We start from the raw sequence: 100,253 nt of genomic DNA on the forward strand, positions 1-100,253 counted from the left end.
GTCATTCCGCGCGCCAGACCGGCCACCTCGTCCAGGGTGCAGCCCGCGCGCATCCGCAGCCCGCCGCTGGAGACACCGCGCACCAACCGCAGGGCGACGAGGCCGCCGTCGACGAGTCCGTCGTCACCGCGTCGCTGTCGGTACGCGCCTCCACGGCACCGCCGCGCTCCTCCTGAGTTCCGCGTCCGCGGTTGCGAGAAGTACCTGTCCTGACCCTCTTGCGCGCGCCAGTCATCGGTGCCACCGTAGCGCCCATGTTATCGGTGCCACCGTAACAAGTCCGGATCGTCATGCGCTCCGGACCGCACGCGCGGTGGCGTGACGTCACGGCGGTGTGGCCCCCGACGGGCCGGACCCGGTTGTGTTCCTCTGCTCCGCAGCAAGGTGGGCGACTGTCCACGGGAAAGGACCCCCAAATGAGGAGATCGCTCGCCCTTGCGGGAGCCGCGGTCACCGCGCTCGGACTCCTGGCCGGGTGCTCGGCCGGCGGGAGCGGCTCGGACTCGGGCAAGACGACCCTCAAGGTCGCCGCCCTCGAAGGCGGCTACGGCCGGGCCATGTACGCGCAGGTCATCAAGGCGTACGAGGCCTCGCACCCCGACGTCGACGTGCAGTTGCAGATCTCGAAGAGCATCGAGGACGAGATCACCCCGAACATGAAGGCGGGGAAGTACCCGGACGTCGTGGTGCTCGGCCAGGGCCGTAAGGCCGCGCTCACCGAGACCCTCATCAAGGACAAGGCGCTGGAGGACCTCACGTCGGTGCTCAAGGCCAAGGTCCCCGGCGAGGACAAGACCGTGGGGGACAAGCTCACCAAGGGCATCGTCGGCAACCTCAACACCAACCCCTACGGTACGGACAAGACGTACCTCATGCCGATGTACTACGCGCCGACCGGACTCGTCTACAACAAGGGCCTGTTCGCGAAGAAGGGCTGGCAGGTCCCGAGCACCTGGGACCAGATGTTCGCGCTCGGCGACAAGGCCAAGAAGCAGGGCATACCGCTGTTCACCTATCCGACCGCCGGGTATCTGGACTCGTTCTTCTTCGCGCTCCTCGCCGACGTCGGCGGGGAGCAGTTCTACACCGACGTCATGACGTACAAGAAGGACGTCTGGAAGACCGCGAAGGCCCGCGAGGCTCTCGACATCACCACCCGGCTGCTGGGCTACGCCGCTCCGGCCACCGTCGGCTACGCCAACGAGCAGGACTTCACCAAGAACCAGCAGCTGATCCTCGACAACAAGGCGCTGTTCATGCCGAACGGCACCTGGATCGTCGGCGAGATGGCGGACGCTCCCCGGGCGGCCGGCTTCCAGTGGGGCCTGATGCCGCTCCCGGCGGTCACCGCGGGCAGCAAGCGCTACCTCACGACGTCGGTCGAGTCGGTCTGGGTCCCCAGCGCCGCCCAGCACAAGGACGCGGCGAAGGACTTCATCGCCTACCTGTACTCCGACAAGGCGGCGAAGATATTCGCCAAGTCGAACGCGATCCAGCCGATCCAGGGCATCGCGAGCAGCCTGTCCGGGGAGAACGCCGGGTTCTACAAGCTGTACGAGGACCCGGGCGTCTCCGCGCTCGTCGGCGGGTTCGCCAGCACCGCGCCCGTCCCGGGTGTCGACATCAAGGCCACCCTCTTCGACACAGCCAACAGCATCATCAGCGGCGACACCACGGAGGACAAGTGGCAGGCCGCGCTGAACGGCGCCAGCGAGAAGCTGCGCCAGGCGGGCGACTGACTGACGTACGCGGGGGCGGCAGCCCGGTGCGCCCCGGGCCGCCGCCTCCGCGTGTCTCTCGTCCGGACCGACGGCTCTGTCTTTCTCGTCCGTAGGCGATGCCCGCCGTCCCTCTCCGTTCTCCCCCCGCAACTCACCCGAGCGACCCAAGGACCGGCACGGTGACGACCCTCTCCAGCCCACCGCCAGGCTCGACGAACCGCACCTCCGACCCGGCGCCGTCAACCGGGGGTTCCCGGCGCGGCGCACGGGCCCCGGCCCGCCGGCGCGGCAACACCGGCTTCGTGCTCGCCTGCCTGCTCCCCGCGCTGGTGCTCTTCGCGGTGTTCATGGTCGTCCCGACCGTGAACGTGTTCCGGATGTCCCTCTACACCTGGAGCGGGTTCTCCCCGGACATGCGCTTCGTGGGACTGGACAACTTCACCCACCTCCTCGACGACCAGCAGTTCGTGCGCGCGTTCCAGAACACGGTCGCGCTGCTGGTCGTCGTGACCGTCGTGACGATGGGCATGGGTCTCTTCCTCGCCGCGATCATGACCCGGCAACGGCTGCGCGGGCGCAACCTGTACCGCTTCGTCCTCTACATCCCGAACGTGCTCTCGGTGGTCGTGATCGCGGCGATCTTCTCCGCCGTGTACGACCAGGACAACGGTCTGCTCAACGGCACACTCCGGATCCTGTCGCTCGACGGCCTGCAACAGGTCTGGCTCGGCAACCAGAAGATCGTGCTCTACTCCGTCGCGATCGCGATGGTCTGGCAGTCACTGGGCTACTACATGGTCCTCTACATGGCGAGCATGGCGAGCATCCCGGAGGAGCTCTACGAGGCGAGCGCGCTCGACGGCGCCTCACCCGCCCGGCAGTTCTTCGACATCACGCTGCCGCTCATCTGGCAGAGCCTGCGCACCACGCTGACGTTCTTCATCATGAGCGCCGTCAACCTCAGCTTCGTCCTCGTCCGCGCGATGACCGGTGGCGGGCCGGACAGCTCCTCCGAGGTCCTGCTGAGCTACATGTACAAGCAGGCGTACACGAACTCGTCGTACGGCTACGGCATGGCCATCGGTGTCGTCATCTTCGCGTTCTCGTTCCTCGTGTCGCTCCTGGTGAGCCGGGCGACGCGGCGTGAACCCCTCCAGTTCTGAGGACAGACACCATGACCGTGATCAGTTCATCCCGCCCCGGTGCCGACCGCCCCCGCGCCGACCACTCCGGTGCCGATCGCCCGAGCGCTGCCCGCCCCCGCGCCGACCGGTCGCGGACCGGCCGGGTGCTCACCTACGCCCTTGTCGTCGCCCTCGCGCTCGCCATCGCGGTGCCGGTCGCCTGGGTGCTGCTCGCCTCGCTCAAACGCAAGAGTGAGTTCTTCGGCAGCCCCTGGACGCTGCCGAAGGGCCTGCACGTCCAGAACTACGTCGACGCGTTCGTCACCGCCCACATGGGTGCGTACTTCCTGACCTCGGTACTCGTCACGCTGCTCGGACTGGTGATCGTCCTGGCGGTGTCCGTGCCGGCGGCCTACGTCGTCGCCCGGTACGAGTTCCGCGGCAAGGGCGTCGTCGAACTCGCCCTGCTGGGCGGTCTGTTCGTCAACGTCAACTACATCGTCGTGCCGATCTTCCTCATGCTCGTCGGCTGGGACCGCTCGCTCAGCGATGTCTTTCCCGGCGGGTTCTTCATCGACAACCCCGCGGTCCTGTCGCTCGTCTACGCGGCCACGTCGATCCCCTTCACCATCTACCTGCTCACCGCGTACTTCCGGTCGATACCGGTCGACTACGAGGAGGCCGCCGCCCTGGACGGGGCATCCCGCTTCCGGATCATGACCACGATCATGCTCCCGATGGCGCGCCCGGCGGTCACCACCGTGATCCTGTTCAACTTCCTGGCCTACTGGAACGACTTCATCATCTCGCTCACCCTGCTCCCCGGTGACCACAAGACGCTGCAGGTCGGCCTGCTCAACCTGTTCACCGCGCAGAAGGCGGCGGCGGACTACGGGCGCCTCTACGCCGGCATGGTCATCGTCATCGTTCCGGTCCTCCTCGTCTACGCGGTCATCCAGCGCCGGCTCATCGAGGGCATCTCAGCCGGCGGCGTGAAGGGCTGAGCGGTCCTCTCGCGGCATCAGTGGAAGGAAACCCATTCATGACCGACATGAAGGAATCGACGCGCACGGCGCTGCTCGTCACCGCCCGCACCCTCGTCGTGGCCGCCTGCCTCACCCTCGTCGTCATCGCGCGCACGACGGTCGGGTGGGGAAGTCTCCTGGTCATGCTCGCCGCGCTGGCCGGGCTGCTGGCCGTGCTCGCCTCGTACAACCGGCGGTTCCGGTGACCGCGGCGGCCGCACGGGCCGCGACCGGACGGGCGGCGACGGGACGGGCGGCGGCCGCGGTCCGGCCGAGCGCCCGTCAGGTCGCGTGGCAGGCGATGGAGTTCTACGGGTTCGTCCACTTCGGCATGAACACCATGACGGACCGGGAGTGGGGCGAGGGACACGACGACCCGGCCGCCTTCGACCCGGCCGGGCTCGACGCCGACCAGTGGATCACGGTGCTCAAGAGCGCCGGGATGACCGGCGTGATCCTCACCTGCAAGCACCACGACGGGTTCTGCCTGTGGCCGAGCGACGTCACGGCCTACACGGTCGCCTCGTCGCCCTGGCGCGAAGGGCGCGGCGACGTGGTCGCGGAGGTCGCCGACGCGGCCCGGCGGCACGGTCTCAAGTTCGGGATCTACCTGTCTCCCTGGGACCGCACCGAGGCGTCCTACGGCTCCGGGACCGCGTACGACGACTTCTACGTCGCGCAGCTGACCGAGCTGCTCACCCGGTACGGGCCGGTGTTCTCGGTGTGGCTGGACGGCGCGAACGGCGAGGGCCCGAACGGCAAGGTCCAGGTCTACGACTGGGAGCGGTACTACGCGGTCGTGCGGGAGTCGCAGCCGGACGCGGTCATCAGCGTGTGCGGGCCCGACGTCCGCTGGTGCGGCAACGAGGCCGGGGACACCCGCCCCGACGAGTGGAGCGTGGTGCCGGGCGCCCTGCGGGAGGCGGAGCGGACCGCGGAGCGCTCGCAGCAGGCGGACGACGGAGTCTTCGCCCGGCTGGTGCGCAGTGACGACCGTGACCTCGGCAGCCGCGCGGCGCTGGCCGGGCACGAGGACGACCTGGTCTGGTATCCGGCCGAGGTCAACACCTCGATCCGTCCCGGCTGGTTCCACCACCCGGCCGAGGACGCCGAAGTCCGCTCCGTGGACGAGCTGTTCGGCATCTACCTGAACGCCGTCGGCGGCAACTCCTGCTTCCTGCTCAACGTCCCGCCCGCCCGGGACGGGCTCGTGCGGGACGCCGACGTGGCGGTGCTGGAGCAACTCGGGCGGCGCGTCGAGGAGTTCCGGGCGCGGCGGATCGAGGCGCGGGCGACGGTGTCGTCCGGTACGCCGGGCGACGTCGCGACCGCCTGGCCCGGCACGGGGCACCAGCCATGGCGGCCGGACGACGCGGACCCGCTGCCCGCCCTGACGCTCGCCTTCGCCGGGCCTCGCCCGGTCGAGGCGGTCGTCCTGGGTGAGGACATCACGCACGGGCAGCGCATCGAGCACGTCGTCGTCCGGGGCCGGCGGGAGGGCAGCTGGACGACGCTCACCGAGGCGAACTCGGTGGGTCACCTTCGCGTTCTGACGTTCCCGCCCGCCGTTGTCGACGCGGTGACCGTCGAGGTACCTCAGGCCAGGGACACGCCCGTCGTGGCGCGCGCGGCCGTGATCGGAGCGGCCTCATGAAAGGCACCCTGCCCAGGCAGAGCACGTCACGCAAGCCGGGCGCCGCACGCAAGTCGGGCCCCGCGCGCCGGCCGGGCCCCGCCCCGCGGCGGCAGAGCACCTCACGCAAGCCGCCTGCCCCCCGCACGGCGGCCACCGCACGCACCCCGAACGCCTCGCGCAGACCGACGCGGCGGGCCGTCCTCCTCGTCACCGGCGTGTGCGTCGTCCTCGCCGCGCTGGTGGCCACCGGGGTGACGATGCTCCTCCCGCACCGCACCAACGACGTCGCCTCCCTCGACGGGCGCCCCGTGACCCGTGACGAACTGCTCTTCCACATGCGGCGGCTCGCGCCGACCGTGCAGAACGAACTGCGCACCACGTACCACCTGCGCGGTGCCTTCGGCTGGAACGCGAAGGCCGGTGACAGGACCGCGCTGCAGCGGCTCGAGACCAGCGCGTTCGACGAGATCCGGCGGGACAGGGCCACCCTCGTGCTCGCGAAGCAGCAGGGACTTGTCAGCTCGGTGGACTACTCCGGCTTCCTCGCCGAGCTGGCCAAGGAGAACCAGTCCCGCGCCCACGCCATCGCGACCGGCCAGACCGTCTACGGGGTCGCGAAGTTCTCCCCCGAGGAGTACTACACACACCGCCTCACCGAGCTCACCACGAGCCTGCAGGAGCGCCTCAGCGCGGGCGCCCACGACCCGCTCCAGGTCACCGACGCCGACGTCCGGCACGCGTTCGACGCCGATCCGGGCGCGTGGAGCGCGGGCGCGACCACGTACCGGTACTCACAGCTCGTCGTGCCGGTGCCGGCCGGCGCTTCCGCGGACTTCGCCACCCGGCTGCGGCAGCGCGTGACCGGAGCCGGGCGCCTCGCGGCCGTCGCCGCCCAGGTCTCCGGCGCCAGGCTCACCACCGGCACGTACGACGGCGGCAGCTCCACCGGGGTGAACCCGCACGACCAGGGCCTTCTGGCGGCCCTCCAACCACTGAAACCGGGCCGGATCTCCGCCCCCGTCACGGACCCGGGCCAGATCACCTACTACCAACTCGACGGCAAGAAGGTCGACGAGGACAAGGCGTTCGCCGACTACCGCCGGCGGATCCGGCAGTCACTCGTCGAGGAGAAGTTCCACCAGTACCTCCAGCGCCGGATCGACAGCAGCGACCTGAAAGTCGACACCTCGGCGGTGGACGCCATCAACGCAGAGGAAGTGCACCAATGAGACCCCTCGACACCGAACCACCACCCCGGGACCGCCGTTCCGCGCCGACCCGCCGGCGGTTCTCGGCGCGGGCGCTCCGCACCGGCATCAGCACCCTGTTCACCGCGCTCGTCGCGGCGCTGCTCGTCGGATCGCTCGTCCCGGCGGCGCACGCCGCCGCGCTACCGGACCCCGCCGCCGCCCCCGCCGTCCCCGCCGCCTCTGTCGCCAAGCCGGACTGGCCGGGCAACACGCCCAACAGCACCGGCGGCAAGGACTACTTCATCGACGCCACGCACGGCAGCGACGCCGCGGCCGGTACTTCTCCGAAGACCGCCTGGCGCACCCTGGCCAAGGCCAACGCGACCACGTTCAAGCCCGGCGACCGCATCCTGCTCAAGGCGGGGGAGCAGTGGCAGGACGAGCAGTTGTGGCCGAAGGGTTCGGGCAGCGCGGGGCATCCGATCACGATCTCGGCGTACGGTGCGCCGGGCGCCGGACGGCCGTACATCGCGACGAACGGCCATGTGCCGAGCCCGTTCAACGCGGACGGCACGAAGAATCCCGCCACCGTCGGCCTGACCGGCGCCATCGTGCTGCGCAATCAGCAGAACTGGGAGATCAACAACGTCGAGCTGTCCAATGACGACGACTTCTCGACCGACATCACCAAAGAGGCGGGGAACGTCCGCGACGGAATATCCGTGTCGGTCAACGCCGATCTCCTGAAGCCCGGCGACGACTCCATCATGGACCACTTCCGCATCTCGGACGTGTACGTCCACAACACCGACGGCCCGAGCTACTGGCAGAAGATCTACTACGCGGGTGTCGACTTCCAGGTCTTCGGCAACAAGGACTACAAGTCCTATTCCCCGGGCGGCTATTACTTCAAGGACGTCCGGATCGAGAACAACACGTTCGAGAAGGTCGAGCTGAACTCCATCCAGTTCGGGTTCAACTGGATGGACGCCAACGGTGCCGACGACGGCCAGTACGACGACAACGGCAAGTGGCACGAGGGCTGGGAACAGCTGTGGATCCGCACCCGCGACATGTACAGCCGTGACGTCTACATCGGCCACAACTACACCGAGAGCAGCGGGCAGGGCGCGATCCAGCTCGGCGACACCAAGAACATGAAGGTCGAGTACAACGAGGTGAACGGTTACCTCAAGCGCTACGACGCCGTGTCCTGCGCGCTCTACCTGTGGGCCGGCGCCGACACGGTCATGCAGTACAACGAGGTGTACGACGGCCCGTCGGACCAGTTCGACGGCACACCCTGGGACCTGGAGTACACGAACTTCAACGTCACGTACCAGTTCAACTATTCGCACGACAACCCGTCGGGCTGGATGGCCTATATGGGCAACAGCTCAGGCTCGGTTGCGCGCTACAACCTGAGCGTCAATGACAACGGTGTCCTAGTGAAGAACATGTTGTCGACGAACTATTCGCCGACCTATTTCACGAACAACACCTTCGTCTACGACGGATCGAAGCTGAGTGATGTCCACGACGAGACGTTCCTGAGCCGCGTCTACTTCCTGAACAACATCTTCTACAACACCTCGAAGACGACCACGACCCCGTGGTATCAGCGGACCGGCGCCCTGCGCCAGGCCGTGTTCTCGAACAACGACTACTACGAGAGAAGCGGCATCCACTCCACCCAGGAACCGGCAGACCCGAGAGGCCTGCGGGCCGACCCGCGGTTCGTCGGTGACCCGGCCGACTACGTCACCGGGGCGGGCGTGGAGCGGATACGGAAGGCGGCGGAGCCTTTCGCCCTGCGCCCGGACTCACCGCTCATCGACGCCGGCCGGTACAACCCGCACCTGGGCAACGAGGACTTCCTCGGCACCCACATCTACTACGGCACGGCACCCGACATCGGCATGGCCGAGAGGCGCGTCGGCCTCCCGGTCCTGAACCCGGTCGACACCGACCCCATCGAGAAGGAGGCGGACAACCGGGTCGACCTCGCGCTCCACAAACCGGTCACGGCGAGCTCGACCCACTCCGGGGCGAACGGGACGCTCACCGCGGACAAGTTGACCGACGGCGACCTCACGACCCGCTGGGCCGCGGCCGACGACGCGACCTACCCGATCACGCTGGACATCGACTTCGGCGCGGACACCACCTTCGATCAGGTCTACCTCGACGAGTACACCGACTCGGGCACCAACCCGCGGGTGCAGTCGTTCGAGCTGCAGCGGTGGGACCCCGCGACCGGCCAGTGGGTGACCTTCGCGAGCCGCGACAACGGCATCGGGCACGACCTCACCGTGACCGGCTTCGGCAGCGTCACCACCTCCCGGCTCCGGGTGGCGCTCACCGGGCAGATCGCGACGGAGCAGTACACCCCGACGCTGACCGAGATCGCCGCTTACCACACCGGCGCGTAGGCCGCCCGGAGCGGACACGGCCACCGCCACCGGCGGGTGGACGCCGCGGCGTCCACCCGCCCTTCGTGGTTTTCGGGGCGGTCTCCCCAGATGGGTCACCACGCTGCCGTCAGCCGTACTCGGGCTGCCACATGGCGTCCTGGACCTGCTGGACCACGTCGTCCAGGCGGGCCCGGGCGACGCCCTCCTCGGCGGCGCGGCGGGCGACGGCCGCGGCGACCACGGCCGAGGAGGCACGCAGGTTCTCCACCTCCGGCAACAGGCCGGCTCCGGGCTCCGACAGGTCGGCGAGACCGGCGACCGCTTCCGCCGCGGCCTGGAGCATGCCGTCGGTGATCCGCTCGGCGCGGGCCACCAGGGCTCCCAGCCCCAACCCCGGGTAGACGAGGGCGTTGTTGGCCTGGCCGATCACGTACGTGGTGCCGTCCAGCTCGACCGGAGGTACCGGGATGCCGGTGGCGACCAGGGCCTTGCCGTCGGTCCACCTCAGTACGTCCTGAGGCATGGCCTCGATCTTCTCCGTGGGGTTGGACAGCGGCAGGACGACCGGCCGGTCCACGTGGCCGGCCATGGAACGCACCACGTCCTCGGTGAAGGCCCCGTGCTGGGTGGAGGTTCCCACCAGCACGGTCGGCTGGACCCGGTCCACCACGCCGGGCAGGTCGGCCGGCCTGTCCTCGGGCCACTCGTCGTCGGGCCGCGCGTATGACCGCTGGTAGTCGCGGAGGCCCTCGGTGGACTTCCGCAGCAGGCCCTGGCGGTCCACGCACCAGATGCGGCGGGTGGCTTCCTCGCGGTCCAGCCCGTCACGGACCATGGCGTCGCGCAGCTGGTCGGCGATGCCCACGCCCGCCGTCCCGGCGCCGAAGACGACGATCCGCTGGTCCCGCATGGGCGTGCCGGTGACCCGTGCCGCGTTCATGACGCAGGCCAGCGTGATCGCGCCGGTGCCCTGCATGTCGTCGTTGAACGTGCTGATCTTCCCGCCGTACCGCTGGAGGATACGGCGGCCGTTGCCGGGGCCGAAGTCCTCCCAGTGCAGCAGCGCGTGCGGGAACAGCTCACCCACCGCCTCCACGAAAGCGGCGACGAACGAGTCGTACGCCTCGCCGCGCGTCCTGCTGTGCCGGTTGCCGACGTACAGCGGGTCGTTGAGCAGCGCCTGGTTCCCGGTACCGACGTCGAGCATCACCGGGACGGCCCGCCCGGGATGGATGCCCGCGGCGGCCGTGTAGACCGCCAGCTTGCCGACCGAGATCTGCATGCCGCCGACGCCCCAGTCACCGATGCCGAGGAGCTGCTCCGCGTCGGTCGCCACCACCAGGTCGACGTCGTCAGGGCCCAGGCCGAGCGCCTGGAACGCGGGACGGACGTCCTGCGGGCGGTCGATGGACAGGTAGACACCGCGCGGCCGCCGGTATTCGTGGCTGTAGCGCTTGACCGCCTCGCCCACGGTCGGGTCGTACACGATCGGCAGCAGCTCGGTCAGGTGGTCGCGGAGCAGCCGGAAATAGAGGACCTCATTGCGGTCGTGGAGCTGCTCCAGGTACACGTTCTTCGCCAAGTCGTCCGGCTGCGAACGCAGTTGTTCCCAGGCGCGGTGCGCCTGGAGTTCCAGCGAAAGCACTGCGGGCGGCAACATCCCGACCAGGCCGTGGCGTTCCCGTTCCTCCTGGGTGTAGGCGACGCCCTTGTTGCTCAGCGGGTCCGTGAGCAGTGCGCGGCCGCTCGGTCCCGCACGGTCGGTGCGGCCTTTTCCGTCTTCCTTGTGGCTGTGCTGTGCGCGATTACGGGGCGGCACCATCAGGTCTCCTTGCGTCGAGCTTGCCGTCCGGACCTGTTTGTCCTCACGCACCCGGGTAACCCGCTCGCCGGACAGGGGCACCCTCGCGTCGCCCTTTTTGCCGCTCCTTTGACCTGGCCCACGCGGGCCCGACGGCACCACCGCCTCCGCCCCGATGAGTCGGCCTCGGGATTCGTCACCGCCCGCGGCCCCGCCCGCGCTGCGCATAGGGTGGAGCCGGTAAGTCCGCCACCGTGAGAGGTCTGTGATGCCCGAGCTCCCCTCGGACCCCGCCGTCGCACAGTTCGGCCCCCAGGGGCTGCGCCGCATCAGCGTGCCCGCGTCGTACGGAACCGTGCCGGCCTCGGCCCGCACCCACCTCGCGCAGGTCGGGGTGCCGCTGCACGTCGGCCCGTACTTCATCGCGGCGGACGAGACCGAAGGGCCCACCCTCGGGATGTACACCGGCCACCGCGGCGTCGCCCTGCAGGGTGAGTGGGCGGAGTGGGTGCGCATCGGCACCGACCGGCTGGCGAACCTGTGTGTCCGCACCGACGGCTCCGTGCAGGCACTCTTCCTCGGTCGCGACGAGCCCGCCCTGTTCGTCAACTCGGACATCGCCGCCTTCACGCACTGCGCCGCCGCCCTGGACCGTACCCTCCCGGTGATCGCCGCCTCCGACGGACTCCAGTCCGCCGCTGAGGCGTTCAGCGCGCTGGTCCAGGAGTTCCGGCAGATCGACCCCGCAGCCGTCGCCGACCGGGAGAACTGGTGGTCGCGGGTGCTCGACGACGTCCGCCACACCCTCAACTTCCCCTTCTCGTCGGCCTTCGAGTACGTCGACGCCAACGGCGCGAAGCAGATCGTCACCGCCCAGACCGGCCCAGGCCGCCTGCACCCCGAGGAGCAGCTGTGGCAGCAGCTCTCCTCCGCCGGGGTGGAGCCCGAGCAGGTCCGCCGCGTCTACTGCGAACTCGAACCGTGCATGATGCCCGGCCACTACTGCGCCGCCTGGCTCCAAGCCGTCCTCCCGCACGCCGAGTTCACGCACAGCTTCGACTACGGCGACACCGCGGAGTCCCGCGAGGAAGGCCTCAAGGAACTCATCACCCACGCCGCGCAGCAGGCCGGACAGTGACTCGCCATCCGAGCGCCGCGGGAACGGAGGCCGGTGCATGACCGTCGATCCCGCCCAGCGCTGGTCCCGGCCCGCTTCCGGACGGGAGCCCGCCGCGGCCGCCCTGATCGCCTGGCTCGGCGACCCCCACGCCCCCGGCCTCGCCGTCATCACCGGCGCCGAGGGCAGCGGCAAGTCACGGCTCCTCGCCTGGTTGATCGGCCACGGCACCCGGCCCGGCACCGTCAGCGAGCGCCGCGTCCACGGCTTCGTACCGCTGTCCGGCCAGAGCGTGACCACGGCCGCCTGGATGCTCGGCGAACAGTTGTCGATCGCCGCCCGCTCCCCGGGCGACCTGCTGGCCGCGCTGGCCGCCGACCGGCGCCGCACCGTCATCGCGCTGCCCGAACTGCATTTGGCCGAGCAGCCCGGCTCCCTCGTCGAACTCGCCCTGGACATCGCCTCGTTGGACCACTGCCGGGTGCTCGTCGAGGTCCGCTCCGGTACGGAATGGGAGCAGGCGCTCACCGCCGGACCCTGTGCCCGCATGGACCTGGACGAGCCCCAGTGGACCGACGAGGCCCTCCGCGAGTCCTGGGAGGCGGCCCACCCCGCCGACCCGACCGGGCGCACGGGGCAGGACCCGGAGCCGACGGAACCGTTCGACCTGGACGATCCCGCCTCGGTCTGCGCCGCCGACCCCTGGAGCGTGACCACCGCGTACGAACGCTCGCAGGAGAGTCACGGGGGACTGCGCGCCGCCTGGCTGCGGGCCGGTGCCTCCCTGATCCGCGAGCAGCCGGCCGCCGAACGCGCCCTGGTCCTCCTCGCCGCCCTCGGCGACGCCGGTGATCCGCGGCTGCCCGCCATCCTCGAGTCCGCTGCCGAAGACGCCTCCTGGACGGTCGTCTGGCACCGGGTGCGCGGCGACGTCACCCCACCGTGGCCCGGCCCGGTCCGCTCCCTGGCGGCCGGTACCGGCCCGCTGGCCGGGCAGCTCGTCGTCGCCGACCAGCAGGGCACCGTGCGTGTCCTGGACGCGGACAGCGCCCGCGCCGCCGGACGGCTCCCGCACTCCGCGCCCGGCGCCCGCGCCCTCGCCGAGCACGGCGACGGCACCGTCAGCGTCCTCGACGAGCACGGGCTCCTGCACACCCAGCGAGCCGCCGAGTCCGCGACCCGCAAGGGGCTCGCCGCCCTCCTCGACGACGGCCCCTCCGCGCAGGAGCAACTCCTCGAAGCGGTACGGGAGTACACGCGGCGTCAGCAGGAGCCGGTCACCGCGCTGACCGGCACCGGGGACCGTGTCGTCCTCGGTGACGCCGCCGGAACGGTGCACGTGGTGAGCGTCGACGCCGAGCCGCGTACCGCCGCTCTGCACCGGGGGCCCGTCACCGCGGTCGCCGGGACTGCCCTGTCCGTCTCCGCGGAGGGGGACACCGTCGTGCTGCTGTACACGGGCGGCGCCGACGGCACCGTACGCGCCTGGGCACCGCACACCGACCCCATGTCCGAGCCGGTGGCCACCCGCGACTGTGCCGTCAACGCGGTGGCGGTGGCTGCGACCGACGCCGGGCTCGTCCTCGCGATCGCCTGGGCCGACGGCCTCGTCGAACACCGAGCCCTCGACGACGACCGGCTGCGCACCTTCCACCCCGGCAGCCAGGCCCACGCCCTCGCCTTCACGACGGAAGGGGATCTGGTGGTGGGGACGGACGAGGCACTGGTGCGGCTGCGGGCGCGGTGACCGCGTTCCGTGTGCGACCGGTCAGCCCCCTGGCCTGGTCAACTGCGGTGCCGTCACCGTCGGATGGGACTCTTGTCACAGAACCGTCAGGCCACGCGCACTTCTTGTGCACCTGACAACCGGCCCGGTTAGCCTGTGCCAGGAAACGCAGTAGGTGACGGGGGACGGAGCGCGCGGCATGGGGCTGGTACTGCCGGACATCATCGACGAGGCGCTCGAACTCATCGGGGTCAGCTGGCCCAACGTCGACGAGGACGACTACTTCGAGATGGCGACGTCCATGCGGGACTTCGCCGAGAAGTTCGAGGGCCACGGCGGCGACGCGGACAAGGCCGTGACCCGCATCCTCGACTCCTCCGAGGGCTGGGCCGTCGAGTCCATGCAGAAGCACTGGTCGCACGTGAAGACCGGTCACCTGGAGAAGATCCCCGAGGTGGCACGGCTGTTCGCGGACGCCTGCGACGGTGTCGGCCAGATCATCCGCGGCATGAAGGTCAAGGCGGGCGTCGAACTCGGTGTGCTGGCCGGCACCATCGTCGCCGAACTCGCCGCCGCGCCCGTGACCCTGGGCATCTCCGCCGCGGTCGCCGCCGGTGAGATCGCGCTGATGCGCACCATCGTGAAGCGGCTCGTCGACGAGGCGGTCGACCAGATCGTCGACGCGCTCGTCGCGAAGGTCACCGAGCCCGTCACCGGCAAACTCGCGGAACTCGTCTCGGACATGGTCCTCGACCTCGCCGAGGGCGCCTTCAACCCGGGTGAAAAACCGGGCGGCATGCAACTGGCCTCCGCGGGCGACAGCGACGGCTCCGGCGGCGGGGGCAAGAAGACGGTCATCGACCATCTCGAGTTCGAGGACGGCGCCGGGAAGGTCTCCCGCCACGGCGGCGAGATGGGCGGCCAGTCCGGGATCCACCTCACCAAGTCGAAGAACTCCTTCCACAAGACCAAGGGCAAGGACTCTTTCACCCAGGCCTTCGACAGCATCCTCGAAGGTGCCCTCGACGGCATGGAGAAGGCCACCAAGAAGGTGACCGACCACGTCACCGACACCATCCCGGAACGGGTGAAGGCAGCCTCCCGGCACCAGAAGCGCAAGGACCACGACGTCGGCGACGAGGCCGACAAGGTCGACGTCAAGAAGGTCAAACGGGACGGCGACACGCCCATGTACCTTCTCAGCGACGACGGTTCGATACGCCAGTTGCACCACGACGGCACCACCAGCCCCGTCCCCAAGGGCGACTCCTCCGGCGTGAACGACGTCCTCGGCGACAAGGCCTGGTACCCGTGGAACAACAAGGGCGAGAAGCAGCGCAAGAACAAGCCCAACAAGGGCAACACGGTCAGCTCCACGAAGGTCGCGCCCGGCTCCACCGAACTGGCCCGCGCCGCCCAGCTCGGCCGCTACGCCAACCGCACCGAACGCCCCGGTTCCTACGTCCCCGGCGGCAACTACGCCTCAGCGCTGCACGACGACGGCAAGGGGAACCGGTTCATCCTGGTCGGCGCCAGCGGTGAGGCACACTCCGAACGTTCCATCGGACACCCGCTGATCAAGAAGGGGCACGAGGGCAACGTCGGCGAGCTCTACACGGAACGCGAGCCCTGCCAGAAGAATCCCAAATGCGACAAGTATCTCGCGAGAGAATTCCCCGACAATCTCGACGTCACCCACAGCTCGAAATACGACCAGTCGGAAAAGGGACTGAACGGTGAAGAGCTCAGCAAGTACAAGAAGGACCGGGAACACCGCGCCTACGTCAAGTGGCTGCACGACCAGTGGGACCAGCACGGTGTCGCCGGCGGACGCACTGATACAGTCATGAACCTCTCACCCTCGGACAACAAGTTCGTTCCATAAGAGGGCGGGTCAGCGGGCCGGGCGGAATTCCACCAAGAATCCCACGGCGTCCGTGCCGCCACCGAGTTCGGAGTTCCGGAAGTGCTTTTCGACGTCACCCGCGGCGAACTCGTCGACCTCTTCGGCGAGGACCGGATCGCGACCCTGCCCGCCACCGCCTTCCCGCCCGCCGCCGCGGACACCGAGGGCGCCCGCCTCCTGGGAACCGTCGGCGTCCCCACGGGGACGCTGCTGCTGCGTCAGCCCGACGCGGACGACGGCCGGTTGCCCCTCGTCCAGGACGTGGTTGACCTGGAGGACTTCGAGGACGCCCCGGAGGGCGCGGCCGAATGGCCCGTCATCGGATGGCTGCTCAACGCGCACCTCGCCCTCGACCCGGTGTCCGGCACGGTGCACGCCGTCGACGCCGACGAGGAGACCGTGGTCGAACTCCACACGGACGTCTCCTCCCTCGTCCAGGTCACCCTCCGGCTCCAGCGCCTGCTGGAGGAGTTCACCTTCAGCGGCGACGAGGACGAGGAGGAGGCCGACTTCGAGCGCCTGGAGCGCGAGGTCGACCGCATCCGTGAGGAGACGAGCGGCATCGACCCGCTCCCCTTCCAGGACGACGAGACCGTCTGGTGGGTGGTGGCCGACGAGATCGCCACGGGCCAGCGCTTCAAGGGCGACAGCCCGGGAGCCCGCTCTCTCTACGGGTGATCGCCACGGGTGATCGCCGCCCGATCCCCGAGAGTCCGCCCCGAACGCCTGAGGGCCCCGTTCCGGTCTGACCGGAACAGGGCCCTCAGGCGTTACGTGAGTGACGCGAAGACGATCAGAAGCGGCGCGTGATCAGCGCACGCTTGACCTCCTGGATCGCCTTCGTGACCTCGATGCCTCGCGGGCACGCGTCCGTGCAGTTGAACGTCGTGCGGCAGCGCCACACACCGTCACGGTCGTTGAGGATCTCCAGGCGCTGTTCGCCCGCCTCGTCGCGGCTGTCGAAGATGAAGCGGTGGGCGTTCACGATCGCGGCCGGGCCGAAGTACTGGCCGTCGTTCCAGAAGACCGGGCACGACGAGGTGCAGGCGGCGCAGAGGATGCACTTCGTGGTGTCGTCGAAGCGCTCGCGGTCCTCGGCGGTCTGCAGGCGCTCCCGGGTCGGCTCGTTCGTGTCCTTCGTGATGAGGAAGGGCATGACGTCGCGGTACGCCTGGAAGAACGGGTCCATGTCGACCACGAGGTCCTTGAGGACCGTCAGGCCCTTTATGGCCTCGACCGTGATCGGCTTCTCGGGGTTGATGTCCTTGATGAGGGTCTTGCAGGCAAGACGGTTCTTGCCATTGATCCGCATCGCGTCCGAACCGCAGATGCCGTGGGCGCAGGAGCGGCGGAAGGTGAGCGTGCCGTCCAGTTCCCACTTGATCTTGTGGAGGGCGTCGAGGACACGCTCCTTCGGGTCGATCTCCAGCTGGAAGTCTTCCCAGGTCGCCTCGGCGGAGACCTCCGGGTTGAAGCGACGCACCCGGAAGGTGGCGGTGATGTAGGGGGAGTCGGCGAAGCCGGGCTCGGGCGTGCCGGCCGCGTCCGCCTTGTCCAGGGTCGGGGTTGCCATCAGTACTTACGCTCCATCGGCTGGTAGCGGGTCTGGACGACCGGCTTGTAGTCGAGGCGGACGGTCTCGGTGCCGTCGTCGCCGACCTCGCGGTACGCCATGGTGTGGCGCATGAAGTTGACGTCGTCCCGGTTCGGGTAGTCCTCGCGGTAGTGACCGCCGCGCGACTCCTTGCGGGCCAGCGCGGACACCGCCATGACCTCGGCCAGGTCGAGCAGGTTGCCCAGCTCGACGGCCTCCAGCAGGTCCGTGTTGAACCGCTTGCCCTTGTCCTGGATCGAGACGTTCAGGTAGCGCTCGCGCAGCTCCCCGATCTTCTCGACCGCGGTCTTGATCGTCTGCTCGGTGCGGAACACCATGACGTTCGCGTCCATGGTCTCCTGCAGCTCGCGCCGCAGCACCGAGATCCGCTCGGTGCCGGTGGCGTTGCGCAGTCGCTCCACCTGGTCGAGCACCAGTCGCGCCGGGTCCTCGGGCAGTTCGACGAAGTCGGCCTTCTGGGAGTACTCGGCGGCGGCGATGCCCGCCCGCTTGCCGAACACGTTGATGTCCAGGAGGGAGTTCGTGCCCAGGCGGTTCGCGCCGTGCACCGACACACAGGCGACCTCGCCGGCCGCGTACAGGCCGGGAACCACGGTCGTGTTGTCGGCCAGGACCTCACCCTCGACGTTGGTCGGGATGCCGCCCATCGCGTAGTGCGCGGTGGGCTGGATCGGGATCGGGTCCGTGTACGGCTCGATGCCGAGGTAGGTGCGCGCGAACTCGGTGATGTCCGGGAGCTTGGCGTCCAGCTGCTCCGGCGGGAGGTGCGTGAGGTCGAGGTAGACGTGGTCGCCCTCGGGGCCACAGCCGCGGCCCTCACGGATCTCCGTGTAGATGGAGCGGGACACCACGTCACGGGACGCGAGGTCCTTCATGACCGGCGCGTACTTCTCCATGAAGCGCTCGCCGTCCTTGTTGCGGAGGATGCCGCCCTCACCGCGGGCGCCCTCCGTCAGCAGGATGCCCATGCGCCAGATGCCGGTCGGGTGGAACTGGAAGAACTCCATGTCCTCCAGGGGCAGCCCGCGACGGTAGACCGCGGCCTGGCCGTCACCGGTCAGCGTGTGCGCGTTCGACGTCACCTTGAAGAACTTGCCGCAGCCGCCGGACGCGTAGATCACGGCCTTCGCCTGGAAGACGTGGATCTCGCCGGTCGCCAGCTCGTACGCGACGACACCGGCCGACTTCTTGACGCCGTCGACCTCGGTGATCAGCTGGTCCAGGACGTAGAACTCGTTGAAGAACTCCACGCCCTCCTTGACGCAGTTCTGGTACAGCGTCTGGAGGATCATGTGGCCGGTGCGGTCGGCCGCGTAGCAGGACCGGCGGACCGGGGCCTCGCCGTGGTTGCGGGAGTGACCGCCGAAGCGGCGCTGGTCGATCGTCCCGTTGGGCGTCCGGTTGAACGGCAGGCCCATCTTCTCCAGGTCGAGGACCGAGTCGATGGCCTCCTTCGCCAGGATCTCGGCGGCGTCCTGGTCGACCAGGTAGTCACCGCCCTTGACCGTGTCGAAGGTGTGCCACTCCCAGTTGTCCTCCTCCACGTTGGCGAGCGCGGCGGCCATGCCGCCCTGCGCGGCGCCCGTGTGGGAGCGGGTGGGGTAGAGCTTGGTGAGCACCGCGGTGCGGCTGCGCTTCGTCGACTCGATGGCCGCGCGCATGCCCGCACCACCGGCGCCGACGATGACGGTGTCGTACTTGTGGATCTTCATGATTCTCGCAGCCCCGTGCCTAGCGGATGTTCGGGTCGAAGGTGAAGATCACCAGCGTGCCCAGCAGGATGGTGAACACGGTGGCCGTGTAGAGCAGGCCCTTCAGCCACAGCCGGGTGTTCGCGCGCTCCGCGTAGTCGTTGATGATCGTGCGCAGGCCGTTGGCGCCGTGCAGCATCGCGAGCCACAGCATCAACAGGTCCCAGACCTGCCAGAACGGGGACGCCCAGCGGCCCGCCACGAAGGCGAAGCCGATCTTGGAGACGCCGCCGTCGAGCACGAGCTGGATCAGCAGGTGGCCGATGACCAGGACGACCAGCACGATGCCGGACAGGCGCATGAACAGCCAGGCGGCCATCTCGAAGTTGCCCCGTGTGGTCTTCGGGGTCTTCTTGGTGCGCTTGCGCGGGGCCTCGATGAACGGGGCGGGGTTGTCGACGCTGTAGAGGGACGCGCCCTCGACGGGGCCGACACCGGCCGCGGTCTTCTCAGTAGTGGACATGCGGGTCAGCTCCCGAACAGTTCACGAGCGGCGTGGCCGAGGACGGGGTAGATCGCCCCGAGCATCAGCACGACCCACACGCCGACGACGGTCCAGAGCATCTGCTTCTGGTAGCGCGGGCCCTTCGACCAGAAGTCGACGGCGATGACGCGCAGGCCGTTGAGCGCGTGGAACAGGATGGCGGCGACGAGGCCGTACTCCATACACGCGACGAGCGGGGTCTTGTAGGTGGCTACGACCTTGTCGTAGTCCTCGGGGGAGACACGCACGAGCGCGGTGTCGAGGACGTGGACGAACAGGAAGAAGAAGATGAGGACGCCGGTGACTCGATGAGCCACCCAGGACCACATTCCTTCCCGGCCGCGGTACAGCGTTCCAGCCGGCACGGAAGAACCCTCCGGGAGCGGGGATTGGGGCCGCGCCGGCTTTGGTGTCGGACGGGCCCGGCCGGGTACGGTCCACCGGCCCCCAGCATCGTAGCGATGCGCTGCCGCTGCGCTTACGCCGGGCCTGACGGTGTGATCAAAGTGGCACGCGTACGGGTGAGGGTGCGGGGATTTTGCGGTGATGTGTTCTGTTATCTGCTCAGTATGACGCCGTCGGGCCTGGTCGCGCCGCTACCCGCGCCCCTGGAGGTGGGCCACCAGCCGCCCCCGCGCCAGGCGCCGGAGCTCCTCCGCGGTGACCACCCGTTCTTCGTCCGCATCGTTTGCCAATCGTGACCGGATGGCTGCCAGGAGGTGGTCGGCGAACTCCGACCGGGGGACTCCGTCGAGACAGATGGCGAACGCGTGTCCGAATCGGACCTGGTAGGCCGCCCGGGCCGCCTCCAGCGCCATGTGGGCGGCCGAGTACGCGCTCTCGGGCAGCGCCGGCAGCGATTCTCCGGCCAGGGCCTCCGTCAGATCCCCCGGCGTCAGGTCGTACGCCGCCTCGTCGGACGCGGCGAGGAGGGCGTCCAGCGTCGGGTACGGGCGGTGCGCGCTGATGCGACGGGCCCAGCGGGGGCTGCGGAGGCAGCCGACGAGGACGGGCTCCAGCTCGTCGGCGGGGGTGGTGTTGAACTGCTCCAGTGGGGAACGCGGGCCGGGTGTGTCCCGGGACTGCGCGGGCAGCGAGGGTATGGCGACTTGGCCAGGGAGGTGTGTGGGCGTCACGTGTGTTTCGGCAGATGATGGCGTGAGGTGGCGTGAGAGATGTGACGCCACGGTATCGAGAGCGGTCATCGTGTGTCCGACGAATGCCCGAATTTCATCCGAACGGGAGAGTTTCAGAACGTGTGGTGGACCCATGCGGATGTCCCCAGGGCCTAGGTTGGCGCCGTGAGTGGGCACAGGCGCCGGACGCGGGCGAAGAACGCGTTGAACCAGACGTGGGTGCTGATCGTCGCGGTGATCGTCGTGACGGTCGCGGTCGGCGTGAGCCTCGGGGTGTGGGCCACCGGCGGGGGCGGAGACGACGGCGCGCCCGTGGTGTCGGCGCAGGGGCAGCCCTCGCAGCGGGCCTCCACGTGCCCCTCGGCCGACGGAGCCTCGAAGACCACGCCTCCCAAGCCCAGCAGCTCGTACCCGCTGTCGACAACGCCGCGCACCATCCCCGCCGTCCGTCAGCACACCCCGGCGCGCGGCCCCGGCTGGAAGCCGGCGAAGGGACTGCGGGTCGTGGTGAGCGACCGGGAACTGGCCGACGAGGGCCGGCTGGTCGCCGGTGAGCTGGGGCTGGCGTACGGGGGCGAGAAGGACGAGGTGTGCCCCGGGGACGTACGACTGGCGCTGAACGACGACGAGGGCGCGGACCCCGAGTCGTACTCCATGACCGTGCGCGGCGGGCGGGTGACCATCAGCGGGCCGGCGGAGGCCGGGGTGTTCTACGGGACCCGCACCCTCAAGCAGGAGGTGCACGGCGGGGGCACAGCGCCGGAGGGCGTGGTGCGTGACGAGCCGGCCAAGCCGGTGCGCGGGTTCATGCTGGACATCGCGCGCAAGAACTTCACCGCGGACTGGATCGAGGACCGCGTCCGGGAGCTCGGCGACCTCAAGTTCAACCAGCTGGGGCTGCACTTCTCGGACGACCAGGGATTCCGGATCGAGTCCGACTCGCACCCGGAGATCGTGTCCCGGGAGCACCTGACGAAGGCGCAGGTCAAGAAGATCGTCGACCTCGCGGCCAGTCGGCACATCACGGTCGTGCCGGAGATCGACTCGCCGGGGCACCTGGGCGCCGTGATCGACGCGCACCCGGACCTCCAGCTGCGCAACGCGCGGGGCGTGCCGACGCGGGGCGCGATCGACATCTCCGACCCGAAGTCCGGGCAGATCGTCGACGACCTGCTGAACGAGTACGCCGACCTGTTCCCCGGCGCGCCGTGGCATCTCGGTGGCGACGAGTACCAGGCGCTGACGGTGTCCGACCCGCAGGCCTCCTACCCGCAGCTGGCCGGTGCCGCCACCAGGGCCTACGGCTCCGGCGCGACCGTCGCCGACCTCACCACCGGCTGGCTCAACGACCGCGCCGACACGGTCCGCGCCCACGACAAGACCCCCCGCGCCTGGAACGACGGCTTCTTCCGGGACACGTCCGTGCAGCCCGACAAGGACATCCAGGTGGCCTACTGGACGGGCAAGGAGATCGGTGCGCGGCAGCCGCTGGAGTATCTGAGGGCGGGGCGGAAGATCGTCAATTACAACGACGAGTTCCTGTACTACGTCCTCGGCGAGCCGCAGACCTTCGTGTATCCGACGGGACAGCGGATCTACGAACAGTGGACCCCGCTCGTCGTGCGCGGCACGCAGCCGGTGCCCGCGAAGTACAACGACCAGATCCTCGGCGGGTCCTTCGCGGTGTGGTGCGACCTGGCGAACTCCCAGACCCAGGAGCAGGTGGCGGCCGGGATCCGGATGCCGCTGCGGGCGACCGTGCAGAAGCTGTGGGACCCGGGCACGCCGGAGCTGTCCTGGACGGAGTTCAGGGCGCTCGCCGACCGGCTGGGCTGAACCCGCAGGTGCGGGGCGTGCCCGTGTCCTTCCGGCTGCTCGCCCGGCTCGGCGCGGGGGCCCTGTGACACTCCCGGTCCGTCGCGCGCAGTAAGGGGCAATGCGGGTTCCGTCAGGGATGACCGCCCGGCGTGGGAGACGCGGATGAGTCTGGTGGAACTGATCGCGCAGGCGGACGAGCGCGGACTGGCCGCGAGCGGGCTGGCCTGTCTGGATCGGTGTCTGCCCCTGCTGGGCGCCGACGACGAGATCCTGCGGCCCCTGTGGGCCGGGCTCGCGGACGACGCGGACGCCGGTGCCTGGGGCGAACGGCTGGAGCAGGTGCGCGGCAGGATCGACCACGCACAGGCGGGCCCCGGGGAGGCCGTGCTGCTCGCCCGTCGGATGCTCGCCGCCACCCCGTCCGCGCCCGACGCCGCCGAGGTGCGGTCCTGGGCCGACGCCTGCTCGGTCGCCGCGCTCCGGATCCACCGGCTCCTTGAGGGCGCGGCCCCGGAGGAGGCCGACGCCGCCTCGGTCGGTGCCCGCCGGGAGGGCCGCACGGACGGCATGTCGCCGCTGGTCGCCGCCGAGCTGCGCCGTCAGGTCGCCGTCCTGGAGCTGCTGTCCGAGCACGGTGCGGGTGGGCTGCGCCGGGCGCTGGAGGTGTCCACGGAGGGCCGGCGGGTGCTGCGCGCGGTGGTGTCGCGCCGGGCCCGGGGGAAACGGGGTTGAGCGGCGCAAACCTCGACGCTGGGCGAGTCCTGTGACTGTCGTGCGGTGGAGGTGGGTCGGTCCTGCGCCGTTCCCGGGAACCCCCCGGATCCGGGTGACGAAACCCTGTGTGGTGGCGCTTTCCGGGATGTGACGACACACCAGGAAACCAGGCCTTCGGCAGCGGCGAAGCCCGTGCGATGGGCGGCGGACGCGGTGGCGACGATGCGTGAGGGGGCGCGGCTGCGCCTCGACTACTCGGCGCAGAGTCTGTGGCGCGTCGACCGCATGATCGACGGACTGCGCCGGGAGGAGACGCCCTACGACGCCGTGGACAGCGTGCTGCGCGGCTTCGGCGCGTACGCCGGTGAGGTGATCGCCCGCCAGTCCGGCGCCGAGTGGTGGGCGACCGGCGGCGACCACTGGATCCGCACCCCGGACGGCAAGCTGTGGGACCCGATCGACGAGGCGCGCCGCTGCTTCACCGGAGACGGATCGCTGCGGCTGCTGTGCCGGGACGCGACGCACCAGGCGGCGCGGCCGTAGCCCGACCGTCTCCGTCGAGCCGGGTGCCTGCCCTCGTTCGGGCCGGCCTGCCGAGGGCACACTGTGACACTTCTGTGCGATTCGGCGCTGATCACCGTGGGGGCGGAGGCAGACGGCGGCTGTGCCGGGGGCCGCGGATACCGCCACGGACTCGGTACGAACGAGGACAGTTCTTGGGCCAGGGAGGAGTGCCCCGCCGCGCGCAGGCGTACGACGGGGAACTGGGCGCGGCCGTCGCGCGGGCCCAGCAGGGTGACGAGGCGGCCTTCGCGGTCGCCTACCGGATCGTGCAGCCCGGACTGCTCGGGTATCTGCGCGGGATCGTCGGCGACGACGCCGAGGACGTGGCCTCCGACGCCTGGCTGGAGATCGCCCGGGACCTGGGCCGGTTCAAGGGCGACGGCGCGGGGTTCCGTGGCTGGAGCGCGACCATCGCCCGGCACCGGGCGCTGGACCATCTGCGCCGGCAGAAGGTACGACCGCGGCCGACGACGCTCGAACAGGACGTACTGGAGCTTCCCGGATCCGGCAGCACGCACGACCAGGCGCTGGAGTCCATCTCCACCGAGCACGCGCTCGACCTGGTCCGGGGCCTGCCCCGCGACCAGGCGGAGGCGGTGCTGCTGCGGGTGGTCGTAGGCCTGGACGGCCCCGCCGCCGCCCGCGTCCTCGGCAAACGTCCCGGCGCGGTACGGACGGCCGCGTACCGGGGCCTGAAGCGGCTGGCCGAGCAGCTGGGCGGTGAGGGCGTGACGGAGGACAGCCCCCGGACGCCGGGGGAGCCGACGTGACCGGCGACGCCCACCGGACGCCGACCGGTAGGGGCGGCCGGTGGCACGACCCGGCCGGCCGGCGGGACGAGGCGGGGCGAACGGGGTCGGACAGAGACGGACAGAGAAGGACAGGGCGGACGCGGCATGGGTGAGCGACAGAACGGCAACCGGACACCGGGCCGTCAGCGTGTGCGCCCAGGCTCCGACACCGGGCCCGGCTCCGCCCCCACTCTGGAGCTGGAGGACCTGCTCGGCGCCGCTCTGCGCGGCCGGATCGACGACGAGGCCGAGTCGCGGGCCGTGGCCGCCTTCCGCGTCGCGCGCGACACCCCCACGCACCGGGCGCGTACCCGGCGCCGGGACGACTGGCGTCCCCGGGAGCGGCGGCGGGGTGCCCGGTCGGTGCGGGCGACGCTCTCCGCGGTGCTCGCGAGCCTCGCGCTGGGCGGCGTCGCGTTCGCGGCGATCGGCACGGCGGGCAACGACACGCACGGCGCGCGGGACGAGCGCGGCCGTCCGCACCCGGCGGCGAGCGCCGAGGCCCGGCCGAGCGCCCCGCACTCTCCCACGCACCCCGACTCCCGCGCCGTCACCGACCCCTCGGACCGGCCGGCCACCGCGAAGGACACCCTGGCCCACTGCCGGGCGTACGAAAAGGTGGAGCACCGGGGCAAGGCGCTCGACGCGACGGCCTGGCAGCGGCTCGCCACGGCCGCGGGCGGCGAGGCGAACGTCCGCGCCTACTGCGCGGAGCGACTGGCGGGGGCGACGGCCAAGCCCGACGGCGAGGCCAAGACCGACGGCGAGGCCAAGACCGACGGCAAGGACAAGACCGACGGCAAGGACGAGGCGAACCCCGAGGGCAAGGCCGACCCCGAGGCGAATTCCAAGGCGGATTCCAAGGCCGAACCAAAGGTCGAACCAAAGGCCGAATCCAACGCCGGCCCCAAGGCCGAGAAGAAGTAGCAGAAGCCGAGGCAGTGCACTGTGGCCGAAGGTCATCAAGGGCCTGTTGAGGACAACGCCTTCGCCAAGCGTATGGGGCTGTACCACATCTTCGAGAAGTACAAAAACCTTGTCCGGCAGCTCGCCGCCGGGTGAGGTGGTCGCCATGACCTCCTCGTATCCCGCCACCCTGCCCCTGCTGCTCGGCATCGTCGTCGCCGGGGTGGCCGCCTTCGCTCTCGTCGGATACGGCTTCCCGGCGATCGGCCGGGGGGCCGTGGCACGCGGCGGCGCCGCGCTCGCCGGGGCCCTCGCCGCGGTCGCCTACGTCTGGGGTCTGGTGTCGCTCTTCCTCGACGAGAGCGGCACCGCCCAGGCGTGCCAGGACGCGAACCCCTCGCTGTACGGGCAGGTGAGCGGCTACAGCGTGTCCTACCTGCCGCCTGCCCTCGACTGCCGCATGTCGGCAGGTGGGTCCTACTCGGCAGCCGTCCCCGGCTTCCTCACGCCCGTGATGACGGGCTGTGCGGTGATCGCGGTGACGCTCGCCCTGATCGCCGTCGTCGAACACGGCCGAACCACCACACCCGCGCATCCCGCGGATCCCGCGCATCCCGAGAAGAGGACCATGTGAGCGCCACTTTCGCCCCGAAGCCGTCCCGCAGAGGTCGCGGCCTGACACCGTCCCGCGCGCGGCCGGGATCGACAGGATGTGAGACAGCACTCATCGGGCCGCGCCATTTAGATTGAGCAGCATTGACCAGCATGTCCAGTGTGGAAAGCGTCGCTTCGAAGACGCCCACGGCTGACGGCCGACGGTCGGCGGTTGACGCCACCCAGCGCACCGCCGGAAAGAGCATCGCGTGAGGCGCCTGACCGGTTGGTTCCGGCGGCGGGTCTCGGCCCGCGGCGCCCCAGGTCAGAACGGTGTGCGCCGGAGACGGCCGGGGCCGCCACCCCCCACAGGAGAGGCCCCGGCCGTCGCGCGGCACGGGTCGCGCGGCGGCCCGTACTACCTACAGCGCCACGACTGCGTTTTGTGTCACACCGCCCCTGCACGCCGTGCCACTCGCCGCGTCACACGGTAGTTGCATCGTGGACGGCCGTGGACGAACAGCTGTTTAAGGTCGTAACGTGCCTTTCGCGCCGGACGTGGCAGTTGCATGATCACCGCGACTGCCGACGGCTCGAAGCCGGCGCGAAGCCAGCCGTGAAGCCGGCCCGGAAGCCGGTTCGAAGCGACCATCGACTCGACCATCTCTTGAGGTAAGCACGGGTGCTGGGGGACGACGCGGAGCTGACCGTCGCGGTGCTCGCGGCACAGGGCGGGGACGAGAGCGCGTTCCGGACTGTGTACCGCGCCGTGCACCCGCGGCTGCTCGGGTACGTCCGGACGCTGGTCGGAGACCCGGACGCGGAGGACGTGACGTCCGAGGCCTGGCTGCAGATAGCCCGTGACCTGGAGCGGTTCAGCGGCGACGGGGACCGGTTCCGCGGCTGGGCCGCCCGAATAGCCCGCAATCGCGCCCTGGACCACATCCGCATGCGTGGCCGCCGCCCCGCGACGGTCGGCGACGAGACCGAGCTGACCGGCAAGCCCGCCGAGTCCGACACCGCGGGCGAGGCCATAGAGGCCCTGGCCACCGACACCACGCTGTCCCTCATCGCCCGGCTGCCGCAGGACCAGGCCGAGGCCGTCGTGCTGCGCGTGGTCGTGGGCCTCGACGCGAAGAGCGCGGCCGAGACGCTCGGCAAGCGCCCGGGCGCCGTACGGACGGCCGCGCACCGAGGTCTGAAGCGGCTCGCCGAGCTCCTCGACGAGGATCCGGAATCGGCCGGAGTGCTCGACGCCCTGCCGCCTCAACGAGAACCGCGCGGAGGTGCGGTGACGTCCGCAGGTGTGACGCATACACGTGCGCGGACGCAGAGGGACATGTGATGGCCGACGAGCAGTACACGTGGCTGGACCGCGAAACGGCGGAGCGTCTGCTGAGCGGAGAGTCCCTCGAAGCCGTCGACGTGACCGACCGCGACCGGGCCGAGAGGCTCGCCAAGACCCTGGACGCGCTGTCCGTGGAAACTGCGCCCACCGGCCTCGAACTGCCCGGTGAGGACGCCGCGTTGGCCGCGTTCCGCGCGGCGCGCGCGACCCGCGAGGACAGCCTGGCCGACCGTCCTGACGGGGGCGTGGCCCCTGGGCGGACCGGTGGACGGGCCGGCTCGGGGGAGCGTGCCCGTGTCGGTGCCGCCGACATCGGACTCGTGCGCGTCGGCGGGCCCGGCCGGGACGGCCCGCGACCGCGCCGGGGCCGCACGATCCGCCTGGGGCTGGCCGCCGCGCTGGCCGTCGGCATGGTCGGCTCGGTCGCCGCCGCGGTCAAAACCGGAGTCCTGCCGGCGGTGTTCGGCGAGGCCGAACCGGGTCCCGGCGCCTCGGCCTCGGCCCCGGCGACACCGGACCGCCCGCTCGTCCCACCGTCGCCCGGAGCCTCCCGGAGCGAGCCGTCGCCCGGCGGCGCCACCGGCGGCGGCTCCTCTCCCGGCTCCTCACACGACACCGGACCGAAGAGCGCCACCCCGGGCGCCGGCTCCGACGGCGGGGCCGGACATCCGTGGAACGCCACGCGCGACTTCCTGACGACCTGCCGTGACATGCGTGACGGCAGGGGTCTGACCGCCGAGCGCAGACATGCCCTGGAGGGCGCGGCGGGCGGCGCCTCGCGCGTGAAGAAGTACTGCAAGGTGATGCTGGCCGACGGCGTGTCCGCGGACAACGGCCGCGGCAAGGGCAGGAAAGGCCGCGAGGAGCGCACGGACCAGGACCGCGGGGGCGACCAGGACGACGACCGTCACCGTGACGGCAGGGGCCACCGGGGCGGCGGCGCGGGCGGGAACGGAAACCGGGGCGGCCGGCACGGCCACGCGGGAACCGACGCAACGCACCGGGGTTCCGGCGGCGACCGTCACGACCACGACGGCCGCAATCGCCATGACCACGACGGCGGCAACCGCCACCATCCAGACGGTGGCACCGCGGACTCCCGCGCTGTCTGAGCTACACACCTCCTGACCTGCGGTTTCCCGGGTGGCCAAAATTCCCTCGGCCGGGGTGTGACGTTTCCGGGGGCCGGGGCGCAGTAATGAGTGTGCCGACTGGTCATCGGCCGTCGCACAGAGCCGGGGTTCCCCCCGTACTCACGGCTCGTGCACCCGGCGCGGGTGGGACACGTTCCCCCGGTCCCGCCCGCGCCCCATACGTCTCCCGCCCGGCGTCCCCCGCCTCCCGCCCGGGCCGCGCCGAGGATCTCACCAGTACACGACGACCTTGTCGCCGTGGCGCACCCGCGCGAACAGGTCCGCGATCGCCGCCTCGTCCCGTACGTTGACGCAGCCGTGCGAGCCGCCGGAGTAGCCGCGGGCGGCGAAGTCGTACGAGTAGTGCACGGCCTGGCCACCGCTGAAGAACATGGCGTACGGCATCGGTGAGTCGTAGAGCGTCGACACATGGTGCCGGGACTTCCAGTAGACGCTGAATACACCTTCGCGGGTGGGGGTGTACTGCGAGCCGAAGCGGACCGGCAGCGTCATGAGGGTGCGGCCGTCGACCATCCAGCGCAGGGTGCGGCTGGACTTGCTGATGCACAGCACCCGGCCGGTCAGACAGCGCGGGTCGGGCGCGGCGGCCGGCTGCCCGCCCATCAGGTACAGCTCCCACTTGCCCGGCTCGCGCGTCATCCCGAGCAGCCGCTGCCAGGTGACGCTGTCCGTCCGTCCCGTCCTCGGCAGCCCGCGCTTGCCCTGGAAGCCCTCCACCGCCTGCTCGGTCAGGTCGTCGTACGTCCCCGTCGGCCCGTCGTACAGCCAGGCGACCTGCCGCAGCCGGGCCTGGAGCTCACGGACGTCCCCTCCGCTGTCGCCCCGCGACCACAGGACGACGGGCGCGGGCGAGGCGGGCGCCGCGCTCGGCTCGCCACCTTTCGCGTCCTCGCCGCCGTCGGCGTCCCCACGGGTGTCGGTACCAGAGTCCGTACCGGTATCGGCGTCGGCGGAGGCCTTGGGAGAGGCGCCGCCGGGGACGTCGACGTGCACCGGCGAGCGGGGCTTCCCGTTCTCGTCGGCGGGCTGAACCGTGCAGCCGCAGACCGTGGCCAGCGCCAGCAGTGCGACGATCGCTCTCCCCATGCCCGTAGTACGCATCCCCACCCCCGTCGTCTCACCGACCCGCCCGGGCGACCGAAGCGGCCACCGGAACCGGCCACCGGAACCAGCCACCGAACCGGCCGTGCCGAACCAGCCACCAAACCGGCCGTCGAATCAACCACCCAAGATGTTCCCCCCGAATGACGGCTCGCGAACGGCACGGCATGGTGGTTTCAGGAACTGGCGCATGCCTGGCGGGCGACTGCTCGGACGGAGGCAACAGACCATGACACGCGAGTCTGAGTCCGGAGTACCCATCGAGCCGGTCTACGGGCCTGCGGACCTGGCCGGATGGGACCCGGCCGAGAAGCTGGGCGAGCCGGGGTCGTACCCCTTCACCCGCGGTGTCTACCCGTCGATGTACACCGGCCGCCCCTGGACCATGCGGCAGTACGCCGGCTTCGGCACGGCGAGGGAGTCCAACGCCCGCTACCGGCAGCTGATCGCCCACGGCACCACGGGCCTGTCGGTCGCCTTCGACCTGCCGACCCAGATGGGCCACGACTCGGACGCGCCGATCGCGCACGGCGAGGTCGGCAAGGTGGGCGTGGCGATCGACTCGGTGGACGACATGCGGGTGCTGTTCGACGGGATCCCCCTGGACCAGGTCTCCACCTCGATGACGATCAACGCCCCCGCCGCCCTGCTGCTGCTCCTGTACCAACTGGTCGCCGAGGAGCAGGGCGTGAGCGCCGACCAGCTCACCGGCACGATCCAGAACGACGTACTGAAGGAGTACATCGCGCGCGGGACCTACATTTTCCCGCCCAAGCCCTCGCTGCGGCTGACCGCAGACATCTTCCAGTACTGCCGGGCCGAGATCCCGAAGTGGAACACGATCTCGATCTCCGGCTACCACATGGCGGAGGCGGGTGCCTCGCCCGCGCAGGAGATCGCGTTCACCCTCGCGGACGGCATCGAGTACGTCCGGACGGCGGTCGCGGCCGGCATGGACGTCGACGACTTCGCCCCGCGCCTGTCGTTCTTCTTCGTGGCCCGTACGACGCTCCTGGAAGAGGTCGCGAAGTTCCGTGCCGCCCGCCGGATCTGGGCGCGGGTGATGAAGGAGGAGTTCGGCGCGCAGGACCCCAAGTCGCTGATGCTGCGCTTCCACACGCAGACGGCGGGCGTCCAGCTGACGGCCCAGCAGCCCGAGGTGAACCTGGTCCGGGTGGCGGTGCAGGGACTGGCCGCGGTCCTCGGCGGCACCCAGTCCCTGCACACCAACTCCTTCGACGAGGCGATCGCGCTGCCGACCGACAAGTCCGCGCGGCTGGCCCTGCGCACCCAGCAGGTGCTCGCCCACGAGACGGACGTGACCGCGACCGTCGACCCCTTCGCGGGTTCGTACGCCGTTGAGCGGATGACGGACGACGTGGAGGCGGCGGCGGTCGAGCTGATGACGCGGGTCGAGGAACTCGGCGGCGCGGTCGACGCGATCGAGCACGGCTTTCAGAAGAGCGAGATCGAGCACTCGGCGTACCGCATCGCCCAGGAGACCGACTCCGGCGAGCGGGTCGTCGTCGGCGTCAACCGCTACCAGCTCGACGCGGAGGAACCCTACGAGCCGCTCCGGGTGGACCCGGCGATCGAGGCCCAGCAGGCGGAGCGCCTCGCCAAGCTCCGGGCGCAGCGCGACCAGTCGGCGGTGGACGCCGCCCTGCACGCCCTGAAGAAGGCGGCCGGGGGCGAGGACAACGTCCTGTACCCGATGAAGGACGCGCTTCGGGCCCGGGCGACGGTGGGCGAGGTGTGCAATGCGTTGCGGGGGGTTTGGGGGACTTACGTGGCCTCGGATGCGTTCTGACCTGGGCGATTCCTCCGAATGGGTGATCGGGGGCGACATCCGACCTGCTCCTCGACGGCGACGACTGACCGTCCGGAGATCGAGTGCCGGATGCTGCGGGCCGCCCGGGGAATGGGGCGGGCGCGACGGGGGTCACCTCGGGCTCGGGGGCACTGTTCCTCGGGTTCGCGGTGAAGCTGTCGCTGGCGAGCGCCTGACGTTTCGTCCGGCGGCACCGCCCGGGCACGCCTGAGTGCCTCAGCGACCGGGCGCCCGGGCGACTCAGTGCCCGTCCAGGCCCTCGGGTCCGCGCAGCCTCAGTGGTGTCTCAACGGCCGAGTTCCCGCGCGATGATGGCGGCCTTCTCGGTGGCCTCGCGGACGGCCGCGTCGTCCCCGTTCTTCAGGGCTTCCTTGAGCTCGCCGACCGCGGCCTCAGCCCTGGCCCTGAGGTCGCCCGGCACTGTGTCCGCGCGGCCCTGAAGAGACCTCTCCATGGTGTGGAGGACCTGATGGGCCGGGTAGCGAATCTCGGCGGATTCGCGGCGCCGGCGCTCCTGCTCCTCGTACCGCTCGGCCTCACGCACCATGCGCTCAAGGTCGGCTTTTGGCAGGGCGGATCCGCCGGTGACCGCTACGCGTTGCTCGTTGCCGGTGCGCAGGTCCTTGGCGGAGACGTGCATGATGCCGTGGGCGTCGAAGTCGAAGGTGACCTCGATCTGCGGCTTGCCGGCCTTCGCGGGACGCAGACCGGTCAGTTTGATCGTGGCGATCTTCTTGTTGTGCGCCGTGAGCTCGTGCTCACCCTCGTAGACCTTGATCTCCAGATCCGTCTGGTTGTCCCGTGTCGTTGTGAAGATCTCGGAGCGCATCGTCGGGATCGTGGTGTTGCGTTCGATGAGCTTGTTCATGGTGCCGCCCTTGGTCTCGATGCCGAGAGAGAACGGGGTGGCGTCGAGCAGCAGGACGTCCCTGACCTCGCCCCTGAGGACGCCGGCCTGGAGGGCCGCGCCGACGGCGACCGGGTCGTCCGAGCGGACACGTTGACGTTCCTTTCCGCCGGTCAGTTCGTCGACCAGCTCGATGACCGCGGGCATGCGCGTCGAGCCGCCGACGAGGATGACGTAGTCGATCTCCTCGAGCTTTACCTCGGCATCCTTGATGACGTTGTGGAACGGCGCCTTGCAGCGCTCGAGCAAATCGGCGGTGAGCTGCTGGAACACGTCCCGGGTGAGCCTCTCGTCCAGATGCAGCGGGCCCTGAGCGGAGGTCGCGATGTAGGGCAGGTCGATCGTGGTCTCGGCGATCGAAGAGAGCTCGACCTTGGCCCTCTGCGCGGCCTCGCGCAGACGCCGGAGCGCTGTCCTGTCCCCGGTGAGATCGACGCCGTGGCTGTCGGCGAATCGCTTGACCAGATGGTCGACGATGCGCTGGTCCCAGTCGTCACCGCCGAGTTCGTTGTCGCCGCTGGTGGCCTTCACCTCCACCACGCCGCAGTCGATCTCCAGCAGCGACACGTCGAAGGTGCCGCCGCCGAAGTGGATGACCATGGTTGTCTGATCGTCCTTGGCGAGGCCGTAGGCGAGAGCGGCGGAGGTCGGCTCGCTGATGATGCGCAGGACGTTCAGCCCCGCGATGTTGCCGGCCTCCTTGGTGGCCTGCCGCTCGGCCTGTCCGAAGTACGCCGGGACGGTGATCACCGCATCGGTGACTCGCTCGCTCAGGTACGACTCGGCGTCCCGCTTCAGCTTCTGCAGGATGAACGCGCTGATCTGCTGCGGCGTGAAGTCCGTGCCGTCGATGCGTACCTTCCAGCCGGTACCCATATGGCGCTTGACCGAACAGATGGTGCGGTCCGCGTTGGCCACCGCCTGCCGCTTGGCCGGCTCGCCGACCAGCACCTGACCGTTCTTCGTGAAGGCGACGGCGGAGGGAGTGGACCTGTCACCCTCCGCGTTGGTGATGACGGTCGGCTCACCGCCTTCGAGAACACTCACCACAGAATGCGCCGTACCAAGGTCGATCCCGACAACACGAGCCACCGTGCACTCCCCCCAGCCACCGCGGCGACCACCGCGCGTGAACTTCCCGTCACCCAGGGTTCCATACCCGGCGAGTTCGCACACGGCTCTTCAACGGACCTCAGGCTCTGCTTTTGGAAAGGGCCGGCCGCGCGTCGTCTGGCGAGAGTCAGCGCCGTCGCATGGGCGGCTTGCCGGTGGCCGGGAGCGGGCCGGCCATCTTGATGGTGCGTAACACGGGCGCGCTCTCCAGGGTGTGGATGGCCTTCAGGGTGCCCAGGCGTTCGGTGAGGTAGCGGTGCAGCGCCGCCGGGTCGGGGCACAGGGCATGGGCGGTGAGGTTGTGGGGGCCGGTGACGGCGGCCACGTAGGCCAGCTCGGGGTGCCGGGCCAGGGTGCGGGCGACCTGGTCGAGGTGGGCGGGGGCGACGCCCATCCACAGAAGTGCCTGCGTGGTGACGCCCAGCAGGGTGGAGTCCAGTTCGACGTCGAAGAAGAGCTGACCGCCGGCCCGCAGTTGCTCCAGTCGGCGCGCGACGGTGGCGGGCGACCAGCCGGTGGCCGCGGCGAGGCCGCTCAGGCTCGCCCGACCATCGCGCTGGAGGGCAGCGAGCAGGTCGGAATCGGCATCGCTGAGGGCCGCCCGCACCCCAGGGGCGGCGCTGACGGACGCCGCGTCAGCTACGGCGGTGCGCAGTCGGCGCTGCTGCGCGGCGTCGAGGGCCTGTTGATGGCCGGACCAAGCGGTGGGCCCACCGAGGTAGGTGTGCAGCACGCAATGTGCGGAGACCGCGGTGATGCCGGCCGTTCGCGGGATGTCGTGCAACAACAGCGCATGACCGGCGGGCCCGTCGGCGGTGGACGTGTGCACGATCGCGACGATCTCGGTGCCGCCCGAGGCGAGCTTGACCCAGGAGGTGTCGGCGCGGCGGGCCAGCGCGTCGGCAAGGTCCTGGGCGGCGCGCGGGCCCGCGGTCAGCCGCACGAGCCACTGGGTGCGGTTGCTGCGCTGCGGCTCGGCCAGGCCGACCACCCGCAGCGCGGCGTCTGCACACAGCCGCCGGTAGCGGCGGGAGACCGTCTGCGCCGAGACGTCGAGGACGTCGGCGATCGCGCTGAACGGCGCCCGCCCGTCGATACGCAGTGCGTGGATGAGACCACGGTCGATGGCGTCCAGCATGTGAAAATCATGCACCACGGACATTCCAATGGAATGATTCAGCGTTCCAGCCGCTCAAAGTGGAGGTGCCCCGACGGCGTCGCGCACGCTCGGGCGCATGTCGTACTCCACCTCCCCGCCCCCGCGGCGACGCTGGGCCGCGCTCACCGTGCTGCTGCTCGCCGAGGCCATGAACCTCCTCGACGCCACCGTCATGACCGTCGCCGCCCCCGTGATCCGCGCTGGTCTGGGCGGTCCGGCCTCCAGCATCCAGTGGTTCAGTGCCGCGTACACCTTGCCCTTCGCCGTCTTCCTCATCACCGGCGGGCGGCTGGGTGACATCGTCGGCCGGCGGCGGGTGTTCCGCGTCGGCATGGCCGGCTTCGTCCTGGCCTCGCTGGGGTGCGCGCTCGCACCGTCCACGGCGGTACTGATCGCCCTGCGGGCCGTGCAGGGCACCGCGGCCGCACTGATCATCCCGCAGACCATCGGCATGATCCGCGCCATGTTCACCGGCCCCGCACTGGCCCGGGCGATGGGCACCATCGGGCCTGTCATGGGGTTCGCCGCGGTCACCGGCCCGGTGATCGGCGGCGCGCTGACCCAAGCGGATGTGCTGGGTTCCTCCTGGCGCGCGGTCTTCCTCGTCAACGTCCCCCTTGGTGCCGCCGTGCTGGCGGCCACCCCGCTGCTGCACGAGGACCGTGCCGCGCTTCGACCGCGACTGGACCACGCCGGCACGGCGCTGGTGGTCCTTGGCAGCAGCCTGCTGGTCTATCCGCTCATCCAGGGCGGCGCACAGGGCCGGCCACGCTGGTCGTGGGCCATGCTCGCCGCCGGCGGCGCGGTGCTGGCGGGCTTCGCCGCACATCAACGGCGGCGGGCCCGCGGCGGCCGCAGCCCACTCGTCGAGCCGGGCCTGTTCGTCGACCGCGGCTTCACCGCCGCGCTGGTGTCCAGCGTGCTGTTCTTCTCTGTGGTGGGCGGATTGATGCTGGTGGCCGTGCTGCAGATACAGCTGGGCCTGCACCGCGGCGTCCTCTCGGCCGGCTTCACGCTGCTGCCGTGGTCGGCGACGATGGCGCTGTCGTCCTGGGTCGCCGGCGCCTGGCTCGTACCCCGCTACGGAGCCCGGGTCATGAGCGTCGGCCTCCTGGCCCTGCTCGCCGGAGTCGTATCGGCCGCCGCCGTGTACGCCACCAGCCCGCCCGCCTCCTACCCCTGGCCGCTGCTGCCCGCGCTGGCCGTGGCCGGGATCGGTCAGGGCCTGTACGCCGTGCCGTTCTTCACCACCGCCCTGCACCGAATCCGCCCACACGAGACGGGTTCCGCCGCCGGCCTGCTCAACGCGGTGCAGCAACTCGGCGGCACTCTCGGCGTCGCCCTGCTCGGCAGCCTCTTCTTCCATTCCGCCGTGCCCGGCGACCCCACCCCGGCCGTCGCCGCGCTCACCGGCGCCCGCAACGCCTTCTGCCTCGCCGCCGCGCTCATCCTCGCCACCGCAGTGACCACGGCCATGATGCTTCCGCGGCGGCGCCCTTCGCCCACGAGCCCGGATCAGCCCTTCGTTCCCGATGCCACGGATAGGTGACGACACCACCGCCCATCCAGCCGCCGAGGCCGGAGGAACCCGGCGTCATTTGCGCCCCTGGCGACCACTCACGGCCACCATGAGCACTCAACAGCGGAGGAATACATGGCTCCCGATCACCCGAGGTCGCCAGTTCCAAGGCCGAACGTGGCGGCACTATGCCCGGGGAGGTCCTTCGAGCTGACCGCAGACCCTAGTCGGCTGAGGATTGCACAAGGCGACCACGGCACTCGACCGCCTCGCGCAGGACGAGGTCGAGCAGGCCGGGGAAGCGGCGGTCCAGTTCCTCGCGGCGGAGGGAGTTGATGCGTCGCGTGCCCTCGTCCTGCTGCCGGATCAGGCCGGCCTCGCGCAGCACGCGGAAGTGGCGGCTGCTGGTGGACTTGCCGACCGGGAGGTCGAAACCGCCACAGGGCACTTCGGACTGGGCGCCGAGGGTGGCCACGATGCTCTGGCGGACGGGGTCGCTGAGGGCGGCCATCACCGTGAACAGGTCCATGTCCTGCTCGTCGGGGTGGATCAACGGGGATGAGGTTCGACTGGCCACGTCCCCAGTATCCACGGAGTTCCGGCGGACCTATGTTCGCGGTTGAGCGAACATGGGCTACGGTGGTGATCACCAGCCGGTGGCACCGGCCATGCGAAGGGAACCGTCATGCCCTCCTCTCTTTCCCCCACGCTCGCGTCCACGCCCGCGTCCGCTTCACCCGCCCCGGTCGGCGTCGGCATCGTCGGGCTCAGCGTCAATGGCGGCTGGGCGGGGACCGCCCACGTCCCGGCCCTCGCCGCCCTGCCCGACGCGTACGAGCTGCGCGCCCTCAGCGCCAGCAGCGCCGAGTCCGCGAGGGCCGCGGGGGAGAAGTTCGGAGTTCCGCTGGCGTTCGGCAGCGTCGAGGAACTGGTCCAGCGGGACGAGGTGGACCTGGTGGTCGTGACCGTCAAGGTCCCACACCACAGAGAGCTGGTCATGTCCGCGCTCGCCGCCGGGAAGACCGTGCTGAGCGAGTGGCCGCTGGGCAACGGGACCGCGGAGGCCGAGGAGATGGCCACGTTCGCGCAGTCGCGGAAGCTGCGGGGCTTCGTCGGGCTCCAGGCGCGCTCCGCCCCGCCGGTCCGCTACCTGCGTGACCTGGTCGCAGACGGATACGTCGGGGAGGTGCTCTCGACCAGCGTCGTCGCCTCGGGGGTGACGTGGGGGGCGACGTATGGCAGCCGCAACGCCTACGTGTTCGACCGCACCAACGGCGCGACCATGCTGTCCGTCCCCTTCGGTCACACCATCGACGGACTCGCCTCGGTGCTGGGCGAGTTCACCGAGCTCAGCGCCACCACGGCCACCCGGCGCCCCGAGGTCCGGCACGAGGAGACCGGGGAACTCCTGCCGAAGAACGTCGAGGACCAGATCGCCGTGAGCGGAGTCCTCGAATCGGGCGCCGTCGCCTCCGTGCACTTCCGCGGCGGGGTCGCCCGCTCCACCAACTTCCTGTGGGAAATCAACGGGACAGAGGGCGACCTGCGTGTCACGGGCAACTCCGGACACCTCCAGTTCGGGCAGGTCACCCTCCACGGCGCCCGCGGGAAGAACGCGGAACTGACCGAGCTGCCGGTACCGGCCCGTTACGACGCGAACGTTCCCGCGCCGGCCGGGCTACGCGGCACCATGGCCCACAGCGTCGCCCACGCCTACGCGCAATTGCGCGCTGACCTCACCGAGGGCACCCGCACCGTCCCCGACTTCGCCCACGCCGTGCGCCGCCACCGCCTCCTCGACCGCGTCCAGCAGGCGGCCGCCACCGGTGAGCGCCAGCGCGTCAGCCCGTAGTCGGGCCGAGCCCGACCCCCTCGGCGTACTCCGTCAGGCCCTCCGACGTGGCCCCCGCCCAGCCCACGTAACCGTCCGGACGGACCAGGAACAGACCGTTGCCGTACGTCTCGGGTGCCGGGCCCTCCACGATCCGCACCGACGCCGGCGCCTGAGGGGTCTCCGGTGCCTCCGTGTCCAGTGCCAGCAGGGTCCAGTGCGGCCCCCGGAACGCGTCGAAGAGGCGTACGCCGGCGACCGTGGCGTCCGGGGCGCGGTCACCGGCCCGGATCCCGTCCACCGTGGCCCGGGTCTCCGCGGTGAGCGTCGACTCCCGGTATCCCAGGCCGAGTTGACGGGTCGCCTCGCCCCGCGTGGCCTCGCCGCGGTGGACGCTCGTGGACAGCCCCAGTACCTCCGCGGCGATGGGGCGCCGCTCCTCCTCGTAGGTGTCGAGGAGGGCGGGCGGAGCCTCGCCGCGCACCACCGCGCCGAGTTTCCAGCCCAGGTTGTAGGCGTCCTGGACGCTGGTGTTCAGGCCCTGGCCCCCGGCGGGGGAGTGGATGTGGGCCGCGTCCCCGGCGAGGAAGACCCGCCCGGCGCGGAAGCTGTCCGCGAGGGCCGCCCGGGGGCGGAAGTCCGACGCCCAGCGGACCTCGGTGACGTCCTCGGGGGCCAGGTGTGAGCGGGCGGCGACGACCTCGCGGATGCCGTCGGGGGAGGTGTCCACCGAGGTGCCCTCCGGGAACTGGGCGATCACCTGGAAGTCCTCCGTGCCGGGCAGCGGGCAGACCGCCAGGAAGCCGTCGCCTTCACCGCCCGGCGGGAAGACGTGCCAGTTGTCGCGGTCCAGGCCGGTGATCCGGACGTCCGCCACCAGGAGCGGGTTCGGGTCGACGGTCTGCCCGGTCATGCCGACGCCCAGCGCACGGCGTACGGTCGAGCGGCCGCCGTCGGCGGCGACCACGTAACGCGCGCGGAGGCGGTCCCCCGCCCCGAGCCGCACGGTCACGCCGTCCTCGTCCTGGTCCAGCCCGACGACCTCCCGGCCGAAGGCGACCCGCCCGCCGAGCTCCGTCAGCCGGGCGAACAGGATCTCCTGGGTGCGCCACTGCGGCACCATCGCCGGCCCGGCGTACGGGGAGTCCTCGCTCGCCTCCGCCGGGTCGAACAGCCGGTGCTCGCCCACCCGCTGTCCGTCCCGCCAGATCATCTGGACCGGATAGTCGCCCCCGGCCTCGCGGATCGCGTCCAGCACGCCGAGATCGTCGAAGACCTCCAGCGTGCGCGGCTGTATGCCCTTGCCGCGCGAGCCGGGGAACAGCGTGTCCGCCCGCTCCACCACCAGCGCCGCCACACCCTGCCGGGCCAGGTCGATCCCCAGGGCGAGCCCGGTCGGGCCCGCGCCCACGATCAGGATGTCCGTGTCCATACCGATCACTCTCCTTAACGTTGTTAAGTGCTGTCTGCTGCGACCATGCCCTTAACGGCGTTAAGCTGTCAAGCGTGAACACGGAACGACGAGCCCCCCTCGACCGCCGCCGGGTCGCGGACGCCGCCCTGACGCTCCTGAACGAGGTGGGTCTGGACGGGCTGACCCTGCGTGCCATCGCCAAGGAGCTGGACGTGAAGGCGCCCGCCCTGTACTGGCACTTCAAGGACAAGCAGGCCCTGCTGGACGAGATGGCGACGGAGATGTACCGCCGGATGGTCGCGGCAACGCCTCTGGCCCCCGGTGACAGCTGGCGGGAGCGGTTGCTGACGTCCAACCGCGGACTGCGTGCCGCGCTGCTCGGCTACCGGGACGGCGCGAAGGTCTTCAGCGGCTCACGTTTCACCGGCATCGTGCACGCCGAGCAGATGGAGGGCGACCTGCGCCTGTTCACGGGCGCCGGCTTCAGCCTCGCGCAGGCCGTGCGCGCGACCGGGACGACGTATCTCTACACGCTCGGTTTCGTCACCGAGGAGCAGGGTGTCCAGCCGCTGCCCGGTGAGCGCCGCGAGGGCTACGACATCGAGGAACGCGCCCGCCTCATGGCCGACTTCCCGCTGTCGGCCCAGGCGGGCGCGGAGCTGTTCCAGGACTACGACCAGCACTTCGAGGAGGGACTGGCGCTGGTGATCGCGGGGATCGGGGCGCGGTACGGGATCGAGTGAGTACCACGGCGGAGGTCCGAGCGGGCCGTCAGCGCACCTTCGCCAGCGCTGCCCGCAGCCGCGGCTCAGCGCATCTTCGCCAGCGCTGCCCGCAGCCGCGGCGTCAGCGGCTTCTCGACGTACCGGTTCAGCAGCCAGGCCAGCAGCAGCATCGACAGGACCGTCAGGACGAAGGTCACCGCCGACGGCAGGCCCAGGCTGACATGCAGGGCGCGCACCATCACCCAGCCGAGGTGCTCGTGGACCAGGTAGAACGGGTACGTCAGCGCCCCGGCCACGGTCAGCCAGCGCCAGTTGGCCCAGCCGAACCAGCCGAGCGCGATGGCCGCGACCGCGACGAAACCGAAGGCGACGACCAGGACGATCCCCAGCGAGGTGCGGTGAGCGAAGGCGTTCGGGTCCGCGGCGTTCCACAGGCTGCGCACCGCGTAGTGCTGCCCGATCAGGAAGCTCACGGCCACGATGCCCCAGGCGTAGACGTCCTTGCGGTCGCGGTGCACGAGGTAGAGACCGACGCCGCCGATGAAGAACGGGGCGTACTCCGGCATGAACACGATGTCGAGCAGCGGCTGGTGCGCGCCCTGGGTGATCGCCGCGGCGAGCGTCCAGCCCGCGCAGAACATGATCACGCGTCGGCGTGACGCTCCGGGCAGCACGACACACAGCGCGAACAGGGCGTAGAAGCGGACCTCCGCCCACAGCGTCCAGCACACCCCCAGCACCCGGTCCACGCCCAGCGGGTACTGGAGCATCGTCAGGTTCACCAGGGTGTCGCTCGGCGACAGCGCCTTGTAGGTGACCATCGGCAGCGCGAACACCGCCGTCACCAACAAGACCGCCGCCCAGTAGGCGGGCAGCAGCCTGGAGGCGCGGGAGGCGAAGAACGACTTCAGCGGCCGGCCCCAGCCGCTCATGCAGATCACGAATCCGCTGATCACGAAGAAGACCTGGACGCCGAGACAGCCGTACGCGAAATAGGTGTGCAGCGTGGGGAACTGCCTGTCCGGCGAACTTCCCCAGGCGTGGGTGATCTCGCCGCCCCGGCCGCCGTAGTGATAGGCGGCCACCATCAGCGCGGCGACGAGCCGCAGTCCGTCGAGGGCGCGCAGCCGGGGCTCCCGCCGGGCGCCCGTCCGCTCCGCCGGGGGCAGCGCGGGCGCGGACGCGTCGGGCACCGGCCGGACGGTCATGCTGGTCACGAAATTCCCCTCGACGGGCGTTCCTACGGGTGCTTCTCAGCACGTTAATCCGAATCGAGGGGAGGTCTGGGTCGGCCGGTCAACGATTAGCCGCCTGGTCCCGGTGAGTTCACCTGGATGTCGTTTTGGCTTCCTAAGTTTCCCCAGAATCCCCCCACGCGGAAGTAAAGCCAAGAACACAGTTAAAGCTGGGTAAAAAGAAAACAGGAGTGCCATGACGACGGTCCAGAAGAGACGTGCACGTGCGCGTGGAGGGGAGCTGGACGACTGCCTGCGTGCCTGTGCCGCGCACAGCGGGAAACTGGTCGGCAGCATCGACCGCCGCCGCGTAGAACTCGCCGAACAGCTGCGCAAGCTGCTCGTCGTGTGGGGCACGACCTCTGTCGCCGCCCCCGCGCCCGCCCCGGCCACCGGGGCCACCGCACTGCTCAAGAGGGCCGTCAAGGGCCCCGCCGCCACCCCCTCGGTGAGCATCGGCAACGACCTCCTCGACGCCCTGCTGGCCGTCGCCAACAAGGCCCTGGAGTGCGGCTACGACGACGAGTCGAACCTCGCCCTCGTCATCAGCGACACCGTCCTCGCCCAGCGCAAGAACTCTCGCGCCGGCTGGCGGCTGCGCGCCCGTCTCCTGGAGGCCCTCGGCGAGGAGACCGAGGCGCTGGAGGCGTACGAGCGCTACCTCGCCCTCACCGACGACGACGGCTTCGGCGTCCGCGCCCGGATCGACGGCCTGAAGATCGCCGCGGACAAGGAACGGGAGCTGTTCGCCCTCCTGCGCCGCCAGGTGCCGCGCGCCCAGGACTTCACACGCCGCCCCGCCACGGACGTCTGGGCCGAGGGTCTCGCCGCGCACGCCGTGGGCGACTGGAGTGAGGCCGAACCCCGTCTCGTGGGAGCGCTCCTCTCACTGGCCGCCGAGAACGCCCCGGTGCAGGACCGCCAGGAGCTGCTCAGCCAGTACCTCGACCTGCGCACCGCCGTCCCCGGCGTCGACCTGCCCGCGCTCACCGAGGCCGTCGCCCTCTACGCCGACCAGCGCCGCAGCCGGATGCGCGGCCCCGTCGCCGACCCGACCGTCGGCGGCGTGCAGTGGATCACCCTGGGTGAGTTCCGCAACCAGATCGCCGGCAAGTCGATCTGCCTGATCGCCAACTCCGGCCGGGTCGGCGCCAGTTCGATGGGCGCCGAGATCGACGCGTACGACCTGGTGGTGCGCTTCAACTCGTACCGGATCGACCCGAAGCACACCGGCGCGCGCACCGACATCCACGCCACCATCCACAAGCACGGCTTCAACTGGGACAAGCCGGTCACCACTCGGATCGTCTTCGGCGGCGTGTCCGGCGACTGGAAGTACTCGCTGCGCAACCGCCTGGTGCCCGGCGCCCAGGCCCACCTCGGCGACGAGTCGCTGCGCTGGCCCGTACGCAACATCGGCAGGCTCGGCGGCGACGTCTGGTCGGGCATCCCGACCACCGGCTTCAACATGCTGTGGCTGCTGGACTTCCTGGACGTCAGCCCCACCCTGGACCTGATCGGCTTCGACTTCTACGAGAGCGGCGCCTACCGCGTCCCGGAGGCCATGAAGCTGGCCATCACGTCCGTACACGAATACACCAGCGAGAAGGACTGGGTCATGCAGCGGGCCCAGGGCGTGACCGACATGAGGATCTCCCTGCGATGACCATCACCTTCCCGGCCACGGCCGCCCCCCAGGCCCCGGCGACCGACGCGCACGCGCTCACCGGCAAGCGCCGCATCGCCTTCGCCAGTTACGTCGACGAGAACTACCTCCCCGGCTTCCTCGTGCTGCTGCGCAGCCTCGCGCTGTCCAACCCGGGCGTGTGCGAGGACTTCGTCGTCCTCTACGACGACCTGCGCCCCGGCTCGATCGCCAAGATCCGCGACCTCCACCCGCGGATCGTCCTGCGCCGGGTGAACGACACCCACTACGACGCGTACAAGAAGGGCGACCAGGACAACTACCTGGTCCGCAAGGCGTACTTCATCCTCGACGTCTTCCGGCTGCGCGAGTACGACACCGTCATCACGCTCGACACCGACATGGTCGTCCTCGGCGACCTGAGCGAACTGCTGGAACTGCGCGAGGGCCTGGCGGCCGTCTCGCAGTTCTTCTACGGCCAGCACAAGCTCAACTCGGGCCTGCTGGTCATCCAGCGCGAGTACCTGTCCGACGCGTTCTGCGCCAAGCTCGACGCGACCGGCCGCAGCGGCGACTACGAACTCGACAAGCACGACCAGGGCATCCTCAACGCCGTCCTGGACGGCGACTTCGTCCGCCTCGACGCGCGCTACAACTTCGTCAAGCGACGGCTCTCCGGTGACCTGCCGGTCCCCGACGACACGGCGATCCTGCACTTCACCGGCCGCCACAAGCCCTGGCAGGGCGGCGAGGCAGGCTACGGCCAGGCCGAGGCCCGCTGGCGCGAGTTCGACCTGTCCGACGCCGACTTCCACGCCGCCTACCTCGCCAGGCCGGGCGGCCTCCACCACGACCTGCTGGTCCACTACGGCACCCCGCACGTCGCCCGCACCGCCGATGTGGAGGTGGCCCGCAAGGTCGCCGCCGCGCACATCTCGACCGGCGACTACCCGGACGCCGTCGACATCCTCGGCAGCGTCCGGATCCCGCTCGACGAGGCCTGGCCGCACGAGGTGTACGGGCACGCCCTGATGAGCGTCTCCCGCTACGAGGAGGCCAGGACACAGCTGCTGCTGGCCACCGCCGCCCCCAACCGGGCCGCCACCGCCTACGCCCGCCTCGCCCAGATGGCCTGGGTGCACGGCGACAACGCCGAGTCCCTCAGGTACGCCACGGCCGGCCTGTCCGTCGACCCCACCCACCGCTCCAACCGGCTGTGGGCCCAGCGCGCGGCCTCCCTACCGGCCCAGGATCAGGGCGCCGCCGAGGACCAGCTCGCGCACGTCGCCTTCTACATGGACCGCCAGGGCAACGCGGGCGACAAGCTGTTGCCGGAGAGCGTCCGTTCCGCATTCGGGCCGGACACCACCTCCCGCCGCTGGCACTCCGTGCACGCCCACCGGCTGTTCGACGAGGCCGCCCTGCAGCGGGTCAACCGCCGCCGGGGCCTGGTCATCGGCGGTGGCGGGCTGTTCATCCCGGACACCATGCCGAACGGCAACAGCGCCTGGCAGTGGAACGTCCCGGACGAGCTGCTGAAGCGCATCGACGTCCCCATAGCGGTCTTCGCGGTCGGCTTCAACGCCTTCGACGGCCAGTCCTACCGGGCAGGCCGGTTCCGGGAGTCACTGCGTCAACTCGTCGAGCAGTCCTCCTTCTTCGGGCTGCGCAACCACGGCTCGATCGAGAAGGTGCGGGCCATGCTCCCGGCCCACCTGCACGACAAGGTGCGCTTCCAGCCGTGTCCGACGACGGTCACCCGCCACCTCCTGCCGGGCTGGCAGGACCCGGTGAAGCGCGACGACACCATCCTGATCAACGCCGCCTACGACCGGGCGGGCCTGCGCTTCGGCCACGACTACGGCTACTTCCTGGCCCAGATGGCGCAAGCCGTACGGGACCTGGGCGAGCTGGCCGAGGTGCGGTGCGTGGCGCACTCCCTCGACGACGAGAAGATCGCCTTCGACCTGCGCCGTGAGCACGGCATCTCGCTGCCGGTCATCCCGATGTACGACTTCGACAACGACCAGATCACGGACCTGTACGCGCGCACCAAGCTGGTGATCGGCATGCGCGGCCACGCGGGCATGATCCCGTTCGGCTGCGGCACGCCCGTCATCAGCCTGATCTCGCACCCGAAGATGGCGTACTTCCTGCGGGACATCGAGCGCCCCGAGTGGGGTGTCTCGGTGCACGACCGGCACCTCGCCGCGCGCCTGGTGGAACGGTCGGGGGAACTGCTCGCCGACCACGACAGGACCGTCGCGGACGTGCACGGCCGGCAGCAGGAGCTGTGGAAGGTCACCGAGGCGAACGCGGCGGACCTCCGGGTCATCCTGGGCGGCTGACCGATGGCGACCGCCCTGGCTGACGACACCCCCGCCGAGGCACGGTCGCGTGCGGACGACCGCCGGTCACCCCTGTGGTGGCCGGTGGTCGCCCTGCCCGCCGTGGCGGCCGTGGGGTACACCGCGGCCACCCGCCGTCTCACCGGCGACCTGCACTACGTCCTCGGTGCCCTGCGCACCGGCGCGAAGGCCGGTTACTCGCCGTCGGAGGTCTTCACCCACCGGCCGTACTTCTACCGGTGGTTCGTCGCCGGCCTCGACCGGGTCTCCTTCGGCGGTACGCCGGCCGCCCGCGAGGCCGTGATCGGGGCGACGGGCATCCTGCTCGCCGCCGCGTCGGCCTACGCCCTCCACCTGTCGCTGGCCCGCCGGTTCACCGGACGCGAGGCGGCGCTCACCGCGGGCGCCACCGGCCTCGCCCTGATCCTGGCGCCCCGCAACGACTTCCTCCAGCCGGAGTGGGCGGCGGTGGTGCTGACGGTGTTCGGCGTCGCCGCCGGACTCGGCCCGCCCCGGCCGTGGCCCGCGGCCCTGCTCGCCGCGCTGCCGCTCGGCCTCGCCGTGATGATGAAGTACTCCACCGCCGCCACGGCCGCCATCGGCGTGCTCCTGGTGTACGCCGTCGACCGGGGCCGGGCCGTACGGCTCGCGCTGGTCGGGGTGCCCGCGGCGGTGGCCCTGTTCGGGCTGAGCGTGCTCGGCGGGTCCCACGAGTGGCAGTGGACCGAGGACATGCCGCAGATCAACCAGTCGGCGCTCAGCCGCACCGGCATCCACCCCGGCTTCATCCTGGACCGCACGGCCGACTTCCTGGCCGACCGGGCGGTGCAGAGCCCGGTGCTGCTCCTGCTCCCGGGGGCGCTGCTGCTGGTGCTGGCCCGGGTGCCCGGGCGGGGCCGGCGGATCGAACTGGCCCTGGTGGCGTTCGCCATCGGCCTGGGCGCACAGGCGGTCGTCGTCGTGCAGGGCAACTGGTTCCTGTACCACGCCGCCCAGATGCCGGTGCTCGCCGCCGCCCTGTGGGGCATCGCGGTGGGCGGCGCCCACCGCTCGCCGTGGTGCTTCGGCGCCGTGTCCCTGCTGTACGGCGCGCTGCCGGTGCTGTACGCCGGGGCGGACGGGGCACTGCAACGGCCTTACCTGGTCTGGGGGTTGGGGTTCGTCGCGCTGATCGCCGCCGTGGTGGACGTGATGCTGGATGCCCGTGCCCGTGCCCGTGCCCGGTCGTCGGACCAGCGCCCCGCATCCGGAATCCGGCCCGCCGCCCTGGTCGCCGTCACCCTCACCGGAGTCGTCTGCCTGGCCGCGAGCATGTGGCCCGGCTCCCCGCATCTGGTGCAGTACGGCAAGGTCAGGATGACCAACGCCGGATACCTGGCCGGGATGCGGGACACCGAGGCGGAGGCCGACCGGCTCCGCGCCCGGATGCCCGCCGACGCCCCGGTCCTCTACCTCGCCTTCGGCGACACCACGTACTACGTCGACCACCCCGCGCGGTGCCGCTACCCGATCGCCACGTTCCTCCAGCGCACCCGCTACCTCCCGGACGTCACCGAACTGAAGTCGTTCCGCGAGAACGAGAACTGCGTCGACCACGACCCGGCCCCCTACGCCGTCCTGGACCGCGCCTGGTTCCGCCCCGCGAGGGTCGACAAGGAACTGTGGCGGCGCGTCACCGCCGTGTACGACTGCCCGCGCTCGACGGGCGGCCCCACGACGGTGCTGTGCACGCGCAGGACCTCAGCGCAGCCCCAGTGACGCGGTGACCTCCCGCGCCAACGCCACCGAGTAGCTCTGCCCCCGGTCCTGGGGGTAGATCTGGGCCATCGTCACCAGCGTGACGCGGCTCATCGGTGTCTCGTGGGGCGGGATCAGGGCGCGGTACTCGGGGGTCACCACCGGCTGGGCGAAACCCGCCTTCGAGAAGTGCCAGTCCTTGATCCAGGACTCGTCGAAGTCCGGGTTGACGCGGCGCAGGTACGGCAGGAACCGCGACAGCAGTTCGGCCGGTTCGGTGGTGAAGCGCCAGTCCTCGCGTTCGACGTAGTTGCCGACGTAGAGGATGTGCCGGCCGCCGTACACGGACGGGTCGATCATCTTCGTGTGCTCGACCACAGCGAGGAACGGGAAGTCCGGCTCGTTGATGTTGAGCCAGTAGTACGGGATCACGCTGCGGTCCAGCTCCAGCACGAAGCAGGTCGCGCCCAGGTACTGGTTCTTCCAGGCCGCGTTGCCGGCGGGCAGCCCGGCCGCCTTGGCGAAGACGGGCTGCGGGGTGGTGACGATCAGCCGTTCGAACTCGTACGTGGAGCCGTCCGCGCAGGTCACCACGGCGGGCGCCACATCACCGTCTTGCCGGATCGATTCCACGGCCTTGCCGAACTCGACCTTGCCGCCCCGCTCCTCGATCCCGTCCCGGAGCGCCGCGTACACCCGCTCGAAACCGCCGTCCACATAGCCGAGTTCGAAGGTGCGGCAGTGGATCCGGGCCCACAGCCAGGCCATCGACACCCGCTCGGCGCGGTCGCCGAACTTGCCCCGCAGCAGCGGCTCCCAGATCGCCGCGGTGGCCTTCTGGCCGGCCCAACGGCGCAGCCAGGCGAGCGCGGTGAGGTCGTTGAAGCGCTCTCCGCCCCGGACCGCCTTCAGCAGCGCCGACGAACCGGCGAAGCGGACCGCGTCCACCGGGGAGAAATCTGGGAAGCGCAGCATGTCGAACGGGGTGGTGAAGTCGATGAGCCGGCCGCCCCGGTAGATGCCCGTGGTCGGTTTGTGGAAGCGCAGCGCGTCGCCGAGCCCCAGCTCCTCGATCAGGGCGATCATCGCCTTGTCGCTGCGGAAGATGTGGTGGTAGTAGCGCTCCAGCGGTACCCCGCCCACCTCCAGCGAGGCCGCCAGACCGCCCAGTTCGGCGGCCGCCTCCAGCAGGGTCACCTGGTGGCCCGCCCGTACGGCGTCCCAGGCGGCGGTCAGGCCCGTGGCACCCGCGCCGATGATGCCGAGGTTCATGCGAAGCTCCATTTTCTGTTGAGCACGAACTGGAGCGCCAGGACCAGCGGCAGCGAACCCGCCTTGACCAGGTTCGCGTCGATCCCCAGCCCGTCGGTGAAGACGAGGAAGAGCAGATACGTCAGGGCGATGCCGGTCAGGCCCACGGCGTAGAAGCGCAGGAAGCGCAGGACGATCCGGTCGCGCCGGTCGAAGGTGAACCGCGCGTTCAGGACGAAGTTGTTGGCGATGCCGAGGGTCGTGCTGATCACGTTGGCGAGCTGCTCGTCCGTCCCGGCGAGGTTGTGCAGCAGAAGGAAGACGACGAGGTCGAGGGCGACCCCGCTGCCGCCGATCAGGGTGTAGCGGACCAGTTGGCGCAGGGTGCGCGACGGGGGCGCGGCGGTCGGCGGGGTCGTGGTGTCAGGGGCGGTGGTCTCAGCGGTCACCGTCACCGCCCCGCTCGTCCCCGTCGGCGGCGGTGCCGAGCACCTCGCGCACCAGGTACAGCGGCCGCCCCTGGGCCTCGCTGTAGATACGCCCTATGTACGCGCCGATCACACCCAGGGACAGCATCTGCGTGCCACCCAGGAACAGCACGACACACATCAGCATCGTCCAGCCGGACACCGTGATCTCGGGCCGGAAGAACTTCATGGCCAGCGCGTACACGATGCCGGCCAGGGACAGCGCGAGCACCCCGAAACCGAGCCGGGTGATCATCTTCAGGGGAGCGGTGGAGAAGCTGGTGACGCCGTCGACCGCGAGCCGGGCCATCTTGCGCAGCGGGTACTTGGTCTCGCCCGCGAACCGTTCGTCGCGGTCGAAGGACACCTCCCGCTGCCGGTAGCCCATCGAGGCGACGATGCCGCGTACGAAGCGGCTGCGCTCGCGGTACCTGCGCAGCTCGTCGGCGACCTTGCGGTCCAGCAGCCTGAAGTCCCCGGTGTCCAGCGGGATGTCCACGTCGGTGGAGGCGCGCAGGACGCGGTAGTAGGCGTGCGCGGTGGCCCGCTTGAAGGCGCTGTCCTGCCGGCTGCGGCGGCGCGCGTGCACGATGTCGGCGCCCTCGCGCCAGGCGTCGACCAGCTCCAGGCTGACCTTCGGCGGATCCTGGAGGTCGGTGTCCATCACGATCACCGCGTCGCCCTCGGCGTGGTCGAGGCCCGCGGTGATGGCGATCTGGTGCCCGAAGTTGCGGGCGAAGTCGACCACCCGGACCCGCGGATCATGGTCCGCGAGGTCCTTGAGGATCGGGAGCGAGCCGTCGGTGGACCCGTCGTTGACGTACACCAGCTGCACGTCCAGGTCCGGCCGGCCGGCCAGGGCGGCGGTGAGCTCGGCGTGGAAGGCCGCGATGCCGTCCTGCTCGTTGTAGACCGGCAGGACGTACGAGATGAGCGGCCGCCGCGCGGGCCCCGGCTCCACAGCCGTGAGGACGACGGGTGCCGGGGCGGCGGGCGATCGTATGTCCTGCTGGGTCATATCGACCCGGCCGAGGAATCGAACGGGATTGACCCGAAAACTGTCTGACGCATTGGGGGAAGCTATGGAGCCTTCGTGAACCCCGGCCGAACAGATTCCGTCCGGAAGCCGACTTCCCTGTTTCTCTTCGCTCCCGGTGTTATGCGGAAGGATCAATTCCGAGGAGTGGGAATGCGGAGTGAACAGCAGATTCAGCAGATTCAGTGGGACTCGGTCAGCGGCGTACTGCCTTCTTCAATGCCCGCGCTCGCCGTACCACCCGACGTGCCGTGGAGTTGCGGGGCAGGAACGCAAGTCGCTGCGGGATGCCGCCCGGCAGTCCCAGCGCGGTGAGCCGCTTGCGCTTGAAATAGCGCCGGGTGCGGGCCCGGAAGCGCTTCGCGAGATAGCGTTCCGCGGCCGGCCGCAGGGACGGGTAGATCTGCGGCTGCATGCTGAAACCGACCGCGGTGACCAGGTCGCCCAGTTCGTCGGCCGGGACCGCGTCCTCGCCCGCCCCGTCCTCCAGGTCCGGCAGGACGGCGTCGGCCAGCACGGCGGGCACCCGGTTGCTGTTCTGGTAGGGCGCGAGCCGTTCCAGCAGCGGCTCGGTGCCGATGCGGGCGACCGGCAGGTCGTAGAACGTGGACGCGGTGAACAGCGCGGTGGAGAAGCAGCCGACGACCAGCGCGGGCCGGGCCTTCTCGAACAGCACCTCGGCCAGTACCGGCGTGTCCAGGACGGTGAGGTCCACCCCGAGCTTCTCGGCCTCGGTCTCCAGGGCGCGGCTGTAGCGGGCCGGTGCGGTGGGGTGCGGCTTGAAGACGACGGTCCGGTGTCCTCGCTTCACCGCCCCGCGCATCATCCGCACGTGCAGGTCCTCCTCCTCGGCGGGGGAGAGTATGTTCAGCGCGGACAGGTACTGGCCGAGCAGCAGCGCCGCGTCCTCCGGCAGGCGGGGCAACTCGTCCACGGACGCCGTCAGTTCGCCCATCACCTTCAGGAAGGCGTCGGTCGGCACCAGGTGCGCGGGCACGTCGAACTCGGTCAGCAGCATCGGCGTCAGACCCGGCACCAGGTCCAGGTGCAGCAGCCGGCGCACCCGGGTGCCGACCAGCGGGTCGAGCTTGTTGCGGGTCGGTCCGTAGCTCATCAGGCCGTCGGCGTAGACGTCCACGGGTGCGTCGGTGAACAGCTGGGCCACGGTGAGGGCCGGGGTGACCTGGATGGACTCCAGGACCAGTTCGATCCGGTCGTCACCCAGCCCCCACAGCAGCCGCAGATAGCGCTCGAACAGCGGGATGTCGTCGGGGCGCGGGGTCCAGGCCCCCGGGTGGAAGGGGCGGATGGCCTCGTTCCACGACAGCACCTCGTCGAAGTGGCTGCGCAGCGGCTCGAAGCCGGGCATGGTGTCGAGCGCCGGGGTGGTCTCCGGGGTGGCGGAGTTGTTGAAGACCAGCAGCACCCGCCGGTCCGGCTCCGCGAACAGGTCGGAGTCGATCGCGGCGGCCAGGGTGGCGGCCCCGTACAGCGTCGAGGCGCAGAGGATCTGGGTGGTGCCACGAGGGCTGAGGAGGGGCATCAGGCAGCCGCCTTCGGTGTGGTGACCCGGCGCCGCAGCCGCCGGAGCCTGGCGGAACGGCGGATGTCCATGGTCTCGAGTACGTCACCGAGCGCGTCCTGCGGCATGCGCTGGATCGCCGCCGCGCTCATCGCCCGCAGCTGCTTGGCCACGGACGGTTCCCACTTGGACTCGTCGGACAGATGGTGGGCGATGATCGCGCAGTAGGTGCGCACCGCCTTCGGCAGCAACCGGTCGGCGTCCCGGTCGCCGGCCGTCTCCTCGATCACCTGGTCGAAGGCCCGGATGAAGTCGAGCTGGCGGGCGTCGCCGATCTGGGTCAGCGAGGAGGCGACCCCGCGCCGGTAGAACACGCCCAGCAGGCTCACCACCGCGAACGACTCCGCCTCGCGGTGCAGCTTCCAGATCCACGGCCGGTCCTCGGCCGTACGCAGCCCGTCGGTGAAGTGCAGCAGGCCCCGGTCCAGCAGGCGGCGGTGGTAGGCGCCGGCCCAGGCGTAGGCGTAGTCCACGGAGGTGGTGCGGTCGGCGGGCAGGATCGCCTCGCGCGGGTCCAGTACCTCGTGGCGGCGGCCGACCGGGGCCCGGTGCACGGTCCGGGCGCGGGCGGTGGCCTGCACATGGTCGGTGCGGACGAAGTCGACGTCCAGTTCCTCGATGGCCGCCACCAGCTCGGAGAGGTAGCCGGGGGCCAGCCAGTCGTCGCCGTCCAGGAACGTCAGGTACTCGCCCTGGGCGGCGTCCAGGCCGGTGTTGCGGGCGGTGGCGAGCCCCCCGTTCTCGTCGTGACGGATCAGACGCACCTGCGCGACGTCCGACAACTCATCGGCCGCCCGTTCGAGAATGGCCGGGGTCTCGTCCTTGGATTTGTCGTCGACCAGCACGAACTCGAAGTCCGGCCGGGCATTCAGGCGAAGGCTTCTGAGGGTGTCAGGGGCGAATTGCTGCACGTTGTAGAACGGCACGATCACGGAAAGCTTTGGCACCTGCAAAACGCTAGGGGGCTGCCCGGCTGCGCAACTTTCCGGTGCCCGTACAGAGGGTGAACTCAATGTGTCGGAACGGTGCATCCAGTGTACTTTCCGCTCCCCGACGGGCCAGTTCGGCTTCCGGTGGGCTGTTGTTAACTTTTCGTTGAGTCACGGTTGGGCCGGACCTAGAAATTGCTTCCTAGCGTCGTCGTCGTGCCGTCAAGTACAACGAACCCCCCGCGAATCGCCGTCCTCGCGGACTCGGACACCCGCTGGAAATGGGGTGCGCTGACCGCGGACCGCATCGTTCCCGATCCCTCCATGGAAGCCGCATCGCGCGAGGACACGCAAGTCCGCCCCGCGCTGAACGGATTCCTGCTGCGCGGACGGGCCACGCCCACCCCCCGTCAGCTGGAGGAAGTGGGGGTGCGCGCCCAGTCCCTGCGGGAGGTGACGGCCGTCGAGTTCCTGCACGCCATGGCGGAGGAGTCGTACGACCTCGTCGTGCTCGCCCTCGTCGGCGGCGGGGTGCAGGCGATGCTGCACGGCCTCAAGCGGGTGTGGGAGGGCCGGGAGAAGCGGCCCGTCGTCGTCACCGGCTACGTCGGCGTCGTCTACGAGAAGCTCAGCGACGGCCTGCTGCTGCGGCACGGCGCGGACCTGGTCCTCGCCAACTCCCGCCAGGACGCGGAGCGTTTCCGTGCCGTGTACGAGGGGGTGGGCGCCGACGCCTCCGCGGTGACCGAGGTGGCGCTGCCGTTCCTCGGCGGAGCCGCGTACGAGGGCGAACACGACCCCTACACGGTGGTCTTCGCGGTGCAGCCGTCCGTGCCGGACAGCCGCAAGGACCGTACGTACCTGCTGAAGCGGCTGATCCAGCACGCCCGGCTGCACCCCGAGCGCGAGGTGCTGCTCAAGCTGCGCTCCAAGCCGGGCGAACACACCACGCACATCGAGGAAGAGCCGTACCAGAAGCTGGTCCAGCGGCTCGACCCGCCGGCCAACTTCCGCCTGGTGTACGGGAACATGGGCGAGGTCCTCGACCGGACCGACCTGCTGGTCACCATCAGCTCGACGGCAGCGCTGGAGTCCCTGCACCGGCGCATCCCCACGGTCGTCCTGACCGACCTGGGTGTGCGCGAGGTCCTCGGCAACCACCACTTCGTCGGCTCCGGGTGCCTCGCCTCCTGGGACCAGCTCGACGCCGGACACCGGCCGACACCCGACGAGGAGTGGGTGGCCCGGCAGGGCGTCGCCACCGACGGCTCGTACGCCACCGCCTTCGACGCGGCCCGCGAACGCATCGCCAAGCTGCTCGCCCGCCCCGGTGGCCTCGCGCCGCTGACCCCGTACTACACACCGGCGACCGCCCCCGGCTACCTGCCCGGCATCCTCGCCCGCCACCATCTCGGCCCCGACGGCAGCGTGTTGCCGGGGGCACCCTCGGCCGACAAGGACCCCGGCCCGGTCCGGCAGATAGTGCGCCGGGCCGCTCGGGGGGCCTATCGGCACGGGGTGCAGCGGGTGGCGCCTGTCATTCGGCGGATGGGGGAGCTGTGAGCGCCCCGGGAAGTGCCGCTTCGGGGCGTCGGGCGGGTGCGGCGCCGTTGGGGCCGGTCGTGCCCCGCGGCGGAGCCGCTGACCAACACAGCCCCGCGCCCCCCTCGGGCGGCTCCGCCCCCCTCCACAGCTTCGCGAACTCTGCGCAAGGAGTGCAACCCATGTCTGACTCCCCGGCACAATCGGGCGCTTCGGTGCGCCGAGTGCTCGCTGTCATCCCCGCGCGCGGCGGCTCCAAGGGCGTGCCCGCGAAGAACCTCGCCCCCGTCGGCGGTGTCCCGCTGGTGGCGCGGGCGGTGCGCGAGTGCCGGGCCACCCGGCTGGTGACGGACGTCGTGGTGTCCACCGACGACCAGGCCATCGCGGCCGCGGCCCGCCAGGCCGGCGCCGAGGTCGTGCTGCGGCCCGCCGCCATCGCCGGTGACACGGCCACCTCGGAGGCCGCCGTCCTGCACGCCATGGACGCCCACGAGGCCCTGCACGGGGCGCCCGTCGACGTGGTGCTGCTCGTGCAGTGCACCAGCCCGTTCATCGTCCGCGAGGACATCGACGGGGTCGTGGCGGCGGTCACGGAGCACGGCGCGGACACCGCGCTGACGGTCGCGCCGTTCCACGGGTTCATCTGGCGGGAGGCGGTCGACGACGTCTCCGCGCCCCAGCGGACGGGCGCCGCCACAGCCGACGGCGCGACGGCCCGCCAGGCGGCCGCGCCGGGTGCCGCCGCCGCGGCCGAGGCGGCGGGCGCCGGCCGTGCCACTCCCGCGCCGACCGCCGGAGGCCACGGCGTCAACCACGACAAGTCCTTCCGCCCCCGCCGCCAGGACCGCCCCCAGGACCTCCTGGAGACCGGCGCCGCCTACGCGATGGAGGCGACGGGCTTCCGCAAGCACCAGCACCGCTTCTTCGGTCACACGGAACTCGTCCGCACGGACCCGGCCCGCGTCCTGGAGATCGACGACCCGCACGAGCTGGCCCGCGCCCGCGCCCTCGCCCCCTTCTTCGACGCGAACCGGCCCGGTTCGCTGCCGACCGCCGACGACATCGACGCGGTCGTACTGGACTTCGACGGCACCCAGACCGATGACCGGGTGCTGATCGACGCCGATGGAAAGGAGTTCGTCTCCGTGCACCGCGGGGACGGCCTCGGCATCGCCGCCCTGCGCAGGAGCGGCCTGAAGATGCTGATCCTCTCCACGGAGCAGAACCCGGTCGTCGCCGCCCGGGCCCGGAAGCTCAAGCTCCCGGTCCTGCACGGCATCGACCGCAAGGACCTCGCACTCAAGCAGTGGTGCGAGGAGCAGGGCATCGCGCCTGAGCGCGTGCTCTACGTCGGCAACGACGTCAACGACCTCCCGTGCTTCGCCCTCGTGGGCTGGCCCGTGGCGGTCGCGAGCGCCCACGACGTCGTGCGCGGCGCCGCACGCGCGGTCACCACCGTCCCCGGTGGCGACGGCGCGATCCGAGAGATCGCCAGCTGGATCCTCGGCCCCTCTCTCGACTCCCTCAACAAGTAAGGAACGTCCTGCCATGAGCACCAACTCCCGTCTGCGCACCTTCGGTTCGAAGACCGCCGGCCCCGGCCGGCCCGTCTACGTCGTCGGCGAGATCGGCATCAACCACAACGGTGAGCTCGAGAACGCCTTCAAGCTGATCGACGCCGCCGCCGACGCCGGCTGCGACGCCGTCAAGTTCCAGAAGCGCACCCCGGAGATCTGCACCCCGCGCGACCAGTGGGACATCGAGCGCGACACCCCCTGGGGCCGCATGACCTACATCGACTACCGCCACCGGGTGGAGTTCGGCGAGGACGAGTACCGCCAGATCGACGAGTACTCCAAGAGCAAGAACATCGCCTGGTTCGCCTCCCCGTGGGACACCGAGGCCGTCGCCTTCCTGGAGAAGTTCGACGTCCCCGCCCACAAGGTCGCCTCCGCCTCGCTGACCGACGACGAGCTGCTGCGCGAGTTGCGCGCCACCGGCCGCACCGTCATCCTCTCCACCGGCATGTCGACGCCGAAGCAGATCCGCCACGCCGTCGAGGTCCTCGGCAGCGACAACATCCTGCTCTGCCACGCCACGTCGACCTACCCGGCCAAGGCCGAGGAGCTCAACCTCCGCGTGATCAACACCCTGCAGGCCGAGTACCCGAACGTCCCGATCGGCTACTCCGGCCACGAGACCGGCCTGCAGACCACCCTTGCGGCGGTCGCCCTCGGCGCCACCTTCGTCGAGCGTCACATCACCCTGGACCGCGCGATGTGGGGCTCCGACCAGGCCGCCTCCGTCGAGCCGCAGGGCCTCACCCGCCTGGTGCGCGACATCCGCACCATCGAGGCCTCCCTCGGTGACGGCGTGAAGAAGGTCTACGAGTCCGAGCTCGGCCCGATGAAGAAGCTGCGCCGCGTCTCCGGTGTCGTCGCCGAGGCGGAGATCGCGGCGGCGGCGGGCGAGCCGGTCTCCGTCTGACCTCCGCCTCTCGAGCACCAGCTCCGGAGCGCCACCCCGGAGCACCGCCTCCGGAGCACCACCCCCGAAGAACAACCCCCCAGAGAATCACTCACGACGGGACGGTCGTCCGTAGATGAGCCCCCGCGCCGGGTCCGCCGGCCCCCGCACTCTCGCCTTCGTGGAGAGTCCGGTACAGCTGCTGAACGTGCTGGAGTGGGCGCACGAGCACGCGCTCACGCGGGAACAACAGCGCGCGCCCGGCGCGGGGCTCACCCTCGTCGTCCTGTCCCCGATGGATCCCATGACCCGCGGCCAGCTGCGCCGCATGGCCGAACTCGCCCGCGAGGGCGGCCACGAGGTCCGCTGGGAGGAGGCACGGGGCGGCCCGCTGGCCCCGTTCCAGACCGTCGGCGGCCTGACCGGGATGCTCCGGCGGGCCGACCGGATCGTCCTGGGGGACCCGTTCTCCCGTTACGTACAGCTGCTGCTGACCATCACCCGGGCCCGTGACCTGGTCGTGGTCGACGACGGCACGGCGACCATGGAGTTCGTCGCCCAGCTGGCCAGCGGCGAGCGTCTGGTGCGCTGGCACCGCAAGGGTGGCCGCCCCGGCCCCCGGGACCTGGTGTTCGCGCCGGTGTCCTCGGTGGCCCGCAGGCGGCTGACGCCGAGCGAGCGCCGCCGGGTGGAGATCTTCTCCTCCATGCCGATGTCGGACCCCCCGACCGGTGTCACGGTCACCGCGAACACCTTCGCCTGGACCCGAGCCCGCTTCGGCCCGCCCCGCATCACCAAGGGCGCGGACATGGTCGGCACCTCCCTGGTGGAGACGGGGGTCGTCGACGCGGACCGGTACCTGACGGCGGTGCAGACCCTGGCCAAGGCCCACGGGGCGACCCGCTACTTCGCCCACCGCCGCGAGAGCACCGAGAAACTCCACCGGCTGGCCGTGGATACGGGCCTGGAGATCGTCCGCCCGGACCTCCCGCTGGAGCTGATCGCCCGCCGCGGCCCGGTCGGCCGGACCATCCTCAGCTTCCCCTCGACCGTCGTCCACACCCTCCCGCTGGCCCTGTCCGGCACGGAGGTACGGGTCGCGGTCTGCGACATCGACCCCGCCTGGCTCACCGAGAACGCCTCACCGCGGGCCCAGGGGTTCCTGTCCGGGGTCACGGGCACGGCCCGGGACGTGCACCGGCTGTCAGCGGTCACCGCGGTCTGAGGGCCCGCCCCCTGGGGCTTCCGCGGCCGCGTGCTTCCGCAGCCACGTGTTTCTGCCGCGCCTCCCTGGAGCTGGTCCGACCGCCCCTCCTCCGGCTCCTACGCCGGTTTCCTCGCCAGCAGGAAGGCGCGCGGCCGGGTCTCGTCGTCCTCCGGCTCCCGCAGCACCCGGGCCTTGACGCGCAGGCCTGCCTTGGTGAGGTGGTCGGTCACGGTCTCCGGTGTACGCCAGTGGTAGTCGAGCGAGACCGCCTGGCCGAAGCGCTCGGTGAGCCGCGACCGGTCGTCCTCGTCCCCGGACTGGAACGCGAGCAGAACATGCCCGCCGGGCTCCAGGACCCGGTGGAACCCCGCGAACGTCTCCGTGAGGTACTCGTCGGGAACGTGGATGATCGAGTACAGGGCGACGATCCCGCCGAGGGAGGCGTCCGGCAGATCCAGGGACGTCAGGGACCCCACGTGGAACCGCAGCCCGGGGTGGGCCCGGCGGGCCAGCTCCACCGTCCGCGGTGAGACGTCGACCCCGAAGACCGGCACCCCCAGGGCGTGCAGCCGGGCGGTGACATACCCGGGCCCGCTGCCGAGGTCCGCCACCGGCGCGCTTCCCCCGGCCCGCACCAGCTCGGCGAACGCCGTGAGCAGCCCACGCTCCAGCGGTCTGTCGCCCAGACCGTCGGGATGACGCTCGCGGTAGGCGCCGGCGATGGCGTCGTACGAGCGTCGAGCGGCCGCTATGAACTCCGGATCATCAGCACTCACGCTGCCGCACCCTAGCGCCGCGCCCGCAGCGCCACCCTCCTCTTCGCCGGAGTACCGGCGCAGTGTGGGCTCCTGCACACCGCCCCTCGGCCGGCCGAACCGCCGCACTCGCCGCACATGGGCGTTTGACCTGGTGCTTTCCCGGCGGTACAGGGGCGGGACCGGCCTTCGGGACGAGTGCCGCCAACCGTCCGACAGGTGAACAGGCCGGTCTCATTCCCGTCAGGCGTGGTATCCGTGAAGAGAGGGATGGATGCCGTACGGCAGCCACTCGGCCGGAAATCCGGCGAGTGTACCCATCCCGAACGGTACATATGCGTCCGGCGATCAGATTTTCTTCCCCTAAGGGGCTGAACTTTGTTGATCGAGGGTCAGTCGACCGGTCGGGCGTCCTACCCTTCAGAGGGTGAAGCAATTGATGCCGCTAGAGTCCGAGGTCGATCTTCCCGGGGAAGCCCTGCTTCCCGGAGCGCTTCCCGAGGCGCTCCGTGCCGAGCTCGTCGCGTTCCGGCGCGACCTGCACATGCATCCCGAGCTCGGCAACCAGGAGTTCCGCACGACCGCGGCGATCAAGGAACGGCTCGAGAGGGCCGGACTGGAACCGCGGGTACTCGCCGTCGGCACCGGGCTCGTGTGTGACATCGGCGAGTCGGACGGGGCCACGCCCGTGCTCGCCTTCCGCGCCGACATCGACGGCCTGCCCATCCCGGACACCAAGACGGAGTGCGCGTACCGCTCCACCGTGCCGGACCGCGCGCACGCCTGCGGCCACGACGTGCACACCACCGTGGTGCTCGGCGCCGGCCTGGTGCTCGCCGAGCTCAACCGGCAGGGCCTGCTGCCCCGGCCGGTGCGGCTGATCTTCCAGCCCGCCGAAGAGGTGCTGCCCGGCGGCGCCGCCGACGCGATCGACTGCGGGGTGCTGGAAGGCGTCGCGCGGATGATCGCGGTGCACTGCGACCCCCGCGTCGACGCCGGGCGGATCGGGCTGCGCGAGGGCGCCATCACCTCCGCCTGCGACCGGCTGGAGGTCGCCCTCGACGGCCCCGGCGGCCACACCGCCCGCCCCCATCTGACGACCGACCTCGTCACCGCCGCCGCCCGGGTCGTGACCGACGTGCCCGCGCTGGTCGGCCGCCGCGTCGACACCCGCGCCGGACTCGCCGTCACCTGGGGCCGGATCGAGTCGGGCCACGCCCCGAACGTCATCCCGCAGCACGCCGAACTCTCCGCGACCGTGCGCTGCCTGGACATCGACGCCTGGCGGCAGGCCCCGGACATCGTGGTCGCCGCGATCGACGAGGTCGCCAACCTGCACCGGGCCAAGTCGGAGATCAACTACATCCGAGGCGTCCCGCCCGTCGTCAACGACGCCGCGGTGACCGCGCTCCTGCGCGACGCCATGACGGCCCGCCGGGGTGCCGACTCCGTCGAGGGCACCGAGCAGAGCCTCGGCGGCGAGGACTTCTCCTGGTACCTCCAGCACGTCCCCGGCGCGATGGCCCGCCTCGGCGTCCGCACCCCGGGCGAGCGCACCGTGCGCGACCTCCACCAGGGCGACTTCGACGCCGACGAGTCGGCGATCACGGTGGGCGTGGAGCTGTTCACGGCGGCGGCGCTGCTGGACGCGGCCGAGCGCTGACGAAAACGCGGCCGGACGCTGACGAGGAGAGGGCCGGACGCTGACGAGGAGACGGCCGGCCGGACGGCCCTCACGAGGGCCGTTCCACCCCCGGAGCCGTCGCGCCGCCAGGGACTTTCGCAACAGTCCGTAGGCGCGGACAGCCCCTGGGCGCAACACAGTTGTGAGCCAATCGTGAACTGCCCGCAACAAGCGGCGCGAAGCGACAAGAGTCTCAGTTCAGGCGCCGTTTGCCTCGAATCGATAACGGCTTTGTAGTAGGTCTTTTTCTGACATCTACGCGCGTTACGATGCCGCGAAGCCGACGCCGCAGGGGCGTCCGGGCCCGAGCACTCACCAAGGTGCTCACATGAAGCGCCGAAGCCGGCGCTCAGGTCAGGTGAAGGAGCCTCCCGTGCGCCGGGTAGCCAAGCTTTCCGCTGCGTGTATCGCATCCGCAGCTCTCGCACTGACTGCCACTGCCTGTGGCAGCACATCCTCCGAGAAGTCCGAGGACAAGGGTTCCTCGGCCTCCTCCGGCGGCGACGGCGTCAAGATCGGCCTCGCCTTCGACGTCGGCGGCCGTGGCGACCGTTCCTTCAACGACTCCGCCGCGCGTGGAGCCGACAAGGCCAAGACCGAGTTCGGCGGCTCGATCAAGGAGCTGACCGCCAAGAACTCCGACACCGAGGCCGACCGGGAGCAGCGCCTCACCGACCTGGCCGACGCCGGTTACAACCCGATCGTCGGTGTCGGCTTCTCCTACGCCGCGTCGATGGGCAAGATCGCCGCGAAGTACCCGAAGGTCAGCTTCGGCATCGTCGACTCGGTGGTCGAGGCCAAGAACGTCGACAGCATCACCTTCACCGAGGAGCAGGGCTCCTACCTGGCCGGTGTGGCCGCCGCGCTGAAGACCAAGAAGGACCACGTCGGCTTCATCGGCGGCGTCGACACCCCGCTGATCAAGAAGTTCGAGGCGGGTTACGTCCAGGGCGTCAAGGACACCAAGCCGAAGGTCAAGGTCGACGTCCAGTACCTGACCCACGGCTCCGACCTCTCCGGCTTCTCCAGCCCCGACAAGGGCAAGGAGGCCGCGTCGGGCATGCTCGACAACGGTGCCGACGTCGTCTACGCGGCGGCCGGCTCCTCCGGCAACGGCGCGATCGAGGCCGTCGCGGGCGCCAAGGGCACCTGGGCGATCGGCGTGGACTCGGACCAGTACGAGATCCCCGGTCTGGCCAAGTACAAGAACTCGATCCTGACCTCGATGGTCAAGAACGTCGACGTCGGTGTCTACGACTTCATCAAGTCCGTGCACGACAGCAAGCCGCTGACGGGCCAGAACAACTACTCGCTCGCCAAGGGCGGTGTCTCACTGGCCACCAGCGGTGGCTTCATCGACGACATCCAGTCCAAGCTGGACGAGGCCAAGAAGAAGATCGTCGACGGCTCCATCAAGGTCAAGACCACCCCGTGACCTGACGGTTCGCCGGACCATGGCCCGGCGAGGGGGTGTACCGCAGCCCCCGCGCCGGGCCATAACAATGTGTCAACTCTACGCGTGTAGCATGGAGTTGCCGTGCTAGGGCTTGTGATGGGCGTGCCAGGCCCAGCGACACCGGCTCGATCCACCGGACAGGCCCTTGCGTCGCCGACGCCTGCCCTCCTCTACGCAGCCCCTTCCCTCAGGAGAGTGCGCCATCAACGCGTCCAGCCCTCCCGCTGCCGTCGAACTGCGCGGCATCACCAAGCGATTCCCCGGCGTCGTCGCCAACCGTGACATCGACATCACCGTCCGCACGGGCACCGTCCATGCCCTGTGCGGTGAGAACGGCGCCGGCAAGTCCACCCTGATGAAGATCCTCTACGGCATGCAGCAGCCGGACGAGGGCACCATCACCGTGAACGGCGAGCGGGTCACCCTCCACAACCCCTCCGACGCCATCGCGCGCGGCATCGGGATGGTCCACCAGCACTTCATGCTCGCCGACAACCTCACCGTCCTGGAGAACGTCGTCCTGGGCGCGGAGAAACTGCACGGCATCGGCGCGAGAGCACGCGCGAGGATCAAGGAGATCTCCGACGCGTACGGGCTGAACGTCCGGCCCGACGTCCTCCTGGAGGAACTCGGCGTCGCCGACCGGCAGCGCGTGGAGATCCTCAAGGTCCTCTACCGGGGCGCCAAGACCCTCATCCTGGACGAGCCCACCGCCGTTCTGGTGCCGCAGGAGGTCGAGGCCCTCTTCGACAACCTGCGTGAGCTGAAGGCCGAGGGGCTCACCGTCATCTTCATCTCCCACAAGCTGGGCGAAGTCCTGTCGGTGGCCGACGAGATCACCGTCATCCGGCGCGGCACCACCGTCGGCACGGTCGAGCCGGCCGGCACCACCTCCAGGCAGCTCGCCGAGCTGATGGTCGGCAGCCAACTGCCCACGCCGGAGACCGAGGAGTCCACCGTCACCGACGTCCCGCTGCTCACGGTGGACAAGCTGCACCTGAGCCAGACGGACCTCGACGGCGTCGAGCGGATCATCCTGGACGCGATCTCCTTCACCATCCACAAGGGCGAGGTCCTCGGCATCGCCGGTGTGGAAGGCAACGGCCAGTCCGAACTGGTCGAGGCGATCATGGGCATCCGCGATCCCGACGGCGGCGCCATCACCCTCGACGGCACCGACATCTCGCACGCCCCCACCCGCCACCGCCGCGAGGCCGGCGTCGGATACATCCCCGAGGACCGCCACCGCCACGGCCTGCTCCTCGAAGCGCCGCTGTGGGAGAACCGCGTCCTCGGCCACGTCAGCGAACGGCCCAACTCCCGCGGCCAGCTGCTCGACATCAAGGCCGCCCGCAGCGACACCGAGCGCATCGTCAAGGCGTACGACGTCCGCACGCCCGGTATCGACGTGACCGCCGCCTCGCTGTCCGGCGGCAACCAGCAGAAACTGATCGTCGGCCGCGAGATGAGCCACGCGCCCAAGCTCCTGATAGCCGCCCACCCCACCCGCGGTGTGGACGTCGGCGCGCAGGCCGCGATCTGGGACCACATCCGCGAGGCCCGCCGCGAGGGCCTGGCGGTGCTGCTGATCTCCGCCGACCTGGACGAGCTCATCGGACTCTCCGACACCCTGCGGGTGATGTACCGCGGCCGCCTGGTCGCCGACGCCGACCCCGCCACGATCACCCCCGAGGAGCTGGGCTCCGCCATGACGGGTGCGGCCACCGGCCACCTGGAGCACACAGAGGACGACGACCGATGAAGAAGCTGACCCAACGCATCGACAGGGAGCGGCTGCTCCTCGGCATCGCGGCGCCGCTGCTGGCGATCGTCGCCGCGCTCGTCGTCACCGCCCTGGTCATCCTCGCCACCGGCAAGAACCCGGGCTCCGCCTTCAGCGACATGCTGACCTACGGCTCCGCCAGCGACAGCCAGGTCTACATCCTGAACAAGGCGACGACGTACTACCTGGCGGGTGTAGCGGTGGCCATCGGCTTCCGCATGAACCTGTTCAACATCGGCGTCGACGGCCAGTACCGGATCGCCGCGTTCCTCGCCGCCGTCCTCGGCGGCGCGCTGACCGTCCCCGGCTGGATCGCCATCCCGCTGATCATCCTGTGCGCCATGGCGACCGGGGCCCTGTGGGCGGCCATCGCGGGCATCCTGAAGGTGACCCGCGGCGTCAGCGAGGTCATCTCGACGATCATGCTGAACTCGATCGCCACCGCGATCATCGCCTTCCTGCTGCAGCCGGGGAAGCTCGCCGAACTCCAGAGCGGCGGCACGGTCATCTCCACCACGCCGCTGCCGAAGTCCTCGTACTTCTTCAGCATCGACACCGGCCCGGCCGGCGTGCTGTGGGGCTTCATCGTCATCGCCGTGCTCGTCGGGATCGCGTACTGGTTCGTGCTCGGCCGCACCAAGTTCGGCTTCGACCTGCGCACCGTCGGCCAGTCCGAGAGCGCGGCCACCGCGAGCGGTGTCTCCGTGAAGAAGATGGTCGCCACCAGCATGGTCATCTCGGGCGCGGTGGCCGGACTGATCGGCATGCCGACCCTGCTCAACGACAGCCACCAGTTCAGCAACGACTTCCCCTCAGGCATCGGCTTCACCGGCATCGCCATCGCCCTGCTCGGCCGCAACAACCCGGTCGGCATCGCGCTCGGCGCGCTCCTGTGGGGCTTCCTGGAGCGCACCACCAACCACCTGGAGTTCGAGGGCTACGACAAGGAGATCCTCGGCGTCATCCAGGGCGTCATCGTCCTGTGCGTCGTGATCGCCTACGAGGTCGTACGCCGCTACGGTCTGAGGCGCCAGCAGCAACGCGTCGGCGCCGAGCTCGCCGCCCAGGCCGCCGCCCCGACCCAGAAGCAGGAGGTGGCGTGATGACTGCCACGATGATCGACACGCCGCCCCCCGCGGCACCCAAGGCGGACAACGGACGCGGCCGTTCGAGCCGCTCGACCGGCCAGATCCTCATGATCGTCGCGGGCGCGCTGCTGCTGGTCGCCGCGGTCCGCGTCATCACCGGCTCCAACCAGCTCACCTCCGAGGGCCAGGTCTCCGCCGCCCTCGGCCTCGCGGTGCCCATCGGCCTCGCCGGTCTGGCCGGCCTGTGGTCCGAGCGGTCCGGCGTGGTCAACATCGGCCTCGAGGGCATGATGATCCTCGGCACCTTCGGCGCCGGCTGGATCGGCTGGCAGTCCAACCCCTGGCTCGGACTGCTGTGCGGCATCGGCTTCGGTGTCCTCGGCGGACTGGTGCACGCGGTCGCGACCATCACCTTCGGCGTCGACCACATCGTCTCCGGTGTGGCGGTCAACCTGCTCGCGCTCGGCGCCACCCAGTACCTCGCCAAGATCTTCTTCTCGGAGGGCGAGGCGGCGGACGCGGGCGGCAACCCCAAGCAGTCCCCGCCGGTGGACTCGCTTCCCACCATCGACGTGCCCGGTCTCTCGGACGGCCTGAAGTCCCTGGAGAACCACCACTGGTTCCTGGTCTCCGACATCGCGGGCATCCTCGGCGGCCTGGTCACCGACCTGTCCGTGGTGACGCTCTTCGCCACCCTGCTCTTCGTCGGCAGCTGGTGGCTGCTGTGGCACACCGCGTTCGGCCTGCGGCTGCGCTCCTGCGGTGAGAACCCGACCGCCGCCGAGTCCCTCGGCGTCAACGTCTACACCTACAAGTACGCGGCCGTGGCCGTCTCCGGCGGCCTGGCCGGCCTCGGCGGCGCCTTCCTCGCGCTGGTCACCTCGCACACCTACCTGGAGAACCAGACCGGCGGGCGCGGCTACATCGGCCTCGCGGCCATGATCTTCGGGAACTGGCGTCCCGGCGGACTCGCCATGGGCGCGGGCCTGTTCGGCTACTCCGACGCGCTGCAGCTGCGCAACGGCGGCCAGACCGTCCACGCGCTGCTGCTCCTGCTGGTCGTGCTCCTGGTGGGGCTGGCCGGCTGGAAGCTGTACCGCAAGGCGCACTGGCAGGCCGGGATCAGCCTCTTCGTCGGCGCGCTCGTCCTGCTCTGGTACCTGTTCACCGACGAGGTGCCGAGCGACTTCGTGGGCGCCACCCCGTACGTCGTCACGCTGCTGGTTCTGTCGCTGTCGGCGCAACGCCTGCGCATGCCCAAGGCGGACGGCATGCGGTACCGGAAGGGACAGGGCAAGTGACCGACGTCGACTGGGAACAGCTGCGTGCGGATGCCCGGGACGCCATGGCGCGGGCCTACGCCCCGTACTCCGGCTACCCGGTCGGCGTGGCGGCCCTGGTCGACGACGGGCGTACGGTCACCGGCTGCAACGTCGAGAACGCCTCGTACGGTCTCGGCCTGTGCGCCGAGTGCGGACTGGTCTCCCAGCTGCAGAACACGGGCGGTGGTCGCCTCACGCACTTCACCTGTGTGGACGGCCGGGGCGAGATCCTGGTCCCGTGCGGCCGGTGTCGCCAACTGCTGTACGAGTTCGGCGGGCCCGGCCTGCTGCTGGAGACCCCGGCGGGCGTACTGCCGCTCTCCGAAATGCTGCCCCAGGCCTTCGGGCCGGAGCATCTCGCCAAGTAACTCCCGTGCGGCCCCTCTGAGTTGCTTCTCAGGGGGGCCGCGCACGTGAACGTCCGGAAGGAAAGCCATGACGCTGTTGTCGATGGATGTCATCTCGGTCATCCGCACCAAGCGGGACCGAGGTGAGCTCAGCGACGAGCAGATCGACTGGGTCATAGACGCGTACACCCGCGGGGAGGTCGCCGACGAGCAGATGTCCGCCCTCGCGATGGCCATCCTGCTCAACGGCATGAACCGCCGGGAGATCGCCCGCTGGACGGCCGCGATGATCACCTCCGGTGAGCGCATGGACTTCTCGTCCCTGTCCCGTCCGACGGCCGACAAGCACTCCACGGGCGGCGTGGGTGACAAGATCACGCTGCCGCTGGCTCCTCTGGTCGCGGCCTGTGGTGCCGCCGTTCCCCAGCTGTCGGGCCGCGGCCTCGGCCACACCGGCGGCACCCTCGACAAGCTGGAGTCGATCCCGGGCTGGCGGGCACTGCTGTCCAACGAGGAGATGCTGTCCGTGCTGCACGGCTCGGGCGCGGTGATCTGCGCGGCCGGCGACGGTCTGGCCCCGGCGGACAAGAAGCTGTACGCGCTGCGGGACGTCACGGGCACGGTCGAGGCGATCCCGCTGATCGCGTCGTCGATCATGTCGAAGAAGATCGCCGAGGGGACGGGTTCACTGGTCCTGGACGTGAAGGTCGGCACCGGCGCCTTCATGAAGACCGTCGAGGACGCCCGCGAGCTGGCCTCGACGATGGTGGGCCTGGGCACGGACCACGGAGTGCGGACGGTCGCCCTGCTGACGGACATGTCGACCCCGCTCGGCCGCACCGCCGGCAACGCGCTGGAGGTCCGTGAGTCCGTGGAGGTCCTCGCGGGCGGCGGCCCTGCGGACGTGGTCGAGCTGACCCTCGCCCTGGCCCGCGAGATGCTGGACGCGGCCGGCCTGAAGGACGCCGACCCGGCGAAGGCCCTGGCCGACGGCTCCGCGATGGACGTGTGGCGTCGCATGATCGCGGCCCAGGGCGGCGACCCGGACGCGGCGCTGCCGGTGGCACGCGAACAGCACGTCATCAAGGCCCCGTCCACGGGTGTCCTGACCCGCCTGGACGCCTACGGCATCGGCGTCGCCGCCTGGCGCCTGGGCGCCGGCCGCGCCCGCAAGGAGGACGCGGTGCAGGCGGGCGCGGGCGTGGAACTCCACGCCAAGCCCGGCGACCCGGTGACCCAGGGCCAGCCGCTCCTGACCCTGCACACGGACACCCCCGAGCGCTTCGACTACGCCCTCCAGGCGGTCGAGGGTTCCTACGACGTCGCGGCGCCGGGGACGGCCTTCACGACGTCACCGGTGGTGCTGGAACGTATCGCCTGAGCTGGGGTTTCCTCGTACGGGTGAACGGGATCGGTGGACCGCCACCGGTCCCGTTCGGCATGCTGGGATCGGTGACGACCGATTGGAGACCGCCGGTGCGACACGAAGTCGCTCTACCCAAGTGGATGACCCGCAGGAGGGAAGAAGGTCATGAGCAGGTCGTCCCAGACCAGTGTCCAAGGTCTGTCCCCACTTCCGCATGCGTCGCTGGCAACGGCGGGGTGTGAAGCCGGAAGCGCAAGCCCAAGAGCGGCGCGGCCATCGGGCCGCAACAGGCGAGGGGAAGGCCGGACGGGCTAATGAGAATGAACCCTTGACGAAATCTCGTAACTCCAAAGCCGCGTCGATGGTGAGCTGTCGGCGGTAGTAGGCCCTGGCGCGGAAGAGCGCACGACGACCCCTGAGGATCGGAGCTGAAGGGGGAGGACACCGTCGGGCCCGGGATTAAGAGGGAGCCCACCCCGGCCGCATCTTGTGGGAGCGGAACGTGGAAACCCCGTTGGAGTCCGGGAGTTGATCCCGGTAAGCCGGAGGTGACGAAGGACCAAGCCTCCAGCGGGACAGGATGATCCGAGAAGCGAACGCCGACAGGGCGAAAGCCCAGAGGAAAAGGACGCGGAGACCTCAGCCGCGTCCCATAACTCGTCGGATACGAGGCGATGCCCCGGCCCGAAAGGGAGCCCACGCGGATCAGGTAGGCCCGTGAAGAAGAACTGCGAAGAACCCCGAACCGAAGGGCAAGTTGGATGCCGAAGGAGTTGTGGCAGTGACCGCTACGGCGACGATGCCACCCACGACGGCGAACGGACCGGAGGACTACGCCCAGACCTGGCACAGCATCGACTGGGCCAAGGCGGAGGCGTCGGTACGGCGACTGAGGCAGCGCATCTTCACAGCCGCGCAGGAAGGGGACCTGAAGAAGGTCCGGAACTTGCAGAAGCTCATGCTGCGGTCCCACTCGAACACGCTCGTGAGCGTGAAACGGGTGACGCAGCAGAGCACAGGCCGTCGGACGGCCGGGATCGACCAGGAACGCGCGCTCACTCCGAGCGCGCGAGGGCGGCTGGCTGTCGAGATCACAGCCGAACGCTCGCCTGGAAAGCCCCTGCCCGTCCGGCGCGTGTACATTCCCAAAGCCAACGGAAGGCAGCGACCTTTGGGTATTCCAGTCATCCGAGACCGGGTCCGCCAGGCCCGCGTCAAAAACGCACTGGAACCCGAGTGGGAAGCCCGGTTCGAGCAACGAAGCTACGGCTTCCGCCCCGGCCGGGGCTGTCATGACGCGATCGGCGCCATCTTCAATATCGCGGGCCAGAGACGGGCCAAGCGGTTATGGGTGCTCGATGCTGACTTGACAGCGGCGTTCGACCGTATTTCGCACGACCACCTGATGAGCCTCATCGGTACCTTCCCGGCGCGGAAAGCGATCCGGGGATGGCTCAAGGCGGGAGTGATGGACTGCGGACGATTCTCGCCCACCGATGAGGGAACCCCTCAGGGTGGTGTGATCAGCCCGCTGCTGCTCAACGTGGCCTTGCACGGCATGGAGACGGCGGCCGGGCATCTCACGGAGGGACGTTCCCACAAGTCCCGAAAAGATGTTCCGGTCCTGGTCCGGTACGCGGATGACTTTGCGGTGTTCTGTCACAGCGAAGACGAAGCACACCGGGTCAAGGAGCAACTGGCTGTCTGGATGACCCCGCGCGGGGTTGCCTTCAACGAGGAGAAGACATCGGTCCTTCACCTTGAAGAAGGCTTCGACTTCCTCGGGTTCAACATCCGGCGATACAGCGGGACTCTGCTGATCAAGCCGAGCAAGGCGGCTGTGAAGAGGGTCCGGGAACGGCTCCGCAGTGAAGTGATCGGCCTGAGAGGGGCGAACGCTGCGGCTGTGGTGAGGAAGCTCAACCCGATCATCAAGGGGTGGGCCACCTACTACCGGACGGTGGTGTCCAAGGAGACCTTCAAGTCCCTGGATTTCTACGTGTGGACGCTCACGCAGAAGTGGGTCAAGCACTCCCACCCGAACAAGCCGAAGAGCTGGCGCCTGGCCAGACACTACGGCGTCTTCAACTCGACCCGGAAGGACCAGTGGGTTTTCGGTGACCGGGACACCGGCACCTATCTCTACAAGTTCAACTGGACCAGAATCGTCCGGCACGTGATCGTCAAGGAAGGCAACTCCCCCGACGATCCCTCGCTGGCCGACTACTGGGCGAGCCGCCGACGCAAAAGGATGCCCGGGACCGCTGACAGGTGGACCATCACCCTCGCATCCCGCCAGAAGGGGATCTGTCCGCTGTGCCTACAGCCTTTGATCCCCGATGCCGAGTACACACCGGACAACCCGCGCGAGTGGGCCGCATGGTTCTCGGCATCGATGAAACCGCTGCATAAGCACCACTTCATCTACCGGCGCGACGGCGGCACGGACGAGCGGACGAACCTTCGCCTCGTACACGCCGACTGCCATCGCCAGCACCACGCCGGCGACCAAGGAAGGGCCAAGCAAGATGACCGACCCGCGTGACTCCAGGGGCCCGCTTGAGCCGGATGCGGTGAACAGCCGCACGTCCGGTTCTGAGGGGGCCGGGGGGCGGCAACGCCCTCCGGCTACCCGACTGAGCGCACTCACCGTCAGCCACGACCCCGAGCAGAGCTGGGACGACCTCGTCCGGTTCTGGGAGGAGATGGAGTGGCCTGAGGGCAGCAAGGTGGAGATCATCGAGGGGATCGTCACCGTGTCACCTGCTCCCGCCGCCCGTCACAACGTGATCGCGGCCCGTATCCAGCGCCGCCTTTACTCCGTGCTCCCTGAGGACTTGGAGATCTTCCAGACCCAGGCCATCGCTGTTCCGTCGCGGCTGGGCATGTTCATCCCGGACATCCTCGTTGCTCCAGTTCAGGAGTGTGCGGAGGCGGAGACCTATCTGCCTGCCGCCCTCGCGGAACTCGTTGTGGAGGTCACCTCCAGGAAGAACGCACGCCACGACCGCGTGAGCAAGCCGGCGGCTTATGCCTCCGCGGGTATCCCGCTCTACCTTCTTGTGGACCGCTGGGCGCCGGAAGGCCCTACCGCGACTCTGTTCGGAGAGCCGCGGGGAGATGTCTACCGCCCGCTGGTCATCGCCAAGTTCGGCGAGCCCCTCACTCTCCCCGCGCCCTTCGACCTCGTCATCGACACCAGCGAGTTCCCGGAGAACTGACTCACCCGAGCAGCGCCGCCACCACCACCAGCACCGGCACCGCCAACACCGTCGACACCAGGATCGAGTCCCGGGCCAGCCGCTCGCCCACGCCGTAACGCGACGCGTACGTGTACAGGTTCTGCGCGGCCGGGAGGGCCGACGTCACCACGACGTCCAGGAGCAGGGCCCCGTGCAGACCGAACACCCCCGCCGCCAGCGCCCAGGCCACCGCCGGCTGGCCCACCGACTTCAACGCGACCGACAGCAGCACGAGGTGCCGGTCCGGGCCGCGACCCGGCATCGTGCTCCCGCACAGGGAGATGCCGAAGGCGAGCAGGACCGCCGGGACGGACATGTTGCCGATCAGGGTCACCGGGTCCATGACGGCCGCCGGCACGCGCAGGCCGGACGCCGAGACCGCGACCCCGGCCAGTGAGCCCAGCGCGATCGGGTTGCGCAGGGGGGCGAGCAGCCGTTGCCACAGGGGACCCTCCTCGCCGTCCTTGCCCGACAGGTCCAGGATCGTCAGGGCGACCGGGGTGACCAGCAGCAGCTGGAACAGCAGCACCGGCGCCACCAGCGAGGCGTCGCCCAGGACGTACACGGCGATCGGGATGCCGAGGTTGCCCGAGTTGACGTAACTGGAGCACAGCGCGCCGATCGTGGTGCGGCCCACACCCCAGCCGCGTACGACACCCGCCGTGACGAACAGCCCCGCCGCCGCTGCCGTGCTCAGCGCGGTCACCAGCAGCCGGCTGGAGAAGATCACCGACAGGTCGGCACGGGCGAGCGTGGTGAACAGCAGGGCCGGTGACGCCACATGGAAGGCCAGCTTGCTCAGTACCTCGCGGCCGTGCTCACCGAGGTGGCCGCCGCGCCCGATGAGATAGCCGACGCCGATCACCACCGCGATGACCGCGAACCCGGTCAGCACCCCCTGCACGGGACCTCCGCAACCGGGAGGAGAGCGTGCGGTATCCAGGGCGGTGCTGATGTGTGGGGCATACAGCTAACCATCCGGGGAAGGAGAGCCGCAGGTCAATGTGATCTCGGTCGGTGGGAAACGGCGGTGGGCAGGGTCGGCGGGCGTCCGACTGCCGCGGCCGGGGTCGCGGGCCGCGATGAGTTACGCCCGCCCGCCCGGTCTACCGATCGTGGACGCCATGACACCCGCTGTACTCACGCTGGTCGGCCCCGTCGCCCGCGACGAGGTGACCGGCCTGTGCGACGACGTGCGCAGGCTGCTGGACACCACCGGCGCCCGGACGGTGGTGTGCGATGTCGCGGGGCTGGGACCACCGGGGCTGGGCGCGGTCGACCTGCTGGCGCGCCTGGAGCTCACCGCCAGACGGGCCGGGGGCCGGATCCGGCTGCGCGACCCCGCCCCCGCCCTACACGCCCTGCTCGACCTGGTCGGCCTCCGCTTCGAGGTGGAGGGGCAGCCCGAACAGCGGGAACCAGCGCTGGGTGTCGAGGAAGCAGTGGAACCCGGTGATCCGGCCGTCTGAGATCTCGAGGACCTGGACCGCCCACGGGGCGAAGCCGCCCTTGTCCGGGTCCGGCTTGTACTGGGCGAACCCGGGCAGGCCGTTGACCTGGACCGGCAGCAGGCGGGAGCCCGCGCAGGCGGCGCCGAGCGTCGTCATGAAGCCCGTGATGTCGTCGTGGCCGGTGAGCCACAGGTCGAACGGCGGCATCGTCATGATGGCGTCCTCGTGCAGCAGGGCTGTCAGCGCCGTCATGTCGTAGCCCTCGAACGCCGCCACATAGCGGTCCAGGAGCTTTTGCTGTTCCTCGTCCAGCGGGTCGGACACGGCCGCGTCGGCGCCGTGCTCCTCCCGTTCGGCGAGTGTCGCGCGGGCCCGCTGGAGCGCGCTGTTGACCGAGGCGACCGATGTGCCGAGCAGCTCCGCGACCTCGCTCGCCTTCCAGGCCAGCACCTCGCGCAGGATCAGCACCGCGCGCTGTTTGGGCGGAAGCTGTTGCAGGGCCGCCATGAAGGCGAGTCGCACGGACTCCTTGGCGACGGCCCGCTCCGCCGGGTCCTCGGTCGTGGGCAGCACGCGTGCGTCCGGCATGGGCTCCAGCCAGGTGTGGTCCGGGCGGGGGGAGAGAGCGGCCTGGGCGAGAGGAGTGGACTCCGTGAGGTCCATCGGCCGGGCGCGCTTGTTGCCGGCGTTCAGCATGTCCAGGCAGACGTTGGTGGCGATGCGGTAGAGCCAGGAGCGGAGACTGGAGCGGCCCTCGAACTTCTCGTAGCTGCGCCACGCCCGGACCATGGTGTCCTGCACCGCGTCCTCGGCCTCGAAGGAGGAGCCGAGCATGCGATAGCAATACCCGGTCAGCTCGGTCCGGTGCTTCTCCAGTCTGACGTCGAGGTCCGTCGCCGTTGTGCCGCTCATCGTCCACCCACCCCTGTGGCCGTTCCATGCCGGGCGCCGCTTTGCGCCCAGCACTTGGAAATTACCGGACACTTGCCCAGTGCTCCACTCGTCAGGGTGGAGGTGTGGGCATCGTCGCCCTGGCGGCCCGTTGGGGCGCGGCACCACCGTTAAAGTCGCTTCGTCCGACAACATAGTTGTCGGACCTACCGCCGGACGGGCGGGAAGTCAGGCCTGTGGAGGCCTTGTAAGACCACCCTCGGGTGGCAGGGGCCCGTGAAGCAGGAACCCGAGGGGGCACCGCGTAGCGGTGCTGACCGGAATCACCTGCGTTCACGCAGGTGAGGGCGTCAACGCAGGGGTCTGACAATGAGGACCAAGTCGCGCGGGGCCGGTGCTGACCTACGCCGCCACCGGCTCCCGCCGCGCGGCGACCCGTGCCGCCCGGGTACCGAACACCGTGATCGTCACCACGCCCAGCACCGCCAGCAGACCGACGGTCACCGTTCCGGACCAGCCGCCCGCGTGGAAGGCCATGGCGCCCACCGAGCTGCCCACGCTGGAGCCGATGTAGTACGCCGACTGGTAGAGCGCCGACGCCTGAGCCCGCCCCCGGGTCGCGGTCTTGCTGACCGCCGAGGACGCGGCCGCGTGCCCCGCGAAGAAACCGCCGGTGATCAGGACCAGGCCGACCAGGACCAGGGGGAGGGAGTCGGCCAGGGACAGCAGCAGGCCCGTCGCCGTCGTACCGCCCGCCGCGTACAGCGCGCCCCGGCGGCCCAGGCGGCCCACCAGCCGGCCGGACGTCGACGCGGACACCGTGCCCACCAGGTAGACCAGGAAGATCGAGCCGACGATGCCCTGGGGGAGGCCGAAGGGTGCCTCGGTCAGGCGGTAGCCGATGACCGTGTACACGCCGCCGAACACCGTCATGAACAGCGCGCCGATCGCGTACAGGCGACGCAGCAGCGGGTCGGCCAGGTGGTCGCGGACCGTGCGGGCCAGCACCCGGGGCCGCAGTGAGCCCGTCACGAAGTGCTTCGGCGCGGGCAGCAGCGCCCGGAAGGCCACCGCGCAGGCCACGGCGATCGCACCGATCACACCGACCGCGACCCGCCAGCCCCACTCCTGCGCGACCCAGCCGGTGATGACCCGGCCGCTCATCCCGCCGACGCTGTTGCCGGCGACGAACAGGCCGATCGCGGTGACCAGCGCCTTCGGTGTGACCTCCTCCGCGAGGTAGGCCGTCGCGGAGGCCGGCAGACCGGCCAGCGCCGCACCCTGGACGGCCCGCAGCACGACCAGCGCGGTCAGCGACGGCGCGAAGGGCACCAGCAGCCCGACGGTCACCGCGACCGCGAGCGAGGCCGTCATCACCGTACGGCGTCCGAAACGCTCCGACAGGGCGCTCATCGGCAGGACGAACAGCGCCAGCCCGCCGGTCGCGGCCGCCACGGTCCAGCTCGCCTCGCTCGCCGCCACCCCGAACTCGCCGGAGATCAGCGGCAGCAGCGCCTGAGTGGAGTAGAGGAGGGCGAACGTCGCGACACCGGCGAGGAAGAGGGCGAAGCTCATCCGGCGGTAGCCGGGGCCGCCGGGGGCCATCCGGGAGTCGACGACAGGAGCAGAGGGTGCGGCGGCCACGACGGTGGACGCCCCGGTACTGGCGGGAGACATGCTTCGAAACTACGTACGCTCCCCGTCATCCGTCCAATGCATGGAATCGTCATAATCGTTCCCATGATGCATCAGCAGAGGTCACAGGGGCGCCTGTCACCGTTCAGTGACACAGAAGACACGGCGGACATGTCGAGGCTGCTCGCTCCCCGCCTCGCCTACTTCGCCGGAGTCGCCCGTACCGAGCACGTCACCCGGGCCGCCCAGGAGATGCAGGTCCCGCAGTCGACCCTGTCCCGGGCCATGGTCCGGCTCGAACAGGACCTGGGCGTCGACCTGTTCGCCCGCCACGGCCGCACCGTCTCCCTCACCCCGGCCGGCCGCACCTTCCTCACCTCCGTCGAACGCGCCCTCGCCGAGATCGAGCGCGCCGCCGAGGAGGTCCGCGCCGACGCCGACCCGGCCACCGGCAAGGTCGCCTTCGGCTTCCTGCACACCATGGGCGCCGAGACCGTGCCCGGTCTCCTGCACGCCTTCCGCGCCGACCACCCGCGGGTCCGCTTCAGCCTGGTCCAGAACTACGGCGAGGCGATGATCGAGCGCCTGCGCGCGGGCGAACTGGACCTCTGTCTGACCTCCCCGGTTCCGGACGCCCCCGACCTGGTCGCCCGCCGCCTCGACGAACAGAAGCTCCGCCTGGTCGTCCCGGCCGACCACCGCCTGGCCGCCCGCCGCCGGATCCGCCTCGCCGAGGCCGCCGAGGAAATGTTCGTCACCCTGGAACCCGGTTACGGCCTGCGCCGCATCACCGACGACCTGTGTCAGGAAGCCGGGTTCCGGCCCCGTGTCGCCTTCGAGGGCGAGGAGGCGGAAACCTTGCGGGGGCTGGTGGCGGCCGGTCTGGGAGTGGCCCTGCTGCCGCCCCCGGCCTTCCCGCGCCCCGGCGTCGTCGAGCTGACGGTCACCGCCCCGCGAGCGGCCCGCGAGATCGGCGTGGCGTGGCTCGACGGCCGTCCTGACACCCCGCCGGTGGCCGCCTTCAAGAAGTTCCTGCTGTCCAGAAGGGGCAATCTGCTCCCTGCTTAGACCCGTGTCCAATGCGCTTCCATCGGAGTCATCTGCGCAGATCAGCCCGGTCATAGACTTCGTCCGCGTGCAGGCGCCGGGGCTTGGAGTGGCGACCTCAGCGGGGGGCGTGTCTCGTTCGGTGACCCTCGATCATGGGCTACCGCTGGGGGCACCCGTACGCCGCGTAGGGACGCACGGCACCGGTCCACGCGACCTCACCGGCCGCGCGACCAAACCATCTGGCGGGCTGTTCAGGAATGAGACCGAATGGGTCACTGACTCATCGATTTTCCTTCTTGATTCTTTCACACGGCTGCCATTGTGCTGCCGCTCGGTGATGAACGATCATCGATGTGACACGGCCCGTGGTCACGCAAAGCGTCGAAACCACAGCAAGAAGGGTCGTGTCTATTCGGGCGCTCCGAATCAGCGGCGCCGAATTGAACATGCCTGATGCGAACCGACGGGGGAGTCGAGTCGTGCTGAACTCGACCGAAGAGGCAATCATGGCTATAGCATGTGGTGAACTGTCTCGTTTTGAAATGAACACCTCCTCAGTCGGCAATGGCACTCAGACGTGAACGACCCCTTGAAATGCCAAGTGCCGCACATTGGAGGCCCTGCAGGTGAAGCTCCTTCTCATTCCCGATCCCTGGTGGCTGCCCGCGATCCTCGCGGCGTCCCTTCTCGTTGACGCCGTGCTCTCGATCCGGCCCCCCAAGTTCATCGATGACTGCCTGAGCGGGGTCGGTTTTCCCCGTGACTGGTGGTGGACTTTGATCCTCGTCAAGGTGCTGGCAGCCGCCGGTCTTCTTGTCGGTCTGCACACCGAGGGAGTGGGCCTGGCCGCCGTGGTCGGCGTCATCGCCTACTTCCTCGCGGCGTCGTACGCACATATCCGCGCGCGCTTTACCGGTACGGAATTCTGGCTCAACTGCCTTGGGATGCTCGCCTTTTCTTGTGCAACCCTTCTCATCTCCTACATCGGATAGTCTCCACTCCCGACGGGAAGTACCTGATGAAGCGCGCATCAAACCCGCCCAAGAACCTTGGCATTCTGTTCGACTGGCACGCGGACAAACAACGCTCGACGAGCTTGTATCTGGACCGTCCATTCGACATAGCACCCGACGCCGGCGTCGATTACGACGCCCAGTCTCTTGCCAGTCTCGTCGTCGACGCGTCCGGTTGGCTCTATGCGGCCGGTGCGCGACGGGGCGATCACATTGCCGTCATCAAGGAAAACCACTTCGATGTGATCGTGCTCTCTGCCGCAGCCGCACGTATCGGAGCGATTGCGGCGACCATCTCGGCTGCCAATCGGCCGACGCACCTCCTCGAGATGCTCCAGCGGCTTCAGCCCGCGGTCACCGTCATCTCCGCTGAGACGCTCGAAGCCGCAGCCCGGGCCGGGATCGACCTGGGCTCGTTCGGTCGGACCGTCCTCCTCGGTCAGGCGGCCGACGACGGCACCGGCATCCCTCTGGAGCAGCTCATCGGGTCGCCCGTCCCGCAGCCGAGCATCAGGCCGGACAGCGAGCCGATGATGATCACCCACACATCGGGTACGACGAGTACGCCGAAGCTCGTTGTTCATACGGCCGAAACCAATCGGGCGGGAACCCGACTCGAGCTGCTTCCCCTGCCGATCATCGTCAACCGGCCCAAAGATGTCTGCCTGAGTTCAATCTCGTTTGCTCATTCGAGGGCATATGCGTGGACCTTCGCGCAGTTCCGTTGGGCGCCGAAACGACTCGTCATTGCAAGCACCCACGACGTGCACGATGTCGAACGCGTCATGGAATCCCAGCGGCCCACCACCGTTGAGGCGACGCCGAACGTCTTCCAGCACTGGATTCCCCTCGTTCGCCGCCGCCCCGAACTGTTCGCACAGGTCCGCTACTACCTGAACACGTTTGACATGATGCATCCGTCGATCGCGCGCCCGTTCATGAATGCGTCGCGTCATCGCGGGGTGATGTGGGGCCACAGTTGGGGACAGAGCGAAGTCGGCCCGATTGCGGGCAGCGGGTACACGCGCCGTAAAATCAACAAAGTTGCCGGTTTCGTGAGCGACAACATGAACAACATGGGCTGGGCCTGGCCTGGCCTGATGAAGGCGAAGGTTGTCGACGCTGACACCGGTGTTCGCGTTCGCCGTGGGGAAACAGGGATTATCATGGTGCAGGGTAAGTCCCTGTTCGCTGACTATCTCGGCGAAACCGATCGCTATGAAGCAAAGAAGGCGGACGGATGGTGGAACACCGGGGACGTCGGCTACAAGGATCACCTCGGCCGCATCCACTTCGTCGACCGAGCGCTCGATGCTATTCCAGGCGGCAGCGCCACCGAGGTTGAGAGCGTCCTCCTCGAGCGAATAGAAGGGGCCCGCGAGGTTGTTCTGCTTTCGCGGGGCGAACTTGAGCCCGTGCCCGTAGTCTGCCTTGACTCCGGGACACTGTCTGGCGAAGCGTGGAATGCCGCCTCCGCCGGACTTGTTCCGATGGCCGACCCGGTCGTTCTGAATTGGGCCGAACTGCCGCGCACCTCCACATGGAAAATTCGCCGGAAGGAGTTGCGTGAACTCGTCCTCGCCGGCGACGACACTCAGCTTGAGGAGCGGTTCACCTGATGCCTACGACAGATTTCTCGAAGGGCGGACCCGCGCGGACCGCTCACTCCGACCCGTTCCAGGCGGCTCTCCACGCGACGCTCGTCGAGATGCCCTACAACAGCGCAACCGAGTATCACCGCGTGCACGGGCAGGGCGATCCCGATACCCGCCTCGGTGCCGCCTGCATCTACCAGACCATTGACGTGGCGCGCAGAGCAGAGGCGCTCGGATCGCCGCCCGCAACCCTCCTGCAGGACGAACGGCACGTGGCAGCCGTATTCGACGATGGCGGCGACATCGTCGTGCTGGACCCCTACTTGCTCCATCTCGAACCGATTCGCTTCCCCGCGAGCGAAGTCGAAAGGGGTTCGTCGTCAGTGGAGGTTCGCGCGGCGCCCGTGCGCCACGACGCGGAGGGCGAAGAACGGTTCGCCCGTCTCAGCGCCCGATACACGGCACGTGCCGGCGCCTACGTGATTCGGCTCAGCTACTCACGGTTCAGTCCGGTCAAGAACGCCACCGTTCTCAGCAGGCACTTCTCGCTCCGGTCCTCGGCCGAGTTCGCTCCCGACGACTTCACGCGAGATATGAACGCCCTGCTGACGCATCCGGAGCAGACGAGCGTGTCCGTGCGGGCCGTCTCGCCGGATCTGCGGACCACGACAGAGGCCATCGTGCCTCTGCACGGCTTCGCGGAGCGGGACTTCCGCACGGATGACATCTGGCTGCGCTCCGGCCAAGGTGCAGTCCTCCACGGCTCGGATGAGAGGGCGGTCGACGTGTGGCGTCAACTGGAGACGAGCCTGGCTCTGGACGCCGCAACTCTCAGCAACCATCTTCTGGGGGCAGCGCGCATTTATCGGCACATAGCTGACCCCACCCGTGCAGTCGCACCCTACTCGTTGGATGATGAATGACCTTCAAGCGGATCTTCCTTGCCGGTACGATCCAGGGCTCGAACCAGGGCTTGAACATCGAGGATCAGTCCTATCGGACCGCGCTCGCGTCGATCCTGGAAAATCACCTCCCAGGCGTCGAGTGCTTTGACCCGAGCGGACCCGTCCTGGAGCTTCTGGGTACCGCCGAGACCCTCGATGCCGTTCAGCAGATGCTCGGAAGCATTGGCCGGGCGACGCGAGTGGACAGCGCCCCGGTCCGCGTTCAGGAGTTGCGTGGGACGTTCCGGTCGATGACGAGCGAGGCCACGAAGTGTGATCTCCTCATCGCCTATCTGCCGAATTCCATGCCCAGTATGGGTACGGCCATGGAAATGTATGCCGCTCACCTCAGCGGTGTTCCCGTCGTGACGATCACCGACATGGTGCAGAACTTGTCGATCATTTCGATTTCCGACTGGATATTCTCCGACGTCCAGGCGTTCGAGAGCTGGGTAGCAGAATTGGCCTCCGTCGAGGAGCACACGGCTGTCTGACCGGTCAGGTCATTCCTGTCCACCTTTGATGCTGTCGGCACAGAGGTGTTCGTCGACGACCTGTCAGGCCGCGCGGCACCAGGCCACCGAACACCTCGGATCCCTTTCTCCGAATCGAGTCACCACCTATGATTCCGGACCACGTTCATGAAAAAATTCCAGCGTCGTCGAGTGTCGGTGCGCCCGAAGTTCTCACCATGGTCGACGCGATGCAGCGATCCGCTCTTCGGAGTGCGAGCCGCGGAGTCCGATTCCATGTGACACGAGACGAGTCCACTCGTGCCACCTATGCCGATCTCGACCGCATGGCCCGCCATGAGGCTGTCAGGCTTTGGCGTGCCGGATACCGGCCGGGAGACCGTGCGCTGCTCACGTTCGAACCGGGTCTGGACTTCTTGCGGGCCGTGTACGGTGCGATGTACGCGGGGCTGACGGTTGTGCCCACGCCGATCACGCCGGGCGGGCACCTCGAGGCCATCCGTAATCAGGCCTTATCCATTGCGGCCGATGCCGGCTGCTCCGTTGTCGTGACGACGGACCACCTGGCCCAGGTGCTCAGCGACGTGGAAAACCTCCCACTGTGGCATCTCTCGGATCTTGGCGACGCAGCACATGCCGAAGCGTGGGAGGACCCGGGCCTCTCGCCGGACGATGTAGCAGTACTGCAGTACACCTCTGGCTCGACAGGCCGGCCCAAGGGTGTCGTGATCACCCACGGCAACCTCGTCGCGAACCAACGAAGTATCGCTGTCGCCAGCGGCATCGACGCAAGGACCGTCTCAGTCGGGTGGCTGCCGCACTACCACGACATGGGCCTAGTCGGCATGTACTTCCAGAATGTGTTCGCGGGAGCCGACCTCATTGCGATGAGCCCCGCGCTGTTCCTTCGTCGGCCGGCCTTGTGGCTCGAACTGATTACGAAACATCGAGCTACCGCTACCGTGGGCCCCGATTTCGCCTACGGCCTGTGCGCTCGCCTCGTGACCGACGAAAAACTCGATGAACTCGATTTGTCGTCGTTGCGGACCGTCATCACCGGAGCCGAGCCCGTGCGTATCGGAACACTGCGGCGGTTCACCGACCGATTCGCACGCTCCGGCTTCCAGTCGGCAGCCTTCGCGCCTGCGTACGGAATGGCTGAGGCCACACTGATCGTGACCGCCAAGCGGCCAGGTACGTCGGTGAGGACGCTGGCGGTGGACCCGGACGCGCTGGAACAGGGTATTGCTGTGAGCGCCGCGAGTGATGCTGCGGTGGTGCTGGTGTCATGTGGGCAGCCGATGCCGGAGCACGAGCTGGTCATCGTGGACCCGAAGTCGCTTGCACCCGTTGCGGGCGGCGCTGTCGGAGAGATCTGTGTGCGTGGGCCGAGCGTCGCCGGTGGCTACTGGCGGCGCCCGGACGAAACCGCCCAGAGTTTCGGAGTTCGACCCGGCGGATACGACCGCCCCTTTCTCCGCACCGGTGACCTCGGGTTTCTGTATGAGGGTGAACTCTTTGTGACAGGTCGGATCAAGGACCTGATTATCATGCATGGCCGCAACATCTACCCCACGGACGTCGAAACGTCACTCGCCGGCCACCTTTCAGATCGCGGCGACGCGATGGTCGCCGCGTTCGAGTGGGGCGACGGAGAAGTCGTCGCGGTCGTCGAACATGCCAAGGTGTTCGATCCAGTTACTGTCGAACGCGCGCGGCGTGCCGTCGCCACCGAGTTTTCGCTCGACTCCCTCGCGGTCGTGCTTGTTCGTCGAGGTGCAATTCCTAGGACTTCGAGCGGCAAGCTCCAGCGACAACTGGCCAGGAAGAAACTCGGCAATGGCGATCTGAAGGTCATCCACATCAGCGGCTCCGTGGCTCTCGAGGCCCGTATCAAGCTTGGTCTCGAAGGAAACAGAGCGTGCCCCCCCGGATTGAACGCGCTGCCGCTTTTGCCATGCGCCCCGACGATCAGGGCGACGTGAGCGCTCTCGATCGCGAGGAGCAGATGTTCCAGGAGGGAATATGAGCAGTTCTCAACTCACGCGGACCGACATCGGTGACTGGATTCACGGCCGTGTCGCGACGTACGGGGAGCTTGCCCCGGACTCGTTCACTGATGAGACCCCCTTCGCAGACCTCGGGTTCACATCGGTGTACGCCCTCACTCTGTGCGGCGAAATCGAGGACACGTTTGGGCTGGTGGTCGAGCCGAAGATCGTCTGGGACCATCCGACGATTCGGGAACTTGCCGACGCGCTCGCAGAGCTCCTCGGGCGGCGGTAATCCGGCCGGCCTGGAATCTCCAGGCGGCCTGTCACTCTGTGCGACCTGCCCCAAGAACTCCAACAGCGCGTCGACAACGGCTCGTTGGAAAGAGCGCGACGCACCGACATCCGGGTAGCCCGGGGGCAAGATCCCCTCGGGCTACCCGGCTGACTGACACCGAGTCAGTTCACGGCTCGGCGCATGTACTGCTCACAGTGCCGCATGACAAGCTACCCTGACGAGAGATCACTCATGCCCAACGCCTCTGTTCCGCCCGACCGGTCGACCCGTCTCGCAAATCTCATCGCGCGCCGGTCACGATGGTTCGTGGCGGCTTGGGCCATCCTTCTCGTTCTCGCCGGAGCTTCGGCCGCCACCCTTGCCGACAACCTCTCCGGCGGCGGCTGGTACGTGCAGGGATCCGGTTCCGCCGCGGCAGCCAAGAAGCTCGAGACCGGGTTCACCGGGCGCGGGAAGACCACTGCCACCCTCGTCGTCCACGACCGGCGGCACACCGTCGCCGACCCCGCGTTCGCCACCCAGGTGCAAGCTGTTGTCGATGACGTCCGCGACGATGCCCAGCTCCACGTCACCGGGATAAGCGGCTGGACCACCCTCACCGGCTCCTCGCAGAAGCCGTACGTGGGCAAGGACCGCCGCACTGTCGTCCACTCGGTCGCCATCGGCCTCGACGACGGCACGGCCCGCCGCGAGTTGCCGGCCATCGAAAAGCGGATCTCCGACCGCTACAAGGCCGACGGCATCGACGCCTCTCTCGTCAGTCCCGCATCCTTCTGGGGGGAGGTCAATTCTCTCAGCCAATCCTCCCTGGCCAAGGCTGAGATCATCACCGCGCCGCTGACCATCATCATCCTGCTGCTCCTCTTCCGTAGCCTCGCATCCGTCGCCGCTGCCCTCGCCAGCGGCATCACGGGGATCGTCTTCACACTCGGACTGCTCGGCCTGGTTGCCCGCCATCTTGAACTGTCCGTATTCGTCCAGAGCGCGGCAACCATGATCGGCCTCGGGGTCGGCATCGACTACTCGCTGTTCATGATCAGCCGGTTCAAGGAACAGCTGGACTGCGGCCAGACCGTCACCGATGCCGTCGCCGGCGCTCTACGCACTGCCGGACACACCATCGTCGCCTCCGGCGGCACCATCGTGCTCGCCATGTGCGCCCTGTTCCTGATCAGGCTCAACGTCATCTTCTCCATCACCCTCGGCGTCGTGCTCGTCGTGGCCTTCTCCGTCCTCACCAGCACCCTGTTCCTCCCCGTGCTGCTGCATCTGGTCGGACACCGCGTCAACGCCGGACGCCTGCGTCTTCCTGGCCGCAGCGCCCACACGCGCTTGGAGGACTCTCGCTGGTACCGCATCTCCGCACAGGTGATGAAGCGCCCGGTTGTCTTCCTCACGGTCGTCGCCGCCGGACTGCTCGCGCTCGCGTCTCCGGCCGTCAAGATGCAGATCTTCTCCCCCGACGCTCGCATCCTGTCGTCGTCCTCCTCCGTCCGAACCGGCTACGAGCACATCCAAGGCGCCTTCGGCGTAGGCGCCACATCGCCCATCCAGGTCGTCGTCACCGCTCCCGCACAGGTTGGAACCGTCGGAGTGGACAGGGAATTGGCCGACTTGCAGAACCGGCTGGAAAAGCTGCCTCGCGCCGCCCGAGTCGACTCCGCCGACGGAGTACTCAAGCGCCTCGAACCCACCGCCCGCGGCGGGGCGGAGTACCAGGCCCTCAAGCAGCCCGTGTACACCACCCTGCCCAGCGTGGCACGGCAGGTGATCCATCACTACGTTTCCGCCGACAGGACAAAGATCGTCTTCGAGGTGGTTCCCGACTCCCCGTCCTCCACCTCCGCGACCCGTGACCTGTTGACCGACGTGCGCGACACCACCAGCCACCTGTCCGCTGGGATGACCGCGGTCGTCGGCGGCGAGACCGCGGAGGACACCGACGCCAACAAGGTCATCCAGGACGGTCTCCTCCCCGTCGTCGCCGCCATGCTGATCGCCGTCTACCTCGTGCTTCTGGCGACCTTCCGCTCCCTGCTGCTCCCGCTGAAGGCCATCGCCATGAACCTGCTGTCGATCTCCGCCACCTACGGCGTCCTCGTCCTGGTCTTCCAGTACGGCTACGGCACCGAACTGCTCCACTTCGACCACACCGGCTACCTGCAGAACTTCATCCCGGTGCTGCTCCTGGCCCTGTTGTTCAGCCTCTCGACGGACTACGAGGTCTTTCTGCTCGATCGCATCCGCGAGGAATACGTCGCCACCGGCGACAACGCGATCTCCGTCAGCCGCGGCCTCACCCGCACCGCGCCGCTCATATCCGGGGCAGCCATCCTCATGGTCGCAGTCTTCGGCGCCTTCGGGTTCGCCGGTCTCGTTCCCATCCAGCAGCTCGGGTTCGGCCTCGCCCTCGCCGTCCTCATAGACGCCACTCTTGTCCGACTCCTCCTCGTTCCCGCCGCGATGCGCCTGATGGGACGCGCGAACTGGTGGATGCCCGGCCGACCCGATCCCGCCCGCGCGCCGAGCGCTGCCACCGGAAGCCACGAGAGCGAAACGGCGGCCAGCACTCCAGTGCCGTAGCCCTCTTGGCCATCCTCATCGTCCGCGAGGCTCCGTCTCCTGTGGCCTTCCGACCACCCGTTCGATCCGCACCCTGGTGCTGCCCCGGCGCGCCGGAACAGCTCGTGGGGTACCGCCGGATCCATGGTGAGCTCGCAGTGCCGGACATCAGCGTCGCGGCCTCCATCGGCCAGGAGATCCTGCGCGGGCACGGTACCCAGCCCGCGCCGGAACGCCGGAGCACGACTGAACGGAGCGTGCTGGTGAGGCGCTCGCGGTCGGTGAGCGTCACACCCTGAGTATCCGGGGCCCTCGACGCCGCCGCGCACCCCACCGCACAGTCGGTGGTGCGCGAACTCGCACACCGAAGGTGCCCCCTCCGAGCCCTACCTCCGCAACGACTTCCCGAACCCCGCAGCCAACGGCATCCGAAGCCCCAGAGGAGGCGGCGCGGCCAACGCGTCCCGCACCGGCCGCGACAACGCCCGCCCGAACAACGCCCCCATCACGAAGTCCGCGGCCAGCGCGTGCACTTCGTCCCGGTGCTGGTGCAACCCGTGTCCGTCGGAGTGCACTTCGAACCGGCAGACCTCCCGGTTCGCCTTCTTCGCCCGCTCCGCCAGCCGGAACGACAACTCCGGATCGGTGCGCTCGTCATTCGTGCCGTGCACGATCAGCACCCGCCGCCCGGCCAGCTGCCGCACCGGTTCGGGGGGCGCGGCCACGTCCTCCTCCGGCAGCCAAGGGGCCAGTGCCACCACGGAGTTCACGGCCTCGTGCCCGCCCGCGTGCAGCGCCGCCCGGCCGCCCATGTCGACCCCGGCGAGGCACACCGGGACATCGCCGTAACGTCGTACGGCCTCCTCGGTCGCCCACGTCGCGTCCTGTGCCAGATGTGCCGCGCTGCCGTTCCAGCCGCGATAGCGGTAGTGGACCACGTGGGTCGCCAGTCCCGCGGCGCGGCCCGCGCCGGCGATCCGGCGGCCCAGGACGCGTACGGACGCGGCCGCCCACACCGGCGAGGGTCTGCGATGGGAGACCTCGTCGCCTCCGGGGAGCAGCAGCACCACTCCACCCACCGCTGTCGGCTCCGGCCCCAGCGCCCGCCCCAGCCGGGGCGTGCGAACCGGTGTCGCTTGCTGTCCCATGACAGAACAGTGTCAGAAGCGAGGGTGTACGACACTGGTCCGTGCGGTCACCGTTACGTATCGACGAATTCGTAAACCAGACGATCTACGCGCGTAGGAGTTAGAGTGCGGAAATGACGAGCCAGACTGCCCGGATGGGGACCACCCCGAGCTCGGACCAGATCCGCCGAGCGCCCAAGGTGTTGTTGCACGACCACCTCGACGGCGGGCTGCGCCCCGGCACCGTCGTCGACCTCGCGCGGGACAGCGGGTACCCGCACCTCCCGGAGACCGACCCGGACAAGCTCGGCGTCTGGTTCCGCGAGGCCGCCGACTCCGGTTCCCTGGAACGGTACTTGGAGACCTTCTCGCACACCGTCGGCGTGATGCAGACCCGCCAGGCGCTGGTCCGGGTCGCCGCCGAGTGCGCCGAGGACCTCGCCGAGGACGGGGTCGTGTACGCCGAGGTGCGCTACGCCCCCGAGCAGCACCTCGACGGCGGGCTCAGCCTCGAAGAGGTCGTCGAGGCCGTCAACGAGGGCTTCCGGGAAGGGGAGCGGCTGGCCCGCGCGAACGGCCACCGCATCCGGGTCGGCGCCCTGCTCACGGCGATGCGGCACGCGGCCCGCGCCCTGGAGATCGCCGAGCTCGCCAACCGGTACCGCGACCTGGGCGTCGTCGGCTTCGACATCGCGGGCGCGGAGGCGGGTTACCCGCCCACCCGGCACCTCGACGCCTTCGAGTACCTCAAGCGCGAGAACAACCACTTCACCATCCACGCCGGCGAGGCCTTCGGGCTGCCGTCCATCTGGCAGGCCCTCCAGTGGTGCGGTGCCGACCGGCTCGGCCACGGGGTGCGGATCATCGACGACATCCAGGTCCACGAGGACGGCACGGTGAAGCTCGGCCGGCTCGCCTCGTACGTGCGGGACAAGCGGATCCCGCTGGAGCTGTGCCCCAGCTCCAACCTCCAGACGGGGGCCGCGGCCTCGTACGCCGAGCACCCGATCGGGCTGCTGCGCCGGCTGCACTTCCGCGCCACCGTGAACACCGACAATCGCCTGATGTCCGGCACCAGCATGAGCCGGGAATTCGAGCACCTTGTCGAGGTGTTCGGTTACACGCTCGATGACGTCCAATGGTTCTCGGTCAATGCGATGAAATCAAGTTTCATTCCTTTCGATGAACGACTCGCGATGATCAATGACGTCATCAAGCCCGGATATGCCGAGCTGAAATCCGAATGGCTGTTCCAGCAGACCGCTTCTACCAGCGACTCTGTGGACACGGAGGGCTGATTCAACGAAAACGGAGGCGCGGAACTCGGACGGGCATTCACCATTCGTCCGCGTTTCGATGTTTGCGGCGGGTACCTCGTCCTGTTTACGGTCATGGACGCTGACCTCCCCGCAACTCCATTTCGAGGATGCATTTCATGAAGCAGTCTGCTGTCAAGATCCTCGGTGTCGCCGCTCTCGGTGCCGCCTTCGCCGCCACCGCCGCGGGCGCCGCGAGCGCCGCGCCGGTCGCCCAGGACGCCACCCAGTCGCTGAACGCTGTCGCCCGGACGCTGCCCGCGGAGAGCGTCGCCCACCAGCTGCCGGCCGCCGGTGAGGTGGTGGGCCAGGCGCAGTCGCTCCCCGCCGCGAAGCCGGTCACCCGGCAGGCGTTCGGCAACGACCCCACCGACCAGCTCACCTCCCTGGTCAAGGATGTGACGTCCGGCAAGGGCCTGTCCGGCAAGGGCCTGCCCGTCCAGGGTGGCCTGCCCGGTCTCTCGGTGGGCTGATCAGCGCCGCATACGAACGCGCCGGTGGGGCGCACCCTCGGACACGGGGTGCGCCCCACCGGCGTATCGGCGTGCGCGCGGTCACCAGGCCGTGCTGGTGGTCCTGTCCTCCGACGGGAAGAGGATCCACAGCGCGATGTAGAGCAGGAACTGCGGGCCCGGCAGCAGGCAGGAGACCACGAAGATGACGCGCATCGTCGTCGCGGAGGTGCCGAAGCGCCGTGCCAGCGCGGCACACACTCCGCCGATCATGCGGCCGTTGGTGGGGCGGGCGAGGCGGGACATTGCGGCTCCTTCGTGAGCGTCTGTCGGAGGCTGTCCGGGTGACCGCCTCGTCTGACTTCAAAGCTACGGAGACGAAGGGGACGAAACATCGCTCTACGGGGCGATCCCGACCCTGGGAATCGTCGGGGTCAGACCCTGAGGGGGGTCCTCCTGCGGGACGGAGCGCCGGTGGGCGCGCTCGTCCCTGCGGCGGAGCCGGGAGCGGGCCGCCGGTACCAGGAGCGCGTGCGCGAGAGCCACGCCCGCCGTGTTCAGGAGCAGCGAGTCGATGTCCACGCGCTGCCCGGGCACCCCGGTCTGCAGCAGCTCGATGCCCAGCGAGATCAGGGCGCCGGCAGCGGTCGTACGCAGCAGGGAGGCGAGCGGCGAGACCGTGAGCCTGCCGTTGACCAGCGGGAACAGCACTCCCAGCGGGGCCAGCAGCCCGAGCCCGCCCAGGACGCGCCGGGTCGCCTCCTGCCAGCCCAGGGCCAGATCGGAGCGGATGCTGGCCAGGGGATGAAAATTGGCGGGCATCACCCACGGGACGTCCAGTGGACGCAGCGTGAGCCAGGCGACGAACGCGAGGTGTGCGACAAGGACGACACCCCCTGCCACACGGACGTTGATCGCGGCGCTGCCGCCGATGGAGCCTTCACGCTGCACGCATCCCAAGACGCGGCCCCCGGCACGATCGGTTCCGGGATACCCACGGGTACGTGGATGAGGCATACGCCACAACCCGGTGGCCCGGGACGCGCCCGCGTCAGCCTCCGGCCACCTCGCTCGAAGGCGGCTCCGTGCTGCCGGGGCGGGCGCGGACCTTGTCCGTGCACTCGTAGCGGCGCAGCGGCTCGGAGGCCGGGCCGCCGAGAACGACCGAGCCGTCTCCCTCCGCCGCGGCCGAGTCGGAGAACGTGCAGACCACCTGGGCGAGGGCGTACGAGGTGAGGTCCCCGGGCCGGGTGCTCAGCCGGAGCGCGTCCGCCGGGTCTCGGGGCCCCGGTCCCCGCACCGTCATACCGCCGCGCACGTCGGTGGTGTACCCGGCCTCCTTCTCCGCGGCCGAGGGGGTCGCGGCGAGCTCGTCCAGCAGCCCCTGAGCCACCAGCACCCGCCGCGCGGAGTCCGCCGTACCGTCCGGGACGCGCACCGTCCGGTCGACCGCCACCAGCGACGAACCGCACAGCAGGAACGCCTGCACCGGAAGCCCGCGCGAGGCCTGCGTCGAGACGTCCGGCTCGGACAGCGAACACCGCACCCGGGACGGCGCGGGCCCGAACTCGGTCGGCACCTCGGTGGCCCGGATCCCGCACCCGGTGAGCAGCGCGGCCAGCACCGGCAGCGCCAGCGCTCGGCCCACGCGCGTCACGCGTACGTTCATCAGGCGTACGTTCATCAGGCGTCCCCCTGGGCCTTCTCGCCGTCGCCGTCGCCGTCGTCGGGGTCCTCCGTGAGCGGCGACGAGTCCTGCGGCAGCCGCAGCGTGAACACCGCGCCGCCTTCCGCGGAGTTGGCCGCGGTGATCTCACCGCCGTGGATGTGGGCGTTCTCCAGGGCGATCGACAGGCCCAGGCCGCTGCCCTCGGAGCGGGGCCGGGAGGCGCTCGCCTTGTAGAAACGGTCGAAGACGTGCGGCAGGACGTCCTCGGGGATGCCGGGCCCGTGGTCCCGGACCTCGATGACCACCGCCTCGTCGGTGTCCCGCACCGCGACCCGCACCGGCGAACCCCCGTGCTTGAGCGCGTTGCCGATCAGATTGGCCATGATCACGTCCAGGCGGCGCGGGTCGAGCCGGGCGTGGATGCCACGCTCGGCGTCCAGGTCCACCGCGTCCAGCCAGGCCCGCGCGTCGATGCACGCGGTGATCTGGTCGACGACGTCCACGTCGTCCACGACCAGCCGCGCGGTGCCCGCGTCGAAGCGGGTGACCTCCATGAGGTTCTCGACCAGGTCGTTCAGCCGCCGCGTCTCGCTCACCACGAGCCGTACGGCGGGCTCGATCATCGGATCGACGCTGCCCGATCCCATCTCCAGCTCGTCCTCCAACACCTCCGTCACGGCGGTGATGGCGGTCAGCGGCGTCCGCAGTTCATGGGACATGTCGGCCACGAACCGGCGGGAGGCGTCGTCGCGCGCGGCCATCTCGGCCACCCGTTTCTCCAGCGCCTCGGCGGCGTTGTTGAACGTCCGGGAGAGATCGGCGAGTTCGTCCGTCCCCGACACCCGCAGCCGGGTGTCCAGCCTGCCCTCGCCGAGCCGGCGCGCGGCCACCCCGAGCCGCTGCACCGGCTTCAGCACGGTCGTCGCCGCGGCCTGCGCGAGCAGCGCGGAGCCGACCAGGCCGAGCCCGGTGGCGATCCCGAGCGACCAGGCCAGCGAGTTGAGGTCCTTCGCCTCCGGCTCCAGCGACTTGAGCATGTAACCGGTCGGTCCGCCGCCGATCACCTTCGTGCCGGCCACCAGACAGGGGGACCCGTGGATGGTCACCCGCTGCCAGTAGAGGTGGTACGGGTACTTGTTGGCGGCGGTGACCGGCTGCCGCTTGCTCACCGCCGTGCGCAGCGACGACGGCACGTCCTGCACCGTGAAGCCGTTCAGGGCACCGGAGTTGCCGTACACCGTCTTGCCGCTCGCGTCCTCGGCGACCAGCACCACACTGAAACGCTGGCTGCTGTTGGCCATCTGGCCGGCTGTGTGCTGCAGCTCGTCCTGTGAGGGGTTCGCGGGCAGCGCGCCCGCCCGGTTCTGCATCTCCTGCTGGAAGTCGCGCAGCACCGCGTCCTGGGTGCGGGTGAGCACCGCCTCACGGTTGAGCCAGTACGCGATCCCGGACGCGGACACCGCGGCGGTCAGCGCTACCAGAGCGAACACGACCACCAGCCGCAGCCGCAGACTGGTGAGCCGCAGCCGCGACCACACTCCCTTGCGATCCGCGGTCCAACCGCGGAGCCCCCCGTGCGCTTGGGTCACTGAGGACTGTCCAGCCGATAGCCGACACCACGGACCGTACGGATCAGCGTCGGCGAGGACGGCACGTCCTCGACCTTGGCGCGCAGCCGCTGCACACAGGCGTCCACCAGCCGCGAGTCGCCCAGATAGTCGTGCTCCCACACCAGCCGCAGCAACTGCTGCCGGGACAGTGCCTGGCCCGGCCGCCGGCTCAGTTCGAGCAGCAGCCGCAGCTCGGTCGGGGTGAGCTGGAGGTCCTCGCCGTTCTTCGTCACGGTCATCGCCGCGCGGTCGATGACCAGCGAACCGAACGACGCCGCGTCGTTCGCCTCCCGCTCCCCGCGCCGCAGCACGGCCCGGATCCGGGCGTCCAGCACCCGCCCCTGCACCGGCTTGACGACATAGTCGTCGGCGCCGGACTCCAGTCCGACGACCACGTCGATGTCGTCGCTGCGCGCGGTCAGCAGGATGATCGGCAGCTGGTCCGTGCGCCGGATGCGGCGGCACACCTCGAACCCGTCGATGCCCGGCAGCATCACGTCCAGCACGATCAGGTCGGGCCGCTGCTCCCGCAGCAGCTTCAGGCCGTCCTCGCCGGTGGCAGCGGTGGCAACCCGGTGGCCCTGGCGCGTCAGGGACAGCTCCAGGGCCGTACGGATGGCGTCGTCGTCCTCGATCAGCAACAGGGAAGGCACGAGCCTCATTCTGGCCCATGGCGGGGTGGGGCTGCGACACCTGTCCCCGCACGGGCCGCCACCGGTATCCGTACGTGCCCGTAGCGCTCCGGTCTGTGCGGACCCTGGGTCACGCCTGGGAGCGACATGCGAGCAGGGCCCCTGTGACAGCTCTGTGACAGTCGGCGGACACGGCCATGAAGTGACCCCGGCAAGCTTTTCGGCACAGGCAAGGAAGCACGGCGAACACCGGAAGTCCACGACGGGGGGCGCGAGATGAACACGCTGTACGGCAACAGCACCAGCGCGGTGATCACGCGTCTGCACGACGTGAACGGGGGCCGGGGTTCGGAGAAGGCCGGTGCTGTGAGCGGGCGGGGATTCGCTCGCGGCACGGGGCGTCAGCACACGACGTACATGTCGGTGGTTGACGCTCGCACGGGGGAGGCTCACGGGGGAGCCGCGTACGGGGAGGACTCGGGGGAGCGTCGTTCGCTGTCGGAGGTGGAGTTCACCGCCTACGTCCAGGAGCGCCGCGCCTCCCTGTACGCAACCGCCTACCACCTGACCGGTGACCGCTTCGAGGCCGAGGACCTGCTGCAGAGCGCGCTGTTCTCGACGTACCGGGCGTGGGACCGGATCAGTGACAAGGCGGCGGTCGGCGGATACCTCCGCCGCACCATGACCAACCTGCACATCAGCGCGTGGCGCCGCCGCAAGCTGAACGAGTACCCGACCGAGGAACTGCCGGAGACGCCCGGCGACACGGACGCGATGCGCGGCACCGAACTGCGCGCGGTCCTGTGGCAGGCGCTCGCCCGGCTGCCGGAACTCCAGCGCACCATGCTGGTCCTGCGCTACTACGAGGGCCGCACGGACCCGGAGATCGCGGAGATCCTCGACATCAGTGTCGGCACGGTGAAGTCCAGCATCTGGCGGTCGCTCCGCCGGCTGCGCGAGGACGAGGTCCTCAGCTTCGGCCGTGACGAGGAGAACGCCTTCGGGGAGCTCGTCGCCTGAGGGTCCGGGGGAGCAGGTAACGGGGGAGCGGTAACAACGGGGGAGCGGTAACAGGGGGGGGCCAACGGGGGAAGCACGGGGGTGCACCAGGAGCGGGGCTGGAGGGCCGGGGGGTCCGTCCAGCCCCGCTTTGGTGTGTCAGGGGCTGTTCACCCGCATCAGGGTCACGTCGTCGGGCGAGTCACCCACGGCGATCGAGACGGAGGGGTCGGCCTCCCGGACCGCGTAGGCCGTGATCCTGCCCTCGGGCCGGCTGTCCGCCGGGTCGTTCGGGGTGTCGTCGCAGGACGGGACGGTGGCCGTGCCCAGGCGTCCTCCGACCGTGAAGTCGACGTTGGCGATGCCGGCGTAGGTGCGGTTGTCGTAGGTGACGAGGAAGGCGCAGGAAGCCTCGGCCGTGCCGCTCGACTCCGTGCAGGCGGAGGCGAGCAGCAGGGCGGCGACGAATGGCCCGGTCGTTGCGGCTCGCCGCAGGGCAGTGATCATGGAGGTACCTTTCCGCGCGGACATGTTCGCTGTCCTACGACGGAGAAGGCGCCCCACTCGTTCAGGCGGCCGGTGTCGCCGCCGGGCGGCGCCCCACCGCGGCGGCGGCGAGGCGGCCGAGGGCCTCGTCCCGGTCGCAGGCGTACGCGCCCAGTGCCGTCTGGCGGGCCACGATGGAGCGTTCGGCGCGCATCAGCCGCCAGCCGCGGCGCAGCAGGAACGGCACCGACTTGCGGCCCTCCCTGAGGTCCCGCAGGAAGCGTCGGCGGAAGGTCTTCACCGGGCCGCGGTTCAGGCACAACGCGTCGGCCAGCACGCCGAGTTCCCGGCAGCGCGTGATGATCTCGGCGGCGAAGATGCCCTCCGCTATGAACAGCGGGGTCCGCCCCACGTCGACCGACTCCTCGCCGGTACGGGCGCTCAGCGAGATGTCGTAGAGCGGGACCTTGGTACGGCCGGTGCGGCACAGGTCCAGGATCGCGGCGATCGCGGCGTCCGTGTCCCACGAGTCCGGGTGGTCCCAGTCGATGTCGGAGCTTCCGCTCACCAGGGGCAGCGTCGGGTCGTCGCCCTCTTTGTAGAAGTCGTCGAGGCGCAGCACGGGAAGCCCGGAGCGGGCGCCGACCAGGGACTTGCCCGAGCCCGAGGGGCCGCAGAGAAGCACGACACGGGCTGATGGCGGGGGAAGGATGCTCACGGGACACCAGTTTGACGCATCCCGTACGCCCTGCCGACCCCGCGGGCACGGTTTTGAAGCGCGCGTCACACGTCAACTACCCTTCGTGCTGACCTAGTTACCCTGTGCTTAGAAGGTGGCAGAACGATGGCTCGACACACGTCCTCGCAGAATCCGACCGCCCGGCAGGCCCTGGCCGCCCTCGCGACCGCGGGCGTGGCCCTGGGGGCGGGCGCGACGACGGCGTCCGCGGCCACCGACACCACACACTACGAGCCCACCTCGCCCGGTCACGTCGACCCGCAAGCCGGCCTCCAGCCCCCCACCGGCACGGTCGGCCACGTCACCGGCCCGGTCGCCGGCCTCAAGGCCAACCCGCTCGCCGGCACCGGCGTCGACCCGCTGGACAACGGCGTGGGCACCCAGGTCGCCGACTTCAAGCCGCTCAGCTCGCGGGCGGTGACCGGGCCGGTAACGCAGGCGGAGTCGGTCGGGAGTCTGCCGGTGGCGGGGCAGGCGGTGGGGGTGCTGGGCCGCTGAGGGACGGGCACACGGCGAAGAGCCGCGTCTTCCCCCTGACAGTGGGAAGACGCGGCTTGTTCGGTCGTGTCGGGTCTCAGTACGCCGAGCCGGACGCGCCCAGCGAACCCGTCGGGTGCCAGACCGTCTTGGTCTCCAGGAACGCCGTCATGCGGTCGATGCCGGGAGTCGCCGTCCAGTCGTCCACAGGCTGTGGGCGAAGGACGCGCTTCAGGTTGTCGGCCGCCGCGATCTCCAGTTCCTTCGCCAGGTCGTCGTCGGCGCCGGCCAGGTCGATCGCGTTGACGTCCTGGTGCGCGGCCAGGGGCGCCGCGATCTCCGCCGTACGGCCGGAGAGGACGTTGACGACGCCGCCGGGAAGGTCGGAGGTGGCCAGTACCTCGCCCAGGGAGAGGGCGGGGAGCGGGGACCTCTCGGAAGCCACCACGACCGCGGTGTTGCCCGTCGCGATCACCGGCGCGACGACCGAGACCAGGCCGAGGAACGACGACTCCTGCGGGGCCAGGACGGCGACCACGCCCGTCGGCTCGGGGGACGACAGGTTGAAGTACGGGCCCGCCACCGGGTTGCCGCCGCCCACCACCTGGGCGATCTTGTCGGTCCAGCCCGCGTACCAGACCCAGCGGTCGATCGTCGCGTCCACGACCGCGGCGGCCTTGGACTTCGACAGGCCCTCGGCGTCCGCGACCTCGCGCACGAACTGCGCCCTGCGGCCCTCCAGCATCTCCGCGACGCGGTAGAGGACCTGGCCGCGGTTGTACGCGGTAGCGCCGGACCAGCCGCCGAACGCCTTGCGGGCCGCCACCACGGCGTCGCGGGCGTCCTTGCGGGAGGACTGCGGGGCGTTCGCCAGCCACTTGCCTTGCGAGTCCGTCACCTCGTACACCCGGCCGCTCTCGGAACGCGGGAACTTCCCGCCGACGTACAGCTTGTAGGTCTTGAAGACGCTCAGACGCCGCGCGGCGGAGCCGCTGATCGATACGTGCTCAGACATCGAGGTACGCCTCCAGGCCGTGGCGACCGCCCTCGCGGCCGAAGCCCGACTCCTTGTAACCGCCGAACGGCGACGTCGGGTCGAACTTGTTGAACGTGTTGGACCAGATCACGCCCGCGCGGAGCTTGCTCGCCACCGCCAGGATGCGCGAGCCCTTCTCCGACCAGATGCCCGCCGACAGGCCGTACGGGGTGTTGTTGGCCTTGGCGACGGCCTCGTCCGGGGTGCGGAAGGTCAGGACGGACAGCACCGGGCCGAAGATCTCGTCACGGGCGACGGTGTGCGCCTGGGTGACGTTCGTGAACAGGGTCGGCGCGAACCAGTAACCGGAGGACGGGAGTTCACAGGCCGGCGACCAGCGCTCGGCGCCCTCCGCCTCCCCCTGCTCGACCAGCGTGGTGATCCGGGACAGCTGCTCCGCGGAGTTGATCGCGCCGATGTCGGTGTTCTTGTCCAGCGGGTCGCCCAGACGCAGCGTGGACAGGCGGCGCTTGAGAGAGGCGAGGAGCTCGTCCTGGATCGACTCCTGGACCAGCAGCCGACTGCCCGCGCAGCAGACCTGGCCCTGGTTGAAGAAGATGCCGTTCACGATGCCCTCGACGGCCTGGTCGATCGGCGCGTCGTCGAAGACGATGTTGGCGCCCTTGCCGCCGAGTTCGAGAGTGAGCTTCTTGCGGGTGCCCGCGACCGTGCGCGCGATCTGCTTGCCGACGGCGGTGGAGCCGGTGAAGGCGACCTTGTCGACGCCCGGGTGCGCGACCAGCGCGGCGCCCGTGTCGCCGTATCCCGGGAGGATGTTGACGACGCCCTTCGGGAGGCCGGCCTGGCGGCAGATGTCCGCGAAGAAGAGAGCCGAGAGGGGGGTCGTCTCGGCGGGCTTCAACACCACCGTGTTGCCGGTCGCGAGCGCCGGGGCGATCTTCCACGCCAGCATCAGGAGGGGGAAGTTCCAGGGGATGACCTGGCCGGCGACACCGAGGGGGCGGGGGTTGACTCCGAACCCGGCGTGGTCGAGCTTGTCGGCCCAGCCCGCGTAGTAGAAGAAGTGCGCGGCGACCAGGGGGAGGTCGGCGTCGCGGGTCTCCTTGATGGGCTTGCCGTTGTCGAGGGTCTCCAGGACGGCGAGCTCGCGGCTGCGCTCCTGGATGATCCGGGCGATGCGGAACAGGTACTTGGCCCGCTCGGAGCCCGGCAGCGCCGACCACTTCTCGAAGGCCTTGCGGGCAGCCTCGACCGCGCGGTCCACGTCCTCGGCGCCCGCCTGGGCGACCTCGGCGAGGACCTCCTCGCTGGCGGGGCTGACCGTCTTGAAGACCTTGCCGTCGGCTGCCTCGGTGAACTCGCCGTTGATGAACAGGCCGTAGGAGGGCGCGATGTCGACGATCGCGCGGGACTCCGGGGCCGGGGCGTACTCGAACGCGGAGGACCGCTTGGTCGTGGCGTGCGTGGCCTGCGTGGCGTCCGTGGTGTTCCGGGCGTCAGTGGTGTCAGTGGTCTTGTCCGTGGTCATGGTGATCAGTCCACCGTCACGTAGTCGGGGCCGGAGTAGCGGCCGGTGGCCAGCTTTTGGCGCTGCATCAGCAGGTCGTTGAGGAGCGAGGAGGCACCGAAGCGGAACCAGTGGTTGTCCAGCCAGTCGTCGCCCACGGTCTCGTTGACCAGGACGAGGAACTTGATCGCGTCCTTGGAGGTGCGGATCCCGCCGGCCGGCTTCACGCCCACCTGTACCCCGGTCTGCGCCCGGAAGTCGCGGACGGCCTCCAGCATGAGCAGGGTGTTCGCGGGGGTGGCGTTCACCGCGACCTTGCCGGTCGAGGTCTTGATGAAGTCCGCCCCGGCCAGCATGCCGAGCCAGCTCGCGCGGCGGATGTTGTCGTACGTCGACAGCTCGCCCGTCTCGAAGATGACCTTGAGGCGGGCGTCCGTCCCGCAGGCCTCCCGCACGGCGACGATCTGGTCGTACACCTTCAGGTAGTCGCCCGCGAGGAACGCGCCGCGATCGATGACCATGTCGATCTCGTCGGCACCGGCCGCGACGGCCTCACGGACGTCCGCGAGCTTCACCGCGATCGGGACGCGGCCCGCCGGGAAGGCGGTGGCCACCGAGGCGACCTTGACGCCGGAACCCGCGACCGCCGCCTTGGCGGTGGCCACCATGTCGGGGTAGACGCAGACGGCTGCGACCGCCGGGGCCGTCCGGTCGGTCGGGTCGGGGCGGACCGCCTTGACGCCGAGCGCCCGGACCTTGCCCGGGGTGTCCGCGCCTTCCAGCGTCGTCAGGTCGACCATCGAGATGGCGAGGTCGATGGCGTACGCCTTCGCGGTCGTCTTGATGGAACGGGTACCGAGCGAGGCGGCGCGCGCCTCCAGTCCGACCGCGTCGACGCCGGGCAGCCCATGGAGGAAGCGGCGCAGCGTGCTGTCGGACGCGGTCACGTCTGAGAGAGCGTGAGGTGCAGCAGTGGGCATGGTCACCAGACGAGCATATCTACGCGCGTAGCGGCTGTACAGCCGGGCGGGTGCATCGGTGATTGGGGCGGGGGTGGGGGTGGGGGTGACGGCCGGGGCGGGGGCGGTTGTGGTGCGGGTTGTCGGGGCTTTCGGGGCGTCGGGCAGAATCGGGACCATGACTGACCCTCAAGCGCCGCAGCCGAAGTACGAGGACCGGGTGCACCGGTCCGGCGCGGGCATCGCCGGTGGTGTTCTGCTGCTCGGCATCGCCTGCTGGCTCGGTGTCGACGCGATCGTCGCCGGGGAGGGCAGCACACCCTGGCGGGCGCTCGCCGCCCTGCTGCTCGTGGTGCCGCTGATCATCGCCTTCACGCTGCGGCCCGCCGTCTACGTGGGTGACGACCGGCTGCGTGTCCGCAACCCGTTCCGGATCATCGTGCTCCCCTGGGGGCAGATCGAGATGCTGCGCTCCGGCTACTCGAACGAGGTCCTCACCAAGACCGGCGGCAAGTTCCAGCTGTGGGCCGTTCCCGTCTCGCTGCGGGCCCGCAACAAGGCGGCGCGGCGGGAGGCGCGGCGGACCGCGCAGGAGGGTGGGCCGATGGGGTCCGGGGGCGGAGGCGGGCTGGGCGGTGCGCTCGGTGGTGGACTCGGTGGATCGCGTGGGTTGTCCGGGGGGCGCGCGGGGGTGTCGGACGGGCCCGTGCGGGCGGAGAGCGACCAGGTCATGGACGACCTGCGCGAGCTGCTGGAGCACCGGGCGGCGGTTCGGTCGGCGCAGGGTGAGGTGACCGTGCGGTGGGCCTACGAGGTCATGGGTCCGGCTGTGGCGGGGGCCGTGCTGCTGGTGATTCTGATCGCGATCGGCTGAGGCGGGGAGCCGCGGGGCCGGAGTTCGGTGGGGCGCCGAGGGCACCCCACCGGGTGAGGTGTCAGATGCCTGCCGCTGCGGACAGGTCTCGCTTGATGGTCGTCAGGAGTTCCGTCGCTTTGGTATGGGCGGCGGGGAGGTCGGCGTGCGTCGCGACCGGGACGACCACCTCCAGGTAGCACTTCAGCTTCGGTTCCGTACCGCTGGGGCGGACGATGACCCGGGCGCCGTCGAGGGTGTAGCGCAGGCCGTCGGTGGGCGGGAGTCGGTCGGTGCCCCGGGTGAGGTCGTCGGTGCGGGTGATCGGCAGGCCCGCCAGCTGGGTCGGGGGGTGCTCGCGCAGGCGCCCCATCGCGTCGGCGATGAGGGAGAGGTCGTCGACGCGGACCGAGAGCTGGTCGGTTGCGTGCAGGCCGTGCTCGACCACGATGTCGTCCAGGAGGTCGAGGAGGGTGCGGCCCTGCTCCTTGAGGACGGAGGCGAGTTCCGTGATCAGCAGGGCGGCCGTGATGCCGTCCTTGTCCCGTACGCCGTCGGGGTCCACGCAGTACCCGAGGGCCTCCTCGTAGCCGTATCGCAGGCCCTCCACACGGGCGATCCACTTGAAGCCGGTGAGGGTCTCCTCGTAGGGGAGGCCCGCCTTCTGCGCGATACGGCCGAGCAGGGAGGAGGACACGATGGACTCGGCGAAGGTGCCCTGGACTCCGCGGCTGACCAGGTGGGTGGCGAGCAGGGCGCCCACCTCGTCGCCTCGGAGCATGCGCCAGGTGTCGTCCTGGGCGCGGTTTTTGACGGCCACGGCGCAGCGGTCCGCGTCCGGGTCGTTGGCGATGATCAGGTCCGGGTCGGTCTCGCGGGCCTTCGCGAAGGCGAGGTCCATCGCGCCGGGCTCTTCCGGGTTGGGGAAGGCGACGGTGGGGAAGTCCGGGTCCGGGTCGGCCTGTTCGGTGACGAGGTCGGGGGGCGGGAAGCCGGCGCGGGCGAAGGCGGCGAGGAGGGTTTCCCTGCCTACGCCGTGCATCGCGGTGTACACCGTGCGGGCGGTGCGGGGGGAGTCGGGGGCCAGGACGGCGTCCGTGCGGGTGAGGTAGGCGGCGAGGACGGCGTCGTCGAGGGTGTCCCAGCCGGTGGTGGGGCGGGGGACCGTGGTGAGGGTGGTGACGGCGGCGATCTGGGCGGCGATCTCGGCGTCGGCCGGGGGGACGATCTGGGAGCCGTCGCCGAGGTAGACCTTGTAGCCGTTGTCGCGGGGCGGGTTGTGGCTGGCGGTGACCTCCACGCCGGCGACCGCGCCGAGGTGCCTTATGGCGTAGGCGAGGACGGGGGTGGGGAGGGGGCGGGGGAGGACGGCGGCTCGGAGGCCGGCGCCGGTCATGACGGCGGCGGTGTCCTGGGCGAAGTCGGCGGACTTGTGGCGGGCGTCGTAGCCGATGACGACGAGGCCGCCGGTGTGGCCCTTGGCGTTGAGGTACGCGGCGAGGCCGGCGGCGGCTCGGATGACGACGGAGCGGTTCATGCGCATCGGGCCCGCGCCGAGTTCGCCGCGTAGGCCTGCGGTGCCGAACTGGAGGGTGCCGGAGAAGCGTGCGGTGAGCTCTGTGACGTCCTCGGCGTCGATGAGCTTGGCGAGTTCGTCACGGGTTTCCGTGTCGGGGTCCTCGGCCAGCCATGCCTTGGCTCGTGCGATGAGATCGTCGTGCGGCACGGTCGGTCAACCTCTCGTTGTCGGTCGTACGGGGGCCTGCGGCGGCCTGTGGGGGGTGGGTGGGGGTGGCTGTCGCGCCTGCGGTTCGGGGGTGGGGCGGGGCCGGGTCGGGGGTGTCCGTCCTCGGAACGTCGCGGAATCGGTTTCTCACCGACTTGGCGGTGTTGACGCGACAACC

86 protein-coding genes are annotated in these 100,253 nt (G+C 69.8%); 53 read left to right on the forward strand and 33 right to left on the reverse strand.

All coding sequences use genetic code 11. The annotated features are described in order from the left end of the window. Positions 1-416: 416 nt before the first annotated feature. The 7 genes from ABZ027_RS27655 to ABZ027_RS27685 all read left to right on the forward strand — a co-directional run bounded on the left by ABZ027_RS27655 (position 417) and on the right by ABZ027_RS27685 (position 9,128). On the forward strand, positions 417-1,739 hold the full coding sequence (locus ABZ027_RS27655; RefSeq protein WP_356772973.1) for a carbohydrate ABC transporter substrate-binding protein: 1,323 nt from the start codon (positions 417-419) through the stop codon (positions 1,737-1,739). A 161-nt stretch (positions 1,740-1,900) separates the two neighbouring features. Next, a complete protein-coding gene (locus tag ABZ027_RS27660) occupies positions 1,901-2,884 on the forward strand; it encodes a sugar ABC transporter permease (protein WP_356772975.1) in 984 nt (327 codons plus the stop codon). Between the two features lie 11 nt (positions 2,885-2,895). After that, the gene (locus ABZ027_RS27665; RefSeq protein ID WP_356772977.1) at positions 2,896-3,849 is read left to right on the forward strand and encodes a carbohydrate ABC transporter permease; all 954 of its coding nucleotides are present in this window, start codon (positions 2,896-2,898) and stop codon (positions 3,847-3,849) included. Between the two features lie 38 nt (positions 3,850-3,887). Then, complete coding sequence (locus ABZ027_RS27670) at positions 3,888-4,076, forward strand: hypothetical protein (RefSeq protein WP_356772979.1); 189 nt, start codon at positions 3,888-3,890, stop codon at positions 4,074-4,076. After that, entirely contained in the window at positions 4,073-5,524 is a 1,452-nt protein-coding gene (locus tag ABZ027_RS27675; RefSeq protein WP_356772981.1) for an alpha-L-fucosidase, read from the forward strand. Before ABZ027_RS27670 ends, ABZ027_RS27675 begins: the two co-directional genes overlap by 4 nt. Continuing rightward, positions 5,521-6,735 carry a peptidyl-prolyl cis-trans isomerase gene (locus tag ABZ027_RS27680; RefSeq protein ID WP_356772983.1) on the forward strand — a complete coding sequence of 405 codons (1,215 nt, stop codon included), beginning with the start codon at positions 5,521-5,523 and terminating at the stop codon, positions 6,733-6,735. Before ABZ027_RS27675 ends, ABZ027_RS27680 begins: the two co-directional genes overlap by 4 nt. Continuing rightward, the gene (locus tag ABZ027_RS27685) at positions 6,732-9,128 is read left to right on the forward strand and encodes a discoidin domain-containing protein (RefSeq protein ID WP_356772985.1); all 2,397 of its coding nucleotides are present in this window, start codon (positions 6,732-6,734) and stop codon (positions 9,126-9,128) included. The genes ABZ027_RS27680 and ABZ027_RS27685 overlap by 4 nt, the downstream gene beginning before the upstream one ends. Before the next feature lie 109 nt (positions 9,129-9,237). Here the strand turns inward: ABZ027_RS27685 and ABZ027_RS27690 are convergent, their stop codons facing one another. Next, entirely contained in the window at positions 9,238-10,932 is a 1,695-nt protein-coding gene (locus tag ABZ027_RS27690; RefSeq protein WP_356772987.1) for an NAD-dependent malic enzyme, read from the reverse strand. A gap of 247 nt (positions 10,933-11,179) precedes the next feature. Here ABZ027_RS27690 and ABZ027_RS27695 point away from each other — a divergent pair, with 247 nt between their 5' ends. The 4 genes from ABZ027_RS27695 to ABZ027_RS27710 all read left to right on the forward strand — a co-directional run bounded on the left by ABZ027_RS27695 (position 11,180) and on the right by ABZ027_RS27710 (position 16,338). Further along, complete coding sequence (locus ABZ027_RS27695) at positions 11,180-12,049, forward strand: nucleic acid/nucleotide deaminase domain-containing protein (RefSeq protein ID WP_356772989.1); 870 nt, start codon at positions 11,180-11,182, stop codon at positions 12,047-12,049. A gap of 37 nt (positions 12,050-12,086) precedes the next feature. Then, positions 12,087-13,775 carry a hypothetical protein gene (locus tag ABZ027_RS27700; protein ID WP_356772991.1) on the forward strand — a complete coding sequence of 563 codons (1,689 nt, stop codon included), beginning with the start codon at positions 12,087-12,089 and terminating at the stop codon, positions 13,773-13,775. Between the two features lie 178 nt (positions 13,776-13,953). Beyond that, complete coding sequence (locus ABZ027_RS27705; protein ID WP_356772993.1) at positions 13,954-15,639, forward strand: nucleic acid/nucleotide deaminase domain-containing protein; 1,686 nt, start codon at positions 13,954-13,956, stop codon at positions 15,637-15,639. An 81-nt stretch (positions 15,640-15,720) separates the two neighbouring features. Next, complete coding sequence (locus ABZ027_RS27710) at positions 15,721-16,338, forward strand: SUKH-4 family immunity protein (protein ID WP_356772994.1); 618 nt, start codon at positions 15,721-15,723, stop codon at positions 16,336-16,338. A 115-nt stretch (positions 16,339-16,453) separates the two neighbouring features. On the opposite strand, the gene ABZ027_RS27715 is transcribed toward ABZ027_RS27710, so the two are convergent. The 5 genes from ABZ027_RS27715 to ABZ027_RS27735 form a co-directional block, all read right to left on the reverse strand. Further along, complete coding sequence (locus ABZ027_RS27715) at positions 16,454-17,233, reverse strand: succinate dehydrogenase iron-sulfur subunit (RefSeq protein WP_356772996.1); 780 nt, start codon at positions 17,231-17,233, stop codon at positions 16,454-16,456. Next, positions 17,233-18,987, reverse strand: coding sequence for a succinate dehydrogenase flavoprotein subunit (gene sdhA, locus ABZ027_RS27720; RefSeq protein ID WP_356772998.1), 1,755 nt, complete (start codon positions 18,985-18,987; stop codon positions 17,233-17,235). The genes ABZ027_RS27715 and sdhA overlap by 1 nt, the downstream gene beginning before the upstream one ends. A 19-nt stretch (positions 18,988-19,006) precedes the next feature. Continuing rightward, positions 19,007-19,489 carry a succinate dehydrogenase hydrophobic membrane anchor subunit gene (locus ABZ027_RS27725; RefSeq protein ID WP_356773000.1) on the reverse strand — a complete coding sequence of 161 codons (483 nt, stop codon included), beginning with the start codon at positions 19,487-19,489 and terminating at the stop codon, positions 19,007-19,009. A gap of 5 nt (positions 19,490-19,494) precedes the next feature. Further along, a complete protein-coding gene (sdhC, locus tag ABZ027_RS27730; RefSeq protein ID WP_356773002.1) occupies positions 19,495-19,875 on the reverse strand; it encodes a succinate dehydrogenase, cytochrome b556 subunit in 381 nt (126 codons plus the stop codon). A 231-nt stretch (positions 19,876-20,106) separates the two neighbouring features. Then, the gene (locus ABZ027_RS27735; protein WP_356773004.1) at positions 20,107-20,646 is read right to left on the reverse strand and encodes a 2-oxo-4-hydroxy-4-carboxy-5-ureidoimidazoline decarboxylase; all 540 of its coding nucleotides are present in this window, start codon (positions 20,644-20,646) and stop codon (positions 20,107-20,109) included. A gap of 219 nt (positions 20,647-20,865) precedes the next feature. Between ABZ027_RS27735 and ABZ027_RS27740 the strand changes: the two genes are divergently transcribed. The 8 genes from ABZ027_RS27740 to ABZ027_RS27775 all read left to right on the forward strand — a co-directional run bounded on the left by ABZ027_RS27740 (position 20,866) and on the right by ABZ027_RS27775 (position 28,493). Next, on the forward strand, positions 20,866-22,482 hold the full coding sequence (locus tag ABZ027_RS27740) for a family 20 glycosylhydrolase (protein ID WP_356773118.1): 1,617 nt from the start codon (positions 20,866-20,868) through the stop codon (positions 22,480-22,482). 144 nt (positions 22,483-22,626) lie between these two features. Next, the gene (locus ABZ027_RS27745) at positions 22,627-23,196 is read left to right on the forward strand and encodes a hypothetical protein (RefSeq protein ID WP_356773006.1); all 570 of its coding nucleotides are present in this window, start codon (positions 22,627-22,629) and stop codon (positions 23,194-23,196) included. A 129-nt stretch (positions 23,197-23,325) separates the two neighbouring features. Further along, positions 23,326-23,721 carry a hypothetical protein gene (locus ABZ027_RS27750; RefSeq protein WP_356773008.1) on the forward strand — a complete coding sequence of 132 codons (396 nt, stop codon included), beginning with the start codon at positions 23,326-23,328 and terminating at the stop codon, positions 23,719-23,721. A 173-nt stretch (positions 23,722-23,894) separates the two neighbouring features. Further along, positions 23,895-24,512 (forward strand): RNA polymerase sigma factor, encoded by a 618-nt coding sequence (locus ABZ027_RS27755; protein WP_356773009.1) that lies wholly within the window; start codon positions 23,895-23,897, stop codon positions 24,510-24,512. A gap of 126 nt (positions 24,513-24,638) precedes the next feature. Then, a complete protein-coding gene (locus ABZ027_RS27760) occupies positions 24,639-25,460 on the forward strand; it encodes a hypothetical protein (RefSeq protein WP_356773011.1) in 822 nt (273 codons plus the stop codon). 145 nt (positions 25,461-25,605) lie between these two features. Then, on the forward strand, positions 25,606-26,073 hold the full coding sequence (locus ABZ027_RS27765) for a hypothetical protein (RefSeq protein ID WP_356773013.1): 468 nt from the start codon (positions 25,606-25,608) through the stop codon (positions 26,071-26,073). Positions 26,074-26,715: 642 nt separating this feature from the next. Further along, positions 26,716-27,378 carry an RNA polymerase sigma factor gene (locus ABZ027_RS27770; protein ID WP_356773014.1) on the forward strand — a complete coding sequence of 221 codons (663 nt, stop codon included), beginning with the start codon at positions 26,716-26,718 and terminating at the stop codon, positions 27,376-27,378. Continuing rightward, a complete protein-coding gene (locus ABZ027_RS27775; RefSeq protein WP_356773016.1) occupies positions 27,378-28,493 on the forward strand; it encodes a hypothetical protein in 1,116 nt (371 codons plus the stop codon). The genes ABZ027_RS27770 and ABZ027_RS27775 overlap by 1 nt, the downstream gene beginning before the upstream one ends. Before the next feature lie 252 nt (positions 28,494-28,745). Here ABZ027_RS27775 and ABZ027_RS27780 read toward each other — a convergent pair whose 3' ends face one another. Then, on the reverse strand, positions 28,746-29,621 hold the full coding sequence (locus tag ABZ027_RS27780; RefSeq protein WP_356773018.1) for a L,D-transpeptidase family protein: 876 nt from the start codon (positions 29,619-29,621) through the stop codon (positions 28,746-28,748). 244 nt (positions 29,622-29,865) lie between these two features. Between ABZ027_RS27780 and ABZ027_RS27785 the strand changes: the two genes are divergently transcribed. After that, a complete protein-coding gene (locus ABZ027_RS27785; RefSeq protein ID WP_356773020.1) occupies positions 29,866-31,446 on the forward strand; it encodes a methylmalonyl-CoA mutase family protein in 1,581 nt (526 codons plus the stop codon). 307 nt (positions 31,447-31,753) lie between these two features. On the opposite strand, the gene dnaK is transcribed toward ABZ027_RS27785, so the two are convergent. Next, complete coding sequence (gene dnaK / locus ABZ027_RS27790) at positions 31,754-33,466, reverse strand: molecular chaperone DnaK (protein ID WP_356773022.1); 1,713 nt, start codon at positions 33,464-33,466, stop codon at positions 31,754-31,756. A gap of 148 nt (positions 33,467-33,614) precedes the next feature. Then, positions 33,615-34,625, reverse strand: coding sequence for an AsnC family transcriptional regulator (locus ABZ027_RS27795; RefSeq protein ID WP_356773023.1), 1,011 nt, complete (start codon positions 34,623-34,625; stop codon positions 33,615-33,617). 97 nt (positions 34,626-34,722) lie between these two features. Between ABZ027_RS27795 and ABZ027_RS27800 the strand changes: the two genes are divergently transcribed. Beyond that, positions 34,723-36,195 carry an MFS transporter gene (locus ABZ027_RS27800; RefSeq protein WP_356773025.1) on the forward strand — a complete coding sequence of 491 codons (1,473 nt, stop codon included), beginning with the start codon at positions 34,723-34,725 and terminating at the stop codon, positions 36,193-36,195. 193 nt (positions 36,196-36,388) lie between these two features. Here ABZ027_RS27800 and ABZ027_RS27805 read toward each other — a convergent pair whose 3' ends face one another. Continuing rightward, positions 36,389-36,742 carry a helix-turn-helix transcriptional regulator gene (locus ABZ027_RS27805; protein WP_356773027.1) on the reverse strand — a complete coding sequence of 118 codons (354 nt, stop codon included), beginning with the start codon at positions 36,740-36,742 and terminating at the stop codon, positions 36,389-36,391. A 108-nt stretch (positions 36,743-36,850) separates the two neighbouring features. Here ABZ027_RS27805 and ABZ027_RS27810 point away from each other — a divergent pair, with 108 nt between their 5' ends. Beyond that, entirely contained in the window at positions 36,851-38,017 is a 1,167-nt protein-coding gene (locus ABZ027_RS27810; protein WP_356773029.1) for a Gfo/Idh/MocA family oxidoreductase, read from the forward strand. Here the strand turns inward: ABZ027_RS27810 and ABZ027_RS27815 are convergent. After that, positions 38,007-39,428 carry an FAD-dependent oxidoreductase gene (locus ABZ027_RS27815; RefSeq protein ID WP_356773030.1) on the reverse strand — a complete coding sequence of 474 codons (1,422 nt, stop codon included), beginning with the start codon at positions 39,426-39,428 and terminating at the stop codon, positions 38,007-38,009. The genes ABZ027_RS27810 and ABZ027_RS27815 overlap by 11 nt on opposite strands. A 74-nt stretch (positions 39,429-39,502) precedes the next feature. Here ABZ027_RS27815 and ABZ027_RS27820 point away from each other — a divergent pair, with 74 nt between their 5' ends. Continuing rightward, complete coding sequence (locus ABZ027_RS27820; RefSeq protein WP_356773032.1) at positions 39,503-40,153, forward strand: TetR/AcrR family transcriptional regulator C-terminal domain-containing protein; 651 nt, start codon at positions 39,503-39,505, stop codon at positions 40,151-40,153. 65 nt (positions 40,154-40,218) lie between these two features. Here the strand turns inward: ABZ027_RS27820 and ABZ027_RS27825 are convergent, their stop codons facing one another. Further along, entirely contained in the window at positions 40,219-41,343 is a 1,125-nt protein-coding gene (locus ABZ027_RS27825; RefSeq protein WP_356773120.1) for an acyltransferase, read from the reverse strand. Between the two features lie 223 nt (positions 41,344-41,566). Between ABZ027_RS27825 and ABZ027_RS27830 the strand changes: the two genes are divergently transcribed. The 3 genes from ABZ027_RS27830 to ABZ027_RS27840 are packed head-to-tail and all read left to right on the forward strand — an operon-like array spanning position 41,567 to position 47,121. Further along, positions 41,567-43,036, forward strand: a complete 1,470-nt coding sequence (locus tag ABZ027_RS27830) for a glycosyltransferase family 29 protein (protein ID WP_356773034.1) — start codon at positions 41,567-41,569, stop codon at positions 43,034-43,036. Beyond that, positions 43,033-45,363 (forward strand): glycosyltransferase, encoded by a 2,331-nt coding sequence (locus ABZ027_RS27835; protein ID WP_356773036.1) that lies wholly within the window; start codon positions 43,033-43,035, stop codon positions 45,361-45,363. The genes ABZ027_RS27830 and ABZ027_RS27835 overlap by 4 nt, the downstream gene beginning before the upstream one ends. A 3-nt stretch (positions 45,364-45,366) precedes the next feature. After that, complete coding sequence (locus ABZ027_RS27840) at positions 45,367-47,121, forward strand: hypothetical protein (RefSeq protein WP_356773038.1); 1,755 nt, start codon at positions 45,367-45,369, stop codon at positions 47,119-47,121. On the opposite strand, the gene ABZ027_RS27845 is transcribed toward ABZ027_RS27840, so the two are convergent. The 5 genes from ABZ027_RS27845 to ABZ027_RS27865 form a co-directional block, all read right to left on the reverse strand. After that, on the reverse strand, positions 47,104-48,372 hold the full coding sequence (locus ABZ027_RS27845) for an NAD(P)/FAD-dependent oxidoreductase (RefSeq protein WP_356773040.1): 1,269 nt from the start codon (positions 48,370-48,372) through the stop codon (positions 47,104-47,106). The two genes, ABZ027_RS27840 and ABZ027_RS27845, sit on opposite strands and share 18 nt — an antisense overlap. After that, on the reverse strand, positions 48,369-48,806 hold the full coding sequence (locus ABZ027_RS27850) for a GtrA family protein (RefSeq protein WP_356773042.1): 438 nt from the start codon (positions 48,804-48,806) through the stop codon (positions 48,369-48,371). The genes ABZ027_RS27845 and ABZ027_RS27850 overlap by 4 nt, the downstream gene beginning before the upstream one ends. Continuing rightward, the gene (locus tag ABZ027_RS27855) at positions 48,790-49,836 is read right to left on the reverse strand and encodes a glycosyltransferase family 2 protein (protein ID WP_356773043.1); all 1,047 of its coding nucleotides are present in this window, start codon (positions 49,834-49,836) and stop codon (positions 48,790-48,792) included. The genes ABZ027_RS27850 and ABZ027_RS27855 overlap by 17 nt, the downstream gene beginning before the upstream one ends. A gap of 214 nt (positions 49,837-50,050) precedes the next feature. Continuing rightward, positions 50,051-51,397 (reverse strand): alpha-2,8-polysialyltransferase family protein, encoded by a 1,347-nt coding sequence (locus ABZ027_RS27860; protein ID WP_356773045.1) that lies wholly within the window; start codon positions 51,395-51,397, stop codon positions 50,051-50,053. Further along, a complete protein-coding gene (locus tag ABZ027_RS27865; protein WP_356773047.1) occupies positions 51,397-52,383 on the reverse strand; it encodes a glycosyltransferase family 2 protein in 987 nt (328 codons plus the stop codon). The genes ABZ027_RS27860 and ABZ027_RS27865 overlap by 1 nt, the downstream gene beginning before the upstream one ends. A 198-nt stretch (positions 52,384-52,581) precedes the next feature. Here ABZ027_RS27865 and ABZ027_RS27870 point away from each other — a divergent pair, with 198 nt between their 5' ends. The 4 genes from ABZ027_RS27870 (at position 52,582) to ABZ027_RS27885 (ending at position 57,598) form a co-directional block, all read left to right on the forward strand. Further along, positions 52,582-53,928 carry a DUF6716 putative glycosyltransferase gene (locus tag ABZ027_RS27870; RefSeq protein WP_356773049.1) on the forward strand — a complete coding sequence of 449 codons (1,347 nt, stop codon included), beginning with the start codon at positions 52,582-52,584 and terminating at the stop codon, positions 53,926-53,928. Between the two features lie 161 nt (positions 53,929-54,089). Beyond that, positions 54,090-55,442 (forward strand): N-acylneuraminate cytidylyltransferase, encoded by a 1,353-nt coding sequence (locus tag ABZ027_RS27875; protein ID WP_356773051.1) that lies wholly within the window; start codon positions 54,090-54,092, stop codon positions 55,440-55,442. A gap of 13 nt (positions 55,443-55,455) precedes the next feature. Further along, positions 55,456-56,394, forward strand: coding sequence for an N-acetylneuraminate synthase family protein (locus ABZ027_RS27880; protein WP_356773053.1), 939 nt, complete (start codon positions 55,456-55,458; stop codon positions 56,392-56,394). Positions 56,395-56,509: 115 nt separating this feature from the next. Next, positions 56,510-57,598: a hypothetical protein gene (locus tag ABZ027_RS27885; RefSeq protein WP_356773055.1), complete on the forward strand. Its 1,089-nt coding sequence runs from the start codon at positions 56,510-56,512 to the stop codon at positions 57,596-57,598. A gap of 98 nt (positions 57,599-57,696) precedes the next feature. On the opposite strand, the gene ABZ027_RS27890 is transcribed toward ABZ027_RS27885, so the two are convergent. After that, positions 57,697-58,356, reverse strand: coding sequence for a class I SAM-dependent methyltransferase (locus tag ABZ027_RS27890; RefSeq protein ID WP_356773057.1), 660 nt, complete (start codon positions 58,354-58,356; stop codon positions 57,697-57,699). Between the two features lie 418 nt (positions 58,357-58,774). Between ABZ027_RS27890 and ABZ027_RS27895 the strand changes: the two genes are divergently transcribed. The 9 genes from ABZ027_RS27895 (at position 58,775) to ABZ027_RS27935 (ending at position 70,602) form a co-directional block, all read left to right on the forward strand. Continuing rightward, positions 58,775-59,998: an amidohydrolase gene (locus ABZ027_RS27895; RefSeq protein WP_356773059.1), complete on the forward strand. Its 1,224-nt coding sequence runs from the start codon at positions 58,775-58,777 to the stop codon at positions 59,996-59,998. 394 nt (positions 59,999-60,392) lie between these two features. Next, a complete protein-coding gene (locus ABZ027_RS27900) occupies positions 60,393-61,454 on the forward strand; it encodes a BMP family ABC transporter substrate-binding protein (RefSeq protein ID WP_356773061.1) in 1,062 nt (353 codons plus the stop codon). Positions 61,455-61,710: 256 nt separating this feature from the next. Further along, positions 61,711-63,237 carry an ABC transporter ATP-binding protein gene (locus ABZ027_RS27905; protein ID WP_356773122.1) on the forward strand — a complete coding sequence of 509 codons (1,527 nt, stop codon included), beginning with the start codon at positions 61,711-61,713 and terminating at the stop codon, positions 63,235-63,237. Next, a complete protein-coding gene (locus ABZ027_RS27910; protein WP_356773063.1) occupies positions 63,234-64,361 on the forward strand; it encodes an ABC transporter permease in 1,128 nt (375 codons plus the stop codon). Before ABZ027_RS27905 ends, ABZ027_RS27910 begins: the two co-directional genes overlap by 4 nt. Next, a complete protein-coding gene (locus tag ABZ027_RS27915; RefSeq protein ID WP_356773065.1) occupies positions 64,361-65,647 on the forward strand; it encodes an ABC transporter permease in 1,287 nt (428 codons plus the stop codon). The genes ABZ027_RS27910 and ABZ027_RS27915 overlap by 1 nt, the downstream gene beginning before the upstream one ends. Further along, positions 65,644-66,036 (forward strand): cytidine deaminase, encoded by a 393-nt coding sequence (locus tag ABZ027_RS27920; RefSeq protein WP_356773066.1) that lies wholly within the window; start codon positions 65,644-65,646, stop codon positions 66,034-66,036. Before ABZ027_RS27915 ends, ABZ027_RS27920 begins: the two co-directional genes overlap by 4 nt. Positions 66,037-66,112: 76 nt before the next feature. Then, positions 66,113-67,396 carry a thymidine phosphorylase gene (locus ABZ027_RS27925; protein WP_356773124.1) on the forward strand — a complete coding sequence of 428 codons (1,284 nt, stop codon included), beginning with the start codon at positions 66,113-66,115 and terminating at the stop codon, positions 67,394-67,396. 784 nt (positions 67,397-68,180) lie between these two features. Beyond that, entirely contained in the window at positions 68,181-69,926 is a 1,746-nt protein-coding gene (gene ltrA, locus ABZ027_RS27930; RefSeq protein WP_356773126.1) for a group II intron reverse transcriptase/maturase, read from the forward strand. Positions 69,927-70,017: 91 nt separating this feature from the next. Further along, positions 70,018-70,602, forward strand: a complete 585-nt coding sequence (locus ABZ027_RS27935; RefSeq protein WP_356773128.1) for a Uma2 family endonuclease — start codon at positions 70,018-70,020, stop codon at positions 70,600-70,602. Between the two features lies 1 nt (position 70,603). Here the strand turns inward: ABZ027_RS27935 and ABZ027_RS27940 are convergent, their stop codons facing one another. Next, entirely contained in the window at positions 70,604-71,527 is a 924-nt protein-coding gene (locus tag ABZ027_RS27940) for an AEC family transporter (RefSeq protein WP_356773068.1), read from the reverse strand. Positions 71,528-71,705: 178 nt separating this feature from the next. Between ABZ027_RS27940 and ABZ027_RS27945 the strand changes: the two genes are divergently transcribed. Beyond that, complete coding sequence (locus ABZ027_RS27945) at positions 71,706-72,092, forward strand: STAS domain-containing protein (RefSeq protein ID WP_356773070.1); 387 nt, start codon at positions 71,706-71,708, stop codon at positions 72,090-72,092. Here ABZ027_RS27945 and ABZ027_RS27950 read toward each other — a convergent pair. Further along, complete coding sequence (locus ABZ027_RS27950; RefSeq protein WP_356773072.1) at positions 71,976-72,986, reverse strand: sigma-70 family RNA polymerase sigma factor; 1,011 nt, start codon at positions 72,984-72,986, stop codon at positions 71,976-71,978. The genes ABZ027_RS27945 and ABZ027_RS27950 overlap by 117 nt on opposite strands. A 381-nt stretch (positions 72,987-73,367) precedes the next feature. Beyond that, on the reverse strand, positions 73,368-74,642 hold the full coding sequence (locus ABZ027_RS27955; RefSeq protein WP_356773074.1) for an MFS transporter: 1,275 nt from the start codon (positions 74,640-74,642) through the stop codon (positions 73,368-73,370). 63 nt (positions 74,643-74,705) lie between these two features. Between ABZ027_RS27955 and ABZ027_RS27960 the strand changes: the two genes are divergently transcribed. The 8 genes from ABZ027_RS27960 (at position 74,706) to ABZ027_RS27995 (ending at position 84,547) form a co-directional block, all read left to right on the forward strand. Continuing rightward, entirely contained in the window at positions 74,706-75,668 is a 963-nt protein-coding gene (locus ABZ027_RS27960) for a LysR family transcriptional regulator (RefSeq protein WP_356773076.1), read from the forward strand. A 608-nt stretch (positions 75,669-76,276) separates the two neighbouring features. Next, a complete protein-coding gene (locus ABZ027_RS27965) occupies positions 76,277-76,642 on the forward strand; it encodes a DoxX family protein (RefSeq protein WP_356773078.1) in 366 nt (121 codons plus the stop codon). A gap of 26 nt (positions 76,643-76,668) precedes the next feature. Next, complete coding sequence (locus tag ABZ027_RS27970; RefSeq protein WP_356773080.1) at positions 76,669-78,282, forward strand: class I adenylate-forming enzyme family protein; 1,614 nt, start codon at positions 76,669-76,671, stop codon at positions 78,280-78,282. Next, positions 78,282-79,181 (forward strand): hypothetical protein, encoded by a 900-nt coding sequence (locus tag ABZ027_RS27975; protein ID WP_356773082.1) that lies wholly within the window; start codon positions 78,282-78,284, stop codon positions 79,179-79,181. The genes ABZ027_RS27970 and ABZ027_RS27975 overlap by 1 nt, the downstream gene beginning before the upstream one ends. Next, positions 79,178-79,696 carry a hypothetical protein gene (locus tag ABZ027_RS27980; protein WP_356773084.1) on the forward strand — a complete coding sequence of 173 codons (519 nt, stop codon included), beginning with the start codon at positions 79,178-79,180 and terminating at the stop codon, positions 79,694-79,696. The genes ABZ027_RS27975 and ABZ027_RS27980 overlap by 4 nt, the downstream gene beginning before the upstream one ends. Before the next feature lie 257 nt (positions 79,697-79,953). Beyond that, positions 79,954-81,660 (forward strand): fatty acyl-AMP ligase, encoded by a 1,707-nt coding sequence (locus tag ABZ027_RS27985; RefSeq protein ID WP_356773086.1) that lies wholly within the window; start codon positions 79,954-79,956, stop codon positions 81,658-81,660. Positions 81,661-81,700: 40 nt separating this feature from the next. Further along, positions 81,701-81,961: an acyl carrier protein gene (locus tag ABZ027_RS27990; RefSeq protein WP_356773088.1), complete on the forward strand. Its 261-nt coding sequence runs from the start codon at positions 81,701-81,703 to the stop codon at positions 81,959-81,961. Positions 81,962-82,270: 309 nt separating this feature from the next. Next, positions 82,271-84,547: an MMPL family transporter gene (locus ABZ027_RS27995; RefSeq protein WP_356773090.1), complete on the forward strand. Its 2,277-nt coding sequence runs from the start codon at positions 82,271-82,273 to the stop codon at positions 84,545-84,547. A 365-nt stretch (positions 84,548-84,912) separates the two neighbouring features. Here ABZ027_RS27995 and ABZ027_RS28000 read toward each other — a convergent pair whose 3' ends face one another. After that, entirely contained in the window at positions 84,913-85,674 is a 762-nt protein-coding gene (locus ABZ027_RS28000; RefSeq protein ID WP_356773092.1) for a prolyl oligopeptidase family serine peptidase, read from the reverse strand. 113 nt (positions 85,675-85,787) lie between these two features. On the opposite strand from ABZ027_RS28000, the gene ABZ027_RS28005 reads away from it, so the two are divergent. Both ABZ027_RS28005 and ABZ027_RS28010 read left to right on the forward strand, forming a co-directional pair. Then, positions 85,788-86,951 carry an adenosine deaminase gene (locus tag ABZ027_RS28005; RefSeq protein WP_356773094.1) on the forward strand — a complete coding sequence of 388 codons (1,164 nt, stop codon included), beginning with the start codon at positions 85,788-85,790 and terminating at the stop codon, positions 86,949-86,951. A gap of 137 nt (positions 86,952-87,088) precedes the next feature. Next, positions 87,089-87,442: an ATP-binding protein gene (locus ABZ027_RS28010; RefSeq protein WP_356773096.1), complete on the forward strand. Its 354-nt coding sequence runs from the start codon at positions 87,089-87,091 to the stop codon at positions 87,440-87,442. 81 nt (positions 87,443-87,523) lie between these two features. Here the strand turns inward: ABZ027_RS28010 and ABZ027_RS28015 are convergent, their stop codons facing one another. From ABZ027_RS28015 to afsQ1, 5 genes are all read right to left on the reverse strand, one after another. Continuing rightward, complete coding sequence (locus ABZ027_RS28015) at positions 87,524-87,727, reverse strand: PspC domain-containing protein (protein WP_356773098.1); 204 nt, start codon at positions 87,725-87,727, stop codon at positions 87,524-87,526. 93 nt (positions 87,728-87,820) lie between these two features. Beyond that, a complete protein-coding gene (locus tag ABZ027_RS28020) occupies positions 87,821-88,372 on the reverse strand; it encodes a VanZ family protein (protein ID WP_356773100.1) in 552 nt (183 codons plus the stop codon). Positions 88,373-88,472: 100 nt separating this feature from the next. Next, positions 88,473-89,090: a hypothetical protein gene (locus ABZ027_RS28025; RefSeq protein WP_356773130.1), complete on the reverse strand. Its 618-nt coding sequence runs from the start codon at positions 89,088-89,090 to the stop codon at positions 88,473-88,475. Between the two features lie 14 nt (positions 89,091-89,104). Continuing rightward, positions 89,105-90,679, reverse strand: a complete 1,575-nt coding sequence (locus ABZ027_RS28030) for a HAMP domain-containing sensor histidine kinase (protein ID WP_356773102.1) — start codon at positions 90,677-90,679, stop codon at positions 89,105-89,107. After that, a complete protein-coding gene (gene afsQ1, locus ABZ027_RS28035) occupies positions 90,676-91,353 on the reverse strand; it encodes a two-component system response regulator AfsQ1 (RefSeq protein ID WP_161300939.1) in 678 nt (225 codons plus the stop codon). The genes ABZ027_RS28030 and afsQ1 overlap by 4 nt, the downstream gene beginning before the upstream one ends. A gap of 255 nt (positions 91,354-91,608) precedes the next feature. Between afsQ1 and ABZ027_RS28040 the strand changes: the two genes are divergently transcribed. Continuing rightward, on the forward strand, positions 91,609-92,352 hold the full coding sequence (locus ABZ027_RS28040) for a SigE family RNA polymerase sigma factor (protein ID WP_356773104.1): 744 nt from the start codon (positions 91,609-91,611) through the stop codon (positions 92,350-92,352). Between the two features lie 138 nt (positions 92,353-92,490). On the opposite strand, the gene ABZ027_RS28045 is transcribed toward ABZ027_RS28040, so the two are convergent. Together ABZ027_RS28045 and ABZ027_RS28050 are read right to left on the reverse strand one after the other, a co-directional pair. Continuing rightward, entirely contained in the window at positions 92,491-92,838 is a 348-nt protein-coding gene (locus tag ABZ027_RS28045) for a DUF6281 family protein (RefSeq protein ID WP_356773105.1), read from the reverse strand. Positions 92,839-92,899: 61 nt separating this feature from the next. Beyond that, positions 92,900-93,535, reverse strand: coding sequence for a uridine kinase (locus ABZ027_RS28050; protein ID WP_356773107.1), 636 nt, complete (start codon positions 93,533-93,535; stop codon positions 92,900-92,902). A gap of 126 nt (positions 93,536-93,661) precedes the next feature. Here ABZ027_RS28050 and ABZ027_RS28055 point away from each other — a divergent pair, with 126 nt between their 5' ends. Continuing rightward, positions 93,662-94,054 (forward strand): hypothetical protein, encoded by a 393-nt coding sequence (locus ABZ027_RS28055; protein WP_356773109.1) that lies wholly within the window; start codon positions 93,662-93,664, stop codon positions 94,052-94,054. 76 nt (positions 94,055-94,130) lie between these two features. Here ABZ027_RS28055 and ABZ027_RS28060 read toward each other — a convergent pair whose 3' ends face one another. From ABZ027_RS28060 to deoC, 3 genes are read right to left on the reverse strand one after another with little or no spacing between them, the layout of a single operon-like run. Further along, positions 94,131-95,048: an aldehyde dehydrogenase family protein gene (locus tag ABZ027_RS28060; protein ID WP_356773110.1), complete on the reverse strand. Its 918-nt coding sequence runs from the start codon at positions 95,046-95,048 to the stop codon at positions 94,131-94,133. After that, positions 95,041-96,558: an aldehyde dehydrogenase family protein gene (locus ABZ027_RS28065; protein ID WP_356773112.1), complete on the reverse strand. Its 1,518-nt coding sequence runs from the start codon at positions 96,556-96,558 to the stop codon at positions 95,041-95,043. Before ABZ027_RS28065 ends, ABZ027_RS28060 begins: the two co-directional genes overlap by 8 nt. 5 nt (positions 96,559-96,563) lie before the next feature. Next, positions 96,564-97,517, reverse strand: a complete 954-nt coding sequence (deoC, locus tag ABZ027_RS28070; protein WP_356773132.1) for a deoxyribose-phosphate aldolase — start codon at positions 97,515-97,517, stop codon at positions 96,564-96,566. 157 nt (positions 97,518-97,674) lie between these two features. Between deoC and ABZ027_RS28075 the strand changes: the two genes are divergently transcribed. Further along, the gene (locus tag ABZ027_RS28075; RefSeq protein WP_356773114.1) at positions 97,675-98,370 is read left to right on the forward strand and encodes a PH domain-containing protein; all 696 of its coding nucleotides are present in this window, start codon (positions 97,675-97,677) and stop codon (positions 98,368-98,370) included. A gap of 61 nt (positions 98,371-98,431) precedes the next feature. Here ABZ027_RS28075 and ABZ027_RS28080 read toward each other — a convergent pair whose 3' ends face one another. Beyond that, complete coding sequence (locus ABZ027_RS28080; RefSeq protein ID WP_356773116.1) at positions 98,432-100,075, reverse strand: phospho-sugar mutase; 1,644 nt, start codon at positions 100,073-100,075, stop codon at positions 98,432-98,434. Between the last annotated feature and the right edge of the window lie 178 nt (positions 100,076-100,253).

It is taken from the genome of Streptomyces sp. NPDC006332, from assembly GCF_040612855.1.
Lineage (GTDB): Bacteria > Actinomycetota > Actinomycetes > Streptomycetales > Streptomycetaceae > Streptomyces.

Coding starts and splice junctions, on each gene's coding strand:
- ABZ027_RS27655 (WP_356772973.1), top strand. CDS start 417: ATGAGGAGATCGCTCGCCCTTGCGGGAGCCGCGGTCACCGCGCTCGGA.
- ABZ027_RS27665 (WP_356772977.1), top strand. CDS start 2,896: ATGACCGTGATCAGTTCATCCCGCCCCGGTGCCGACCGCCCCCGCGCC.
- ABZ027_RS27670 (WP_356772979.1), top strand. CDS start 3,888: ATGACCGACATGAAGGAATCGACGCGCACGGCGCTGCTCGTCACCGCC.
- ABZ027_RS27680 (WP_356772983.1), top strand. CDS start 5,521: ATGAAAGGCACCCTGCCCAGGCAGAGCACGTCACGCAAGCCGGGCGCC.
- ABZ027_RS27685 (WP_356772985.1), top strand. CDS start 6,732: ATGAGACCCCTCGACACCGAACCACCACCCCGGGACCGCCGTTCCGCG.
- ABZ027_RS27690 (WP_356772987.1), bottom strand. CDS start 10,932: ATGGTGCCGCCCCGTAATCGCGCACAGCACAGCCACAAGGAAGACGGA.
- ABZ027_RS27695 (WP_356772989.1), top strand. CDS start 11,180: ATGCCCGAGCTCCCCTCGGACCCCGCCGTCGCACAGTTCGGCCCCCAG.
- ABZ027_RS27700 (WP_356772991.1), top strand. CDS start 12,087: ATGACCGTCGATCCCGCCCAGCGCTGGTCCCGGCCCGCTTCCGGACGG.
- ABZ027_RS27705 (WP_356772993.1), top strand. CDS start 13,954: ATGGGGCTGGTACTGCCGGACATCATCGACGAGGCGCTCGAACTCATC.
- ABZ027_RS27715 (WP_356772996.1), bottom strand. CDS start 17,233: ATGGCAACCCCGACCCTGGACAAGGCGGACGCGGCCGGCACGCCCGAG.
- sdhA (WP_356772998.1), bottom strand. CDS start 18,987: ATGAAGATCCACAAGTACGACACCGTCATCGTCGGCGCCGGTGGTGCG.
- ABZ027_RS27725 (WP_356773000.1), bottom strand. CDS start 19,489: ATGTCCACTACTGAGAAGACCGCGGCCGGTGTCGGCCCCGTCGAGGGC.
- ABZ027_RS27745 (WP_356773006.1), top strand. CDS start 22,627: ATGAGTCTGGTGGAACTGATCGCGCAGGCGGACGAGCGCGGACTGGCC.
- ABZ027_RS27760 (WP_356773011.1), top strand. CDS start 24,639: ATGGGTGAGCGACAGAACGGCAACCGGACACCGGGCCGTCAGCGTGTG.
- ABZ027_RS27765 (WP_356773013.1), top strand. CDS start 25,606: ATGACCTCCTCGTATCCCGCCACCCTGCCCCTGCTGCTCGGCATCGTC.
- ABZ027_RS27775 (WP_356773016.1), top strand. CDS start 27,378: ATGGCCGACGAGCAGTACACGTGGCTGGACCGCGAAACGGCGGAGCGT.
- ABZ027_RS27780 (WP_356773018.1), bottom strand. CDS start 29,621: ATGGGGAGAGCGATCGTCGCACTGCTGGCGCTGGCCACGGTCTGCGGC.
- ABZ027_RS27785 (WP_356773020.1), top strand. CDS start 29,866: ATGACACGCGAGTCTGAGTCCGGAGTACCCATCGAGCCGGTCTACGGG.
- ABZ027_RS27795 (WP_356773023.1), bottom strand. CDS start 34,625: ATGCTGGACGCCATCGACCGTGGTCTCATCCACGCACTGCGTATCGAC.
- ABZ027_RS27800 (WP_356773025.1), top strand. CDS start 34,723: ATGTCGTACTCCACCTCCCCGCCCCCGCGGCGACGCTGGGCCGCGCTC.
- ABZ027_RS27810 (WP_356773029.1), top strand. CDS start 36,851: ATGCCCTCCTCTCTTTCCCCCACGCTCGCGTCCACGCCCGCGTCCGCT.
- ABZ027_RS27815 (WP_356773030.1), bottom strand. CDS start 39,428: ATGGACACGGACATCCTGATCGTGGGCGCGGGCCCGACCGGGCTCGCC.
- ABZ027_RS27825 (WP_356773120.1), bottom strand. CDS start 41,343: ATGACCGTCCGGCCGGTGCCCGACGCGTCCGCGCCCGCGCTGCCCCCG.
- ABZ027_RS27830 (WP_356773034.1), top strand. CDS start 41,567: ATGACGACGGTCCAGAAGAGACGTGCACGTGCGCGTGGAGGGGAGCTG.
- ABZ027_RS27835 (WP_356773036.1), top strand. CDS start 43,033: ATGACCATCACCTTCCCGGCCACGGCCGCCCCCCAGGCCCCGGCGACC.
- ABZ027_RS27840 (WP_356773038.1), top strand. CDS start 45,367: ATGGCGACCGCCCTGGCTGACGACACCCCCGCCGAGGCACGGTCGCGT.
- ABZ027_RS27845 (WP_356773040.1), bottom strand. CDS start 48,372: ATGAACCTCGGCATCATCGGCGCGGGTGCCACGGGCCTGACCGCCGCC.
- ABZ027_RS27855 (WP_356773043.1), bottom strand. CDS start 49,836: ATGACCCAGCAGGACATACGATCGCCCGCCGCCCCGGCACCCGTCGTC.
- ABZ027_RS27860 (WP_356773045.1), bottom strand. CDS start 51,397: ATGCCCCTCCTCAGCCCTCGTGGCACCACCCAGATCCTCTGCGCCTCG.
- ABZ027_RS27875 (WP_356773051.1), top strand. CDS start 54,090: ATGTCTGACTCCCCGGCACAATCGGGCGCTTCGGTGCGCCGAGTGCTC.
- ABZ027_RS27880 (WP_356773053.1), top strand. CDS start 55,456: ATGAGCACCAACTCCCGTCTGCGCACCTTCGGTTCGAAGACCGCCGGC.
- ABZ027_RS27885 (WP_356773055.1), top strand. CDS start 56,510: ATGAGCCCCCGCGCCGGGTCCGCCGGCCCCCGCACTCTCGCCTTCGTG.
- ABZ027_RS27895 (WP_356773059.1), top strand. CDS start 58,775: ATGCCGCTAGAGTCCGAGGTCGATCTTCCCGGGGAAGCCCTGCTTCCC.
- ABZ027_RS27910 (WP_356773063.1), top strand. CDS start 63,234: ATGAAGAAGCTGACCCAACGCATCGACAGGGAGCGGCTGCTCCTCGGC.
- ABZ027_RS27915 (WP_356773065.1), top strand. CDS start 64,361: ATGACTGCCACGATGATCGACACGCCGCCCCCCGCGGCACCCAAGGCG.
- ltrA (WP_356773126.1), top strand. CDS start 68,181: ATGCCACCCACGACGGCGAACGGACCGGAGGACTACGCCCAGACCTGG.
- ABZ027_RS27945 (WP_356773070.1), top strand. CDS start 71,706: ATGAGTTACGCCCGCCCGCCCGGTCTACCGATCGTGGACGCCATGACA.
- ABZ027_RS27950 (WP_356773072.1), bottom strand. CDS start 72,986: ATGAGCGGCACAACGGCGACGGACCTCGACGTCAGACTGGAGAAGCAC.
- ABZ027_RS27955 (WP_356773074.1), bottom strand. CDS start 74,642: ATGTCTCCCGCCAGTACCGGGGCGTCCACCGTCGTGGCCGCCGCACCC.
- ABZ027_RS27960 (WP_356773076.1), top strand. CDS start 74,706: ATGATGCATCAGCAGAGGTCACAGGGGCGCCTGTCACCGTTCAGTGAC.
- ABZ027_RS27970 (WP_356773080.1), top strand. CDS start 76,669: ATGAAGCGCGCATCAAACCCGCCCAAGAACCTTGGCATTCTGTTCGAC.
- ABZ027_RS27975 (WP_356773082.1), top strand. CDS start 78,282: ATGCCTACGACAGATTTCTCGAAGGGCGGACCCGCGCGGACCGCTCAC.
- ABZ027_RS27980 (WP_356773084.1), top strand. CDS start 79,178: ATGACCTTCAAGCGGATCTTCCTTGCCGGTACGATCCAGGGCTCGAAC.
- ABZ027_RS27990 (WP_356773088.1), top strand. CDS start 81,701: ATGAGCAGTTCTCAACTCACGCGGACCGACATCGGTGACTGGATTCAC.
- ABZ027_RS28000 (WP_356773092.1), bottom strand. CDS start 85,674: ATGGGACAGCAAGCGACACCGGTTCGCACGCCCCGGCTGGGGCGGGCG.
- ABZ027_RS28005 (WP_356773094.1), top strand. CDS start 85,788: ATGACGAGCCAGACTGCCCGGATGGGGACCACCCCGAGCTCGGACCAG.
- ABZ027_RS28010 (WP_356773096.1), top strand. CDS start 87,089: ATGAAGCAGTCTGCTGTCAAGATCCTCGGTGTCGCCGCTCTCGGTGCC.
- ABZ027_RS28015 (WP_356773098.1), bottom strand. CDS start 87,727: ATGTCCCGCCTCGCCCGCCCCACCAACGGCCGCATGATCGGCGGAGTG.
- ABZ027_RS28025 (WP_356773130.1), bottom strand. CDS start 89,090: ATGAACGTACGCGTGACGCGCGTGGGCCGAGCGCTGGCGCTGCCGGTG.
- ABZ027_RS28040 (WP_356773104.1), top strand. CDS start 91,609: ATGAACACGCTGTACGGCAACAGCACCAGCGCGGTGATCACGCGTCTG.
- ABZ027_RS28045 (WP_356773105.1), bottom strand. CDS start 92,838: ATGATCACTGCCCTGCGGCGAGCCGCAACGACCGGGCCATTCGTCGCC.
- ABZ027_RS28055 (WP_356773109.1), top strand. CDS start 93,662: ATGGCTCGACACACGTCCTCGCAGAATCCGACCGCCCGGCAGGCCCTG.
- ABZ027_RS28060 (WP_356773110.1), bottom strand. CDS start 95,048: ATGTCTGAGCACGTATCGATCAGCGGCTCCGCCGCGCGGCGTCTGAGC.
- ABZ027_RS28065 (WP_356773112.1), bottom strand. CDS start 96,558: ATGACCACGGACAAGACCACTGACACCACTGACGCCCGGAACACCACG.
- deoC (WP_356773132.1), bottom strand. CDS start 97,517: ATGCCCACTGCTGCACCTCACGCTCTCTCAGACGTGACCGCGTCCGAC.
- ABZ027_RS28075 (WP_356773114.1), top strand. CDS start 97,675: ATGACTGACCCTCAAGCGCCGCAGCCGAAGTACGAGGACCGGGTGCAC.